We start from the raw sequence: 114241 nt of genomic DNA on the forward strand, positions 1-114241 counted from the left end.
GCATCTCGACCATGGGCTTCCTGCTCAACACCACCAGCCCGGACGGCTTCCTCAAGAAGGCGGTCTCCCTGGAGGAGATCAACGCCCTCAACGACGGCAAGCTGCGCGAGCTGGACCAGGCCATCGACGAGGTGACCGCCAACAAGACGCGCCTGGACCAGGAGGTCAAGGCGCAGAAGCAGAACCTCGCGCTGATGGAGAAGCAGAAGGAGTCGGCGGAGAAGGCGCTGGCCCAGGTCGGCGGCAAGTCGGTGACGGGTGGCTTCGTGGTCGCCAAGTCCCGGGTCGCCGCCCCCGCACCCCGCAACTCCGACGGCGAGTTCGGCCCGGAGTCCTGCAACGTCGACGACCCCACCACGGGCGGCTGCATCACCGCGCGGACCTTCCACATGTACAAGGAAGTGAAGAAGGCCAAGTTCAACCGGTTCGTCGGTTGTCACCGCAACGGCGGCCCGTTCGAGCATCCCAAGGGCCGCGCCTGCGACTGGTCCCTGCAGAAGAGCGGCTTCGCACCCTGGCACAACCAGGACACCCGGGAGTACGGCAACAACCTGATGGCCTTCCTGGTGCGTAACGCCGACCGGCTCGGCATCCTCTACGTCATCTGGAACAAACAGATCTGGTTCCCGGCCACGGGCTGGAAGTCGTACCACGGTCCCAGTGATCACACGGACCACGTACACGTCTCGATGCTTTAGCGCGGCAAGCGCAGAGAAGCCCCCGTCCTCCTCGCGGAGGACGGGGGCTTCTTCGTTGCGGAATCAGACCCCGGTGGCCCGGCGCACCGGGGCGCGACCGGCCGGCTGGCTGGGCGCGGGTCCCGTCGGCGGCGCCGGCGGGATCGGCAGCACGACCGGCTTCACCTGGGTGATGGTGACCTCTTTGCCGTGGTGCAGCAGGTCCAGACGCGCCGAACCACCGCCGTTGCGCAGCGAGTAGGTCACCTCGTCGGCCGTGACCTCCACCCGCAGCCGCAGGCCGCGCCAGAGCAGCGAGAACTCCAGCGCGTTGATCCGGCTGGGCAGCCGGGGCGCGAAGGACAGCTGCCCGTTGAAGTCACGCATGCCGCCCAGGCCCGCCACCAGGGCGATCCAGGAACCGGCCAGGGACGCCACGTGCACGCCGTCCCGGGCGTTCTGGTGCAGGTCGTGCAGGTCCATCAGGGCGGCCTCGCCCAGATAGTCGTGGGCCAGCTCCAGGAAGCCCACCTCGGCGGCCATGACGGCCTGGATGCAGGCCGACAGCGACGAGTCCCGCACGGTACGGGCGTCGTAGTACGCGAAGTTGCGGGCCTTCTCCTCGGGGGTGAAGGCATCACCTCGCAGGTACATCGCCATGACCAGATCGGCCTGCTTGACCACCTGCTTGCGGTACAGGTCGAAGTACGGGTAGTTCAGCAGCAGCGGGTACGCCTCCGGCGGGGTGTTCTCGAAGTCCCACTCCGCCAGCCGGGTGAAGCCCTCCGACTGCTGGTGCACGCCGAGCTCCCGGTCGTACGGGATGTGCACGGAAGCCGCCGCGTCCCGCCACGACGCCGACTCCTCGTCGTCCACGCCCAGCTTGCGGGCGAGCTCCGGGTGCCGCTTGGCCGCGTCCGCCGCGGCGAACAGGTTCTGCTGCGCCATCAGGTTGGTGTAGACGTTGTCGTCGACCACGGCCGTGTACTCGTCCGGGCCGGTGACGCCGTCGATGTGGAAGCGGCCGTGCCGGTCGTGGTGCCCGAGCGAGCGCCACAGCCGGGCGGTCTCGACGAGCAGCTCCAGGCCGTAGTCGCGCTCGAAGTCCAAGTCGCCGGTCGCCGAGACGTAGCGCCGCACGGCGTCGGCGATGTCGGCTCCGATGTGGAACCCGGCGGTGCCGGCCGGCCAGTACGCCGAGCACTCCTGCCCGCGGATCGTGCGCCACGGGAAGGCCGCGCCCTGCAGGCCGAGGGTCTGCGCGCGCTCCCGGGCAAGATCCAGAGTGGAGTGCCGCCAGCGCAGCACGTCCGCCGCGGCGGCCGGCTGCGTGTACGTCAGGGCGGGCAGCACGAAGGTCTCGGCGTCCCAGAACGTGTGACCGTCGTATCCGGGGCCGCTGAGGCCCTTGGAGCCGATCGGTCGTTGCTCGGCCCGGGCGCCGGCCTGCAACGTGTGGAACAGGCCGAAGCGGACGGCCTGCTGCACCTCCGGGTCGCCCTCGACCTTGACGTCGGAGTGGTCCCAGAACGCGTCCAGGTATTCCCGCTGCGCCTCGACCAGGCCCTCCCAGCCATCCAGCCGGGCGCTGGCCAGGGCCGCGCCGACCTGGTCGCGCACCGCGGGCAGCGAGCGGTTGCTCGACCAGCCGTACGCGGCGATCTTGACGACCCGCAGCTTCTGGCCCGGCTCCAGCTTGCAGGCCACCGTGGTGCGCAGCCAGTCCGGGTGGCCCTCGGTGGTCACCGCGTGCTTGCCCGGCGTCTCCACCACGTGCTCCATCGCCGCGGCCATCCGCAGGTCACTGGCCTTGGTGCGGTGCACGAGCAGGCCGCCGGTGCGCTGCTCCAGCATCTCCTCGGCCTGCAGCGGGTGGTCCAGCACCGCCGCCACCCGCGGGTCCTTGCTGGTCGCCGGGAGCTGCTCGTTGGCCACCAGCTCGGACTGCAGGATCAGCCGGGCGGAGGCGTCGAGCGGCTCCACCTCGTACAGGAAGGCGACGATGGCGCGGTGGGTGAACGACACCATGCGTACGGTGCGCACGCGGATCGCCTGACCGGAGGGTGAGACCCACTCCACGATCCGCTCGAGCGTGCCCGCGCGCAGGTCCAGCGAACGCTCATGGGAGCGCAGCTCGCCGTAGCGCACGTCGAACGGCTCGTCGTCGACGAGCAGCCGCATGAGCTTGGCGTTGGTGACGTTGACCATCGTCTGGCCCGACTCGGGGAACCCGTAGCCCGCCTCGGCGTACGGCAGCGGCCGCAGCTCGTAGAACGAGTTGAGGTAGGTGCCGGGCAGGCCGTGCGGCTCGCCCTCGTCCAGGTTTCCCCGGATGCCGATGTGGCCGTTGGCCAGGGCGAAGACCGACTCGGACTGAGCCAGCACATCCAGGTCCAGCCGGGTCTCCCTGATGTGCCAGGGATCGACGGGGTAGGCCCGTTCACGGATCACGGTGGTGCCTCTCGCAACTGAGAAAGGAGAAAGTCTGTAAGGGGAATTACTTGAGGAGCTCGGCGAGATCCTGCACGACGATGTCGGCGCCGTGCTCGCGCAGTGCGTCGGCCTGGCCGGCCCGGTCCACGCCGATCACGATGCCGAAACCGCCGGCCTTGCCGGCGGCCACGCCGGCCAGAGCGTCCTCGAACACCGCGCACTGCTCGGGGGCCACCCCGAGCAGTTTCGCGCCGGCCAGGAACGTGTCCGGGGCCGGCTTGCCCGGCAAGTGTTGCTCGCGGGCGGTGACGCCGTCCACGCGCACCTCGAGCAGCTCCGCGATGCCGGCCGCCCGCAAGACGTCGGCACAGTTGGCACTGGCCGACACGACGGCGCGGCGCAACCCGGCGGCCTTGGCCGCGTGCAGGTAGTCGACCGAGCCGGGGTAGACCTGTACGGCGCCTTCCTGGATCTTCTGCAGGACCAGGATGTTCTTGCGGTTGCCGATGCCGTTGACGGTCTCCGCGTCGGGACCGTCGTCGGGCGTGCCTTCGGGCAGGGTGATGCCCCGCGAGGCGAGGAACGTGCGAACCCCGTCCGCACGTTGCCGGCCGTCGACGTACTGGTGGTAGTCGGCGCCCGGGTCGAACGGTACAAACGGTTGTCCATGGTGCCGGGACCAGGTCTGGAGAAACGCGTCGAAGGTCTGTTTCCACGCCGCGTTATGCACCAGGGCGGTCTGCGTGAGCACGCCGTCAAGGTCGAAGAGGCACGCCGTCACATGAGGAGGTAGTCCAAGCACTGGCCCAATGTAGTCGCCCCGGATGGCCGACACGCCTCAATGCCCTCGATCACATTTCCACGGCGTTTCATTCAGCGTTCAGCCGGCTGTCGCGCCCTCGTTGACCAGGCCAGACAGGGTATTGCGGCCAGGCAGGTGTACGCACAGTTCGATAGTCGTGCCAATTGGGCCGGTCGCCATCGTCACTTCGTCGCACAGTTGGTGCGCCAGCCAGATGCCCCGGCCGCCCACCTCGAACGCCTCGGGCACGTTCGGCGGCCGGCGGAACTGCTCCGGGATGCCCGGCCCCGAGTCGGTCACCGTGCAGCACACCGTCGTCGCCGTGACCGACAGCACGATGCGACCCTGACCACCGGCGTGCAGCACGGCGTTGGTGATCACCTCGTTGATCGCGAGGACGAAGCCGTGCAGCCGGTCGGCGAGCAACCCGGTGTCCAGCCGCGCGGTGACCTCGTGGCGGACCACGGTGATCTCGTCGCGCCCGAACTTGCGGTCCAGCAGGGTCGACCCACCGGCCGGAGAGTGCACGGGGGTGGCGTCCGGCGACTCCCTGTCCGGAGCCGGACGCAGCACATGCTGGTCGACAGTCTCTTCCACCGCCGATCAGCCTACGCTGCGTACCGCCTCCGTGGCAGTCAAGGAACCGGTAATAGATCAGAACAGATTCGACAGGGTCCGCAGGATCTCGGCGTAGAAGTTGCCGTCGATGTCCCGGTACAGGCTGAACTTCATTCCCGGGCTACCGAAGAACGGCCGCAGGGTCCACGCCAGCTGGGTGCCGACGAAGCCGAAGAGCAGGATCCAGACGTACAGCAGGGTCATGCTCGGCGGCGTCGGCTGGCTCTCCTTCGGCGGCCGGACCGGGCGCGGGTGGTGCGAGATCGGAGTCAGCATGTAGCCCGGCGGCACCACGGGAGCCGCCTGTACGGGTGCCGGCGCCGGAGCGGTGAGCGTCGCGGTCCCGCCGCTGCCGTTGGCCGGCGTGGTGGCCGTCGCGCCGGCCGGCGCGAGCGCGGGACCGGCCGGGGCCTCGGCCGGCGTCGCCTGCTGCACCGCGGGCTTCTCCGGCGCCAGCAGGCCGTTCTCGTTGAGCACCCGCATGCCGCCGGTCAGGAAGCGCAGCCCGACCAGGGCCGACAGCGCCAGGATGGCCACGTTGAGCAGCTTGAAGAACCCGTAGTCGGGCGCGGTGATCAGGAAGAACAGCGCGATCGGGGCGAACGCCACGGCCAGCATCGCGGTGACCGTCAGCGCCACCATGACCAGCGCCAGCGACTGCCGCACCGAGAGCCGGGCCCCGAAGACCAGGTTGAACAGGTAGAGGGTGGGCAGGCAGATGGCCAGCGTGACCAGGAAGAGCAGCGGCAGCTTCACCGCCGAGGTGAGGGCCATCAGCACGCTGTGGAACGAGCCGAGGACCGCGCCGTAGCAGGCCAGGGCCACCACCGAGCTGAGCAGCATCTGACCGGTCAGGCGGTTGAGGGACCGGTCCTCCACCACCTGCTGCCAGATGCCCTGTCTGTCGCGCAGGATGCGTTCGATCACCAGAAGTCCGGATCCGTTGGCCACGTCCGTCCCCTCCTCGCCTCAACGACGTCGATACGCCATCGCACCGACGTAGGCGGGACGATAGGCCATCCGGTCAAGAGAAGCGAGAGGGGTTTTCAGCGCCAACCGACATCGATGCGATCGCCGCGCTCGTCGAAGAAGTGCAGGGCGTCCATCCGTACGTTGATCGCCAGCGGATGCCCCGGCGACACGGCCGGGTACGGCGCCAGCCGCACAGCCAGCTCCGCGGGCCGCCGGTGGTGCCGGCCCGGGTCGCTGAGCACCGAGGCCTTCTCGGCCTCCTCCCGCTCCAGCACGGCCTTGTCCGTACGCCCGGTGAGCCGCTGCAGCGCTCCCCCGATCCGCCGCACCACGCCGGTCTCGGAGTCGGTCTCGGTGACCGCCTTGCCCAGCTCGTCGACGACCACCGCGGTCGCCCCGATGTCCAGGAAGGCCAGCGACTCGTGCCCGTGGTGCTCGAGGTAGCGGATGCGTCCCTGCAGCACGTCGCCCGGGGTGTCCGGGGCGACCGGGGTGAGCGCCTCGGCCCGCATGCCGACGACGATGCGCTCACCGTGGTAGTGCGAGATCGCCCGCGCCCGGATGTCGTTCCACGGCAGGTAGAGGGCCTGCTCCCCGAGGTTCAGGGCGATGTAGCGGTCCAGGTGCACGTAGACCGACGCCTCGAGCAGGTTCATCCGGGGCGCGCCCAGGAAGGCGGCGACGTAGAGGGTGGCCGGGCGGCCGTACACCTCGGTCGGGGTGCCCAGGTCCTGCAGTACGCCCTTGCGCATGATCGCCACCCGGTCGGCCATGGTCAGCGCCTCGGCCTGGTCGTGGGTGACGTACATGGTGGTGACGCCCAGCTCGCGGGTCAGGCTGGTGATCTCGGCGCGCAGCTCCGCGCGCAGGCCGCTGTCGAGGTTGGACAGCGGCTCGTCCATCAGGAACAGCCCCGGGCGGCGCACGATGGCCCGGCCCATCGCGACCCGCTGGCGCTGGCCGCCGGAGAGCTGACCGGGCTTGCGGGCCAGCACGTCGCCGATGCCCAGCGCGCTGGCCACGTCGCCGATCCGCTCACCGCGCGGCCCGGGCTCGATGCCGGAGAGCTTGAGCGGGAAGCCGATGTTGTCGCCGACGGTCATGTGCGGATAGAGCGCGAAGTCCTGGAAGACCATGGCGATCCGCCGGTCGCGCGGCGCCAGGTCCATGACCGGTTCGCCGTTGAGCAGGATGGCGCCGGCCGAGGGGTCCTCCAGGCCGGCGATCATGCGCAGGACGGTGGACTTGCCGCACCCGGACGGCCCGAGCAGGACCATGAACTCACCGTCCTCGACGTCGAGGCTGACGCGGTCGACCGCGACCGTACCGTCCGGCCAGACCTTGGTGACGTCCTTGAGCGCGACGGTGGACACCGTCAACCTCCTGCGTTTGAGCTGCGACGATGGCTTAGCGTGACTACAGCCATCGATGCCTGCCATCGGGTGAACGTGCCATTTGCCGACAGTCACCGGATCGTCACCCGTTCATCGGGTTCACAAGATCGACTAATTGCATCGTCTGTGCAGGTCGCAGTACTCAGAGCCCCGTCGCGGCGGGAAGGACCGGATGTTCCGGACCGGAAGATTTACTTACCGGTACCGGCCAGTAACACCCGGCGCACGACCCGTTCGGCCGCTCCGCCGTCGTCGAGAGAGCAGAACCGCTCCCGGAACCGGGCCCGCCGCTCGCCCGCGGTGGCGTCCTCGTAGGCACCGCCGCGGAAGACCTCGACCAGTTCGGCGAAGGTCGTCGCCACCGCACCCGGCGGAAGTTCCATCAGGTCGAAATACGTGCCGCGCAGTTCACGGTAGGCCGGCCAGTCCGGCGCGAAGATCACCACCGGCCGGTCGAGCACGGCGAAATCGAACATCGCCGACGAGTAATCGGTGATCAGCACGTCGGCGGCCAGATAAAGGTCCTCGACCACCGGGTACGCGGACACGTCCAGGATCCGCCCCCGCCGTGCCTCGGTCCGCTGAGCCGCGGTGACGTGGAAGTAGTGGGCCCGTACGAGCAGCACCGTGTCCGGTCCCAGCCGGTCGGCGAACGCGTCGATGTCGAGCACCTGCTGACCGGGCGGCAGCCACTCCCGATGCGTCGGCGTGTAGAGCACGACCCGCTCGCCCGGCGCGATCCCCAGCTGCTCCCGCACAGCGGCCGCCTCCGCCGGTGTCGCCAGCGCCAGCCGGTCGTTGCGCGGGTAGCCGACCTCGAGCGTCTCGTACCGGCAGGGGTACGCCCGCTCCCAGGCGACCGTCGTGTGCGCGTTCGCCGTGATGCTGAAGTCCCAGCGGTCCGCCCGGCGCATCTGCGCCCGGAAGTCCTGGTCCTTGGCCGCGGCCGGGTGATCGGCCTGGTCCATGCCCATCATCTTCAGCGGCGTGCCGTGGTGGGTCATCACGTGCGTGGTGCCGGGCCGCTTGACCACCCAGTTCGGCCAGTTGACGTTGTTGACCAGCCAGCGCGCCCGGGCCAGCAGGCGGTAGTACTCCCGCGAGCCGGCGACCACGTAATCGGTGCCCGGCGGCACGGATTTGAGCCGGGACCGGCCGACCACCCACACGTTGCGCACGTCCGGGGCGAGCTCCGCCGCCTTGGCGGCGATTGCCGCGGGGTTGCAGCTCACCCCGCGATACCAGTACGCGGCGTACAGCGCGAGCTTGTCGTCCACCGGCCGCCGCAGCTGGAGCTTGTAGTAGCCGCGGTACACGCCTTCCCGGATCTTGCGGGCGAGCTTGCGGGCCCGGCGGATCGAGACCCGCTTGAACCGCCGCATCCTCTTGGCCTTGCGGGCCGCGCCCTCCGCGATCCGGAACGGCAGGAAGGCCTCTTTCTCCACGAGCCGGTACGGCAACCCCTCCGGTCCGTCCGGGATCTCGTAGCCCGCCGCGGGCCGGTACTTGCGGGCGTGCTCGACGATCCGCTCGAAGAAGCGCCGGCGCGAGCCCCGCCGCACCCGCTCGGCGTTGCGCAGCACGCTGAGGTAGTGCCAGAGCATGCGCTTGTAGAGACCCGGCCGCAGCACCTCCGGATGCGCCGAGAAGGAGTCGACCATGGTGAACGCGTGCTCCCAGTGGTCGAAGATCTCGAAGTGGCGATCTCCCAGGGTCCGGGTGATCGCCCCGGTCCGGCGCTGCCGGTAGTGCACGCAGGTGCGCGGCAGGCCGCTGATCCGCTGGGCCGCGGCCAGCACCGGGTACGTGAACGAGACGTCCTCGTACCAGCCCTGCTCGAAGCGGAAGTCGAGCTTGACCAGCAGGTCCCGGCGGACGACCTTGTTCCAGGCGACGTGCAGCACGTTGAGCACCCGCGGCCACTCCGCCACGGTGAACGTCTCCGGCGCCTCGGCCAGCACCTTCGCGGCGCCGGCGACCACCACCCGGCCGTCCCAGTGCACCCGGTCGAAACCGAAGATCAGCACGTCGGGATCGGTGTCGGCGAGCCGGTCGGCGATCGCGGTGAGCGCGCCCTGGGCCAGCCAGTCGTCGCTGTCCAGGAACCAGACGTAGTCGCCGGTCGCGTGGTCGAGACCGAGGTTGCGGGCCCGGCCCAGGCCGACGTTCTCGGGCGCGGTGACGACCTTGACCCGGGAGTCACGCGCGGCGTATTCGGCCAGGATGGCGCCGCTGTGGTCCGGCGAGCAGTCGTCGACGGCCACGATCTCGATGTCGGTGAACGGCTGCTCCAGCAGGGAGTCCAGGCACTGGCGCAGGTAGCCCTGCACCTTGTACACGGGCAGGACCACGCTGAGCAGGGTCATCGCTTACCTCCGGAGCGCCAGTCACGAACCGCACCCGCGAGGAACGAGCCGCCCATGACGACGGCGAGCAGCAGCTCCCCGACCGTGGCGACCCCGAACAGTGCACTCAGCACCAGCACGACGACCCGGCCGTCCCAGCCGAGCCACGCCCTCGCCGCAGTGGCGTCGGGCGCACCCTTCTCCATCCGGGCGGTCAGGTCGTAGTGATCCAGTGCCAGGACGAACAACAGCAGGTAAACAATGGGCGTCGGCACGGCACAGATCAGGCCGACCGCGACGACCATGAGGTATTCGGCCGCGCGCAGCCCGGCCGGGATCAGCCAGTCCAGCGGGCCGTCGTGCCGCGCCCGGGCGGCCAGCCCGGCGGCGAGCACCAGCAGCGTGACCACAACAAGCCAGATCGAGGCGTCGCCGGCCCGGACCAGGTCCACCCTGAGGTCGCCGGAGGTCCAGAAGCCCGACTCGCTGCCGCCCGGCACGCCGCCGGTCAGCAGCCCGATCACCAGTCCCAGCGCCGCCAGGGCCGCCACGACAGTGCAGACCAGCGGGGCCTTGACCTTCGCCGCGCTCAGCACCGCACGGACGAGCAGGCCGTCGTCGCGGTGCCGCGACGTGTCAACCGTGTCCAGCACGCCGACGCGCATCGAGATCGAGCGCAAAGAGCGCAGACCCAACGTGTACGCGGCAGCGAGCAGTCCCCAGCCCACCACGGCAGCCAGGGCCACCCGCCCGTTGCTCACCGCGGCGAGCACGGCGATCAGAGCCCAGCGCTCCCCGATCGGGAAGACCACGATCCGCTTGAGCCAGTACGCCGCCGAGCCGGTGTCCGCCTGGACCCGGTTCGAGGCCCGGCTCAGCCGTGCTCCCACGCCACCGCCGGCGTCACTGTTGCCGGCGGTGCCGACGGACTGCCGGGCGGCGGCTTCGTCGTGCAGGGCGCCGTACCAGGTGTCGGTCATGTGGCGGACCGTCTGCAACACGATGGCGGTGATCGCGAGCGGCCACGCGTACGGCAGGCCGGCCCGTTCCGCACCGGCGGCGAGACCGGCGTAGACCGCGTACTCCTTGGCGCGGTCGGCCATGGTGTCGAGCCAGCCGCCGAACGCGCCGAACGTGCGGGTGTAGCGGGCCAGTTGTCCGTCCACACAGTCCAGGACGAAGCCGAGGTAGAGCAGGACCGCCCCGGCGATCAGCGCGGGCCGCGAACCCTCCCAGAAGGCGAGGGCGGCGGCCACGGCGAAGACGACGGACACGGCGGTGACGCCGCTCGGGGTCAGGCCGAGGCGGGCGCACAGCTTGGTGACGCTCGGGGACCAGGTACTCACCGCGTACGTGGTGAAGAAGTCGTCCTTCTCCTTGACGGCCAGCCGCAGCAACGCGGCGTCCTCGTCCACCGCGGCGACAGCGGCCCGGGCGCTGACGAGACCGGCCTCGGTGTGCACCCGCTCGGCGTGCAGCAGCCGCACCCGGGTGGCGATGGGCACCAGCCCTGCCTCCAGCAGAGCGCGCAGCAGCACGTCGATGGCGTCGCGCTGAGCGGTCGCGGTGGCCGCGCCCTCACCGGCATCGTTCGCGGGCGACGGCTGAACCGAGTGGCCGGCCGCCCGCGACGCGGCGGCCGCCAGGATCGGCAGGTCGGCCGGGGCGATGCTGATCGCGCCCAGGAAGCGGGTCGTACCGTCAGTGGCGAACACCAGGCGGCCGCGCTCCTCGCGCAGATCACCACCGTCTTCGGCGACCACCAGCGCGGTGCTGCGGCCGGCCGGCTCGGTGGCCAGGGTGCGCAGCAGACTGGGATGGGCCACCAGGTTGTCGGCGCAGAGCAGCAGCGGCTCGGCGGCGCCGGCGGCGATCCGGGCGACCTCGCGCAGCTGATCCGCGACGTCGAGACCATCCACCGGAACGACGGTCGTGGACCCCGCGGCGGCCAGCGCCGCGGTCAGCTCGTCGGCGAGCCGGCGGGCGGCCCCCGGACCGAGGTCGTTACCGGTGCTCCCGCACAGGACGGCGAGCGTCACCGAGACATCCCTCCCACCTCGGACGCCCGTGCACGCGGTGTGTGGGGGCGAGATTGCCCAGATGTTAACAGCGGCCTCACGACGGGTACGGGTAGCCCTTACGGGAATGTGAGCGCCCTTCTCCACCTCGGGACCGAGGGCGAAGTGGCGGCTGGTCCATACCGTTGACAGTGGTTGCGGCGCTCGGCTGCGACCACCACCGATGAGGAGTGAGTGACGTGACCCGCCGACTTGCCCGGCCCCGCGACGACCGATGGATCGCCGGCGTCTGTTCCGCCCTGGCCCGCCGGTTCGGGGTGTCCTCCGGAGTGATGCGGCTGATCTTCGTCGTGTCCTGCCTGCTGCCCGGCCCGCAGTTCCTGATCTACCTGATCCTCTGGGTCCTGCTCCCCAACGAGTGACCTCAGCCGCAGCGCGGCGCCCCTTCCCACGGTCGGGAAGGGGCGCCGCCTCTTTGCGTCAGGGAGTGGCGAAGGTGACCGTCACCGAGGTGTAGCCCAGGCTGGCGAGCAGGCCGGTGAGCATCTTCTCGGTGTTGTCGCGGGCCCGCTGATCGAGCCCGCTGCTGCGCGCCGCCTCGGTGATCCGCTGCTGGGCGAGCTGATAGACGCGCTGCTGCTGGTTCGGATCGTTGCTGAACGCGCCACCGATGCGGTTGAGCAGGCCGCGTTCCTCCGCGACCACGTAGCTGCGCTCCATGTCGAGGGCGGCCTGGCCCTGCTGCGGCGCGGGCAGCTCGATCCGCACCGACTTGTCCGCGTTGTTGACCTTGAGCGCGCCCTCGGTGAGCGTGCCGAAGTCCACGTACTCCTCGACCGTGCCCGAGCCCACGAACAGCGTGCGCTTGTTGACCAGGAACTCGGGGATGTTCTCCTTGTTCTCCTGGAGGTCGACGATGACCTGGAAGGTGCCGTCGGCCGCGACGTAGCGGCTCAGGTCCCGCATCGACTGCAGCAGCACCGGCTGGCTGCGGTCGGTGGTCTTGTCGGAGAACGGGTTGTCGAAGCTGGGCAGGACGTTGATCGCGCGCAGCCCGAGGCACATGGCCACGATCAGCGCGAAGACCACTCCGGTGAAGATGAGGACGCGGGCGAACCCGCCGAGACCCGGCTTGGGCTCCGCGGTCGGGGCCGGATCATCCACGGATGGTGCGGGGCGGGTCGCTACCTGGTCGTCGACCTCGGGATACTCCCGGGTCGGCTCGTCGACGTCACGCGAACTTGCCATCGGTGCTCACCCCCTCCTTCTGCGGTCAACGGTACGGAAGGGGTACGACACTCGCACCCGGTCAGCCGGCGAAGGCGCTCAGCCCCGTCAATTTCTGCCCGATGACCAGCTGGTGGATCTCCGAGGTTCCCTCGTACGTGAGCACACTTTCGAGGTTGTTGGCGTGCCTGAGCACCGGATACTCGCCGCTGATGCCGTTGGCGCCGAGGATCGTGCGGCACTGCCGGGCGATCTTGATGGCTTCCCGGACGTTGTTGAGTTTGCCCACGCTGACCTGCTCGGGACGCAGCCCGACCGAGTCGTGCCGGCGGCCCAGGTGCAGCGCCAGCAGATAGCCCTTCTGCAGCTCGAGGGTCATGTCTGCCAACTTCGCCTGGGTGAGCTGGAAACCCGCGATCGGGCGGCCGAACTGCTCGCGGGTGCCCGCGTACGCGATTGCGGTCTCCAGGCAGTCGCGGGCCGCACCCAGCGCGCCCCAGACGATGCCGAACCGGGCCTCGGTGAGGCAGGACAGCGGAGCCTTGAGGCCGCGCGCGGTGGGCAACCGGGCCGAGTCGGGCACCCGGACGTCGTCGAGGGTGATCTCGCCGGTGGCCGAGGCCCGCAGCGACAGCTTGAGCTTGACCTCGCGGGCGCTGAAACCCTCGGTCGAGGTCGGCACGGCGAACCCGGCCACGCCCTCGTCGGTGCGGGCCCAGATCACCGCCACGTCGGCGACCGGGGCGTTGGTGATCCACATCTTGCCGCCGGTCAGCACCCAGTCGTCGCCGTCGCGCCGGGCGCGGGTCGCCATGTTCGCCGGGTCGGAGCCGTGGTCCGGCTCGGTCAGCCCGAAGCAGCCGATCAGCTCCCCGGCGGCCATGCCGGGCAGCCAGCGCTGCTTCTGCTCCTCGCTGCCGTACTTCCAGATGGCGTACATCGCGAGCGAGCCCTGCACGGAGACGAGCGAGCGCACGCCCGAATCGGCGGCCTCCAGCTCCATGCACGCCAGCCCGTACGCGACCGCGGACGCGCCGGCGCAGCCGTAGCCGGTGAGGTGCATGCCGAGCAGGCCCAGCTTGCCGAACTCGAGGGACAGGTCGCGGACGGGGACCTCGCCGCGCTCGTACCAGTCGGCGACGTAGGGGCGGACCCGGTCGTCCACGACCCGGCGGGCGAGCGCGCGGACGTCGCGCTCCTCGTCGGTCAGCAGAGCGTCCAGGTCGAGGAGATCGAGCGGGGAGACGACGGCCATACCAATAAACTAGCGGTGTTAGTTGTCGATGACGAGCACTCTCGCGTGGATCTGGTTGCGTTGCTGCAGCGCGGCCCGTAGCGCGCGGTGCAGACCGTCCTCCAGATAGAGACCGCCGTGCCACTCGACGACGTGCGGGAACAGGTCGCCGTAGAACGTCGAGTCCTCGGCCAGCAGCTTGTCCAGGGCCAGCTCACGCTTGGTGGTGATGAGATCGGCCAGCCGGATGGGGCGGGGCGGGATCTCGGCCCATCTCTTGAGTGTCGTGTGATGGTCGGGGTACGGCGCTCCGTCCCGTACCGCTTTGAAGATCACGACGGCACGCTCCCCTCCGGTCCTCACGCACGTCCAGCCCGCCCGGCGGGCAGCTCTGCCTGCCAGCCTAGCGAGCCGCCAGCCTAGCGGCCGGTCCGCGTCCCGGCGTCGTCACCCGTTGTCAGGTTTCCCTCGCGGACGGCCCACCGGTCGCGGTCCACCGGCCATGATGCACCACCTCGTCCACCGGGCGGTGCCCGCGGCGTAGTGACGGTGACCTCTTGTCGGGGGCCGGATAGCCGATCGTCAGGGCGCCCACCGGCACGAATTCGTGAGGAATGCCGAATGCGTCCCGGAATGCACCGACCCGGTCGGCCGGCACCCCGAAGAACAGCGAACCCAGCTCCTCGTTCACCGCGGTCAGGTGGATGAGCAGGGCGGCGAAGCCGGTGTCGATGTCCCAGTACGGCACCGGCCAGCGGCTCTCGTCCCGGTCGGTCCAGCCCTTGTCGGCCTGGGCGTAACGCTCCAGGTAGACCGACTTGTTGGAGAGCGCCACGATGATCAGCGGCGCCGAGCGCATCCGGTCGAGCCACGAGCCGGCCGCGGCCTGTTCCGCGGCGGTGTCGCCACGCGGCGCGGTCACCGACCAGTAGAGCTCGCGGTCCGCCGGCTCGCTCAGCACCAGGAAACCCCAGCCCTGGGAGAAGCCGGCCGAGGGCGCCCGCAACGCGTGCCGGATCAGCTTGTCGACGATCTCCGGCGGCACCGGCCGGTCCTTGTCGTACGTGCGGACCATCCGGCGCCGGCGCAGGACCTCGTCGAACTCCATGCTCAGGCCGCCGAGGGCCGCACACCCCAGCTGGCCCGCCAGGTCTGCCCGGGCGCCAGCACGATCAGGTCGCGGCCGGAGCGGAACGCGTCCGGCGGGCAGGTCATCGGCTCGATGGCCAGGGACCGGCGGAACCGCTCACCGGTCAGCGTGTCACCGGTGAAGACCTGCCACCAGTGGAAGTTCTCGTCGCCCCAGACCGTGACGGACTGCGAGCCGTCGGGCGCGGCGATGGTCACCGCGGATCCACCGTCCGGCCGGCGGTCCAGGTCGCCCCAGGTGGTGTCCAGCACGGCCGAGCCGACCCGGCGGGGCTCGGTGTAGTCGTACTCCGTCCCGGCCACCTTGACCGCGCCGATCGGCAGCAGCCGGGCGTCGGCCAGGACCCGGCTGCGGCCGGGCACGTGCAGCAGGATGTCGTCGACCGCGACGCCGGGCAGCTGGAGGTACGGGTGCACGGAGAAGCCCCAGGGCGCGTTCTGGTCGCTGGTGTTGACGACCTCCTGCTCCGAGCGCAGCCCGTCGGCGGAGACGCTCCACCGGGTGCGCAGGGTCAGCGCCCACGGGTAGCCGATCTGCGGCGGCAGGTCGAACTCCACCGTCACCGAGTCACCCGTCTGGTCGGCGAGCTTCCACCGCGACCAGTTGGTCAGCCCGTGGATCGCGTTGTGCCGCGCGGGCTCGGTCAGCGACAGCTGGTACGCGGTGTCCTCGAACGTGTAGTGCCCGTCGCGGATCCGGTTGGGCCAGGGGGCCAGGATCTGGCCGGCCGACGCCGGCGAGATCTCGTCCGGGCCGAAGCCGTCCAGGACCTCCCGGCCGCCCACGGAGTAATGGCGTAGCACGCCACCGACCTCCACGATCACGGCCCGGTGGCCATCGGCCTCGATGGCCCACTGCAATCCAGATCTCGCCGCCACGACGTCAGTCATGCCGCTGACATTATCGGTTGTCCTCCGAGACGGCGGGGGGACGGTAGCGAAGCAGGGCGGGGAAGGCCAGCGCGAGCACGACCGCCAGCCCGGCGGCGGCGAAACCGCCACCCGCCCAGGAGGCGGTGGGCCCGGCCACGTCGGCGGTGGCACCGGCCCGCAGATCACCCAGCCGGGGACCGCCGGCCACCACCACGGTGAAGACGCCCTGCAGCCGGCCGCGCAGCCGGTCGGGCGCGAACGTCTGCAGGATCGACTGCCGGTAGACGGCACTGACCAGGTCGGCCGCGCCGCCGACGGCGAGCAGCAGCACCATCAGCCAGAGCGAGTGGGCCAGGCCGGCCAGCCCGACCGCGATGCCCCAGCCCACGACGGCGATGACCAGGGCGAGCCCCTGCCGCTTGATCCGCCCGATCCAGCCCGAGGTCAGGCCGCCGAGCACCGAACCGATCGCGATGGCCGCGAAGAGCCAGCCCACGGCCGAGCCCCCGCCGAAGCGGTCCTCGGCGATCTCCGGGAACAGCGCCCGCGGCATGGCCAGCACCATCGCGACGATGTCCACCGCGAAGGAGAGCAGCAGCACCGGCTGGCCGGCCAGGAACCGCAGGCCGTCGGCGATGCCGCGCAGACCGGCGGTGGGCCGGGCGGTGACGCCGTCGTCGTGCACCGGCGGGATCGACGGCAGCCGGTAGGTGGCCCAGAACGAGATGCTGAACAGCACCGCGTCGACCGCGTACGCGATGGTCACGCCGGTGTCGGTGGACCAGGCGCCGAAGATCAGGCCCGCGGCCAGCGGGCCGAGGACGCCGCCGGCGGTCGTGGTCGTGTAGGCCAGGGTGTTCGCCGCCGGCACCAGGTCGCCCGGCACGATCCGCGGGATGATCGCCTGCCGGGCCGGTGAGCTCACCGCGAAGCCGGCCGACTGCACGGCGGTCAGCGCGAGCAGCACCCAGGGACTGTGCAGGCCGAGCAGCGCCTGCCCCAGCAGGCCGGCCGTGGCCACCCAGGCCAGCGTGGAACTGGCCAGCAGCAGCTTGCGGCGGTCCACCACGTCGGCGGCGGCGCCGCCCCACAGCCCGAAGACCAGCAGCGGGACCAGGGCGGCGATCCCGAGCAGGCCCACCCAGGCGGAGGACCGGGTGATCGAGAACATCTCCACCGGTACGGCCACCGAGGTGAACTGGAAGCCGAAGTACGAGACGCCGTTGCCGATCCACATCCGCCGGTACGCCGTCCCGCGCAGCGGCCGGACGTCGATGACCCAGCTGCGGCGCCGCTCCTTGACGGCTTCCCCGGTGACCCGGCTCGCGGCCTCGACCGGCTCCTGGCTCACGGAGCGAGCCGCTCGACGACCCAGCCCGTGCCCGTACGGCGGAAGCGCAGCCTGTCGTGCAGCCGGTTGCTCCGGCCCTGCCAGAACTCGACGGTCTCGGGGATCACCCGCAGCCCACCCCAGTGCGGCGGGGGCGGCACCGGCCCCTCGCTGCCGAACCGCTCGACGGCGGCGGCCAGCCCGGCCTCCACCGCGGCCCGGTCGGGCAGCACCTGACTCTGCGGGCTCGCCCACGCGCCGAGCTGCGAGCCGCGCGGCCGGGTCGCGAAGTACTCCTCGGTCTCGGCCCGGTCCACCCGCTCGACGGCGCCGGCCACCAGCACCTGCCGCTGCATCGGGAACCACGGGAACACCAGGCTCGCCGCCGGGTTGCTCAGCGCCTCCGTGCCCTTGCGGGAGGTGTAGTTGGTGAAGAAGACGAAACCGCGCTCGTCGTAGCCCTTGAGCAGGACCGTACGGGCGCTGGGCCGGGCCGCCGGGTCGGCCGTGGCGACGATCATGGCGTTGGGCTCGGGCAGGCCGGCCGCGCCCGCCTCGGCGAACCAGCGGGCGAACTGGCTGGTCCAGTCCGCGGCCAGGTCGGACTCGAGCAGCGCGCCCCGCTCGGTGTAGTCGCGCCGCATGCCGGCGGGCGACAAGGATTCCGGGGTCACACGCTCTCCTTATCCGAGATTGACCAATCGAACCCAAGTCCCGGACGAGGGCCCGTCCCCTCGGCGAGGATAGGTGTCGCCGACAGCACATTTCCGCGGGTCGACCACCGGTCACCCAGCGGGCAAGATGAAACACCCACGGCTTGTTCCAGCCGGGACCCCAGGAGGCGCATCGTGTCCGATTTCAAGCCGGGCCTGGAAGGCGTGATCGCCTTCGAGACGGAGATCGCCGAGCCCGACAAGGCGGGCGGCGCGCTGCGCTACCGGGGCGTCGACATCGAGGATCTCATCGGTCACGTCTCGTTCGGCAACGTCTGGGCCCTGCTGGTCGACGGGCGCTTCGGTCCCGGGTTGCCGCCGGCCGAGCCGTTCCCGGTCCCGGTGCACTCCGGCGACATCCGCGTCGACGTGCAGTCCGCGGTCGCCATGCTCGCGCCGTACTGGGGGCTCGGCCAAATGCTCGACATCGACGACGAGCAGGTCCGCACCGACCTGGCCCGGGTCTCGGTCACCGCGCTGTCGTTCGTCGCTCAGGCGGCTCGCGGGCTGGGCCTGCCGGCCGTGCCGCAGAAGGACATCGACAAGGCACAGACGATCGTCGAGCGGTTCATGAAGCGCTGGCGCGGCGAGCCCGACCCCCGGCACGTCAAGGCGGTCGACGCGTATTTCATCTCGGCGGCCGAGCACGGCCTGAACGCCTCCACCTTCACGGCCCGGATCGTCGCCTCGACCGGCGCGGACGCCGCGGCCTGCATCTCCTCCGGCATCGGCGCGCTCTCCGGCCCGCTGCACGGCGGCGCCCCGTCCCGGGTGCTGCACATGATCGAGGCCGTCGAGCGCAGCGGCGACGCGGAGGGTTACGTCAAGGGCGTGCTCGACCGCGGCGAGCGGCTGATGGGCTTCGGCCACCGCGTCTACCGCGCCGAGGACCCGCGCGCCCGCGTGCTGCGGCGCACGGCCAAGGAGCTGGGCGCGCCCCGCTTCGAGGTCGCCGAGGCCCTGGAGAAGGCCGCCCTGGCCGAGCTGCACGCCCGCAAGCCCGACCGGGTGCTGGCCACCAACGTCGAGTTCTGGTCCGCGGTGGTGCTGGACTTCGCCGAGGTCCCCTCGCACATGTTCACCTCGATGTTCACCTGCGCCCGGGTGGCGGGCTGGAGTGCCCACATCCTGGAGCAGAAGAGGCTGGGCCGCATCGTGCGCCCGAGCGCCCTCTATGTGGGACCGGAGCCGCGCAAGCCCCAGGACGTCGAGGGCTGGGACGCGGTGCCGCATAATCTGTAACGGCTGACTGACCCTCTGGAAGGACCCCCGTGGCTGACCCGATCCGGATTCCCGACGACCTCAAGCCCGTCGACGGGCGGTTCGGCTCCGGGCCGAGCAAGGTCCGTCCGGAGGGCGTCGCTGCGCTGTCCCGGGTGGCCACCAGCTACATGGGCACGTCCCACCGCCAGCGCACGGTCAAGGACCAGGTGGCCCGCCTGCGGGCCGGCATCGCCGAGTTCTTCTCCGCCCCTGACGGCTACGAGGTGATCATCTCCAACGGTGGCACCAGCGCGTTCTGGGAGACGGCGGCGTTCGGGCTGATCCGTGACAAGGCCCAGTTCGCCGAGTTCGGCGAGTTCGGCGCCAAGTTCGCCAAGGCGGTCCGCGACGCGCCGTTCCTGGCCGAGCCGACCGTGCACAAGGCACCCGCCGGCAGCGCGGCCTACCTGACCGCCGAGGCCGGGGTGGACACCTACGCCAGCGTGCAGAACGAGACGTCCACCGGCGTGGCGGTGCCGGTGCAGCGGGTGGCCGGCGCCGACCCGGGCGCGCTGATCCTGACCGACGCCACCTCGGGCGGCGGCAGCATCGACGTCGACCTGACCCAGACAGACGTGTATTACCTGGCCCCGCAGAAGGCGTTCGGTTCGGACGGCGGCCTGTGGATCGCCCTGATGTCACCGGCCGCGATCACCCGCGCCCACGAGATCAAGGAGTCGGGCCGCTACATTCCGCAGTTCCTGGATCTGGTCACGGCGATCGAGCAGTCCCGGCTGGAGCAGACCTACAACACCCCGGCGCTGGCCACGGTCTTCCTGGCCGCCGAGCAGGTCGACTGGATGAACGCGCAGGGCGGCCTCGGGTGGGCGGCCAAGCGCAGCGCCGAGAGTGCGGCGGCGATCTACGGCTGGGCGGACCGCTCGGAGGTGGCCAGCCCGTTCGTCACCGACCCGGCGCTGCGGTCCCACGCGGTGGCCACGATCGACTTCGCCGACAGTGTGGACGCGGCGCAGCTCGCCAAGGTGCTCCGGGCCAACGGCATCGTGGACACGGAGCCGTACCGCAAGCTGGGCCGCAACCAGCTGCGCATCGCGCTCTACCCGACCGTGGACCCGGCCGACGTCGAGGCACTGACGCGCTGCATCGATTACGTCATCCATAAGTCCTGAACGATCCCGCGGCGTCGCCCGTACTGACGGGCGGCAATGTCGCTGGAACTCGGGAGGCACGATGGCACGGACGGGTATCGATACCTCGATCCTGCACAAGGGTGCACACAGCGCCTCTTATTTCGATCTCTCTCGTAGCATGAACGACGGCGCCGAGATCGTGGACTTCTGCATCCCGTGCAACCCGTACTTCCCCACCCCGGAGATGTTCGACGAGCTGTCCCGCGACCTGAAGAACATCCTGAAGTACTACCCGAGCGACTCGGCCAGCATCACCAACAAGCTGGCCAGCGTGCTGGGCCTGCACCCGCAGACCGTAGCGATGGCGAACGGGTCCACCGAGCTGATCACCTGGATCGACCACCTCCTGATCAAGGAGAGCGTCGCGATCCCGATCCCGACGTTCGGCCGGTGGACCGACCAGCCGCTGGAGACCGGCAAGCGGGTCGACATGTTCCCGCTGCAGGAACGCGACGGCTTCCGGCTCAACCTGGAAGACTACGTACGGTTCATCCGCGACCGCGGCTCCCGGGTCGCGGTCGTCTGCAACGTCAACAACCCGGACGGCTGCTACCTGGCCCGCCGCGACGTCATCCGCTTCATGGACGCGCTCGGCGACCTCGACCTGGTGGTCATCGACGAGTCGTTCATCGACTTCTCCGACGCCGAGCAGTACCCCTCGGTCGGGCCGGACGCGGTGATCCGGCCGAACACCGTCGTGCTGAAGAGCCTCGGCAAGAACTTCGGCCTGCACGGCATCCGCTTCGGCTACCTGATGGCCAACCCGGCGATCGCCGGCAAGATCGCCAAGATTCTGCCCAAGTGGAACCTGAACTCGCTGGCCGAGAAGGTCGTCTACATGATCGAGGACCACCAGGACGAGTACGAGGACAGCCTGCGCCTGCTCAGCCGCGACCGCCGCGCGATGGCCGTCGAGCTGGCCCGCATCCCCGGGCTGACCGTCTTCCCGTCGCAGGGCAACTTCATCCTGGTCAAGCTGCCGACCGAGTGGTCCGGCGTGGCACTGCGCGACTACCTGGTCGCCAACCACGGCGTCTACACCCGCGAGTGCGGCAACAAGCTGGGCATGACCAGCCAGTTCATGCGCCTGGTGGTGCGACCGACCCGCGACGTGGACCGGCTCATCGACGGCATGCTCGACTACGGCCGCCAGTTCCGCGGCCGGCTCATGTACGACGAGGACCCGCTGGAGCCGGCCCGCCGCTGGGCCAGCACCGTGGAGGAGGAGCCGGACAACCTGATCCAGTACCCGGCCCACCGCACCACGGAGTACGCCGGCCGCCGCGCGGCGAACGGCTAGCGCGAGCGGATCATGACGAGTTCGCCGTCGTTCAGCTCTCCGGTTTCGACGAAGCCGGCGGAGCGGTAGAGCTTGCGGGCACTCTCGTTGGACGGCACGACACTGAGGCGGATCCGGTCCACGCCGCGCTCCCGGTGGATCCACGCCACGGCAGCCTCGAGCGCCGCTCGACCCAGCCCGCGTCCCTGGAACTGATGGGCGATCATCAGGCGCACGATGCAGTGCCCCTCGGCGGGCTTGTCCTTGTCGATCGGGTGGAACAGCACGAAACCGATCGCCTCGTCGCCGGAGTACACCGCCAGGGGCTCCGCGTCGGGGTAGATGTAGGTCTCGGCGATGCCCCGTACGTTGGGCGCCACGAAGTCCGACTGCTCCGGGCGTACCTCCAGTTTGATGACGGTCTGGAAGTTCTCCGCGGTGATCGGGCGCAACTCGACGGTCATGCCGTCTTTGTAGGCCTGCCCAGCGCCGGCCGCAACGCCTTATCACCGCCGGAGATCGTTGAAGATCATCTCCGCAGGTCAATGACTTTGACGGCGTGGCATACCCCCATCGAGTGACCGGGGCGCGTACCGTGTTCCGAAACGCGCCCGGGTGGCTGACTCTCGGGAGCACAGGCCAGACAGCGGCGAGCACGGGACGGAGGCAACGCATGCGGCCGGTACGCTTCGTGGCCCTCTCCGAAGATGGTCAGGCCCTGGTGCTCGCCGACGAGGTCGGCAGGCTCCTGGCACTTCCGATCGACGACCGGATCAGCGGTGCGCTGCAGTCCGACGGCACGCCACACCCGGTCGGCACGGCCGTGGCGGTGGCGAACGCCGAGGTGATGGCGTCCCTGTCCCCCCGCGACATCCAGGCCCGGATCCGCTCCGGCGAGTCCGCCGAGGACGTCGCCCGGGTGGCCGGGGTCCCGGTCGATCGCGTCCTGCGCTACGCGGGCCCGGTGCTGCAGGAGCGGGCCATGCTGGCCCAGCACGCGCGCCGCACCCGCCTCAAGACCTCCGACTCCGGTGCCCCGCTGGCCGAGGTCGTGGACAGCCGGCTGGCCCAGCACGGCATCGACACCGAGAAGATCTCCTGGGACGCGTTCCGCCGCGAGGACGGCACCTGGCGCATCGTCGCCACGTGGCCGTCCGGCAAGGCGACCGCCCAGGCGATGTGGGATCTCGACAAGGGCCGCCAGGTGGTGGCCCCGCACGACGACATGGCGCAATACCTGTGTGCCGAGCGCCCAACCCAGATTTTGGGCCAGGAGCCGGTGCCGGAGCGCACCCCGCACGAGCGCGGCGGCCACGGCCTGCCGGGCCCGTCGCGGATCAACGAGCCGGCCCGCGGTGGCCGGGGCCTGCCCGCCGCGTCCGACGCGCCCCGGCAGACGCGTGACCCGATCCGGGCCGGTCGCGACGCCCTGCTGGCGTCGCTGGACCGTCCGCTCGGTGGCGGCCAGGGCTCGGGCCGCGGCCTGGAGCCGGCCGCGCAGGAGTCGCGCCGGCCGGTCGCCGGTGGCGCGGCGGCCCTGCTGGGTGGCGGCGCCGGTTCGGCGTTCGACGACGACGCCGACCTGCCCAAGGAGGTCCCGGCGGTGCCGAGCCTCGCGGTCCTGCGCCCCCGCCGCACGGTGGGCCAGTCCCAGGGCGGCGACTCGACCGACTCCGAGGAGACGGCGAAGCCCCGCAAACGCCTGCCGAGCTGGGACGACGTCCTGTTCGGCGGCGGCCCGGCGGCCCGCGAAAGCTCCTGATCACCAGCTCTTCAGCGTGACGTAGCCCTCGCCCGGAACACTGTGGACGAGGGCTATCTCATGCAGCGGCCACGATGGGCCCGCATAACCGTCGAGGGCCAGCCTGACCACGGGATCATCCTTGTAGGCGACCGTGAGATGCGGCGTGAACTCCCGCTCCACCAACCCGAGCCGTTCCGAGACGTCCTGGTGCAACGCCGCCAGGTCCCCCTCGACGCCGGCCCACAGCACGGTCGACCTGCCTTTACCGAAGCGCCCACCGCCGCGCAGCCGCAGCACGACACCCCGGGGCACGGTGACCCCGTCGAGCGCCCGCTCCACCTCGGGAAGCCGTTCCTCCGCAACCTCACCGAGGAACGCGAGCGTGATGTGCCAGCGCTCGATCGGTGTGAGCCGTACCGGCCGGGCGCCGCCGCCGGTCAGGCGATGGCGCAGGTCCCGGCACACGTTCCCGGGTGGATAGATCGCCACGAAGAGCCGCACCGGGCGACTCTAGACGGTCAGGCCGCGCGCAACCGGAGACCCGCGGCGTGCAGCAGTCCCTCCACGCGGACCCGTTCGATCTCGCGGTCCATCCCGTCGAGCTGGGCGAGATGCTCGGTGAGCCCGAGGGACCGGCTGGCCATGGCGAGCCGCTGGTCGTAGGCCCGCAGCACCGCGGTGAGCCAGGCGACCGAGTCGATGGTCGGCGAACTGCGCCGCTGCCTGTCGAGCCGGCGCAGCTCGGCGACGAGCTCGTCGATGCTCGGCTCAAAATCGGGCGGCCGCAGCTCCACCTCGGCGACGGAAAGCTCCCGCTCCAGACACCGCAGGGCACGGACATCCCGCCGCCCGCCCCGGCTCCAGAAACGGCGGGCGACCAGCTCATCAGCGCAAACGACGACCGCGACGGCACAAGGCAGACACAGCAGCGCGAGCAGCGCCGTCGCGAGCACAGCTATGTGCGTGATTGCCACGGTCTGACGCTAAGGCAGCCGTTGAGGAAACGGAGAGGGCCGTTCGGATGACCCGGTCTGCCATACATATCCACAGGTTTGTCCTCAGCCGATCTGCCGGTCCCGGCCGGCGAGCACCCCGGCGATCATCTGCGGCACCATGAGGACGGTCAGCAGGGCCAGCGGAATCCGCCAGCTGCCGGTGTGGTCGTAGAGCACACCGACCACGATGGGCCCGGGAACCGACAGTAGATAACCGGTGCTCTGCGCGAAAGCGGACAGCCGCGAAACCGTGGCGGCATCCCGCCCCCGCAGCGCGATCATGGTGAGGACCAGCGGGAACGAGCAGTTGGCCACGCCCAGCAGCACGACCCACAGCCAGGGGGCGGCGGCCGGATCGAACCACAGGCCGGCGTAACCGGCGATGCCGAAGAGCCCGATGAGGACCGCGACCCCGCTCTGCCGGGGCAGGCGGCCCGCGAGGGCGGAAAGAACAAAAGACAGCGGTACGCCGAGCAGGGCGGTGACGGCGAAAAGCAAACCAGCGGTACGCGCGGAGAGCCCGGCATCCCGGAAGATCTGCGGCAACCAACCCATGATCACGTACGCGACGGTCGACTGCAGCCCGAAGTAGACGGCCAACGCCCACGCGATCGGCTGCCGTCGCAGTTGCAGGGTCCTCGCGCCACCACCTCTCACCGGCGTGACCGACCCCGCCGCGGCTGGATCCGGCACGGCCTGACCTGGCCTGGCCTGATCCGGCGCGTTCGGGTCGGACCTGAGGTGGTCCGGTGCGGCCCCGCTCGACGCGATCTCGCCCGCCGTTGACAGGGCGGCCGTCGGCAGGCCCGGCTCGTGCCGGCTCGGCGCAGTCCCGCCCGGCGTCGCCGAGCTCGGCGCGGGCCGGCTCGGCGCGGTCCCGCCCGGCGTCGCCGAGCTCGGCGCGGGCCGGCTCGGGGTGCGGTCGCGGGCGAGCAGGATCCAGGCCGGCAGGGCCGCTGCCGCGATCACCGCCCACACTCCCAGCCCGAGGCGCCAGTCGCCGCCGAAGACCCCGGCGGTCAGCGGAACCGTGACCGCCGCCGCGGTGGAGGCGCCCAGGTTGAGGGCGACCGAGTACAGCCCGGTCATCGCACCCACCCGGTCCGGGAAGCGCTGCTTGACCACCACCGGAAGCAGAACGTTGGCCAGCGCGATGCCGGCCAGCGCCAACGCGGTCAGCGCGAGGAACGAGCCAGTCCCCCCAGCAAAGGGCCGCACCGCCAGGCCGAGCGCCAGCGCGGTAGTACCGAGCGCGATCACCCCGCCGGTCCCCCACCGCCGGGCCAGCAGCGGCGCAGTCGAACCGACCAGCGCAAAACAGACAGCCGGCACCGACGTGAGCAGGCCGGCCACAGCCGCACTCATGCCGAGACTGGCCCGCACTTCCTCCAGCACCGGCCCGAGGCTGGTGACGGCCGGCCGCAGGTTGACGGCCACCAGCACCAGTCCGACGACCGCGAGCGGACGGATCTTCACGCCGGCACGCGGCTCGGTACTGGTGCTCGTCATGGACCCATCATAGAATCATGGGATGAATCTCGGTCCAGTGTCGCGGGGCACATCTCTCTCCGACCAGGTGATCGCGCGGCTGCGGATGCAGATCACCTCGGGCGCCTGGCCGGTCGGCTCCCGCATCCCGACCGAACCGGAGCTGGTGGCTCAGCTGGGCGTCGCGCGCAACACCGTTCGCGAGGCTGTCCGCGCGCTCGCCCACAACGGCCTGCTCGCCATCCGGCAGGGGTCGGGCACCTGGGTGATCGCCACCAGCGAACTGGCCGGAGTCATGCAGCGCCGCTTCGCGGCCGCGAACCCGGCGGACGTGACCGAGCTCCGCGGCACGCTGGAGGCCGCGGCGGCCGGCTTCGCGGCACGCCGCCGCACCGACGAGGACCTGCTCCGGCTCGACGACCTGCTGGCCCAGCGCGAACAGGCCTGGGCGTCCGGCGACCGCGACGCCTTCGTCGACGCCGACACGGCATTCCACCAGGCGGTGGTCGCGGCCTCGCACAACGAGGTCCTGATGGAGCTGTACGCCGACCTGGGCCAGGTGATCCGCGACTCGCTCCGGGACCACTTCGGCGCCCGGCTGAGCCCGGAGGAGTACATGGACCACACCTGCCTCCTGGCCGCAATCCGCGCCGAGGACCCCGCGCTGGCCACCGCCGAAGCGGCCGCCCACACCGGAAGCTGCGAAGCCGCCCGCTGACCCTCAGACGGCAACCGCGGTCGCCAGCCCGTCCTGAAGCCGCCGCGGCGGCCTCAGGCGGCGACCGCGCGGGCCGGCTCAACCACCGCCGACCGGGAAGCCGCCGGGGGCCTCAAGCCGCGACCGTGCGGGCCGGCTCGACCGGCGCCTGCGCCGGTTCGTCGATTTCCTCGTTCTCGTCCGGCGTCGTCCGGACCAGCGTCAGCCCCGGCCGGGAGCCACCGTGCAGCGAGAGCCGGTCGCCACTGGTGCGGAGCTGCCAGACCAACGCCACAACCGCCGCGACCAGGCAGAACACGCCAGCCGCCCAGATGCTCGACGGAACGCCGAAGTGCTCACCCCACCACCCCGCCAGCGAAGCGCCGATCGGGGTCGTGCCCAGGAAGACCAGCACGTACAGGGCCATCACCCGGCCTCGGTAAGCCGAGTGCAGACCCATCTGGACCCGGTGGTTCGCCGCCTGGGCCAGGTAGATCGAGAAGAACCCGGTCGGCACCAGCAGGATCATCGCCACGATGAAGTTGGGGGCGAAGCCGACCGCCACCTCGAAGACCGCGAAGGCCAGCGCCGCGCCCAGGACGACGTACACCCCGGGCCTGCTGCGGCGGCCGCTGCCCGCCAGCGCGCCGCCGAGCGCGCCCACCGCCAGGGCCGTGGTCAGCAGGCCGAAGGATGACGGGCCGGCGTGGAAGTTGATTTTGGCCAGGGCGGCCAGGGTGACCGGGAAGTTGAAGCCGATCATGCCGACCGCGGCCATCAGGGCGATCGGGAGCAGCAGGTCGTGCCGCTTCCACACGTAGCGCAGGCCGTCGGCGATGCGGGTGTCGTCCGCGGACGGGCGGGTCATGGAGCGGTGCAGGTCCTGCGGGCGCATGGCCAGGTAGCTGAAGATCGGCGCGACGGCGAGGGCGGTGGCGATCAGGAAGACCGGGCCGGTGTCCAGCAGGGCCAGGGCCACGCCGGCCAGCGCGGGGCCGCCGATGCGGGCGGTGTTGAACGTCGCGGCCGACAGGGCGAGGGCGTTCGGCAGCAGCGGCAGCTCGACGAGTTCCGAGACGAAGGACTGGCGCACCGGCGTTTCGATCGCGTTCGCGACGCCGAGCAGGGAGGCGAACAGGAACACGTGCCAGAGCACCACGACACCGCTGGCCACCAGGATCGCGAAGAGGATCGCGGTGACCGCGAAAGCCGCATTTGCGCTGATCAGGAGCTTGCGCTTGTCGAAGCGGTCGGCCAGCTTGCCGGCCCAGAGAGTCAACAGCAGAACGGGCAGGAACTGCAGAGCGGTCACTATGCCGAGGGCGCCGGGCGAGTTGTTGGACAGGGTGAGCACCAGCCAGTCCTGCGCGGTGAACATCATCCACACGCCGACGAGCTTGACCAGCTGCCCGATCGAGAACAGCCGGTAGTTTCGGACCTGCAGGGACCGGAATGTCGTGCTCAGCACTGCCCGCACTCGGGTTGCGCCTCCTCATCAGCCGTACGCGTCATCGCGGTGTGACGGAGGCTGCGGGTGCGCTCGCTCAGTTGCGGGCGACCTGCCGCAGGATCTGCGCGGCCCGCTCGAGCGTGTCGCGTTCGTCCTCGGTGAGCTCGGCCAGCTGCAGCGCCAGCCATTCGTTGCGCGCCTTCTCGAACTGGGCGTAGACCGCTCGGCCCTCCTCGGTCGCCGCCAGGATCACCTGGCGGCGGTCGGTCGGGTGTGGCGTCCGCGCGACCAGTCCGCGCTCCTCCAGCTTGCCGACGATCTTGGTCATCGTCGGTGGCTGCACCCGCTCGACGTCGGCCAGCTCCCGTGGGGTCAGCGCGCCGGCCAACTGCAGGCTGGTCAGCGCCGAGAGCTGGCTGAACGTGAGGTCGCCGACCGCGCGGGCCTGCCGCAACCGCCGGTTGAGCCGCATGATCGCTTCGCGCAGCGAAATGGCCAGTTGCTCGGCTGTACCCCGCTCCGCCACCGACCGCTCCATCACGTTTCTTAGCTTAGCTAATGAGCTTGGCTAACGACATGCCAACGGCTATGACCGTGGTCACCGGGCACGCTAGCGCACCCGGTGACCACCAGCTCAGAGCAGCACCGATTCGAGCGGACCGCGCAGGAAGTACAGAACGAAGAGCACCGCGACGCCGTACAGCAGGGGGTGGACCTCCCGGGCCTTGCCGACCGCCACCTTGATCACGACGTAGGAGATGATCCCGGCGCCGATGCCGTTGGAGATCGAGTACGTGAACGGCATCAGCGTGATCGCCAGGAACGCCGGGATGGCGATCTCGTAGTCCGTCCAGTCGATCTGCCGGACCGCCATCATCATCAGGAAGCCGACCACCACCAGCGCCGTCGACGCCGCCTCGAACGGCACCACCGTGACCAGCGGGGCCAGGAACATGGCCAGCAGGAACAGCACGCCGGTGACCAGGTTGGCCACGCCCGTACGGGCACCCTCGGCGACACCGGACGCGCTCTCGATGAACGAGGTGTTGCTCGACACACTGGCCGCGCCACCGGCCGCCGCGGCGACCGAGTCGACGAGCAGGATCTCCCTCGTACGCGGGGGCATGCCCTCCTCGTCCAGCAGGCCACCCTCCTGCCCGACCGCGACCATCGTGCCCATGGTGTCGAAGAAGTCGGTGATCAGCAGAGTGAAGATGAACATCAGCACGACCAGCCAGCCGGCCCGGCCCCACGAGTCGAAGACGTTGAACTGGCCCAGCAACGACAGATCAGGCGTGTCCACGATCTTGTCCGGCAGCGCGGGCACGTTCAGCGACCAGCCGCTCGGGTTGGGCTTGCCGTCGACGAACGACGGGCCGACCTTGGCGATCGCCTCCACGATGATCGCCAGCACCGTGGTGACCAGGATGCCGATCAGGATCGCGCCCTTGACCTTGCGGACGAAGAGCACGAGCGTGATCAGCAGGCCGATGCAGAAGACGAACAGCGGCCAGGTCGCCAGCTTGCCGCCGAGGCCGAGCTCGACCGGGACGGTGGTGCCGGCGGCGTCCGGGATGCGCCGCACGAAGCCCGCGTCGACCAGGCCGATGATCATGAGGAACAGACCGATGCCGACGCCGATGGCCGTCTTCAGCTGAGTGGGCACGGCCCGGAAGACCGCGGTACGCAGCCCGGTCAGCACCAGGACGGCGATGATCACACCCTCGATGAAGACCAGGCCCATCGCATCGGCCCAGGTCATCTCGGGCGCGATCTCGTACGCCACCAGGGCGTTCACGCCGAGGCCGGCCGCCAGGGCCAGCGGGAAACGCGCCACGACGCCCATCAGGATCGTCATCACGCCGGCCACCAGTGCCGTACCGGCCGCCAGGGCCGCGACGGGCAGCTTGCCGCCGACCGCGTCCACGCCCGCCGCCAGGATCAGCGGGTTGAGCACCACGATGTAGGCCATCGTGAAGAAGGTGGCGAAACCACCGCGAACCTCCCGGCCGACGGTCGAGCCGCGGGCCGAGATCTCAAAAAACCGATCAAAACCGTTCTTCGGGGTACGCCCGGACGAACCAGCGTCCGTCTCGGCAGCAGCAGTGGACATTCGCGCCTCTCCACAGGACCTACAGGGGTCGATGGGCGCATCAAATCAGAACGCTGACCTCGGCAAAAGTCAGGAACTGTTACAACTGTCACGAGGGCCCACGAAGGATCTCCGCGGCCGTAGTCTGATGGTCGTGGCCGACCTGTCCCCCGCACACGAACACCCGCACGGCCTCGACGCGGTGACGGGCACCAAGCCGCGCCCCGAGCCGCTGGATCCGCCGATGGTCCCGTTCGCCCTGGCCGGCATCGCCGCCTTCACCGTGGCGGGAGTGATCCTGCTGCTGGCCGGCGCGCCGGAGAGCTGGCTGTGGACGTGCCTGGCCGGCGTGCTGTGCGGCATCCCAGGCCTGCTGACCATGCTGCGCCACGACGCCAACCGCAAGCGCCGGCGGGCGCTGTCACACCCTGAGTTCAAGGTGACCGAAACGGCTTAGGTTGGTCCGGCCGTCACGGCCGGACAGGACCGGCCTAGCTGTGGCCGTAGGGCTCTGCCGGCTCGCCGGCCTCGACCGAGCCGGGTGCGCGGCTGACCGCGACCGCCTCGACCTCGCTGTCGTCGTAGACGGTCGGCAGCTCCTCGACCGGCTGCTCCGTCGCGCCGAGCAGCGCCTCGGAGTGGGCGCCACAGCCATGGTCAGCACTGACCGCCTTGGCGTCGTCGGGCGCGTACAGGTTGCCGCACACGCCGAACATGCGCCGCAGGGAACCGGCCAGCGGCAGGTAGAAGCCGCAGGTGCCGCAGCGGGCGTTGCGCGGGGCGGCGGTGGAGATGGGTGCCTCGGGGCCGGCGTCGCCGTCGTACCAGCGCTGAGCGGTCTCGATCCGGCCCTCGCGGGACATCACGCGGGAGCGGCCCAGGCCGAGCTCCCAGGACACCTCCTCGACAGCCGGGTCGTCGCTGAGCACGTACCCGGGGGCGAGCCGGTCGTCGTCCGGCGAGGTCGGCATGAGGTCGCCGACGCCCAGGTCGCCGGCCTGCACCCGCTCGTTCCACGGCACCCAGGCCGGGGCGAGCATCGCCTCGGGGCCGGGCAGCAGCACGGTCTCGCAGACGGTGACGTGCCGCGAGCGCGGCACCCGGGTCACGGTGACGGCCCAGCGCCAGCCCTTGTAACCGGCCAGGTGGCTCTCGAAGAAGTGGGTCACGACCCGGTCGCCCTCGGCCACCGCCTCGAGATGGTCACCGATGTCACTCGGCTCCACTTCGGTGATGGCACCCCGCGCAACCCCGACAGCATCGGCACAGACCTGGTCGAGTCGGGCAGCACGCACTGAGGTCCTGGTCGTCACGTCTCCATTGTCCCCTACTCGTGGACGGCCGGCGCAGCGACTCCCCCAGATCTCCGCGTCCGGGAGGGGACGGAAGTCGCCTCGATGCGACAGGATGGGGCGATGCCGCTGCTTCCCACCATCGGACGCACCGTCGGCACCGGCGTCAAGGCCCTGCGGATGCTGGTGCGGGGATCCCTGCGCGGCAGCGCCTGGGCCACCCGCCGGGTCGGCGACGCCCGGGCCCGCGGCGCGGCCAACGAGGTCGGCATGGTCCGGCTCTTCGACCTGCACGCCGTCTCCTGCGCGGGCGACACGCTCATCGCGATCGGCCTGGCCGGCACGATCTTCTTCAACGTGCCGCTGGGCGAGGCCCGCAGCAAGGTCGCGCTCTATCTGCTGATCACGATGGTGCCGTTCGCCCTGCTGGCCCCGGTGGTGGGCCCGCTGCTGGACCACTTCCGGCACGGCCGCCGGTACGCCCTGGCGGTGACGATGCTGGGCCGGGCGTTCCTGGCCTACGTGATCTCGGACAACCTGCTGGGCTGGGGCCTGTACCCGGCGGCGTTCGGCGTGCTGGCGCTGTCCCGCGCGTACGGGGTGGCCCGCTCCGCCGCCGTGCCCCGGCTCCTGCCCAAGGACATCGGTCTGTCTCAGGTGGGCGCCCGCGCGAGTGTCTACGGCACCTTCGCCGGGGCTGTGGTCGCACCGATCGGGCTGGCCGCGTTCTGGTTCGGTCCGCAGTGGCCGCTGCGGGTCGCGTTCCTGATCTTCCTGGTCGGCGTGGTGATCTCCCTGCGCCTGCCGCCCCGCGCCGACTCCGACCCGCCGGAGGCGGTGCCCCGGCCGTTCCGCACGATGCTGCGGCTGCGCCGCGGCGAGGACCGCCCGCTGTCGGGCAAGCTGGTGGTCGCCACCCTGATCGGCAGCGCAAGCTTCAGATGCCTGTACGGCTTCCTGCTGCTCTACTTCGCCTTCGCGGTCAAAGCAGGCTCCCTGGGCACCACGTTCTTCGGCCGCGACATCGGCAGCCAAGGCGCGGTAGCCCTGGTCGGCGGCTCACTGGCGGTCGGCACGTTCCTGGCGACAGCGGTCGGCACCCGGCTGCGCATCCGCCGGCCAACGGCCCTGCAGTCGAGTGGACTGACCATCACGGCCGGGGTGGCCGTGCTCACAGCGATCTTCTTCACACTCCCGATGGTGGCGCTGCTGTCCCTGGTGGCCTCGATCTTCAGCGGCATCTCGAAACTGACGGTCGACGCCAGCATCCAGGAACGCGTCCCGGAACGGCTGCGGGCGAGCGCGTTCGCCCACTCGGAGACCGTGCTGATGATCGCCTGGGTGGTGGGCGGCGCGGTCGGCATCATCCCGCTGAACGGCAGGCTGGGCGTGTCGGTCATGGCGGCCTTCGCGGTGGCGGCAGCGGTACGCGGGACGATCGTGGCCGGGCGCCTGCACAAGGAGCGGCTGCACGGACGGCCGGATGTGGCGATGGAGGAGCCGGAGGTTGGGGGCGGTTCGGCGGCTGAGGTGATTCCGACGTCGCCGGCTCCGGCTGGGGCTTCAACAGGCCGGACGGCGGGAGGCTCGGGGGCGCGGGGCCGACCGGCTTCTGGCCAGGGTTCCACTGCTCCGGCAGCCCCGGGTTCGGCCGCGTCGACGGCCTCGGGTTCCGCCGCGTCGGCGACCTCGGGTTCGGCCGCGTCGGCGACCTCGGGTTCGGCCGCGTCGGCGACCTCGGGTTCCGCCGCGTCGACGACCCCGGGTTCCGCCGCGTCGACGACCCCGGGTTCCGCCGCGTCGACGACCCCGGGTTCCGCCGCGTCGACGACCCCGGGTTCCGCCGCGTCGGCGACGCCCGCGGAATCGTCGGCTGAGGCGGCATCCGGCCGATCCACGTCCCAGCGAACGGCGGGTGGCCAGTCCGGCGACGGAAAGGCGGAAGCAGGCCCGGCCAAGCGTCGCCTCTTCTCGCGATCCAGGTCTGGGAAGGCGTCAACGGTCGCGCCCTCCTCGCCCTCTTCGCCGTCCGGGGCGGGGGCGGGGACGGACGCAGGCCCGGCTGTGCCGAGCCGACCGGGTTCTGCGGACAAGACCGGATCCGCTCTCGGAGCCGGGTCCCGCCGCGGCAAGCGGGTCGGCGAGGAAGGCGGCCCGGACGAGCCCAAGGACGACCTGGCACCGCCCGGCTTCCACATCTACCGGCCCTCATCGGCCACGAACGGCAACGGCTCCCGCGACGAGCCCAACCCGTGACGCCAGACCAACCGGCCCCGCCAAGCCGGCCCGCCCAGCCCGGCCAGCGAGGCCGACCCGCCCAACCCAGCCAGCCAAGCCAACCCGCCCAGCCCGGCCAGATAGCCCAGCCCGCCGAGCTGAGCCAGCCCGCCGAGCCAAGCCAGCCTGGCCAGCCCGCGTTGCCAAGCCAGCCCGCGTTGCCGGGTCGCTTACTCATCGTCAGCGCAGTGGAAGCGGAGGCCGTAGCGGTCCAAGCCGGCGTCCAGGCATCCGGCACCGACCCCGACACGGTCGTCGTCGCCCCCGTCGGCGTCGGTCCGGCCGCCGCTGCCGCCGGCACAGCCCGCCTGCTCACCCTGGCCGAGGCCGCCGGCAACCCGTACCGTGCCGTCATCAGCGCCGGCATCGCCGGTGGCTTCCCCGGCCGCGCCGCCGTGGGAGCGACTGTCCTCGGTGCCCGGACGATCGCCGCCGATCTGGGTGCGGAATCTCCGGACGGCTTCCTCCCGGTTGATCAGCTCGGCTTCGGCAGCAACCTCCTCGAAGCCGACCCGGCCCTGCTCAAGGCCCTGACCGCCGCCCTGCCGACCGCCATCGTCGGCGACATCCTCACCCTCGCCACCGTGACCGGCACCAACCAGACCGCCGCCACCTTGCAGGCCCGCCACCCGCTGGCTGTGGCCGAGGCCATGGAGGGTTACGGCGTCGCCTGCGCCGCGCAGCTCGCCGGTGTCCCGTTCATCGAGCTACGCACCATCTCCAATCCCATCGGCCCGCGAGATCGGGCTGCCTGGCGCCTCCGGGAAGCAATCTCCGCGCTCACCGAGGCCGCCGCCGCAGCCTGTGGATAACTCTGTGGATAACGGCCGGGGCACGGTGGTGTGGGCGAAACTACGTGTGGCAATGCAGACACCGTTCGTTGCGGGTGTCGGGGGTCCGGCGTCGTTACCGTGAGGGCGTGGCGCTTTCTCTGGCGGTTTCGCCCTGTCCCAACGACACGTTCGTCTTCCATGCGCTCGTGCACGGTCTGATCCCCGGCGCCGAGCCGGTGGAGTTGACCTTCGCCGACGTGGACGTCACGAACACCGCAGCCGAGCGCGGCGCGTTCGACCTGGTCAAGGTCAGTTTCGCGGCGCTGCCGTGGCTGCTCGACGACTACGACCTGCTGCCCTGCGGCGGTGCGCTGGGCCGGGGTTGTGGCCCGCTGGTGCTGACCCGCGGCGACGGCCGGTTCGCCGACGGCGACCTGTCCGGCGCGACGGTCGCTGTGCCCGGTGACCGCACCACGGCGTACCTGTTGTTCCGCCTCTGGTCGGAGAAGCACCCACCCGCGCGCATCGAGGTCGTCCCGTTCCACCAGATCATGCCCGGGGTCGCCGAGGGCCGGTTCGACGCCGGCCTGGTGATCCACGAGGCGCGTTTCACCTACCCGCGGCACGGGCTGACCGCGCTGGTCGACCTCGGCGAGTGGTGGGAGGGCGACACCGGCCTGCCGATTCCGCTGGGGGCGATCCTGGCCCGCAAGGGTGCCGTGGATCCGGCCGAGGCGGCGGAGTGGATTCGCAAGTCGGTCAGCATGGCCTGGGCCAATCCCGATGCGAGCCGTGAGTTCGTGCTGAGCAATGCGCAGGAGATGGAGCCGGAGGTCGTGCGGCAGCACATCGGGCTTTACGTCAACGAGTTCACGCTCGACCTGGGGCAGGAGGGGTTCGCCGCGGCTGACGCGCTGCTCGGACGGGCGGCGGCGGCGGGCATCACCCCGGCGGTCAAGCCGCTGGCCGGATAGGCACAAGCAAAAGCCGGACCGAGCAAAAGCCCGGCCCGGCAAACGCTCGCCAAAACTCTAGATCTCCAGCTCCCGAGCCACCGCATGCACAAGCTGCGCGACCTTCTCAGCCGTCCGCTTGTCCGGGTACTTCCCCCGCCGCAGATCAGGCTGGATCTTCGCCTCGATCACCTTGATCATGTCTTCGACCATGCCGTGCAGCTCGTCGGCGGGCCGGCGGCGCAGCTGGGCCATCGACGGTGGCGCGTCCAGCACCTTGACGCCCATCGCCTGCGCGCCCTTGCGGCTGTCCACCACCCCGAATTCCAGCCGCTGACCCGCTTTCAGGTCCGCGGTCCCGGTGGGCAGGGCGCCCTTGGGCAGGAACACGTCCCCGCCCTCGTCACTGGTGACGAACCCGAAACCCTTCGCCGCGTCGTACCACTTCACTCGACCCGTGGGCACCGCTGACCTCGACTTCACTCATTGGACTCGATTGCTCACGGCAAGGTTATCCAGCGCCTGTGCCGGGCCCAACCGTTATCTTTCGCAGCAGCGCCGGGAAGGTGGTCAAGTCGGACAGCACGTGTGCCGCGCCGGCCTTCTTGAGCTCGTCCGCGCTGCATGGGCCGGTGGCCACTCCGATGCCCGGGATTCCGGCTGTCCGGGCCGCCACCATGTCTCCGACGTGGTCACCCACGTACCACTTGACGCCGTGGGCGATCAGAGCCGCCGCTTTGCCCTCGGCGAACAGGTCGCCGGCCAGTTCGTCGGCTTCCAGGTCCAGGTGCGCCAGGTGCAGGGCGGCGAGCCGGCCGAGCTTGGACGTGACAACCACCACACGAAAACCTTGATCGCGTACGGCGGCCAGCGCGTCGACGGCTCCCGGGGTCGGGACCGTCGGCGTGATCGCGTAGTCCGGGTACAGGGCCCGGTACGTGGTGACCGCTTCCTCGACCTCCGCGGGCGGGAACCACTGACTCATCTCGGTGCGCAGCGGCGGGCCCAGCCGGCTGACGGCCAGGTCGGCGTCGACCCACACGCCGGTCTTGGCCGTCAGGGCCCGGTAGGCCTCGCGGATCCCCGGCCGGGAGTCGATCAGGGTCATGTCCAGGTCGAACCCGACCGCCGGGGTCACGGCGTGGTGGTGGGGGTGTACGTCAGCTGGTCCACCGGCAGCGGGAACTCCTGGTCGTCACCGAACGGCGACGGCGCGGCCGGACGGTCGGCGATCAGCTCGGAGACGGGCAGGTGCCCCTCCTTGATGCTGGACTCCCGGCCCGGCTTCTGGGTGGCGTGACCCTCCGCGACCGACGTGCCCGGCATCTTGTTGTCTGCCCCCACAGTTACTCCCCTTGGTATCTCACCGGGTCCGGCCAAGCCCCGGACCCTTCACCATGCTCCCATGGCGGCTAGCGTTGAGAACGATGGCCACCGCATTCGCCGACCAGCTCCGGTCGCTCACCGATGACGCCCTGGGCGCGCTGATCCAGCTGCGCCCGGATCTCGTCGTGCCCGTGCCGTCCGACGTCTCCGCGCTGGCCGTCCGCGCCCAGTCCCGGGGTTCGGTGGCCCGCTGCCTCGACGCGCTGGACGAGTTCACCCTCGCCGTGCTCGACGCCGCGCGGCTCAGCCGGGCCGAGGAGACCGCGCTGACCTCGGTGGCGGCCATCGTCGAGCTGGCCGCGGCCACGGTCGCCCCGGAGGACGTACGGGTGGCGATCGACCGGCTCCGCGCCCGGTTCCTGCTGCACGGCCCCGAGGACGCGCTGCAGATCGTCGGTGCGGTCGATGAGGTCACTTTGCCGTACCCCGCTGGTCTGGGCCGTCCCGCCGACTATCTGGACCCGCAGGCGGCGGTCCTGTGCGCGGACCGCGCGAAGCTGCGCCGGGCCGTGCTGGCCGCGCCGCCGGGCGCTCGGGCGGTGCTCGACCGGCTCGCGGCCGGGCCGCCGGTCGGCGCGCTGAGCTCGGGCGGCTCGGTCGCCGAGCCGGTGCAGTGGCTGATCGACCAGCACATCCTCGTGCCGGTCTCGGAGGCCGGCCGGGCGCCGCGGGCCGACGGTGAGCTGGTCGAGCTACCCCGCGAGGTGGGTCTGCTGCTGCGTCGTGACTCGGGGCCGCTGGGCCCGCTGCGGCCGCTGCCGCCGACGCCCGAGGGTCCGGTACGCGAGCCCAAGGCGGTCGATTCCGCCGGGGCCGGGCAGGCCATGGAGGCGGTCCGGCACGTCGAGACCCTGCTGGAGTCGCTGTCGGCCGAGCCCGCCGCCGTGCTCAAGACCGGCGGGCTGGGCGTCCGCGACCTGAAGCGGCTGGCCCGTTCCGCGAATCTGGACGAGCCCTCGGCCGCGATGCTGATCGAGGTGGCGTACGCGGCGGGTCTGCTCGGCGAGGCGGACGCGGCCGGCACCGGCCGGGGCGTCAGCGCCAGCCGGGCGTCCGGGCTGGTCGACGAGATCTTCCTGCCCACCGGCGGTTACGACCTGTGGCGGGCGTTGAGCATCGCGCAGCGCTGGGAGGCGCTCGCGAACTCGTGGCTGGCGATGACCCGGCAGCCCGGTCTCATCGGGCAGCGTGACGACCGGGACCGGCCGATCAACCCGCTGGCCCCGGACGCCGAGCGGGCGGGCGCACCGCAGGCCCGCCGGGAGGCGCTGGCCGCGCTGGCCACGCTCGCCCCCGGCACCGCACCCAAGGCCGATGAGGTGCTCGAGCTGCTGGCCTGGCAGGCTCCGCGCCGCGCCCGCGGCCGCGAAGTGGCCCACCGCGACGCCCTGACCGGGGCGGCCGCGCTCGGCGTGACCGGGCTGGGCGCGCTCACCTCGTACGGGCGGCTGTTGCAGGAGGATGCGCCGACCGCCGACACCGATCCGCTGGGTGCCGGTCCGGGTGGCGGTCGGGTGCCGGGCGCTTCCGACACCGTCCGCACGCTCGACGCTCTGCTGCCCGCGCCCGTCGATCACGTGCTGGTCCAGGCCGACCTGTCGGTCGTGGTGCCCGGGCCGCCCGAGCCGGAGCTGGCCGCCGAGCTCGACGTCGTCGCCGAGCCTGAGTCCGCCGGCGGCGCGAGCGTATACCGGGTCACCACGGCGAGTGTGCGCCGCGCCCTGGACGTCGGTTACAGCGCCGGTGACCTGCACGCGCTTTTCCAGCGCCGGTCGCGGACCCCGGTGCCGCAGGCGATGACCTATCTGATCGACGACTCCGCCCGCAAGCACGGTGGCCTGCGCGCGGGATCGGCCGGTTCCTATCTCCGCAGCGACGACGAGGCGCTGATCGCCGAGGTGCTGGCGGACAAGCGGCTGGGCACGCTGGCGCTGCGCCGGCTGGCTCCCACGGTGCTGTGCAGCCCGGTGCAGATCGCCCGGCTGCTGGGCGCGTTGCGGGACGCCGGTTTCGCCCCGGTCGCCGAGGACGCCGCCGGGTCCGCCGTGCTGGCCCGGCCGAAGGTGCGCCGCGCGGTGACCCGTACCCCGGTCTCGTCGCGGCTCGGTGAGCAGACCGGGCCACCCATCCTGGCCGGCCCGCGGCTGGCCGGGGTGGTCGAGCAGATCCGGCGCGGAGACGTCGCGACCCGCGCGGCCCGCCGCGCGCCGGTCACCGTGCGGGCCGCGAACGGCCAGCAGGTGCCCGGGCTGACCTCGGTGCAGGCGCATACGCAGGCGATGGCGGTGCTGCAGCAAGCGGTACGCGACAAAGCCCGCGTCTGGGTCGGTTACGTGGACTCGCACGGCGCGACACTGTCGCGGCTGGTGCGGCCAGTGTCCCTGAGCGCCGGCTATCTGCGCGCCGAGGACGAACGGACGGAGACGTTGCACACCTTCGCACTGCACCGGATCACGGCCGCGGTCGTGGAGGACTGACGGCCGGGACCGCGCGCCCCCGTTGCCCTGCTCGCGCGCGACCCGCCCGCCGTCCGATGGTGCTTCTTGCTTAAACGCCCGGCCTGACCGAAGCGTTGCACATGGGATCAACCTTCTTCGCTGGGCTGAGCCGACCCGCAGCGGAAAACCCAGGAAGGACCAGTACCAGGCGGACCGTGTCACACTGGAGGGTCTTCTCTCGCTCGTCGAAGGGCACCTGGTGACCGGCGGACCATTGATCGTCCAGTCCGACAAGACTCTGCTGCTGGAGGTCGACCACCCGGACGCGCAGGCGTGCCGGATGGCGATCGCCCCGTTCGCGGAGCTGGAGCGCTCCCCCGAGCACGTGCACACCTACCGGCTGACGCCGCTGGGCCTGTGGAACGCGCGCGCCGCCGGGCACGACGCGGAGAGCGTGGTCGACTCCCTGATCAAGTTCTCCCGCTACCCGGTGCCGCACGCGCTGCTGGTCGACGTCGCCGACACGATGGACCGCTACGGCCGGCTCCAGCTGATCAACGACCCGTCGCACGGGCTGGTCCTGCGCGGGCTGGACAAGATCGTGCTGGTCGAGGTGGCCAAGAGCAAAAAGCTGGCCGGCATGCTCGGCGCGCGGCTCGACGACGAGACCATCGCGGTGCACGCCTCGGAACGGGGCCGGCTCAAGCAGGCGCTGCTCAAGCTGGGGTGGCCGGCCGAGGACCTGGCCGGTTACGTGGACGGCGAGGCGCACGAGATCGACCTGGCCCAGGACGGCTGGACGCTGCGGTCGTACCAGCAGGAGGCGGTGGACGGCTTCTGGGCCGGCGGCTCCGGCGTGGTCGTGCTGCCCTGTGGCGCCGGCAAGACGCTGGTCGGGGCGGCCGCGATGGCCACCGCCAAGGCGACCACGCTGATCCTGGTGACCAACACGGTCGCCGGCCGGCAGTGGAAGCGTGAGCTGGTCGCCCGTACGTCGCTGACCGAGGACGAGATCGGCGAGTACAGCGGCGAGCGCAAGGAGATCCGCCCGGTCACCATCGCGACGTACCAGGTGCTCACCTCGCGGCGCGGCGGCGCGTTCACCCACCTCGACCTGTTCGGCGCCCGCGACTGGGGCCTGGTCATCTACGACGAGGTGCACCTGCTGCCGGCGCCGATCTTCCGCTTCACCGCCGACCTGCAGGCCCGCCGCCGGCTGGGCCTGACCGCGACGCTGGTCCGCGAGGACGGCCGCGAGGGCGACGTGTTCTCGCTGATCGGCCCGAAGCGCTACGACGCGCCCTGGAAGGACATCGAGGCGCAGGGCTGGATCGCCCCGGCCGAGTGCACCGAGGTCCGGGTCACGCTCACCGACGCCGAGCGCATGACGTACGCGGTGACCGAGGCCGAGGAGCGCTACCGGGTGGCGGCGACCGCCCGCACCAAGCTCCCGGTGGTCCGCGCGCTGGTCGAGAAGCACCCGAACGAGCAGGTGCTGGTGATCGGCGGCTACATCGACCAGCTGCATCAGCTCGGCGAATACCTCGACGCCCCGATCGTGCAGGGCTCGACGACCAACAAGGAACGCGAGCGGCTGTTCGACGAGTTCCGCTCGGGCTCGCTGAAGACGCTGGTGATCTCCAAGGTCGGCAACTTCAGCATCGACCTGCCCGAGGCGGCCGTGGCGATCCAGGTCTCCGGCACGTTCGGCTCCCGGCAGGAGGAGGCCCAGCGCCTCGGCCGGGTGCTGCGCCCGAAGGCCGACGGCCGCCAGGCGCACTTCTACACGGTGGTGTCCCGCGACACGATCGACACGGAGTACGCCGCGCACCGCCAGCGCTTCCTGGCCGAGCAGGGCTACGCGTACACGATCGTGGACGCCGACGACGTGCTCGGCCCGCCGTTGCCGCAGGTCGACTGACCGGTCACTCGACGGTCGGCGGCACCGGGACGGCCTCCGGCGCATCGGGCTCCAGCGGGGCCTCGGTGCCCGGCACCACGCTCACCGCGGGGCCGTCGACGGACGCGCTCCGGGTCAGCAGGAAGGCCCCGGCCATGCAGCCGAGCAGGACGAAGACGACGACGGCGATCGCGACCCCGATCACCACCCGTAGCCCGCTGTTGTCCCCGGGCTTGCGGGTCGGGGGCGGCGGCGCGAACGGCGGTCCGGCCACCGGCGGCGGCGCATAGGAAGCACGGGCGAAGCCGGGGTCGGGCGGGAACGGGCCGGCGTAGGCGGGCGGCGGCGAGTCCGGCGGCGGCGGGACAGCCGGCAGCGGCCGTCGCGCCGCGCTGGTCGCTCCCGCGTACGAGAGCACCGGCTCGGCCATGCCGGCCTCCTCGTACGCCGCGGCCGCGACGACCTCCGGGCTGCCCAGCCGTTCCAGCAGCTCCAGGAGCTCGCCCTCGGAGGTCACGCCCCGTTCCACGCGCTCGTTGCTGATGTGCGCCGCGATCTCCGCGAGCAGTTCGCGGCGCTGGAGCACCGGCAGGCCGGTGAGCCGCAGCTCCAGCTCGTGCAGATACTCCGCCACGGCGTCGTTGGTCTTGTCGCTCATGCCCCACCGGTCCCTACGAGACGGTCGACGGTCTGTCGAAAGGAAACCCACTCCGAGCGGAAGTGCTCGAGTGCCGACCGCCCGCTGTCGGTGAGCGCGTAGTAGCGCCGCGGCGGTCCGGTCGGCGACTCGCTCCACTTGCTGTCCAGCCAACCCACCCGGCGCAAGCGGGACAGCAGCGGATAGATCGTGCCCTCGGAGGCGGCGAGGTTCCGTTCCTCACCGAAGCGCCGGACGATCTCCGTGCCGTAGCGGTCCTCGTGCTCGACCATGGCGAGCACGCAGAACTCGAGCGTCCCGCGCCGGAGGCTGGTGGAGAGTTGCGCGACGTCGGCCATGCACCACACGGTACCTTGCCACGCAAGGTAGCTCAACGAGTCGGTACGGCCGGCCCAGGTTCCAGCAGTTCAGCCAGCAGATCCCCGTGGGTATCCACACGCTCCAGCACCTCGGCGGCCCCGAACTGCCGGGCCGGCTCGGAGCCCAGCGCCATCTCCGCGACCTCGTCCCAGGTCAGCGGCGTCGAGGCGGTCGGGCTGTCCTGAGCCCGCAGCGAGTACGGCGCCACCGTGGTCTTCGCCGCGTTGTTCTGACTCCAGTCGATGAACACCTTGCCGGGCCGGACCGCCTTGGCCATCTTGGCCGTGATCGAACCCGGCACCTGCGCGGACAGTTCCTCGGCCACCCGCTTGGCATAGCCCGAGACCGTCTCGGCGTCCTGCGTCCCGGAGATCGGCACGCATAGCTGCATGCCCTTCTTGCCGGAGGTCTTGGGATAGGCGGCGAGGCCGTCGTCGGCGAGCCGGTCGCGCATCAGCATCGCGACGCCGCAGCACTCCTTGAGCGCGGCCGGTGCGCCCGGGTCGAGGTCGACCACCAGCAGGTCAGGATCCGCGCCGATCCGCCACTGCGGCGTGTGCAGCTCCAGCGAGGCGAGATTGGCCACCCAGACCAGGGTGGCCAGCTCGTCGACGACCACGAAGTCGATGGTCTCGCGGTCCTTGGTCGAGCCGGGCACGGGCAGCGTCTCCAGCCGTACCCACGACGGGGTCCCGCCGGGCGCGTTCTTCTCGAAGAAGTGCATGCCGTCGACGCCGTTCGGATAGCGGATCCGGGTCAGCGCGCGGTCCTTGAGATGGGGCAGCAGCACTGGGGCGATGCGGGTGTAGTAGTCGATCACCTCACCCTTGGTGAAGCCGACCGCCGGATACATCACCTTGTCGAGGTTGGACACCTCGAGGTCGCGGCCCTCGATCTGCACCGCATATCGCTCCCGAGGTCTTACTTTCGGTTTTCCGCTGCGGGTCGGCTCAGCCATCGTCGTCCTCCTCGGCGCACTCGTCCGGAGACTTATCCGGGCGCAGCCGCAGGAAACGCGGGAAGCGCAGCCGGCCGTCCGGGGTCCGGTTGCCGTACCGCACCTCGGTGACCAGCTCCGGCCGTACCCAGTGCGCGCCCCGGGAGTCCTCGCGGGGCACCGCGCCGGGCAGGAACGGCGACTCCCGGGTCTCCAGCGGCGCCAGCACCGACAACAGCTCCCGCTCGGCGGCCGCCCCGATGCCACCGCCGACCCGGCCACGGAACCGCAGCCGCCCGTCCGGACCCGGCACGCCCACCAGCAGGCCGCCGAGCTTGCGCACCCCGGCCCGCCAGCCACCGATGACGTAGTCCCCGGTCCGGTCGAACTTGACCTTGATCCAGTCCGGTGACCGGGCCCCCGGCAGGTACGCCGAGTCCAGCCGCTTGGCCACGACGCCCTCGAGGCGGTTCTCCCGGGCGGCGGCCTCGGTGGCCGCCCCGTCCGTGAACGCCGGGGGCACCATCCACGAGCCGCTGCCCAGGTCGAGGCTCTCCAGGTGCCCGCGCCGCTCCACGTACGGAACGTCGAGCAGGGACTGGTCGCCGTACCGGAGCAGGTCAAAGATCATGTACGTGACCGGCAGGGTCACCGCCAGCCGGGCCGCCCGGCCGGGATCACGGACGTGCATCCGCTCGGCCAGCGCGGTGAACGACGGCCGCCCGGCCGCGTCCAGCACCACCATCTCGCCGTCCAGCAGTGATCCGGGCGGCAGCGACAGGCCGGTGACCTCGGGATATGCCAGCGTCACCGCCGCGCCCGAGCGCGCCCACAGCTGCGGCGGCCCCCCGGTGAACGACGAGAGCACGCGCACGCCGTCCCACTTGAACTCGTAGCTCCAGCCCGGCCCACGGGGCAGCGTGCCCGCGGTGGCGAGCATCGGCGAGAGCGGCGCACCCGGCACCTGATCACCATAGGCACCAGCGAACACCTTACGCAGGCGTCTCACTAATGCCATCCTTGATCGGGGGACTGCTCATCAGCGAAGTTGCCTGGGTTTTCCGCCGCGGGTGGACTCAGCTGGGTTGGAGAAGAAATGCGAGCGATCTGGAAGGGCGCGGTCTCGTTCGGCCTGGTGTCGATCGCCGTGAAGCTCTTCTCCGCGACGGAGGAGAAGGACATCCGGTTCCACCAGGTGCACCGCACCGACGGCGGCCGGATCAAGTACAAGCGCACCTGCTCGATCGACGGCGAGGAGGTGACCTACGACGACATCGCCAAGGGTTACGACCTCGGCGGCGGCGAGATGGTCATCCTGACCGACGAGGACTTCGCCGAGCTCCCGCTGACCACCTCGCGGGCGATCGACGTGCTGCAGTTCGTGCCGGCCGAGCAGATCGACCCGCTGCTGTTCGCCAAGGCCTACTACCTCGAGCCCGAGGGTCAGGCCGCGAAGCCGTACGTGCTGCTCAGGGACGCGCTGACCGAGTCCGACCGGGTCGCGATCGTCAAGGTCGCGCTGCGCCAGCGCGAGCAGCTGGCCACCCTGCGGGTGCACGACGACGTGCTGGTGCTCAACACCATGCTCTGGCCCGACGAGGTCCGCACGCCGGACTTCGGTTTCCTCGACGAGGACATCGAGACCCGCCCGGCCGAGCTGGCGATGGCCAGCTCGCTGATCGACTCGATGGCCGGCAGCTTCAAGGCTGACGAGTTCACCGACAACTACCGGGCCGCCTTGCAGGAGGTCATCGACGCCAAGGTCGAGGGCCGCGAGATCGTCGCGCCGGAGGAGGCCGAGGAGGCCCCGGCGGCCGCCGTCGACCTGATGGCCGCGCTCAAGGCCAGCGTCGAACGCGCCAAGAAGGCCCGCGGCGAGGCCCCGGAGGAACGGGCCCGGGAGATCGGGGCCACCCCGATCGGCGCGGCCAAGTCGGCCGCCAAGAAAACCTCATCCGGTACGGGGACAAAGTCAGCAACCGCAAAGAAGGCCGCCCCGGCGAAGAAGGCGGCAGCGGCCAAGAAAACTCCAGCCGCGAAGGCGACTGCCGCGCCCGCCAAGACCACAGCGGCGAAGAAGGCTCCGGCGAAGAAGGCCACTGCCACGAAGGCGGCGAAGAAGTCGGCCTGACTACGCTGGTCCGGTGGCATTGACGTGGGATGAGTCCTATCTGGGTCGGGTACGGACAAGAGTCGGCGACACCGACACGATTCTGTTCGTGGGGGCGCGGGGTGTGATCCTCGACGAGCAGAACAGACTTCTGCTGATCCAGCGTTCCGACAATCACCGCTGGGCGATCCCGGCGGGCGCGATGGAGCTGGGCGAAAGCATGCAGGAGTGTGCGATCCGTGAGGTCTGGGAGGAGACCGGGCTGCGCGCGACCTCGCTGACGCCGTTCGCCTTCTACACCTCGTACACGTACACCAACGAGTGGGGCCACACCTACCAGCAGATCCTGATGTCGTTCCGGATCCACACCTGGGAGGGCGAGCTGCAGAAGGTGACCGAGGAATCGGTGGACGCCGGCTTCTTCCCGCTGGACGCGCTGCCCGGCCCCAAGTCGCCGATCATCGACGAGGTGCTGGCCGACCTGGCGTCCTTCGAGGCGACCGGCCGGATGGTCCTGAAGTAGGCGTTCCCCGCCGGGTCAGCCCGGCGGCCGCCCGGCATGGCCGTGGCGCACGGACCGGGGTCTGTGCGCCACGTCAGCTCGGCGGAGTCCGTACCGTTTGCGGTTATTTCGCGTGGGCGATCTCTTCCAGCATCTTGTCGCAGAAGGCCGGGATGTCGTCGGGTTTGCGGCTGGTCACCAGGCCGTCGTCGACGAAGACCTGCTCGTCCACCCAGGTCGCGCCGGCGTTGGCCAGGTCGGTGCGCAGGCTCGGCCAGCTGGTCAGGGTGCGGCCGTCGACGACGCCGGCCTCGATGAGGGTCCAGGGGCCGTGGCAGATCGCCGCCACCGGCTTGCCCGCGCTGAAGAACTCGCGCACGAAGCGCACCGCCTCGGGGTCGGTCCGCAGGAAGTCCGGGTTGGCGACGCCGCCGGGCAGCACCAGGGCGTCGTAGTCGGTCGCCGCCGCGTCCTTGACCTGCTTGTCCACCGGGTACGTGCCGGCCTTGTCCATGTGGTTGACGGCCTGGATCTCGCCGTCCTTGATCGAGACGAGTTCCGCCGTGCCGCCGGCCTCCTCGACCGCCTTGCGGGGCTGGGTGTACTCGACCTCTTCCACGCCGTCGGTCGCGAGGAACGCGACCCGCTTGCCACTGATCGATGTCGCCATCGTCCGCGCCTCTCTCCGTCTCCGCTCTGTCCTTCGTTTCCGCTCTGTCAGAAAATGCGGTTCCCGGCCTCGGCGCGGGCAAACGCCGGGGTGCGCCGGCGGCGGTTGACGAGCTCGCCGCCGTACCAGGCACCGAAGACGGCACCGGCCAGGGCGAGCAGCTCGACCGCGACCAGGCCGCCGCCGGCCACCCGGTCGGGGGTGCGCATACGGACCATGAGGATGACGGTGAAGATCAGCAGGACACCCATGTTGACCAGGCCCTGGAGCACGCCGCGCCGCTTCGCCAGGGTGCCGCGGACGAACATCAGGTCGATGGCGGAGGCGGCCGCGGCCAGCACACCGCCGATCAGGCCGGCGACCAGGTTCCAGTAAGCGAGCGCGCCGAGGATGTCGGGACCGCCGAACACGTTGCCGAGATCGAACAGGACGGCCATCGCGAACAGGCCGAGGGGGAACATCACCAGGACCGGCTGGACGGCCTGATTGGCGATCCGGAGTCTGCTGTCCATGCGGGCTGTACCCTCCCCTACCTGCTCGTTCATCAACGTCAACAGTTCGGCTACCCGGGGACCACGGCGGCGAAACGCACCGTGTCGATGGTTACGTTCATCGATGAACTGCCATGTCCTATCGTTTGCCCAAGATCCGGCCGCGACCCGCTCGCCGGCGGCGGAAGGAATGGCCGATGGAATGGGCAGCACGGATCCTGGTCGGCCTGGTGGCCGCGATCCACATTTACATCCTCGTCCTCGAGATGTTCCTGTGGCGGACAGATCGGGTGCGGGCCACGTTCGGTACCACCGCGGAGTTCGCCGAACAGACCGCGACCCTGGCGGCGAACCAGGGCCTCTACAACGGCTTCCTGGCCACCGGCCTGATCTATGGTCTCATCTCGGACGACCTGACGTTCCAGGTATTTTTCCTGTCCTGCGTGGTCGTAGCCGGAATTTATGGTGCTCTGACGGTGACCACCCGGATCCTGTTCGTGCAGGTCATCCCGGCCGCGGCGGCCCTGCTGCTGGTGGTGCTGGCGGCCTGATCCAGGAGTCGGCTTGTACGCAATCTGCAACATGGCAGGTTGAGTGGTAGCGAGCAGCGCCATGGCCATGCTGTACTGAGTGCAGGCATTGAAGGGCGGATCTGGAGGGAAACAAGGAACGGCACCCGGCGGCAACCGGGTGCCGTTGTCGCCTCCGGGGCGTCATGCGATGCGACGCGCGAGGCGGGGTCGAATCTCTACGCCAATGGTGGCCCGCACTTCCCCTCCTCGCAAGGAGTCGTGGAGAGGAGTTCGCCATGCGCATCTACTACCGTGGACCCGACGCAGTGGTGACCGACGGACATTTCGCCTGGCTCGGGGATCCCGTGAGAATGGTGCTGATCCGGGACCTGCGCAACGTCCGGCGGGCGCACACCGACGCCCGCCGCGGAAACCCCCGGGCAATGCAGGTCGGCCTGGCCGCCCTGCTGGTGACGGCGGCGGGATGGAGCACCCTCGGCACCACCGCGGTCCTCGTGTCGGCCCCGCTCTGCGCGGCCATCGCCGGCATCAGCACAGCGGCGTACTGGCGGTCGCGGCCCCAGCGGTGGGAGCTGCTGGCCACGTACCGGGGCAGCAACGTGACCCTCTACTCGACCTCGGACGTACGGGTCTTCAACCAGGTGGCCAGGGCCCTGCGCCGCGCGGTCGAGGACTCCCGGCCGGCCACCGACGGATATGACCTGGTCGCCGCATGACGGACAAACCATGTCACGCAGTGCTCCTAACGGGTGACAACTAACAGTTTGATCAATACCAGAGACGCGGTGATTCGTTCTCAGTACGATTTGGTCGCAACCTCGCTGTCTGCAAGATAGCCACCAGCGAGGTTGCGATCGCCTCGTCCGACGTACTCCTCGCGCTGATGAAGGACTCATGACTGAAGGTGATTCGCCGACAGTCGCGCGCCGCCGCATACGCCTAGCGTTGCGCGAAGCCCGCGACGCAGCCGGCCTCACCCAACTTCAGGTCGCCGAGGAGATGGAGTGGTCACTGTCCAAGGTGATCCGCATCGAAAACGGCGACGTGACGATCGCGCCCAATGACCTTCGGCCGCTTTTGTCCTTTTACGGGATCAAGGATCGGAAGCAGGTCAGTGATCTGCTGACGTCGGCGCGGATCGCGCGGGCGCGGCAGCGGCAGGCCTGGTATCAAGCGCCCGAGTATCGCGAGCATCTGTCCGATGCCACACGTCGCCTGATCGAGTACGAGATCGAGGCTGTCGCGATCCGGTCCTACTCCATCTACTACATACCAGGGTTTCTGCAGACCGAGAGCTACGCCGCCGCACTGACCGGCAAATTCGGCGAAGAGCTCGGCTCCCCGAAAAAGGAGTTGCTGCTCGCAGCTCGGCAGAACAGGCGAAAGACGTTGCTTTCTCGCCTGGCCGCTGTTGAGGTTTTTTTGTTGCTGGAGGAATCGGTCTTCATGCGACCCATCGGCGGCGAGAAGATTTTTGCCGAACAATTGCGCGAAATGCGGAGAGTGGCCGCCGAAGGGCAAATCCATCTCCGCATGCTGCCGTTCGCTCTGGATTATCCCATTGCCAACAATGGCAGCTACGACCTCTTGGCCCTCAGCACCCAGGAAACCGATAGCGAAGTTTTGTACCGCGAAAACGGTATGAACGACGAGATCGTCGAGGACAAGACCATGACTCAACGCCATCGCCAACGTTTCGACCAACTTTGGCGCCTTTCCAAAGACGAATCGGACACAATTCGATTTATTGACAACAGGATCGAGAACTTGGAGACACAATCGCCTTCTCCCGATACCCCAGAACTACCCTGACTGCACACGGTGCACCAACGTCGGTGCGCTAAGAAACCGGAGAAACCTGTGTCTATCTCAGAATCACTGCAATGGCGTAAGAGCTCCTACTGCAGTAACGGCACCTGCGTCGAGGTGGCCAAGGAAGCCGGCCAGTATCTCGTTCGTGACTCCAAAAACCCTGAAGCTGACCCACTCAGCTTCACGGCAGAGGAATGGTCGGCCTTCGTTCGCGGCATCAACGAAGGGCAGTTCAGCTTCTGACGATGCCGCCATCCGTTCCGGGTGCAGTCGACGTGCCGGCACACGTCGAGTGCTCTTTGAATGGCTGGATACACACCTTGTCGACTTCACAGGTATCAACGCAACAAATTCGATGTCAGTTTGCGGGCGCCCAGCCGGAGACGTACCGCAATCATGAACCTCTCGACTGCATCCGTTTCCGCTATGATAGACAAGCTTTCCCGCAGCACTTCCAGGTAATACGGGAACCAGCTGACTATTGAGGAATCATGGCCGAGGCAGCATCACCCACTGTCGCTCGCCGACGCGTTCGCCTGGCCTTGCGCGAGGCTCGCGAGAAGGCCCAAGTGAGTCAGCAGCAGGTTGCCGACCACATGGACTGGTCGCTCAGTAAAGTCATTCGAATCGAAAACGGCGACGTGGCCATCTCGCCGAACGATCTCAGAAAGCTCCTCGCCCATCTCGGCGTAACGGATACCTCGTTGATCAGGGCGCTGCGCATCGACGCGAGAACGGCCCGGATGCGTCGAGCCCAGACCTGGTACCAGGAACCGCAGATGCGGGCCATCCTCAGTGACTCCTATCGCAAGTTGCTCGAGTTCGAATCTGAAGCAACGGCGCTCCGATATTTTTCAATTTATTTCGTCCCGGGGCCGCTTCAGTCTCCTGACTATCGCAACGCCATTTATGAGTTGTGGGCGGACGAGATCTCCGGACGAGCCGTCGATACGCTCCTGGAAGCTCACCGACTGCGACGGCGCGCGCTCCTCGAACGCAGTCCTTCCCCTTCCGTGTTCGCGCTGCTGGACGAGTCAGTCTTCACGCGGCCGATCGGTGGAGCGCGAATCTTCAACGATCAACTCAAAGAGCTCAGCCGCTTGGCGACCACAGGCTTGCTGAACATGAGGATGATTCCCTTCAACGTCGACACTCCCGTCAGCAGCAATGCCTCCTTCGAGTTGCTCTCGCTCGACGTGCACCATGTCGACAGCATGCTTCTGTATCGCGAGACCGGACTGACCGACGAAATCGTCGAGGCCAGGTCGATCACGCAGCGACACTTCGCGCGTTACGACAAGGTCTGGCAGGAAGCCATGAACGAGACAGACACGATCGATTTCGTTCAGGCCAGAATTCGCGCGCTTGAAGCGGCCGACACAGGCCACTGACGGCTGAACTACTCGACGCCCCTGTGCCGACCCGATGGGGATCGGTGCACTTGGCAATCCCGAGAGGTAGACAAATGGACAACGGCATCAACCTGCCCACTTGGCGGAAAAGCAGCAGGTGCGCAAACTGTTCTTGCGTAGAAGTAGCGAAAGTGGGTGCCGACACCTACCTGATCCGCGACTCAAAGCAGCCTGACGGCCCGGCACTCTCCTTCACGGCGGAGGAGTGGACCGCCTTCGTGGAGGGCGTACGAGCGGGTGAGTTTCAGTTCTGAGTGACGCCAGCTGGCCGCTCTGCGCACGGAAGACATGCCAAAAGTGCGCAGAGCGGACATAAAACCTCACAAATGACATGAAAAGTTACTTTGTTGACACTAGCTGCCGGTTCACTCACTGCTGGCTACTTCATGACTTGTGAGGCGTCGCTTACCGTGTAACTCGGGAACCATCGCGGAGGAGTGACCATGATGAACTCGACGGAACCACCTGCTTGGCGTAGCAGCAGTAAGTGCGCGAACGGAACCTGCGTGGAGATCGCCGCGGTCGACGGCGGGTACCTGGTCCGGGACAGCAAGCGTCGCGAGCAGCAGCCGATGTTCTTCACTGAGGAAGAGCTGTCCGTCTTCGCGGCGGCATTCGTGGCCGGGGAGTTTCAGCCCGAGTGAGCATTTCCGGTCGCTGATCTTCTGGCGTTCCCGGCTGTGCCCCGGGCCGAGCGGGGCATACTTCGCTGGTGGGCGACACCGGATCGCGACCGGACAGCTTCTCTTCCCGGGTCTCTGACGCGGGGCGGTTCCTCGTGCTGCACGAGGCCGCCGAGGACGTTCTCGATGAGCTGACCGAGCGTTACGTCGTCGACCGGCGCGAGAGCAAGGAGCCGGTCGGACCCGCGCCGGGCGCCGAGGTCGTGCGCACCGTCCGGCTGATGCCTCGTAGCCCGGCCGCCGGGCCGCTGTCGATCGCCTTCACCGACTTTCCGGGCGTTGTGCTGCGGTTGGGCCGCTGGTTCTTCGAGGCGTTGCCCGACTGCGGCTGCGACGACTGCGCCGAGGACCCGGCCGCATTGGTCGAGGATCTTCGGGCCCGGGTGTCCGCGCACGTCGAGGGCGGGCTGTGGGAACGCGTCCGGCGTGGGGTCACCGGGTCGTGGCTCGAGACGCGGCTCATCGGGCCCGGGCTGCGGACCACCCGCCAGGCACCGATCGATCCGGCCGAGGCGCGAGCCGCCCGGCGCGAGGGCTTCGCCGCCGCCGTGCAGTGGGCACCCTGGATCCGCCGCGCGCCTTAGGCGGCGCGGCCGCCGAGGAGGTTGATCGCCGTGCTGATGGAGGGGCGGCGGACCACGTTCGCCATGGATAGCTCGCCGCGGCAGAAGGCCTCGAAGGCGCGCCAGCCCATGGGTGTTGCGAAGGCCGCGTGCATCAGCCGGGGGTGCTTGGCGAAGACCCGCAGCAAGCGCCGGCCCGCCGCCATCTCAGGCGCCAGTTCGCCCTCCACCTGCTGATCGTATTCGGCCAACTCCGAAGGCGTCTCCGCGCGAGCCGCCACCTCGCCGGCCCACGTTCCCGACCGCAGGGCGTAGCTGATCCCTTCCCGGGTCCACGGTTCCAAGAGCCCCGCGGCGTCACCGACGACCAGCACCCGCCCCCGGCGCAGCGGCGCGTCCGTACGGCGGCAGCGCGTCAGATGCCCCGAGTCGCGGACGACCCGCCGATCCGCCAGCCCGACTTGGGCCAGCAAGTCAGCCAGGTACTTCTTGGTCTCGGCACCCCGCCCCTTCTCCATGATCACGCCGACGGTGAGCTCGTCGTCCTTCGGGAACACCCAGCCGTACGAGCCGGGCACCGGGCCCCAGTCCAGCAGCACCCGCCCCTTGTACGCCGCGCGGTCGGCCTCGGTCGCGGCCACCTCGACCTCCAGACCCAGGTCCTGCTGGTCGAACGTGACCCCCACATGCCGGGAGCTGATCGCCGCTGAGCCGTCCGCGCCGATGACGAACCGCGCAGTGATCACCTCGCCGTCGGTCAGGGTCACGGTGGCTTTGTCGGCGTCCTGGTCGAGGGTCCGGACCTGGGCGTTCTGCCTTACCTCGGCGCCGGCCGTGCGGGCTGCTTCGTACCAGGCGAAGTCGAAGTCGTCGCGCCGTACCATCGTCAGGACGGGGTGTTGCGGTGACCTGCGGGTGAACGCCCGCCGGCCGTTCTCGGTGAAGGTTATGGCCGCGACCGTGTCGCGGGCCGGGACCTTGATCCTCGGGGCGGCTATCGCCAGGGACGTACCGATCAGGCCGCCGCCGCAGGTCTTGTAGCGCGGGTGCTCCGCACGCTCGAGCACGATCGTCCGGGCTCCGGCCGTGGCTGCGGCGTGTGCCGCCGCCAGGCCGCCCGGGCCGGCGCCGATCACGGCGACATCCCACTGCGCTGTCACCTGGCGGATTCTAGCGATCATCGCTGTGTACAAACGTACACATCATATGTACGGTTGTACGCATGGGTGAACGGACGATGCGCGAGCGGATGCTCGCCGGTGAGCTTTACATCGCGGATGACCCGGAGCTCGGGCGTGAGCTCGACCGGGCCGCCGCCTTGAGCCATCGGCTCAACAGCATGGACCCCACCGACGGTGCCGCCCGGCGTGCTCTGCTCACGGAGCTGCTCGGCGCTTTCGGTACGGACAGCGAGATCCGTCCGCCTTTTCACTGCGACTACGGCTACCAGACGTTCGTCGGCGCCCGGACCTTCGCGAACTTCGGGCTGGTCAGCCTTGACGTCGCGACCGTGACCATCGGCGACGACGTGCAGATCGGCCCGAACGTGCAGCTGCTCACCGCTACCCACCCCGTCGCGGCCGGCCCCCGTCGTGACAAATGGGAGGCGGCGTTACCCATCACCATCGGTGACAACGTCTGGCTGGGCGGGGGTGTCATCGTGCTGCCGGGCGTCACTATCGGCGACAACACGGTGGTCGGGGCGGGGTCGGTTGTCACCCGCGAGCTACCCGCCAACGTGGTCGCGGTCGGCAACCCGGCCCGGGTCATCCGGCAGGTGGAGCCGTGACCACCGAGGCCGGCGCGGCCCGTTCGGCACGCCGGTACGACCCCGATCGCAAGCTGCGGATCATCGACGTCACGGTCGACGTCATCGCCGAGTACGGCGTCGCCGGCACCACCCACCGGCGGATCGCGGCGGCTGCGGACGTACCCCTGGGGTCTTTGACCTATCACTTCGACGGCCTGGTGGATCTGCTGGCGCAGGCGTTCCGCCGGCATGCGGAACGCATGTCGCGGTCCTACGAGGCCGCGTTCGACGGCGTCTCGACCACCGCCCAGCTGATCGACGCGATCACCGACTTGATCCACGGTGACGCGGACGCCGACCCGCGTGACTGGGCGGTGGCCTACGAGCTGTATCTCGCGGCATTGCGGGATCCTGCGTTGCGCACCGTCACGGAGTCGTGGATGCGGACCAGCCGCGCCGTGCTCGAACGGTTCATGGATCCGACCACCGCACGGGGCATCGACGCCCTCATCGAAGGCCTGGTCATGCACAAGACCCTGGCCACCACCCCCGGCGCGACCCGCGCCGAGACCCGCGAGATCGTCGCCCGTCAGCTTGGAGCCACCGCATGACCACCACCCTCGTCGCACCCACCGTCGACGTCCTCGCGTCCCGGCGCGCGGTCTACATCGCGTTCACCGGCTGCGGTTTCGCCATGGCCTCCTGGGCCACGCGCATCCCGCAGGTCCGCGACGGGCTCGGGCTGACCCCGTCGCGGCTCGGCCTGGTGCTGCTGGCCATCGCGGCCGGCTCGATCGTGTCGCTGGTGCTCGCCGGCCACATCGTCGCCCGCTTCGGATCGCGGGCCACGGTGGCCACGATGGCGGGATTGCTGCTGGTCGCGCTGAGTGCGGTCGGCATCGGCTACCCGTACGGCATCACGCCGGTGGTGATCGGTCTGTTCCTCTTCGGCTTCGCCAACGGCGCCTGGGACGTGGCCATGAACGTCCAGGGCGCGGTGGTGGAAGGGCGCCTGGGCAAGGCGATCATGCCCCGCTTCCACGCCGGCTACAGCGTCGGCACGGTGGCCGGTGCCCTGACCGGTGCCGGGGCGGTGGCGTTGCGCGTACCGGTCACTGCGCATCTGATCTTCTCAGCGGTCCTCATCGGAGTGATCGTGATCCTGGCGGTCCGCAGCTTCGGCCCGGACGACGTGCACCCGCCCACCTCGGACGAGGGTGGAGGCCTGCGCCGCACGCTGGCCACCTGGCGAGAGCCGCGGACGCTGCTCATCGGCCTGTTCGTGCTGGCGTTCGCCTTCGCCGAGGGAGCCGGCATCGACTGGATCAGCGTCGCGGTGATCGACGGCTACGGCGCCGAGGCGACGATCGGCACTCTCGCCTTCGCCACGTTCCTGACGGCGATGACGGTCGGCCGGTGGTTCGGGCCCGCACTGCTGGACCGCTACGGACGGGTGGCCGTGGTCCGGATGCTCGCGGTGCTGAGCCTCGCCGGGCTGATGCTCTTCGTCTTCGGCCCGAACGTGGTCACCGCCTTCGCGGGGGCGCTGCTGTGGGGGGTCGGGGCCTCGCTGGGCTTCCCGGTCGGGATGAGCGCGGCGGCGGACGATCCGGCGAAGGCCGCGGCGCGGGTGAGTGTGGTCGCCACGATCGGCTACTGCGCGTTCCTGGGCGGACCGCCGCTGATCGGCTTCTTGGGGGATCACATCACCGTGCTGAAGGGGCTGGGCGCGGTGGCGGTGCTGCTCGCCGTCGCCACAGCGGCCGCCGGAGCACTGCGGCCGCTGCGGCCCACCGAAGACTGACGAGAAGAACGGCACCCGGTTGCCGCCGGGTGCCGTGTGGTGTTTCCCCTCGGACTCCGCCCTTTCTTGTTCCAGTGAAGCATGGCCAGTGCGCTGATCGCTACTACTCAGACTGCTACATCGCAGATTGGGTAATCCGGAGATCTACTCACGCAGCCCGATGCCCTCGATCGGTGGTGTACGCAGCACCCGGCCGATCGGCAGCATCGTCGCGACCAGCGCCAGGGCGACCGTGCCGCCGAGGATCGTCGCCGCACCGAGGGCCGGCACGTACGGGATCCGATCGCCCGAGACCGCGTGGACCACCGACGACAACGTGATGGCTGCGATCGCCGTACCGATCGCCAGGGCCACGCCCAGCAGGCCGGCCTGTTCGGCGTGCACCATCCGCTTGATCTGGCCGCGGGTCACCCCGACCAGGCGGAGCAGGGACAGCTCGCGGGCCCGGGCCAGCGCCGCCATGATCAGGGTGTTCGCCGCCGCGAGGACCGCGTACCCGACCAGAACCATGATGAGCAGCTTGTTGAGCCAGGCGCTGATCGCCAGGTCCTGGGCGAGCTCACCGGTCAGCTGCTCGGTGCCGACCACGGTGCTCAGCGGATAGGCGTTCGCGAGATCGGCCAGGCCCGCGGTGACGTCCGCCCCCGGCGCGGTGCGGATGAGGACGTGGTCGTTGAGGCCGGTCGCGGTGTGGCCGGTGAGCGTCTCGGTGTCCAGGGTGACGTCGCCGAAACCCCAGCCGCGGTCGTACAGCGCGACGATCCGCAAGGTCACCGGCACGCCGTCGCCGAGCCACAGCCGGGCGTCGTCGCCGAGCTTCCAGCCGGCCGAGTCCGCCAGCGTCGTCGACACGGCCACTGTGGAGACCCGCAGCTCGTCGAGGCTTCCCGACCGTACCCCCAGGTCCAGGGTCTGGTCCGCACCCACCGGGTCGATGCCCTGGGCCGCGACCGCCTGGGCCTCGAGCTGGTTGGGGACGATCACCGACGTGCGGCGTACCCCCGTCGCCGCGACCACCCCGGGGATCTTGCGGGCCTCGGCCGCGGCCGTCGCGGGCAGGCCGGCCCCGCCGGTCAGCGCATGCTGGGCGAGTGTGCCGTCGTGGCTCTGGACCACCGTCTGGCGTTGCAGGTTGTCCTGCAGGAACCACACCGTGCCGCCGAAGCCGACCGAGAGCACCAGCGCGCTCAGCACCGCGACCATGCCCCGGGCGTTCGCCCGCAGGTTCGCCGCCGCCAGGTAGCCGCTGGTGCCCCAGACGGTCCGCAGGACCGGCGTGAGCAGCCGGGCCGCGGCCTGGTTGATCCACGGCGCGAGCAGGGCGATGGCCAGCACGAAGGTGTAGAGCATGCCGGTCGCGGCACCCAGCGCGGTCGTGCCGTCGGTGGCGCCGGTGAGGCCGATCAGCGACACCCCGCCGGCCAGGAAGACCAGGCCGGACACGATCCGGACCCGGCCGCCGAGGGCGCGCTCGACGGCCGCCTCACCCAGCGCCTCGGTGGGGCGGATCCGGGTGGTGCGCAGGGCGGCGATCCACGCGGAGCTCAGCGCGACGACTGCCACCGCCACGGTCACGGCCAGCGCGGACAGCACACCGCCGCTCAGCTCGAAGGTGCCGGGAACGAAGCCGCGGGTCACGAGCTGGTTCCGGGTCCAGGCGGTCGCGGCCAGGCCGGCCGGGACGCCGACGACCGCGGCGAGCAGGCTGAGCAGGCCGACCTCGGCGAGGATCATCTGCCGTACCTGGCCGGGGGTGGCCGCGATCGCCCGCAGCAGCGCCAGATCGCGGCGACGGTGCCGGACCGACAGCCCGACCGTGCCGGCCACCACGAAGATGATGATCATTGCGGCGTAACCACCGAACGCGGCACCGGCCTGCACGGTCAGCGCCCGCGCGGCCACTGCCTCGGGCTGCTCGACGAGCCCCCGCTCGCCGTCCACATAGGTCTTGACGTTCGGCGCGGCCTTGCGGACCGCGGCCACCACGGCCGACTTGTCCGCGCCGGGCTCGGCGAGCACACCGATCGCCGTGAAGCTGCCCGGATGGGGATCGAGCCGCGCGGCCTGCGCGTCGGTGAAGAACACCGTCGCCTGCGGGCCCACCGCGTCGACCACACCGCTCACCCGGAACTTGCGCTCGGCCCCGCCCACCACGATCGCGGTGGCGTCCCCGGGCTGCAATTTCCCGCCTGCGGCGAGCCGGGCATCGACGGCGATCTCACCGTCGGCCTGCGGCTGGGTGCCGGCCACCATCCGGTACGGGGCCAGCGCGGCACTCCCCCAACCATGGCCGGTGGTCCGCACCCCCGGCGCCGCCACCGGCGTGACCGCGATCGAGTGGTCGCCCACGGCGCTTGCCACGCCCGGCAACGCAGCGATCGTCGCGACCAGCGTGTCCGGAACCCGGCCACCCTCAGGCAGCGACACAGTGGTGGACTCGGTCTCGCCGAAGATCTCCGGCCCGGCGATGGTGCGATCACGGTCGGCCACGACGGCCACCGTCCCCGCGTACCGCTGGGGTGAGCCCTGATAGCGCAGGCCCGACTCGACCAGCAGCCCGCAGGCCATCAGGATCATGACGCCGGCGGCGAGCGCGACGAACGTCGCCACGAAAGTGCCCTTACGGAAGCGCAGCATCTGCGCGGCCAGTCCCAGCACGGCTCAGCCCTCCCGGCTTGCGACGGGCTGCCGGCGGCCGAGCCGGGCCAGCTGCTCGGCGATGCGCTCGGCACCTGGCTGCGGCATGTCCTGCACGATCCGGCCGTCCGCGAGCACCATGACCCGGTCGGCGTACGAGGCGGCGACGGGATCGTGGGTCACCATGATCACGGTCTGCCCGGTGTCATCGACGACCGACCGCAGCAGCGTCAGCACCTCGGCCGCGGTCTGCGTGTCGAGCGCGCCGGTCGGCTCATCGCAGAAGATCACCTCAGGCCGGGTGACCAGCGCCCGGGCGATCGCCACCCGCTGCTGCTGACCACCGGAAAGCTCCGACGGCCGGTGCCCCAGCCGGTCACCGAGCCCGACCCGGCCGACGACCTCGGCGAGCCAGGCCCGGTCCGGGCGATTGCCGGAAAGCCGGGACGGCAACAGGATGTTCTGCTCGACGGTCAAGGCACCGACCAGGTTGAACGCCTGGAACACAAAACCGATCCGGTTGCGGCGCAGCTTGGTGAGCGCCTTCTCGGACATCGACGAAAGATCGGTGTCTCCGATCCGCACCCGCCCCGAGGACGGCCGGTCGAGCCCGGCGGCGCAGTGCAGCAGCGTGCTCTTGCCGGAACCGGACGGTCCCATGACGGCGGTGGCGGTCCCCTTGAGGAACCAGGCGTCGACGTCGGCGAGGGCAACGACGGGCTGCTCACCGCCGTACGTCTTGCTGACACCTTCGACGGTGACGGCGATATCTGACATGGCTGGGGCCCTCCGAAGCGGTGTTGTGCGGTCTCCTCCGACGCTAGGGAGATCACGGCTCAGCTTCGATGAAGCAGGCTGCCCGCCGGGGGTACAGCAGGCGCTACCGCCCCCTTAGGGTGGCGCGGTGACTTCGTTCCCGCCTCCGCCCCCGGCCTTCGCTCCCGCTCCCACGCCCCCGCCCCGCAAGCGCCGCCCCTGGCTCATCGTCCTGGTGACGGTGGGCATCCTGACGGTGCTGGTGTGCGCGCTGGGGCTCGGCCGGCTCTTCTTCCGGCTCAAGCACGTGACCGACATCGACAAAGAGGTCGAGAAGACGACGGCGGCCTTCATCGAGGACCGCCGCGACGGGCTCAGCAAGGCGGGGTACGACGGGCTGTGCGCGGAGGCGAAGGAGGAGTTCCGGCTCGAGGACCTCGCCGGGCCGCCGGAGAAGCCGGTCACGGATTTCCAGATCCTGTTGACGGATGTGGAGCACGCGCGCGGGCAGGCGACGGTCAGTGTCGACGTGCAGCGGGGGGACGGGACCCGGGAGAAGGAGGTCTACATCCTTGATGAGGACGGGGAGCGGTGGAAGATGTGCGGGTTCCCCAGCTGAGCCGGCCGGCCGGTCAGCGCTGCCCGCTTCGCAAATAGTCGCCAATGTGGGCGCCTGCGTCGCGGAAATCAGTCGGTTCAATCCCGAGGCCACTCGCCTCAGCCGGCGGTTGTCACATTGGTCGTGGGCGGCTTCTGCTATCTCCGGCTCGGCCGCCGGTCCGGCAATGGCAATGGCAAGGTGAAAGCTCCGCTCATACCGTCACAACTCGCGCGCAACAATCCGAAAAGTCATTGAGGGAAGCGCGCCAGACACTCGAACACGAGGCCGCAGCGTTGGAGATGTACCGGCAGCGGCATCGCGAAACCCGCATCATTGCCGATCGGTGGTACACCTACAAACGTAGCGCCGCCGAGACCCGACGCAGCGTGTCCACGAGCCTGAATCAGATCCGCGACAAGAAGCAACAGCTCGCCCGGACCCGAGACCGTTCACCCAGCTCGAGGCAAGGAAACGCAAGAACCTCGACAAGTGGGTGCCGCCCTCATCACGTCCATCGGGGCCCACGGCGAAGGGTTGGCCACCGCGCCACCGAAACGCTCGATGAGTCGCAGTAGACTCGGCCACGGCCCCGACGCCGCAGTCCCCACCAGCACCCAGCACGTCGCTGACCTGAGCACCGAGAGCCGCCGGCCGGACTGGATCGTCCGGGCTCACGAAGCCGGAGCTCACAAGTTCCCTGTCGATCGGACTGCCCGTATGGGCGACCGGCGGTGCAGCGCCGTGGCCCTTGTCGAACGCTCTACCGCTCCCTGAGCCCTGAGCCTGCCAATTCACCTCGCCCACCCATCCCGGCAGGCCAACCTGCTTAGTTGCACGCCGCAGGGGAACACCCGCCGCCGAGCTGTTCGAGGTGTCCCGACCGACGGTGTACCGGGTCCTCGAACGCGCCGTGGCCCGCACGGGCGTTGACGCGTGAACATCACCCATGCGGCAGGAGCAGACCAGTCATGACCATCCCCACACCCGCCGAGCACCGCTGGCTTGCCGCATTCACCGATCTGCTGGACCGCTCGCACTTGTTCCAGGCCGACGGCCTGGCCCCGGCGGTCACCGCTGTGCTGGCACCGCTGGGCATCCACGCCGCGATCTACCTTGTCGACGACGAGCAGCGGGCGTTACGGCCCGTCCCGGCCGATGACCGGCCCGCGGCCGAGCCGATCGACCTGGAGGGATCCCTTCCCGGCCAGGCGTTCACCCTGGTACGGAGCATGCCCACCGTACAGAGCAGCGGGTGGTGGGTGCCGATCGTCAACGGCACCGACCGCCTCGGTGTTATCGAGTTCACCGTCACCGGCGGCATCGCCCAGGACAATGACCTCATCCGGCAGCGGTGCGAGACGATGGCGGGGCTGATCGGGCACCTGGTCACGGTGACCGCGCCGAAGGGTGACTTCCTGTTCCAGGTCCGCCGGGCCCGGCCGATGTCCAACAGTGCTGAGTTGTTGGCGCAGATGCTGCCCCCGCTGACGGCCAGCTGCGAACGCCTGGTCATCAGCGCGATCCTCGAACCGCGCTACGACGTCGGTGGCGACGGCTACGACTACGCCATCGACGGCCCCCTCGCCCGGATGATGATCTTCGACGGGGTCGGCCACGGCATGAAGGCCGGCCTGGCGTACACAGTGGCTGTCATCGCGATCCGTGCCGCCCGCCGCGCCGGACACGATCTGCACGCCCAAGCCAGAGCAGCCGACGCTGCATTGCTGGAGCAGTTCAGCGACGCCCGGTTCGTCACCGCGATCCTCGCCGAACTCAACCTGGACACCGGCGTGCTGCGGTACATCAACGCAGGCCACCCCGCCCCCCTGCTGCTGCGCGCCAACAAAGTCGTCCGGGAGTTGCCCGGCGGCAGACGGATGCCGCTCGGTCTCGACGACGTCTCCACGCGGCTCGGCGAGGAAATCATGGAACCCGGCGACCGGCTGCTCCTCTACACCGACGGCATCACGGAAGCCCGCGACGCCCACGGCGAACAGTTCGGCGTCGACCGGCTGATCGACCACGCCGAACGCCACGCCACCGCCGGGCTGCCCGCTCCGGAAACCCTGCGCCGGCTGGCGCAAGCCGTCGCCGGGCACCACGACGGTCCCGCTACCGACGACGCCACCCTGCTACTCGCCGAGTGGTCCCCCACCTTCGTCGGACGCCTCCTGCCTGACATCGCGAAACCGTCCGACGTCTCCGGTGAACCCGGCGTCGGCCCGCCGGCCAGCCCCCACGTGGCCCCCCTCAGCAGGGACAGCAACCTGTGAGCACACCACCTCGGCCGCCGCACGGTACGTCGCAGCGCCCTCTCGGTCCGCTGGGGGCCCGTATCTTCGCTCTGGCTGGGTGTCCGCGCCTTCCCGCCCCGGCGGCGGCGAGCCGCGCTCGTGAGCTTGCAGCCAGCCCATGCCCAGGAGCAGACGGCACCCTCCCGAGAGGCTGTGGACCGGGCCAGGGGCGTGAATGCTTCCCCGGGGGGCATACGACCGCCAAGCTAGGACACGGTTCGCGACAGTGACCTGGTCAGGTCCCGGACGGTATGCAAACTCCGTCCGGGACCGCCGCAACATCGAGATGGAGAAGGGCATGGCGGGCAGCCACAGCGATGCAAACAAGGGCCGCGGCGAGACGTCACCGGACGCTGGCGGCTTGGATGACCTCGCGGGACGGCTCAGTGACCTCGCGCGGACACTGCAGAACGAGGACGGCGTCGATGAGACGTTGCAGGCGATCGTGGGCGCGGCCGTCGGCACGGTCCCGGGTGCGCAGTACGCCGCCCTGTCGGTGGTGGAACGCCGCCGGGAGATCCACACCCGGGCCGGGACCGCCGACGTCGTCTACGCGGTCGATCAGGTGCAGTACGACACCGGCGAAGGACCGTGCCTGAGCGCCGTATACGAGCAGCAGACCGTGTCCCTGCCGGACATGAGCACCGAAGCTCGGTGGCCGAAGTTCACCGGCCGCACCGCCGAACTGGGAGTGCTGAGCATGTTGTCGTTCCAGCTTTACGTGCAGCAGGACAACCTCGGTGCCCTCAACCTGTACTCCGAGCACAAGAACGCCTTCGACGCCGACTCCGAACACATCGGGCTGCTGTTCGCCTCCCATGCCGCCGTGGCCATGTCCGGCGCCCAACAGCAGGAGCACATGAACAACGCCGTCGCCGCGCGTGACCTCATCGGACAGGCCAAAGGCATCCTGATGGAACGCCACAAACTCACCGCCGACCAGGCGTTCACCGTCCTGAGCCGGGCCAGCCAGCACACCAACACCAAACTCATCGACGTCGCCCGCGCACTCACCGACACCGGAGAGCTCATCCAACCCCGCCGCCCTTGACGATACGACCGAATGCCATCGGCCCCGCGTATGCCAAGCACGAGCACGCAAGACCCGAGAAAAGCCAGGCCGCGCGGACCGACCAGCCCCGCCGACGCGGCCCATCTGCGGGCCATGTGACCTCGTAGTTCACGCGATACCGCCTGCCGCGTCAACGGTGCGCCCTCACCCGGATGGGCATTGCTCGTCTTCTGCTGATGCCAACGTCGTGCCAGTGTGGAGAAGTGAATGCTGAGCAGGAGAAACTTGATCAGCAGGCCGAGATCGATGCCGAGGTTGCTGTGTCGGCCGCCATGATGGGTGCGAACCCGGGCCGTTGGCAGAGCGATGAGGTGGGCGAGGAAGTCCTCGCCCGCGAGCAGGTCACTGCCAGCGAGGCGGCCCAGCCGCGTATTGCTGAAGCCGGGGTGTTGCGTCAGCAGTCCGACGCGCGTGAGCGACGTCTTGCTGTTCTGGAACGGGTAGCCGAGCAGCGCGAAGCCGGCATCCAGCTCCGTAGCGACCTTCTCGATGCTCGGGAGCGGGAGATCGGTTCCCGGGAGCGAGCGGTCGACCAGCGGGAGATCGAAGTGGAACTGGCGTCCTGGCCGGATTCCGGCTCGTCCTCGGGCTGACTGGCCGCGATACCGGATGACGTCGTCGCGCCGGTGCGATTCACGTTGCGACCCGGGCGGTACGGCCAACGCACCGCCGCTCGCGCTCGACGACTGCGTAACGATGCCAAGAGTCGAAGCTGGGGGGCGTCCGGCGGCCCGGCGAGGAACCGCTGACCCGGCTGCTGCCCGTTGTCTCGAAAGGCCATATCCCGCGCCCCGTAGCACCGCAGCAGTGGGCAGTTTCGATGGATCTGCCCTCGGAACCGACGGCTGGCTGCTCAACCGGCGGCCCCTGGAAGACCGCGACCGGCAAGTTCCACACGGCGCACTCGCCCAGATCGAGGGGCATCGTCCAGCGCGTCGCCGCCTGAACGGTTTATCGACCGTACCAGGAGTAAGCTCAGTGGCCTGGGGTCGACATTCTTCGAAGGTCGGCCGAGCCAGCGTCAAGCAGCGGCGCGGTCCAGGGCCTCTCGCTCGAGAGTCCTACAGCGGATCCGCGCACACCCGCACCCATCAGGGGTGGCGGTGATGTGTCCATCGCAAGGACACACAGCTCATGACGCACACCCCGTACATGGAACCCGCCGACGCCTTTGCCCGGCTCGGCCGGATCAAGCTCAGTGAAACCGACCTCAACGGCGTGTTCCATCAGATCGCCGACCTCGCCAAACGCACGATCCCTGGTGCTACCGAGGTTTCCGTCACCCTGGTGCCGGCCAAGGGTGCATATACCCCCGCCTTTACTGGCGACCTCGCCCTGAGCCTTGACGAGTTCCAGTACGAACTCGGCCACGGACCCTGCCTCGCCGCGGCAGTCTCCACCAGCACTCAGCACATCGCCGACATGACCGCCGACAGCCGGTGGCCGGACTGGACCGTCCGGGCTTGCGAGGCGGGAGCTCACAGCTCCCTGTCGATCGGACTGCCCGTGCAGGAGGCCGTCACCGGGGCGCTCAACATCTACGCCGACAAACCCGACGCCTTCGACGAGGACGCCCTCGCCGTCGCGCAGACCTTCGCGAGCTATGCCGAGGTGGCCATGGCCAACGCCTACCTCTACAACGCCAAGACCACCCTCGCCCAACACATGGAGATCGCGATGCGTAGCCGCGCCGTGATCGAGCAGGCCAAGGGCATCATCATGGGCGACCGGCGGTGCAGCGCCGACGAGGCCTTCACCATCCTGACCAGGCTGTCTCAGGAGACCAACCGCAAACTCCGCGAAGTCGCCGTGCTCCTGATCGAGCGCTCCACCACTCCCAAGCGTTGAACGTTCTCTGAGGTGATGTGGAAAGCCGGAGTGGACTGGTGGTCACAGGCTCACTGACGGTCGTACGCGTGGAGTTGTTTCGTCATGCGGAGCAGCACGTGACCGGGTTGTCCGTTCACGAAAGCTGCCGTGTCGGCGAGCGCGGCGATCAAGGGCAGTCCACGGCCGCCGACAGTCAGCGGGCCGGGCAGCTCGGCGGTGAGCACGTCGCCGTCGGGAGTGCTGCCGCGGTTGCCGACCTCGATCAGGCAGTCGTGGTCGTCGATGACGATGGTGACCTTGACAGCACTGTCCTGCTCAGCGTGCACCACCGCGTTGGCGCAGGCCTCGGAGATCAGCACGGCGAGGTGACCGCGAATCTCGTGGTCGGCGTCGGTGAGGCTGAGAAGTGTGGTGAGCACGTGACGAGCGCGGGTCACCGACGGTGGTTGCCGTGGCAGTGACAAATCCATGGTCACGCGCATTCCGGCAGCTCCCCCTTCGGCCCGGCGCCGACCCCGATCTTGCCGACCGTGATGTGCCGTACCCGGGGATCGGTGGGCCGAAACGGGCCCGGCACGGCCTCGTCGTGGGCTCGGCCACGGCGGGTTTCCTGCTGGGCGCATAGGGTGGGGCTGCGAATTGTCCGCGCTTGGGAGGCCGTTGTGGATCTGTTGTTGTCAGCCCGGCCGGGCCGGGGGTGCACCGTGGTCGAGGTGCGCGGTGACCTCGACATGGCAACCGCCCCGGAGCTTCGCGACGGTCTGCAGCGGCTGGTCGATGCCGGTGACCGCCAGGTGGTGGTGGATATGGGCGGGGTAGCGTTCATGGACTCCAGCGCGCTGGGCGCGCTCGTGGTGATGTTCAAGGCGCTGGGGGATGTCGGTGGCCGGCTGTGCCTGGCCGCGGCGCAGCCTGCAGTGCTGAGCGTCCTGAAGATCACCTCGGTCGATCAGGTGATCGACCTCTATGACACCGTGCAGGCAGCCGAAGCGGATGTGCCGTCCGTGGACGGAACATCCGCCGGGTAGTCAGTCGGGCAGTGCCGAACTGGCCCGCTCGGGGTCTGCGCCCGCGCTGGTGCGCCGGTTTCCCCCGTGCCCGCCGTACCAGTCCAGCATCAGCAGCGTCGCGTCATCGGCCAGCGTCGGACCGGCCACCTCGAGTACCGCGTCGGCCAACGCCCGGACAGCCTCGCGCGGGTGCAGATCGCCGATCGACCCCAACATGGCGGGCAGGTCCAGGGCGGCGGCGTTGCGCTCGCGCATCCCGTCGGTGACCATGACCAGGCGGTCGCCCGGTTGCAGCGTGATCTCACCGTGGTGGAAGTCGGCGTCGGCGAACATGCCCAGCGGGAAGTTGCCGGGCAGCCGCACCGGCTGGGCGTCCCCGGCGCGTACCAGCAGCGGGGGAATGTGTCCGGCGTTGAGCAGGGCGCACAGCCCGGTACGCAGGTCGAGGCGGCCGAGTACCCCGGTGACGAAGCTGCCGCGCACCCCGGCGTGTCCGGCCACTGCGGCGTTCGCGGCACCGGCCTGCTCCACCAGGCCGGCCCCGTGGCGGCGGGTGTTGCGCAGGCTCCCGACACCGAGGGTGGCCGTCAGTGCGCTGTGCACGCCGTGGCCCATCGCGTCGGTGACACTGAAATGCAGCGCGTCGCGGCCCAGGCTGTAGTCGAAGGTGTCGCCACCGACGCTGGCGGCCGGTTCCAGCCAGCCGGACAGGGTGAACGCGCTGGCCTCGCACGTGAACGAGGCCGGCAGCAGGCGGCGCTGGATCTCCGCCGACAAGGTGAACGGGGTCGTGCGTTGTCCCCACTCGAACATGTCGGTGTGCCGGCGGTTCGCGATCACCACGAACGCCAACGCATGCGCCGTACGCGCGATGTCCCTCAGGACCCCCACGTTCGGCTCCTGGGGCAACACCAGTTCCAGCAGGCCGATCGCCTCACCGCGTTCGGTCACCGGAGCCAACACCGTCCAGCCGTCAGGACCGGCGAGGACCTGCGCCGCCTGGGTGCGCAACGCCTGCTCGGTGGGACCGCCGTCGAACGGCAGCACGGTGGCGACCTCGTCACCATCGCGGCGAGTCCCGCCTACACGGCCGAACGGCACGTGCGCCAGCCGTACCAGCGCCCGGCCGCTGAGATCGGCGATCAGGAACGACACGGTCCGCGCGCCCAGCGCCGCACCGAGCTCACGGGTGACCGCCTCGACCGCTTCCACCGGCGAGGCGTCCTCCGCCGCGTCCAACATCCCGGCCAGGACCCGCTCTTGACTGATCTCCACTCTCGGAGTCTAGGAGCGACCGCCGCTCACCGTCATCGCGTGGTCGACCAGGGCGCGCAGCGTGCGCGCGGCAGGCCAGGGGACGCGGTGGTCGCCCGGCTGGCCGACCCGGCCGGACCCCTGCCGGATCCGGGGTAAGGGCGGTGCCCGCGTACGACGACATCACCGTCGTGGTGTTCACCTCGTCGACCGCGCCGGCCGAGGCGGAGCTCTGCTACGCCGCCGGCGCGGACAGCTACGTCTACAAACCGCTCAACTTCGCCTGTTCCAGACCGTCCTGCGGAGCACCATCGACTACTGGCGGTCGCGGGCCGCATCGGCTCCGGACAAGGGATCGGGTGAGGTCGCGGGGAAGGTGAGCCAGATCGTGGTCCCGCCGCCGGGTGACGAGTCCGCCCAGGCCTGACCGCCGTGCCGCTCGACGAGGCGCCGCACGATGGCCAGCCCGGCGCCCGACCCGCCGCCGTGCTCACCCGGTGCGTGCAACCGCTTGAACAGCTGGAACGCCTGGTCGCGCAGGTGCTCCGGGATGCCGATGCCGTTGTCGGCGACGTAGACAGTGGACACCTGCTCGGCGCCGCCGGGAGGCGTCAACCGTGCACCGCCGACGGTGACCTGGCGGGCCACGCCGGGGCGGGCGTACTTCGCCGCGTTGACCAGCAGGTTGATCAGCACCTCGTCGAGGCGCACCGGGTCGGCGTGCACCGTCACCTCGCCGGCCACCGGCCGGTGGACGTCGACGGATTCCTCGGCCAGGCGGGGCCCGGCCACCTCCAGCGCCCGGTCCACGGCTTCGCGCAGGTCGATGTCCTCGCGCCGCACTTCGGTGCGGCCCAGCCGGGAGATGTGCAGCAGCGAGTTCAGCAGTTCATCCATCCGGGTCGCCAGCCGTTGGATGGCGGTCAGCCGGCGCGCGGTGACCGTGTCGAGGCCGGAACCCGCGTCCTCGACGATGAACGCCGCCGTGTGGGCGATGCCGCGCAACGGTTCCTTGAGGTCGTGCCCGGCGGCGTGAGCGAACGAGTCGAGGTCGACGTTGCTGCGGGCCAGCTCGGCGTTGAGGGCCCCCACGGCCTGGGCGTGCGTGAGCGCCACCTCCACAATCGACCGGCCGAGTTCGGCCGCCATCACCAGGTCCGACGTCGACCACGGCGTGCTGCGGCCCCGGACCGTGGCCAGATACACCGCCGTCGACCCGCGCGGGGTCAGCCGTCGGCCGTTCGGGCCCGCGACCACGGGTTGATCGGGATCGATCGCCCAGCGCTGTTGCGTGGCGCTACCCGTACGCAGCCAAGCGATGCAATCCTCGCCGGCCAACGGCAGCACCAGCGCCCCGTCGACCCCACCCGGGCACGGGGTCAGGCCGAGCACCTCACCGACCCGGTCGGACTGCCACAACTCGCCGGACCGCAGGGAGGGCAGCGCCGCCCAGAACTGCGCCACCGCCGCCGGGTGCACCCTGGAGCCGTGCGCCGTCACCCGGCCGCCGAACCTGATCGCCACCGCATCACAGGGCAGGATCCCGTCGAGCCCGGCCGGGCCGCCCACCCAGCCGGATGGCAGATCCTCCGCGATGGTCTCCATCAGCCTCGCGATGACGATGCGGGACTGTTCCCGGGCGGCCGTCTCGTCGCGCTCCCGCAAAGCGGCGAGGTGCAGCGACAGCGCCACCCCGAAGAACTCGCACGCAGCCCGCAGCTCCGGGCTGAGCCGGTTCGGGGCCCGCCCGTGGCAGGCGATGAGCCCCCACAACCGCCCGTCGGCCAGCAGCGACACCGACATCGACGAGGTCACCGCGATGTTGCGCAGATACTCGATATGGAACGGCGACACCGTCCGCAACACCGACAACGACAGATCCAGGGGAACGCCGGCACCCGGCAGGACCGGCGGGACCAGCCCGGCACCCGGGTCATCGACGTCGACGATGACCCTGATCCAGTTCTGCTCGTACAGCCGGCGGGCCTGCGGAGGGATGTCGGTGGCCGGGAACCACAGACCCAGCCACGGTGCCCAGTCGTCCGCGACGTCCTCGGCGATGACCTCCCCCGGCCCGTCAACGGTGTCGAACCGGTACGCCACCACCCGGTCGTACCCGGTGACCGCACGCACCTCCCGCACGGCCGCACGACAGGCCTCAGCCACCGACCCCGCCCGCTGCAACCGGGTCAGCGCCTGCCGGATGGGGGCGTACGTACGGGAAAACGACAACGTGCTCGCGGTGCCGACCGGTTCGAACTCCAGCACCACCAGCCCGTCGGCCACGTACACCGTCACGTGGAACTCCCGGCCGTCGCCCACGGTGACGGGCACTGTTTCCGCGGCCCCGGGGCTGTCCTCGGCCAGCCCCAGCAGCGCCTCGCACTGCTCGTCGCCGAGCAGCAGGGTCAGGGGAGCGCCGATCAGCTCATCGACGGACAGCCCGAGCACCTCGGCCGTGTTGGCACTCACCATCTCGACGACCCCGGCCCGCGCGGCCACCAGCGCGCCGTACGACTGCACACCACCCAGCCGGTGGATCGGCTCACGCACACAATCGGCGAGATCGAACGGCGTACCGGCCTCGCGTTCGGCCGCCAGCTCCCGCTCGGAAAGCCAATCCGGTCCCCGGTCCGTCGTCATCGCGCACGCCCTGTCCTCGTCGAACCCGCGTGCGGTCGTGTCCCACGCTACTCAGCCCGCGAAATGACCACCCCAGCACGGGCCGATCGACTTGGCCGGTGGTAGGCGGTGTCACGGAGACTGGGCCAGCGCTGCCTGGCGGCGATACCGGGCGCGAACAGGGGCGTCCGGGTTGCGAGGGCGTCGAGGCAGGCGTGTTGCCGGCTGGCGTGCTGCGCTTGGCCGACAGCTTCGGCAGGGCGGCGGCACAGGCCGCGGGGGACGGATCGGTGTGGGCCTTCCTGGTGAGGGTACCCAAGTAGGAAGCTCGCCGGCGCCCGGCCGATTCTGTTCGGACCTCGCCGGCAACGGCACAACGGCCGCCATCTACCGAAGGATCCGAAATGTTGCGATCTTGACCCCCGGCGTACGGACCGTAGCGGCTGCGATGGTCCGACGATGACCGTGGACGAAGTGGCCGATCAGCGCGGGCACAAATTCCCCCACACCGCATTCATCATCAGCGCCGACGTCGAGCTGCCGTCCGTGCTGGGCCCAGAGTTGCACCGCTCGGCGGAAATATACGACGAGGTGCTGCTGGTTGTCGGCGAGCGCACCCGCGCCGCGTTGACCGACGGTGCCGACCTGCCGGTAAAGATCTTGAGCTGGGGTGACCCCGCTGCGTTCTACCAGCGGCTCGGTTCGGCGTACGAAGCGTTCCGCCGCTATCTCGCCGCGCAGCATCAGGCCAGCCGCCGAGTGCACGTGATCGCCGAACCGGACCTCAACAGCGCCATCAGTCCCGAATTCCGCGCCGACCGGGCTACGGCGTATCTGGGGTACGAGGCGGCCTGTAACGACACGTACGCGATCGGCGGGTCCGCGGTGACCTGCATCTGGGACCGCCGCGACCACGCAGACACCACCATCGATGGGGTACGGGCGACGCACACACATCTGCTCACCGCCGACGGGCTGAAGCCGTCGTCGCACTACCTGCCCCCGGAGCGTTACCTGGCCGAACGGCACGATACGCCGATGCAGCCGGCGCCCCCGCTCGTCGATCACGACGTGATGCTGCGCGAGGTCGCCGATCTGAGCGCCTTACGTTCGATGATGGGTGCCTGGGCCGTCGGGCACAATTTCGCCGAGGAAGCGACAGAAGACCTCGTCGTGGCGGTGATCGAGGTGGCCACCAACGGGCTGCGCCACGGCGCAGCCCCGGTCCGGGCCCGCGCCTGGCAACGCGACGACACCCTGCTCGTGCAATGCGACGACGTCGGGAGTCAGCAGATCCCGGCTACCGCCGGCTACTACCGTCCCCGTCCGCTGGCCGCGACTGCCGGTGGACGGGGGCTGTGGCTGGCCCGTCAACTCGCCGACGTGGTCACCATGTCCTCGACTTCGGGCCGTACCACGGTTCGTCTGCACTTTCCGCGAGCACTGATGCGGGCGCGGGCGTAGACCGGCGGGCGCAGACACCCTCATCGGTGCAGCCGATCGGGGGTGCCGCCACCGTGACCATCATCGGTCCGGCACCGCGGTCTGTGAGGGCTCAAGCCCACAGCCGCTCTCGCTCGAACCTGCCCCACCCAAGGGTTCCCAGCTGAGGCCCGCCGACGCAACCCGCGGACCGCCGCGTTCACCGGCGAACTGGCCCTCCTGCTCGACCAGAAGCAATACGAACGTGCCGTTCGGGGGGCGGTTCAGAACTACATCGATAAACGTAAGGCCCCGACCGGCGTTCCGCTGGTCAGGGCCTTACCGTGGAGCCGCCTGACGGAATCGAACCGTCGACCTACGCATTACGAGTGCGTCGCTCTAGCCGACTGAGCTAAGGCGGCAACGATCGTTGAGTCTACTGCATCGGTCGTCGTACTCCTGAACGGGTCCGGCTGCGACGCGCCGGAAGCGGACGGCAGGTGTCATACCCCCGGACTAGTCTGCCTCTCGTGACCGATCAACAGCCGCCCCCGCGGCATCGACGGCGGTCCGCCGAGGCCGAGCCCTCGGTGGCGCGGCGGCCGGTGAGCATGGATCCGCAGCAGCTCGGGTTCACGCCCCAGCGGCCAGTCGGCTGGCTGGCCCCGCTACTCCTGCTCAGCACCGGTCTGCGCTCGCTGATGGCCACCCTGTTCGGCGCCTATCTCGACAAGCGCGAGCTGCAGAACGCCCTCTCCGGCGACTCCTTCCAACAGCCGGGCACCGACGGTGAGCTGTGGCTCGACTACGTCGCCGACCTGGGCGACGGCTTCCACGCGACCTACTCGGTGGCGTACCTGTTGGCGCAGCCACAGTTGGAGGTCGACGGCCGGGTCCTGCCTCGCGGCCAGGTGCTGCTCATGGGTGGCGATCAGGTCTATCCGCTCGCCAACGGCGACGGTTACGAAAATCGGATGAAAGGGCCGTACCGCGCGGCCCTGCCGGAGGCGCCGGCCGGCGGGCCGCGACCCACTCTCTTCGCCCTGCCGGGCAACCACGACTGGTACGACGGCCTCACCGCATTCCTCCGCCTCTTCGCACGCCGCAAGGACGGGCACATCGGCGGCTGGCGCACCCAGCAGCGCCGTTCCTACTTCGCCGTGGAGTTGCCGGCCAACTGGTGGCTGTTCGCGATCGACGAGCAGTTCGGCGCGTACATCGACGACCCGCAGCTGCTCTACTTCGAGAAGGCCGCCGGCAACCTCGGCCCCGACGACCGGATCATCCTGATGACGCCGTCGCCGACCTGGGTCAAGGCCGCCAAGAAGCCCGAGGCGTACGACGCGGTCGACTACTTCATCCGCACCATCCTCGCGCCGACCGGGGCCCAGGTTCGCCTGCTCGTCTCCGGCGACCTGCACCATTACGCCCGCTACACCGGCGAGGACCGCGAACTGATCACGTGCGGTGGCGGCGGCGCCTACCTGCTGGGCACGCACCAGCTGCCGGAAACGCTGACCGTGCCGCCGAAGGAGACGCTGACCCGCAGCGCCAGCCGCAGCCGGGAGTATTCGCTGGCGTCCCGCTTCCCCAGCGCCACGCAGTCCCGCCGGATGGGCTGGGGAGTCTTCGGCAAGCTCCCGGCCCGCAACACCGGCTTCGCGACGATGCTCGGCATCGTCCACACCCTGACCATGCTGGCCATGGCGGGCGCGGCCAGCCAGGGCGGCACGATCCAGCGGCTGTTCAGCATCCCGCTGGTATTCATGCTGGTGCTGATCCTGACCGGCACGGTGCTGTTCGCGCAGCCGCCGGGCGCCAGCTCCGACAAACACGCCCGGCATTGGATCCTGGGCCTGGCCCACGGCTTCGCCCAGATAGCTCTCGCGGCGGGCGGCACCTGGGTGTGGCTGCAGCTGCCGTTCCGAGATTGGGCCTGGCCGGGGCCGCTGGCGGTGGCTGCGGTGCTCTACGGGCCGTTGATCGCTTACCTGGCGACGCAGCTGCTGGCGCTTTATCTCCTGATCGCGAGCTATTTCGACGTCAACGTCAACGAGCTGTTCGCGGGCCAGGGCATCGAGGACGCCAAAAGCTTCCTCCGCCTGCATATCGCGGCGGACGGCACGCTGACCGTGCACCCGATCGGCGTCGAGAAGATCTGCCGGCAGTGGACGGCCAACCCTCACGCGGCGCCGGACAGTTCGTGGCTTCGCCCGGAGGAGCCGCTGCTGACTCATCTGATCGAGCCACCGATTGTGGTGGACGGCCCGGCCCATCCGGCGCCGTCGTCGGTTCCGGTGGCACCCGGCACGGCAGAGCTGTAGGGAGGGGACTACACCTTGAGCGGGACGGCCACGGCGAGCTGGTCATGGTCGATCAGCCAGCGCACCGATTCCAGGACGGCGTCCTCCGGCTCGTAGCGCGGTGTGTATCCGAGGAGCGTGCGGGCTTTGTCGATGCTGAAGTAGTGGCTGCGGGAGAGGTGTTCCCAGCTGGCTTCGGCGGCCTCGTCGGAGCTCGAGCTGCTGCGGAACTGCTCCCAGGTCACCGTGCGCAGCTCCGCCGTCCGGCCGAACCAGGACGCGGCGATCTCGGCGTAACCGCGAACGTTGAGCGCTGAGGGTGCGACGACGGTGAAGTCCTGTCCGGCGGCGGCAGCTCGGTGGTCGACGGCGGCCTCGAAGGCCTGGGCCACGTCGTCGGCGTGCACGTGGTGCATGAACTCGGCACCGATCCCCGGCACGTCAATCGGCTCCCCCGCGGAAAGCCTGGCCCAGACCCCAGGGTCGAGGTTGCCGAGCGGGCCGATCGGGTGCCAGCCCGGACCGACGATGTGGCCGGGATGCAGCGACGTGGTGACCAATCCGCCGGACCTGGTCTCGGCCTGCAGCATGTCGGCGATGGCGGCCTTGGCGATGCCGTACTCGCCGAGCGGCGGGGTCGCGTTGTCCTCGGTGATCGGGAACTTCCCGCTCGGGCCGGCGCGCCAGATCGAGCCGCAGTGCAGCAGATGGCCGGTCTCGCCGCGCAGCCGCTCGACGAGGGCAGTCGCGGAGTCGAGGGTGAAGCAGATGAGGTCGATGACGACGTCGGGGCGAAGGCCGGCGACACGATCCCCGAAGGTGCCCGCCCGGTCCTCGGCCTCCCGGTCCCCGCTGACCTGCCGCACCTGCTGCCAGGCCGGATCATCGGTGTAGCTGGAGCTCTGCCCGCGGCTGATGCTGATCACCTCGTGACCGGCGCGGGCCAGTCGCGGGACCAGGAACGTGCCGATGTGCCCGCTGCCGCCGATGACCACGACCCTCATGACGTCAGGCTATGCCGGGCCGCCGCACTATGCCGGGCCACCGGGCCACCGGGCCACCGGGCCGCCAGGCCACCGGGCCGCCAGGCCACCGGGCCACCGCGCCGCCAGGCCACCGCGCCGCCAGGCCGCCGCGCCACCAGGCCACCGCGCCACCAGGCCGCCGCGCCACCAGGCCGCCGCGCCACCAGGCCGCCGCGCCACCAGGCCGCCGCGCCACCAGGCCGCCGCGCCGCAGGGCCGCCGCGCCGCCGAGGACCGCCGGATCGGTCGCTCAGGAGTACTGCTCGTCGTGCGCCTGCCGCGGACCGCACACCGACGCCCGGCTGCACGAGCAGCGGGAGCCGTCCGCGTCCATCCTGACCACGACCGCGTCCTTCGGGACGCTGTGGGCCACCACCCTGCCGTCGCCCTCCGGGGTCGTCACCCGGCTGCCCACGGCCGGCGCCGACGCCTGGAACTTCTGGTACAGGGGGTGTTCGTATTTGAGGCAGCACATCAGGCGGCCGCACGCGCCGGAGATGCGCAGGGGGTTCAGCGGGAGGTCCTGGTCCTTCGCCATCCGGATCGTCACCGGCTCGAAGTCCGTCAGGAACGTCGCGCAGCACAGGTCTCGGCCGCAGGAGCCGATGCCGCCCTGGACCCGGGCCGAGTCGCGGGCCGACAGCTGGCGCAGCTCCACCCGGCAGTGCAGGGTCGCTCCGAGGTCGCGGACCAGGGAACGGAAGTCCACCCGGTGCGGGGCCGTGAAGTAGATCGTGGTGCGGGCGCCCCCCGTACCGGCCTGCTCCAGGACGTGGTCCACGGCCACGACCTTCATCGGGAGCTCGTGGGCCTTGATCAGTTTTTTGGCCGCGACCTTCGCCTCGGCCTTGCGTTTGCGCAGCAGCTCGTCGCGGCGCAGGTCGCGGTCGTCGGCGAGGCCGGCGACCTTGGGGAAACCGTCCGTGTCCTCGCTGACCCACTGCGCCGCCCAGACGCATTCCGCCACCTCGGGTCCGTCGTCGGTCGGGACCAGCACGCGGTCGCCGACCTGGGGCGAGAACTCACCCGGGTCGAGGTAGTAGAGACGGCCGTAGCGGTTGAAGCTGACGGCGCAGAGCATGCCCATGACCACACCCTACGGCGACGGACCGGCGGTGCGAAATAGCGCAGAACTACATAGATCAGCGCAACCCCTGGCATTGACTCTCGTTGGGCCATCCCGTAGACGCCGCTCGTTGCGGTGATCCTTGGGGGAGGACTTTTTCATGATGCCCGCCGTGCCAGCACGGGTTGATCTTGCGACACCCGCCGAGCCCGACCAGGGCGTTCCCAGCACCACCCGGGCCCGGCTCAAAGCCGCCGCGCTCGGGGTGGTCGGGGCCCTGCTCGTGCCGCTGCCCGCGGCCGCCGCGCCCGCACCCTGCGAACAAGCCCTGCGGTACGCCGCCCAGTCCGGCACCCAGCTCATGCGCATCGCCCACCTCGACCTCGGCCCGGCCGGCCGCGACGACCAGCCGATCAAGGACGTCGGCGTGGGCGACGCGAAGTCCGCCCTGGTCGCGCAGGCACCGGTCAACGCCGCGGCGCTGGGCCGGGTCCTCGACGGCGGTCCGGCGGATCAGAAGGCGCTCGCCGAGGTACTGCAGCAGACGGCTCCGCCCAGTCACAAGAAGCCCGAGCAGCGCAGGCACGAGGCCACCGAGGTGGGCCCGTTCCGGCTCGGCGCGAGTGAGCTGAGTGTGCACGCCCAGTGGGACCCCAGGATGGCCTGCGGCAACGTTGCTGGTGAGGCGACCCGGGCCGAGGCGGTGCTGCGGCGGGCGGGGGTGCTCGACGGCGGGGATGCTGCGCTGGTTCGCCTACCCGGAAAGGTCTCGGGCCTGAGCACGACGGCGATGGAGCGGCGCGGGCCGGCCGCGCGGGCTGTTGCCGCGGCCTCCATGGCCGGCGGCAAGGTGCAGCTGCTGGGCGGGGCGGTCACGGTCAAGGTGGTCAAGCCGCCGTCGCTGCTGGCCACGATGTCGGGCGCGGACGGCGGCGAGGTGCGGTACGAGCCGGCGGTGATCGAGGTGTCCGGGGACGGGTTCGGGACCGCTCGGCTGGACACCGCGGGCGACAGCCTGGAACTGCGGCTGGATGCGAACGGCGAAGCGGCTGCCGGGCAGGGCAAGGCCCGAAACGACGAAACCGGGAGCGGCAAGGACTACAACGGTGCGGCTCACGACGGTAACGGCAGTCCGTCCTACCGCCTCGTGGCCCAGCGCGACCCGGACAACGGCAAGGCCGGCAACCGTGGCGACAAAACGGACAAGGGCAACGACCACGGCGGCACCGACCAGGCGGGTCCCGACGACAAGCGCGTCCACAAGGGCGGCGGCGAAGCACCAGGCGCGAGCAACGACAACGTTCGCAAGCCCGGCGCGCTCGCCAGCGATCGGGACAAAAACGGCAAGGGACTCTTCTCCGGCCTGCCGGGAGCCGGCGCACTCAGCCCCGTCCCGCCCCTCCCCCTGCCGACCATCCCCGGCGTCCCGCCGATCGCCGATCCCGGCACCGGCCAGGACCCCGAGGCCGCGCCGGCCACCGGTCCCGGCACGACCGTCGCGATCTCGCTCGGCGACGTGCGCCAGGCCGTCTCCGGTCACGCCATTGCCGCGAAGGCCACCGCGATGACCATCGCGATCACCAAGGGCCCGGACCGTCAGGCGTACGACGACAGCATCCCCAACCGCACCGGCGTCGTCCTGGACCTCGACATGGGACTGCTCGAAGTGGCCGCCGTGGCCCCCGAACCCGCGGGCGGGCCGTCCGGAGTCGTCAGCGGCGACGGCGGTGGCCTGCCGATCACCGGTCCGCGGGTGGACGTGCTGGCGTTGGCCGGCGTCGCGCTGCTGATCGCGGGTGCGGCAGCTCTGATCTTCGGTATGCGCGGCCGCCCCCGCCCCTGACCTGGGAGCCGGCCGGACATGGTCCATCGAGGTGACAACTGCCGTCCGCAGGTGCCGTTCTGCCCGGACGAGCGGCTCGTTCCCCGGGCGCCCGGGCGACAAAGACCCACCGCAGGCGTTGAGTGTGACGTGGACCTGCGGGGGGTGCAGGGGACGCGGCGCCGCGCTCGGAACCGGCTATCCGAGCGTGGCGCCCGTCGTCACCGCACAGCCACCAGTGGCTCGGCCAGGTGGGTCGAGGTGTGCAACAGTTCGGCGCCCGGCTCGTACCCGTCGGCGACCGCCTGCAGCACCTTCACCGCGACATCCGCCGCCGCTTCCTGCTCGCGGGGCGTGGCAAGGTCCATTTCGGTCGCCGCCAGGGTCACCGCTTCGGCGGAGCTGAGCACCTCGGCCAGGACTTCCGCCAGTGCGTCGCGAGCCGACCGCATCCAGGTGACCAGCGAATCCGCCAGGTCCGCCGACGCCTGCAACCGTTCGTCGAGGCTGTCCGGGCCGCCGCTGAGGTGTGCTGCCGCGCGCTGCCGGGCGCCGTCGTACGCATCGGCCGCCGTCCCGGTCCACTCCCCCGGCGCCGGCAGTGACGCCGCGAGCACCGCGTAGGCCCGGGCGTCCGCGCGCAGCTCGGGCGCAGCCTCCCCGAGCTCGTCGGGGCGCAGCGCTGCCACCGCCCTTGCCGCGTCGCCCGGGAGCAGGCGGACCCGGCGCAGCTGGATCCACACCCGGTGCTCCGGTGGCGCGCCGACCGTGGCCAGGACGTCGTCGACCCGGCGCAGCAGCGGCCCGGCCGTGGCCAGCAAGCGATCCAGCCGGTCCATCACATGCTCCGGCGGATTCGGCGGCCGACCTCGTCGTCCGTCTCGGTGTAGACCTTGGCGGTCAGCCGTACGTCGGCCGCCAGCGTGGTCAGGTGGACCGCCGCGGCCGCCGCCTCCCGGGAGCGGGCGGCGAGCACCTCGAGCCACCGGTCGTGCAGCTGGCGGCCCAGCCGGCCCGGCACTCCCTCGTCGTCGGCGCCGAACGCACCCGGCGACGAGGCATGCGCCGACAGCGAGCGGTCCACTGTGGTCAGCGCGTCGGCCGCCGACTCCAGGCGTTCGGCCAGCTTCTCCATGTCAGCGGTCTCCCAGCGATCGGAACGCCCCGAACACCTCGTCGTGCAGTTTCTCCCGGGCCCAGCGGGCCGCTTCGGTCGCGGTGGTCACCACTGCCTGCACCTCCCGGGCCAGGTCGGCGGCCGTGCGGTGCTGCAGGCTGCCACGGATGTGTACGTCGGTGATGTCGCCCGCCGCGGTGACCAGCACCTCGATCGAGTCGTCCGGCGAATGCACCGACACCACGTGGCCGGCGACCGCCTTCTCGAACTCGGCCCGCAGCACGTCGAGGCGGCGGTAACGTTCGATCGCCTCGTCGATCCATGCCTCGTCGATCTCGCGGGGCATCCACAGGCTCCTTACCGGGCGTACCGCCTTGGTTGCTTTACGGCACCGCGACCGTACCCGGTCGCCCGACCGTCGCGCATCCCCCGCCGCGTCCCTTGTGGATTACCCGCGCCAGAGATTGAGCATCATCGCTTCCACGGCGATCTTCGGCTTCACGTTCTGCTCGATGGCTTCGCGGCAGGCCAGCACGGCCTCCAGCCGGCGCAGCGTGCTCTCCGGCGTCCACTTGCCGGCTGCCGCGGCCGCCTGCTCGGCGGTGTCCCGGTGCACCACGGCGACCGGCGCCTTCAGGCCCGTGACCAGCACGTCGCGGTAGAACGCGGCGAGGTCCACCAGCGCCCGGTCCAGCGCGTCGCGCTGCGAGCGGGTCGACCGGGACTTCTGCTTCTTCTCCAGCTCCTTGAGCTGACCGGCGGCGCCCCGCATCGCTCCGGCCGCGCCCCGGCCCGTACCGCCGGCACCGAGCGCCTGCTCCAGCGCCGCGCGTTCCGTACTGTCGTTCTCGGCGAATGCGGTCGCCGCCTCCGCCTCGGCGGCCTCGATCAGCGCCGAGGCCGCGTCGAAGCAGGCACCGACGCTGGACAGCCGGCGCGGCACGGCGAGCACGGCCTCCCGGCGGCCGCGGGCCTCCGGATCGTTGGCGAGCCGCTTGGCCCGGCCTACGTGGCCCTGCGCGGCGGCCGCGGCCCAGGCCGCGACGTCGGGCGCGATCCCGTCCCGGCGGACCAGGACCTCGGCCACGGCCTCGGCGGGCGGCTGCCGCAACGGTACGACCCGGCACCGCGAGCGGATGGTCACCGAGATGTCGTCCGGGTGCGTCGACGGGGTGCAGAGCAGGAAAACGGTACGCGGGGGAGGCTCCTCGATGGCCTTGAGCAGCGCGTTCCCGGCCGCCTCGGTGAGCCGGTCGGCGTCCTCGATCACCACGGCCTGCCACTTGCCGCCGGACGGGGCACTGCCGGCCCGCAGCACCAGCGCGCGCATCTCGTTGACGCCGATCGACAGGCCCTCGGGCACCACAAAACGCACGTCGGCATGGGTGGCGCCGAGCACGGTGTGGCAGCCGTGGCACTCGCCGCAGCCGGCGCCGTCGCGCTCGCACTGCAGGGCGGCGGCGAGGGCCCGGGCGGCGACCGAGCGTCCCGATCCGGGCGGACCGGTGAAGATCCACGCGTGGGTCATGGCGCCGTTCCCGCCGTCGGCACCACCGGCCACGATCCGGGCGGCAGCCGCGGCGGCCCGGCGCAGCGTCTCGACGGCCTCGTCCTGCCCGACCAGGTCGGCGAACACACTCATGGCGTCGATTCTCGCTCGCTCACGGCTTGCCGCCCACCTGCGGCGGCGTGTCGTCATCGGCGGCCCGGGCCCGGTTGCCGGTGAGGTCCTCGAGCACCTCGATCGGCGTCTCTTCCTCGTCTTCGTCCTCGGTGGCGGCGGCGGCGGTGTCCTTGGTGGCGGAGACGGCCCCGGCGGCCGGGACCACCATCGTCTCGTCCGACTCGCTGCCGGATGAGGCCGGCCGCGCGACCACCGTCTCGTCCGAGCCGCCGGCCGGGAAAACCGACGTGGCGTTCGGATCGTCGGAATCAGGCTGGCGCACCACCACGGTCGCATTCGGGTCGTCCGACACCGGCCGAGGGACCATCACCGTCGCGTTCGGGTCATCCGACGCGGGCCGGGACACCATCACGGTCGCGTTCGGGTCATCCGGCGTGGACCGCGGCAGAGCCATGGTCGCGTCGGACGGCAGAGCCGTGGTCGCGTCGGAGGGCAGGGCCATCGTCGCGTCCGGGGTGCGGGACGAGACCACCATCGTGTCGTCCGGGCCGGCGCCCGGGCGGATCACCATGGTGTCGTCCGGGCCGGCGGCCGAGGCCGGCCGGACCACGATCGTCTCGTCCGAGCCGCTCGTCGCCACCGCGCCCGACCCCGTGCGCATCACCAGCGTCTCGTCGGGGCCCGCGTGCGGCGGGACCACCATCGTGTCCGCGAGGTCCGGCGCGTTCAGGTCCGGGCCCGGCGGCACCGCCGTGGACGCCGGGTCCGGGTGGCTGTCGTCGCCCTCGGTGAGCATCGCGTTGAGCCGGGTCGCGACCGCGTTCGCGATCTCGTCCGCCGGCCGGGCCGCGTCCAGCACCAGGTAGCGCTTCGGGTCCGCCGAGGCCAGGTCGAGGAAGGCGTAGCGGACGCGTTCGTGGAAGGACCGGGACTCGCTCTCCAGCCGGTCGGTGCCCAGCCCACGCTTGTCGACCCGGCCCAGCCCCACGGTCGGGTCGACATCGAGCAGCACCACCAGATCCGGCTTGAGGCCGCCGGTCGCCCAGGACGACAGCCAGGAGATCTCCTGGACCGGCAGGGTGCGGCCGGCCCCCTGGTACGCCAGCGACGAGTCCACGTACCGGTCGCTGACCACGACCGCGCCCCGGGCCAGCGCCGGGCGCACGACGGTGGCCACGTGATGGGCCCGGTCGGCGGCATAGAGCAGCGCCTCGGCGCGCGGCGACGGCGCGTCGGCGCCCTCGCCGTTGGACAGCACCAGGCTGCGGATCCGCGCGCCCATGTCCGTCGCGCCCGGTTCGCGGGTCACCACCACGTCGTGGCCGGCCTCGATCAGGGCCTCCGACAGGCGGGTGACCTGCGTCGACTTGCCCGCGCCCTCGCCGCCCTCGAAGACCACGAAGATGCCCTGCCGGGTGAAGTCCTCGCCCGGTGACAGCGGGCGGCCGCGGATCGAGCTCCACAGGTCGGCCAGCACCGGCACGCCGCGCTTGTCGTCCATCTGGCGGAACGCGCTGATCCCGGTCCAGACCCCGATGACGCCGGCGACCAGCAGCAGGATGCGGGTGGAGGAGATGTCGACCGAGACACTGCCGGCCGAGATGGTCCGGGAGCTGCCCAGGCCGACCAGGAGACCGGCCAGCGAGATCGCCAGCAGCAGGACGAGCCGGGCGCCGATCTGCACGACGGCGAAGACCCGGCCGCGTACCTCGTCGTTGACCTGGCCGCCGAGCAGGGTGACGCCGGCCAGGAACGCCATACCGGCGCCCGCGCCCACGAACAGGGCGCCGAAGAGCGCCATGGAGAGGTGGAACGCCACGGACAGGAAGCCGACCGCGCCGCTGGCGAGCACGATGCTCATGCCGAACCAGCGGCGCCGGGACAGCTCCTTGACGACCATCGGGCCGAGGCCGATACCAGCCGCCAGGCCGATGAACAGGGTGGCGAAGAGCAGGTAGAACGCGGCGTCACCGGCGCCCAGCGAGGCGGTGAAGAACCGGGCGGTGCCGATCACGATGCCCGCGCCGGCGAACGCGCCGAAGATGCCGAGCACCAGGCCGCGGACGAACGGGGTGCCGCCGATGTACTTCCAGCCCTCGACGAACTGGCGGAACATCGACGTCTCGGCGTTCTTCTCCTTGCGTTCGCGGTGGCCCTCGCTGATCTCCTTGATGCCGAAGAAGACGACGGCGGCCGTGGCGGCCCGGGAGAAGGCGTTGATCCACAGCGCGATCTGCACCGGCTCGGCCCAGTCCGGCAGGCCGCCGATCGGGCCGCGGACGACACCGTCGAGCGCGGCGAGCGCGAGGGCGGCCAGGATCGGGGTGATGCCGTACGTGGTGATCAGCGTGAGCTGGTTGGAGACCTCGAGGCGGCCCTTGGGGATCAGGTTGGGAACCGCGGCCTCCTTGGCCGGGATCCACATCAGGGTGACGGTCTCGCCGATGAAGGTGGCGATGACCGCCCAGGTGACGATGAGGCCACCGGAGTCGCTGAGCAGGGCGACGACCGGAATCGAGCCGTACACGAAGAAGCGCAGGATGTCGCAGATGACCATGGTGTAGCGCCGGTCGAACCGGTCGGCCATGACGCCGGCGATCGGGCCGAGCAGCAGCGCCGGAAGTAGCCGGATCGCGATCGTGCTGCTGAAGGCGCTGCCCTGCGCCACGCTGCCGGTGACCTGCTGCGAGGCGAACAGCGCGGTGGCCAGGGTGCCGATCCAGTCGCCGAACGAGGCCACGCTGAGCACGAGCCAGAGCCGCCGGAACGGGCGGATCCGCAGGACGGAACGCAGCGCCGCCGCCCCGGAGAGGTCCACCGGGGGGCTGGCCTCCTTGCGTGCCGAGCTCGTTTCGGTGTCGATGGCCCTACCTCCCCGTGGTCATTGCTCGAAGCACTCTAACGGGCGCCCCTGACAGACCGCGGGAGCGCTCATTCGGGTGGCGCAAAAATGAAGGTGTTTCGCATAAGGCCGGGACCCGTTAAGTTGCCGTTGTGATCGCCGAACGCAGTGCGCTGCAGAAACGCCTGGACCGTGCCACCGACGGCCTGGAGACGCCGTTGGCGGCGGTGGATCTGGCCGCCTTCGACGCCAACGCCGCCGCGCTGTCGGCCCGGTCCAGCGGCAAGCCGATCCGGGTCGCCAGCAAGTCGGTCCGCGTACGGTCCCTGCTCGAACGGGTGCTGGCCCGCCCCGGCTGGTCCGGCGTGATGGCGTACACCCTGCCGGAGGCGATCTGGCTGGTCCGCAGTGGTGTCACGGACGACGTGCTGGTGGCGTACCCCAGCGTCGACCGGACCGCGATCGCCCAGCTGGCCGCCGACCCGCAGCTGGCCGCCGCGATCACGATCATGGTCGACCACCCGGCCCACCTCGACCTGGTCGATGCCGTCGTGGCGCCGGGCCGGCGGCCCGACGTGCGGATCTGTCTGGAACTCGACGCCTCCTGGCGGCCCGCCGGGCCGCTGCACATCGGCGTCCGCCGCTCCCCCGTGCACTCCGCGGCCCAGGCCGGATCGCTGGCCGCCCGGCTGGTCAAGCGGCCGGGCTTCCGGCTGGTCGCGATGATGTCCTACGAGGCGCACATCGCCGGGCTCGGCGACGCCCCGCCCGGGCAGGCCCTGCGGGCCCGGGCGATCCGGATGATGCAGCGCCGGTCGCTGCCGGAGCTGCTGCGCCGCCGGCTGGCCGCGGTCCGGGCGGTACGCGAGCACGCCGACCTGGAGTTCGTGAACGGCGGTGGCACCGGCAGCATGGCGCTGACCGCCGCCGACCCGTCGGTGACCGAGGTCGCCGCCGGCTCGGGACTGTTCGGACCCACCCTGTTCGACGGGTACCGCGCCTGGCAGCCGACCCCGGCGGCGTTCTTCGCGCTGTCGGTGGTCCGCCGGCCGGGACCGCGGATCGCGACCGTGCTCGGCGGCGGCTGGATCGCCTCCGGACCGACCGGACCGTCCCGCCAGCCCACCCCGTGGCTGCCCGAGGGGCTGCACATGCGCGGCGACGAGGGCGCCGGCGAGGTGCAGACGCCGTTGCTGGGCGCCGCGGCCGAGAACCTGCGGCCGGGCGACAGAGTGTGGTTCCGCCACGCCAAGGCCGGCGAGCTGTGTGAACACGTCAACGAGGTGCACCTCGTCGACGGCGACACGGCCGCGCCGACCCCGACGTACCGGGGAGAGGGGTATGCGTTCCTCGGTTGACTCAGGCGGGCACGTGCCGGTGCAGATACTCCCTGATCAGCGCCTTGGCCTCGGTCAGCACGGCCTCGTCGCCGGTCACGTCGCGCCGGAACGCCAGCTTGATCAGCGCGTCCGACGCCTCCACGGCGATGAGCAGGGCGAAGCGCAGCCGCGCCCGGTCCATCAGCTGGAACTGCTCCACCAGCAGCTCGGCCAGCCGGTCGGCGATGACCGCGTTGTTGTCGCGTTCGGCGTCGAGCAGGTGCAGGTCCACCACGTCGCCGAAGTGCAGCGTCCGGAAGCCCGGCACGCTGCGGTGCATGTGGATGTAGGCGTCTATCGCCGCGTCCACGCCGTCCCACCAGTGGGCGAACGTCTCGTTGGCGAAGCGTGCCGACAGCGACTGCAGGTACGCGTCCATGTTGCGCATGGCGAGGGCCTGGACGATGGCCCGCTTGTCGGGGAAGAACTGGTAGACCGAGCCGATGGCGACCTCGGCCCGCTCGGCGAGCAGGGTCGTGGTCAGGCCCTCGTACCCGACCTCGTCCACCAGCTCCGCGCAGGCGTCGAGCATGCGCTGGACCCGGGCAACGCTTCTGCCCTGCACCGGAACCCGCCGCAGCGGTCCGGTGGTGACGGTTGGTGTCGACACGCGTCGCCACTCCCTCTCAGCAGTGATAATGGGAACGTTACTCGGATCAACGAGCGAGATGCATCGACGGGACGCCGGGGACACGCGGCATTCCCGGTTTTGTGCGACTGTCCGCTCGTCGGGAGGACAAAGCCGGAATGACTATGTCTCTGCACTGGCGTAACTGGGGCGGTAACCAGCACTCCGTGGCCGCCGAGGTCCTGACCCCTGGCACTGTCGACGAGGTGGCCGCCCTCGTCAAGGAGGCGTCCGCCACCGGACACAAAGTCAAGGCGGTCGGCAGCGGGCACTCGTTCACCGCGATCGCGGTCGCCGACGACCGGCGGCTGCTGCTGCACCGGCTGAGCGAGCCGGTCGCGGTCGACGGCGACCTGGTCACGGTGCAGGCGGGCATGCCGCTGCACCGGCTCAACCGGCTCCTGGCGGAGCACGGCCTGGCGATGCCCAATCTGGGCGATATCGACCAGCAGACGGTCGCCGGCGCGATCTCCACCGGTACGCACGGCAGCGGTCAGGCCCACTCCACGCTCGCCTCCTGCGTCGAGGCGGTCACCCTGGTCACCGGTACGGGCGAAGTACGGCGCATCGATGGGAGCTCGCCCCTGTTCCCCGCGGCCCGCCTGGGCATCGGGGCGCTGGGTGTCCTCGTGGAGGTGACGCTGCGCTGCGTACCGGCGTTCATCCTGCTGGCCGACGAACGGCCGATGCCGCTGACCGAGGTGCTCGCGAGCCTGGACGAGGGCATCGCGACCAACGATCACCTCGAGTTCTACTGGTACCCGTACACGGACCGGGCCCAGCTCAAGCGCAACAACAAGGTGCCCGTCTCGGACCGGCCGCTGTCGGCGTTCCGCGGCTGGCTGGACGACGAGCTGCTGGCCAACACGGTCTTCCAGGCCGCCTGCCGGCTGGGCCGGGCTGTCCCGGCGACCGTGCCGGGCATCAGCGCCGTCGCTGCTCGTGCGCTGACCGCCCGCACGTACACGGACCGCTCGGACCGGGTCTTCTGCACACCGCGCCGGGTTCGGTTCACCGAGATGGAGTACGAGATCCCCCGGGAGTGCCTGGGGGAGGCGCTGGGGGCGCTGCCCCGGATCATCGAGGCTCTGCCGTTCAAGGTGCAGTTCCCGGTCGAGGTGCGATTCACCGGCCCGGACGACATCTGGCTGTCGCACGGCTACGGGCGCGACTCGGCGTACATCGCGGTGCACCAGTTCAGCGGCAGCCCGTACGAGCCGTACTTCCGGGCGTTCGAGGCGGTGTGCGAGCCCCTGGGCGGCCGGCCGCACTGGGGCAAGATGCACTACCGCGACGCGGAATCGCTGCGCCGGGCCTACCCGAAGTTCGACGACTTCGTGGCGGTCCGCGACGAGCTCGACCCGGCCCGCACCTTCACCAACGCCTACCTGGACCGCGTCCTCGGCTAGTTATCCACAGGCTTGTCCACAGGCAGGCGACGTCCGCCACCCTGGCCCGGTGAACTCAGTAGTCTCCATGGCGCAGGCCGTCGCCCGCCTTTCCCGCAGTGCCGTCCGCCACCGCGTCGAGACGGGAAAGTGGCAGCAGCCGCACCGGTCGGTCCTGGTCACGCACAACGGACCGATCACACCTGGTCAGCGCCGCTGGATCGCCGTGCTGGCCGCCGGTGACGGCGCGACGCTCGCTGGTCTGAGCGCCGCTGAGGCCGGCGGTCTCCGGGGCCATCAGGACGACAAGATTCACGTGCTGGTGCCCGCCGGCCGTCGACCCGGGCTCGGGCCGGACGTTGTCGTGCACCGCAGCACTCGGCTGGATGCCGCCGACGTGCTCATCAATGGCCGGCCACCACGGACCAAAATGGCACGGTCGATCATCGACGCGGCGCAGTGGGCACGGTCGGACGACCATGCGCGGATCGTGATCGCGGCCTGCTTCCAACAACGGCTGGTTGCGCTGAGGAGCGTCGAGGCGGTGCTGGGCCGGCTCTGCCGCGCCCGCCGCCGCCAACTGATCCTGCAGACGGCGCGGGACGCCGCCGGTGGAGCTCACTCACTCGCCGAGATCAACTTGGCCCGGCTGTGCGAAGTCCATGGCTTGCCCACGCCCGCTCGCCAGTTGGTCCGCCGGGACGCGGCCGGTCGCCGACGCTACCTGGACGCCTACTGGGAAGAGTGGCGCATCCACGTCGAGGTTGACGGAAGTCAACACTCCGATCCGCGGCACGCCTGGGCCGACATGCAACGTCAGAACGACCTGTGGATCGCGGGCGACCGTGTCCTACGCTTCCCCGCCTGGGCCCTACGCCAAGCCCCAGCTTCCGTCGCTTCCCAACTCCGCGCCGCCCTCAAAGCCGCCGGCTGGCGCACCTGAAGACCTTGGTAGCGGGTGGCTGCTATAGCGACCACTCGCTACCAAGATCTCTCAGTTTGCTGAGGCCGTCGCCTTGGAGGGAGCGGTCTTCTTGGCGGCCGGGGAGGAGTTGGTGGCTCGCTTGGCGGGAGCGGCCTTCTTGGCGGCGGCCACCTTCTTGGCGGGTGTCTTCTTGGCGGCGGCCTTCTTAGCCGGAGTGGCGTCGGAGCCCGCAGCCGCCTTCTTGGCCGGCGCCTTCTTGGCCGCGGCCTTCTTCTTGGGGGCGGGTCCCTTGGCGCGCTTCTCGGCGAGCATCTCGGAGGCCTGCTGGACGGTCAGCTCTTCCGGCGTCTGGCCGCGGCGCAGCGACGCGTTGAACTCGCCGTCGGTCACGTACGGGCCGAAGCGGCCTTCCTTGATCACCATCGGCTTGTCGGTCGCCGGGTCGTTGCCCATCTCGCGCAGTGGCGGCGCGGCGGCCCGGCGCTGGCGGGTCTTCGGGGCGGCGAGCAGGGCCAGCGCCTCGTCCAGCGTGACGGTGAAGAGCTTGTCCTCGCTCTCCAGCGAGCGGAAGTCGTCACCGCGCTTCACGTACGGCCCGTAGCGCCCGTTCGCCGCGACGATCTCGGCACCCTCAGGGTCCTTGCCGACCGTGCGGGGCAGCTCCAGCAGCCGCAGCGCCTGCTCGAGGGTCAGGGTGTCCGGCGTCTGGGACTTGAACAGCGAGGACTTCTTCTCGCCGCTCTGCACGTACGGGCCGAAGCGACCCGACTTGAGCGTGACCGCCTCGCCCGTGGCCGGGTCGTCGCCCAGGCTGCGCTCACCGCCGCCACCGAGGTAGAGCTCGGTGACCTTCTCGACGGTCAGCTCGTCCGGCGCGACGCCCTCGGGGATGGACACCCGGTCCTCGGGCGCCTCCTCGGTGGCGTCCGGCAGGGCCCGCTGCAGGTACGGCCCGTAGCGGCCGACGCGGACCACCACGTTGCGGCCGGCGTCGTCCTTGAACAGCGGGATCGAGTTGACCGCGCGGGCGTCGATGTCGCTGAGGTTCTCGGTGACCATCTTCTTCAGGCCGCCGGCCTTGGCGATCGAGTCGTCCGCGCCCACGTCGCTGCCGAAGTAGAAGGAGGTGAGGAAGTCCAGGGCCGCGTGGTCGCCACCGGCGATGTCGTCGAGCTGGGTCTCCATCGCGGCGGTGAAGTTGTAATCGACCAGCCGCGGGTAGTGGCCCTCGAGCAGGCCGACGACCGCGAAGGCGATGAACGACGGGATCAGCGCCTGGCCGCGCTTCTCCACGTACCCCCGGTCCTGGATCGTCCGCATGATCGACTCGTAGGTCGACGGGCGGCCGATGCCCAGCTCTTCCAGGGCCTTGACCAGCGACGCCTCGGTGTAGCGGGCGGGCGGCGAGGTGTGGTGACCGATCGCGTTGAGCTCCTCGGCCGTCAGCGGCTGGTCCTTGACCAGATTCGGCAGGCGGCGCTCGGCGTCCTCGGCCTCGGCGTTCTCGTCGTCGGACGACTCGACGTAGGCGCGCAGGAAGCCCGGGTCGGTGATGGTCTTGCCACTGGCCCCGAAGTCGACCTCTTCACCGGCGGTGGAGATCGCGCGGATGCGCACCGAGACGGAGTTACCGACGGCGTCGGTCATCTGCGACGCGACCGTACGGCGCCAGATCAGCTCGTAGAGCTTGAACTCGTCGGTGGACAGCTCGTTGGCGACCTCGCCGGGGGTGCGGAAGTTGTCCCCCGCGGGGCGGATCGCCTCGTGCGCCTCCTGCGCGTTCTTGACCTTGCCGGTGTAACGGCGGGGCTGCGGCGGCACGTTGTTGGCGCCGTACAGCTCGGCGATCTGGCGGCGGGCGGCGCTGATCGCGGTCTCGGAGAGGTTCACCGAGTCCGTACGCATGTAGGTGATGTAGCCGTTCTCGTACAGCCGCTGGGCCGTGCGCATGGTCTGCGACGAGGAGAACCGCATCTTGCGGGCGGCTTCCTGCTGCAGCGTCGAGGTGATGAACGGCGCGTACGGCTTACGCCGGTACGGCTTCTCCTCCACGCGGGTGACCGTGAACGGGCGGTCCTCGAGGCGCGCCGCGAGCCCGCGGGCCCCGTCGCCGTCCAGGTGGACCACGCCGGCACCGGGCTTGACCTTGCCGGTGGTCGGCTCGAAGTCACGGCCGGTGGCGATCCGGTCGCCGTCCAGGGCGATCAGGGTCGCCGAGAACGACTTGGTGCCCTCGGTCTTGCCCTGCACCGACAGCAGAGCGTTGATGTCCCAGTACTCCGCGGTGCGGAACGCCATCCGCTGGCGCTCCCGCTCGACCACGATCCGGGTGGCCACGGACTGGACGCGCCCGGCGGACAGGCGGGGCATCACCTTCTTCCACAGGACGGGGCTGACCTCGTACCCGTAGAGCCGGTCCAGGATGCGCCGGGCCTCCTGCGCGTCGACCAGATCCTTGTCGATCTCGCGGGGGTTGGCCACCGCGGCCTGGATGGCCGCCTTGGTGATCTCGTGGAAGACCATCCGCTTGATCGGGACCTTGGGCTTGATCGTCTCGACCAGGTGCCAGGCGATGGCCTCGCCCTCGCGGTCCTCATCGGTGGCGAGCAGGATCTCGTCGACCTCTTTGGCCAGCTTGGTGAGCTTGGCGATCTGGGCCTTGCGGTCCTGCGAGACCACGTAGAGCGCGTGGAAGCCGTTGTCGACGTCGACGCCGAGCCGCGCCCACGACTCGCCCTTGTACTTGGCGGGCACGTCGGCGGCGTTCTTCGGCAGGTCCCGGACATGGCCGAAGGAGGCCTCGACGAAATAGTCGGGCCCCAGATAGCCGGCGATCGTCTTGGCCTTCGACGGGGACTCGACGATGACCAGACGGGTCGTCCTGGCTTTCTCCGGCACGGCACTCCCACACTTCTCGATCGATCGGCGGACCGTCGCGGACGACGGACACGCGGACGTTCAACGTAACGCGCCGGACGAGCAGGCATTCCCCGGGCAACGGAGAAGTCGGATGGTAACGGTCCGGCCACCGCATGCTTCCGACGGCGACACCGTACACCGGGAACATGGCGTCGTGTCGGACACAATCGGGGAAGGTCAACCGGCGGCGGCGCCCGGCCACAGCCTTTCGGGTGCCGCGGCGGGCCGTTCGCCGACCAGCTCGGCAAGCCGGGCGAGACGCCTGCGACCTGCAATGACGTACGCCGGACCGGCCTGGACGGTGCCGGCCAGACCGACCCGGGTCAGCGCGGCGTCCGCGGCTTTGTCAAGAAAGCCGTCGGGATCCAGACCGAGCGCGTAGCCCTCGGGCCGCGGCGACCCGGCCGCGGCGACCCACAGCCGCAGCTGCGACCCGGTCAGGAAGAGCCGGTCGTCCGGCGGTGGCCAGGCCCGGGCGAGCGGGTCCAGCCGGCTGCTGTAAGCGGTCCGGACCTCGAAAGAGACGGTACGGGGCTCCGCGTTCTCCTTCTTATCTACGGTTACCGCTTCGGCGTCCCCGGGCTCGTCGCCGGTCGCGCCCTCGTCGTCGGCTGCGGCCGGTTCGTCGGCCGGCTCGGCGGGCTCCTCGACGGCCGCCAGCGTCAACTCCACCGGCTCTGCCGTGAGTTCCGCCACGTGATCGTCGACGCCGTCGGTCGTCACCGGCGCCCAGGTGACCACCAGGCCCCGGGAAACCAGCTCCTCGACCAGCACATGCACCCGCCAGGCCGCGTCCACCCGGACCGCGACTCTGGCCGTACCGCCCATCCGGCCCAGCCGCCCGGGACCGGTGAGCAGCCCGGCCAGGTCGGCCAGCGAGGGATCGGCCGCCTCCACCCCGAAGATCGACAGTTGCCGGCCGGCCGGCACAGTCAGCGCCGCCCGGCGCCGGACCTTCGGCGCAGCCGGGATCCGGGCGTCCGGAACCGGCGCGGGCAGCACCTCACGCGGGATCAGCGGCCACCCGGGCTCGGTCATGGTCAGCGGCGCTCCGTCATCAGCAGGTGCCCGTCAGCGGCATTCCGGCGCCTCGTCGAACGCCTTCTTCAGCTCTTCCGAGTCGAGCCGGCTGGTGTCCAGCTCACTCTGCTTGTATTCGACGTTGAGGGTGTCCACCACGGAGCCAACCTTGGTGTAGAAGTCCTTGGACGGGCTGGTGGCCAGCGCCGCGATGCCGCTCTTGGCCCGCCCGTACGCGTCGCGCATCGCACTCAGCGAGGCGGCGAAGCTGTCGGCGACCTCTTTGCCCTGCTCGACGTCCGGGACGCCGGCCTTCTGCACGCCGGCCCGGGCCTTCTCACTGGCCGACTCGGCCCCGCCGAAGAGCCGGGTCAGGTTTTCCTTGGCCTGCGCCGGGGTGGTCTCGGCGGTCATCTGCTGCTGGGTGCGGGTCGCCAGGGTGCCGATCTCGGAGCGCCAGGGCGCGAGCACCGTGCAGACCGAGGCGGCCCAGGCGCGGGGCGCGGGACCGCCCGCGCAACCACCCAGTGTCACGACGAACGAGAGAACAAGCAGTAAGGGTGTGGTGCGGGCCGTGCGCATGGATTGCAGCGTACGGCCAACCTCCGACAGAGGGCACCCGGCGAGTGCCGGGTGCCCTCTCAGCCATGCTGGGATCAGGCGCTGATCCGCTCCGACTTGGTCTCCGTGGTCGGGCTGGGCTCGCCCATGGAGATCGGCTTGCGCTTGCTCCACACCACCGCACCGGCCACCACCAGGGCCGCGACCACCGCGAGGGTGATCCGGACCGGGTCGTTGGCGTCCGCGCCGATGCTCAGCGAGATCACGGCCGGGGCGATCAGCAACGCCACCAGGTTCATGACCTTGAGCAGCGGGTTGATGGCCGGACCGGCGGTGTCCTTGAACGGGTCACCCACCGTGTCGCCGATGATCGTGGCCTCGTGCGCGTCGGAGCCCTTGCCTCCGTACGCACCGTCCTCGACCAGCTTCTTCGCGTTGTCCCAAGCTCCACCGGAGTTGGACAGGAAGACGGCCATCAGCGTGCCCGCGCCGATCGCACCGGCCAGGTAGGAGGCCAGCGCACCGGCACCCAGGCCGAAGCCCACCGCGATCGGGGCCAGGATGGCCAGCAGACCGGGGGTGAGCAGCTCACGCTGCGCGTCCCGGGTGCAGATGTCGACGACCTTGCCGTACTCGGGGCGCTGGGTGCGCTCCATGATGCCGGGGAACTCGCGGAACTGGCGGCGGACCTCCATCACGACCGCGCCCGCGGAACGGGAGACGGCGTTGATGGCCAGGCCGGAGAAGAGGAACACGACCGCGGCGCCGATGAGCAGGCCGACCAGGTTGCGCGGGTCGGAGATGTTCAGCAGGCCGAGGATGCGTGCGCCGATCTGGTCGGCCGGGATGCCCGCGTCGGCCAGCGACGACTGCAGCGTGTTCGTGTACGACCCGAACAGTGCCGTCGCGGCCAGCACAGCCGTGGCGATCGCGATGCCCTTGGTGATCGCCTTCGTGGTGTTGCCGACCGCGTCGAGCTCGGTCAGGATCCGCGCGCCGTTCTCGTCGATGTCACCGGACATCTCGGCGATGCCCTGCGCGTTGTCCGAGATCGGGCCGAAGGTGTCCATCGCGACGATGACGCCGACCGTGGTGAGCAGGCCGGTGCCGGCCAGCGCCACCGCGAACAGCGACAGCGTGATCGAGGTGCCGCCCAGCAGGTAGGCCCCGAAGACGCCGGCGCCGATCACCAGCGCCGAGTAGACGGCCGACTCCAGGCCGACGCTGATGCCGGCGAGCACGACGGTGGCCGCGCCGGTCTGCGACGACTTGCCGATGTCCTGCACCGGGCGCTTGCTGGTCTCGGTGAAGTAGCCGGTCAGCGCCTGGATGGCGGCGGCCAGCACGATGCCGATGACCACGGCGCCGATGGCGACGAGCTGCGGGTTGCGGCCACTGGCGACCACGTCGGGATCGATGCTCGCCGCGTCCCGGAACCCGGCGAAGGTGTCCGGCAGGTAGACGAAGCTGACGATCGCCACGATGACCGCGGACAGCACGGCCGAGATGTAGAACGCGCGGTTGATGGCCGTCAGGCCGCTCTTGTCCGAGGCCCGCAGGCGGGTGATGAAGACACCGACGATCGCGATGACCACACCGACCGTGGAGATGATCAGCGGGAAGATGAGCCCGTCCTGACCGAACGCGGCCTGGCCCAGGATCAGCGCGGCGACCAGCGTGACCGCGTACGACTCGAAGAGGTCGGCGGCCATGCCGGCGCAGTCACCGACGTTGTCGCCGACGTTGTCCGCGATGGTCGCGGGGTTCCGCGCGTCGTCCTCGGGGATGCCCTGCTCGACCTTGCCGACCAGGTCCGCGCCGACGTCGGCGGCCTTGGTGAAGATGCCGCCGCCGACCCGCATGAACATGGCGAGCAGCGCGGCGCCGAAGCCGAAGCCCTCCAGCACGGTCGCGGCGTCGCTGCGGTAGATCAGCACGACGAGCGCGCCACCGAACAGGCCCAGGCCGACGGTGAGGAAGCCGACCACGCCACCGGTCTTGAAGGCGATGCCCATCGCCCTCTCCCGGCCACCGGCCTCACCGGCGGCCGCGGCGACCCGCAGATTCGCCCGGGTCGCGAGGGCCATGCCCGCGCCACCGATGAACGCGCTGAAGACCGCGCCGACGATGAAGAACAGCGAACGGCCGATCTTGACCGTGGTCTCGCTGTCGGTGTTGTGCACCGGCAGCAGGAAGAGCAGCACGACCGCGATGACCACGAAGATGGCGAGGGTCTTGAACTGCCGGAACAGGTACGCCGAAGCGCCTTCCTGGACCGCCCCCGCGATCTCTTGCATGTTGGTGGTGCCGCGGCCCGCGGAAAGCACCGTCTTGACGAAGACAGCAGCGAAGGCCAGCGCCACCAGCGCGAAGACGATCGCGACGATGACGAACGTGACGTTCGAACTGCTGAGCGACCCCCCGCTGCTTTCCGCAGCGAGGGTTATGGAGGTCCCGGACATCAATGTCCTCCTGTACACCGACCGCACCCGGGCAGCGGACGAAACCGCCGGGCGCACTCCCTGCTCTAGGAGACGACAACCTGGTCCCGCGGACGCGGAACCAGGGAGCAGTAGCTGATTACCGGCGTACTGTAGCGGCCGAACGTGGTGATGGTCACACCTGGATCCGGCCGTGTCAGGGTGATGTTTACCGCTGTGTTAGCGGTTGGCACCCGAATCGGTTACCGCTTAGGCTTCGCGGCTCCAGCAGGGGTTTCCCATGCGATGCGCCGAACGGCGTGATTTGTGCGCTCAACGGCGCCTTTGTCTCAGCGCCGGTGTACGGGCCAGACCATCCGGACCTCGGTGCCGGCGCCTTCTTCCACCGGGCGCACCTGCAGGTCGTCCACGAAGCCGGCGAGCAGGGCGAAGCCCACGCCGGTGGTCAGCGCCTCGTCGGTGAGCGACTCGTCGGCCAGCTCGTCCGGCGGCAGCTTGGCCAGGCCGACGCTGGCCTCGATCGGCGCCCGGTCGATGACCCGGACCGTGTACGAGTCGGTGTCGGACATCTCGACCATCACCAGGTCAGGCAGGTTGTACTGCCGGTGCAGGGCGACCGCCCGGGTGCAGGCCTCACCGATCGCCAGCCGGACCTCGTCGAGCAGCTCCTCGGCGACGCCCGCCCGCCGGGCCACCGCCACGCCGACCAGCCGGGCCGTACGCACGTGCACCGGGGCCGGGGAGAACGACAGCCGAACCGTGGCCATCACGCCGTCGGGGGGTTGTCGTCGCGATCGCCGGACGAGGTCGAGGTGGCCGCCTCGACGGAGGGGTAGATCGGGAACACCTGGTCGAGCGCGGTGATCCGGAAGATCTTGAGCAGCGGCTCCTTGGCGCAGACCAGGCCGAACGTCCCGTTGGCGGCACGCAGCCGCTTCAGGGCGCCGACCAGCACACCGAGGCCGGTCGAGTCGAGGAAGTCGACGCGGGCGAGATCCACCACGACGTTGCGCGACCCACCGTCGACCAGCTCCACGAGCCGCTCACGCAGGCGTGGCGCGGTGTAGACATCGACCTCACCACCGACGTCGAGCACCGTGTGCTCGCCGACGGTACGGGTCGTCAGCGACAGCTCCATCGGTCCTCCTCCCTCGGGGTCAAGCCTTCAGGCAGCCGATCTCCACAGCGAATCTAACCACCGACGCTCCGGGCACGACGCGTCGCACCCTCCCGTCGTACCCGTTTGAGGTTCGGGCCATACCGATGTCACAGTGCAGACGTGACCACGACCGTCCCGGGAATCCCGGCCGCACGCGGCGCACTGACCGGGCTGGGACCGGCCGAACTGCTGCACCGGCTGCGCGCCCGCAGCGCCGGCCAGTCGCCGGTCACCCACGTGGAGGAGCTGCCCGCCCGGCCCGGGCGCCCGGTGCCGTGGCCGCAGTGGGCGGCGCCCGAAGTGATCTCCGCGCTCGCCGACCGGGGCATCACCGCGCCCTGGGAGCATCAGGCCGAGGCGGCGGAGCTGGCCCGCGCGGGCCGCCACGTCGTGCTGGCGACCGGCACGGCCTCGGGCAAGTCGATGGCGTACCAGCTGCCCGCGCTGACCGCGCTGGTGGAGGATCCCCGCGCGACGGTGCTCTACCTGTCCCCGACCAAGGCACTGGCGGCGGATCAGCTGCGCGCCCTGGTCCGGCTGGGCGTCGACGGGGTACGGCCGGCCACATACGACGGTGACACCCCGCGCGAGGAACGGGAGTGGATCCGCCAGCACTCCCGCTTCGTGCTGACCAACCCGGACATGCTGCACCACGCGCTGCTGCCGGGCCACGCGCGCTGGGGTGCCTTCCTGCGCCGCCTGCGGTACGTGGTGATCGACGAGTGCCACACGTACCGGGGGGTCTTCGGCTCGCACGTGGCGCACGTCCTGCGCCGGCTCCGCCGGGTCGCGGCCCGCTACGGCAGCGAACCGACGTTCATCCTGGCCTCGGCGACCTCGGGTGACCCGGCCCACGCGGCGAGCCGCCTCACCGGCCTGCCGGTCGAGGCGGTGACCGAGGACGCCTCGCCGCGCGGGGCGACGACCTTCGCGCTGTGGGAGCCGCCGCTGCTGCCGCGCGAGCTCGACGACTTGGAGGCCGAGCTGCCACCGGTACGCCGATCCGCGCTGAGCGAGACGGCTGACCTGCTGACCGACGCCGTGGTGGCGGGCACCCGGACGCTGGCGTTCGTCAGATCCCGGCGTGGTGCCGAGGTGGTGGCGACGATGACCCGGCGCGCGCTGGACGAGGTGGTGCCGGGCCTGGGTGACCGGGTGGCGGCGTACCGGGCGGGGTATCTCAAGGAGGACCGCCGGGCGATCGAACGGGCCCTGCTGACGGGCGAGCTGCTGGCGCTGGCCTCGACCAACGCGCTCGAGCTGGGCGTCGACCTGGTGGGGCTGGACGCGGTGCTGATCTGCGGCTATCCGGGCACGCGGGCGTCGCTGTGGCAGCAGGCGGGTCGCGCGGGCCGGGCCGGGGGCGAGGCGCTGGCGGTACTGGTGGCCCGGGACGATCCGCTGGACACGTACCTGGTCCACCACCCGGAGGCGCTGTTCGGCCGCCCGGTCGAGGCTACGGTGCTGGACCCGACCAACCCGTACGTGCTGGGCCCGCAACTGTGCTGCGCCGCCGTGGAGGCCCCGCTGACGAAGGCCGACCTGGAGCTGTTCGGGGGTGCGCCGGCGCTGGCGGCGGTGGAAGCGCTGACCGGTTCGGGGGCGCTGCGCCGCCGGCCGTCGGGCTGGTACTGGACCCACCGCGGCCGCCCGGACGTGGACCTGCGCGGCACGGGCGGGGCCCCGATCTCGGTGGTCGAGTCGGCGACCGGCCGCCTGCTCGGCACGGTGGACCAGGGCTCGTCCCACGTCATGCTGCACACCGGGGCGGTGTACCTGCACCAGGGCGTGTCGTACCTGGTGGACGACCTGGACCTGGAGGACGCGGTGGCCCTGGTGCACGCGGCCGAGCCGGACTGCCCGGCCGACCACCCCGCCGCCGCCCTTGACCAGACTGAAGGCTTCTGGACTCACGCCCGGGACGTGACGGACCTGTCGGTGGTCTCGGTCCGCGAGTATGTCGACGCGGGCCCGGTCGGCCTGTTCCTGGGCGAGGTGGACGTGACGAACCAGGTGGTCTCGTACCAGCGCCGCCGGATCGGCTCGGGCGAGGTGATCGACACCCGGCCGCTGGACCTGCCCCCGAGAGAGCTGCGAACGGTGGCGGTCTGGTTCACGCTCTCACCGAACCTCCTCGTGGCGTCGGGGGTGGAGCCGGCGGACTTCCCCGGGGCGCTGCACGCGGCGGAACACGCGGCGATCGGCCTGCTGCCGCTGATGGCGACGTGCGACCGCTGGGACATCGGCGGCCTGTCGACGGCGAACCACCAGGACACGGAAGCGCCGACGGTGTTCGTCTACGACGGCCACCCGGGCGGGGCGGGTTTCGCGGAACGCGCCTACGCAACGGCGGCGGAGTGGCTCCAGGCGACGAGAGAGGCGATCGCCAGCTGCGGCTGCGACACCGGCTGCCCGTCGTGCGTGCAGTCCCCGAAGTGCGGCAACGGCAACAACCCCCTGGACAAGAAGGGCGCGGTGGCCGTCCTGGACGCGGTCCTCGCTCAGCTCTCCCGAGCCGACTCAGACCGGTCCCGCGCGGGCGGCAGCTGACGCGTAACGGGTGAGTCCCGGCAGCGGCGTCACGGTGACCTGGACGGCGATGACGATCTCCAGGCCGTCGACGCGGCAGGAAACGAGCCGCGCACCGTTGGCGATGACGAACCGCTCGGCTCTTCGGCAGGCCACCTCCGCACCTTCGATCGCGCGGGCTGCGCCGGCCAGTGCGCCCAGGTCAGCCGCTGTCCGAGCCTGATGCCGGCCGACCCGGGCCGCCCCGACGGCCGCCCCGGCGATCCCAGCTGCGACGAGCACCAACCCGACGGCCAGCACGAAAATCGAGGCGGCACCCCGATCGCCGCTCGTCCTCATGGGACCGTCCCGGTCAACTCGGGTTCGCGAGCGGCGACTGCTTCCGCGCGTACCGAAAGGGCCGGGAGGTGGCCGCCCAGGACCGGAACCGGAGCACGCACCGTGACCGTCACCGTGTCCTCGCCCTCCACCAGATCGATCCGCGCCTCCGCCGGAGCGATGCGGGCGGCCTCCGCGATGCCCGACCCGCCCCGGGCGGCGACCAGCGCGCCCTCCCTGGCGGCGTCCACGCACCGGGCCTGAGCGGTCACCGCCCCGACCGCCGTCAGCCCGGCGAACAGCAGCAGCATGAGCGCCGGCAGCCCGGCCGCCATCTCGGCGGTGAACGCACCCCTGTCCGTCCCGAGCGCCCGCAGACGACCGGGCCACCGGCGCCCACTCACTTCAGGGCGTCGTTGATCACGCCGGTCAGCGACGCCTGCACGGTCGGGCTGCTGAGAACCTTGAGCAGAATGCCGGCGAACGCCACGGCGGCGAGCGTGCCGACCGCGTATTCGGCGGTGTTCATGCCGTCGTCGCCTCGCAGGCCGGCCAGGCGGAGGAACAGTCTGTGCACGTGGATCTCCTTCTTGTGGTGGGTTCTCCCAGGACGTCGCCGCGGACGGCGACCAGCACCGGCGAGTAGGCCGGCGAGTTTCGGTGGGCTCTCACAGGACGTCTTCCAGGACGGCGACGACCACCGGTACGAGGCCGGCGAGCACGAAGGCGGGTAGGAAGCACAGGCCGAGCGGCAGAACGATGAGGACTCCGGCGCGGTGGGCGGCCGCCTCGACCGCCACCGACCGGTCACCGCGCAGGTCATCGGCGAGCCGGGTCAACGCGCCGGCCAGCGCGCCGCCGCTGGCGCTGGACCGGACGGCCGCCGCGACCAGCCGGTCAGCGCCGGGCACACCGGCCAGGTGCGCCCACGCTTCCGGTGGTTCGGCGCCCAGGCGCAGGGACCGGCCCACCCGGTCGAGCCGTTCCCCGAGCGGGCCGCCGAGCGCGTCCGCGACGGCGGAGACCGCCCGGTCGACGGGAGCGCCGGCGCGCAGGACTGCGGCGAGGAGGTCGGCTCCCAGGGGCAGGTCCTCGACGGCTCGCCGGCGGGCTGCGCGCACGTCGGCCGGCTCCCTGCGCCGCAGGAACTGATCCACCCCGACACCGGTGGCGACCCCGAACGGCACGGCCCACCAGTGCCCGACCAGCCCGACCACCGCCAGTCCGGCAGCGACGTCGATCAGGAAGCGCGGGCTGCGGCCGGGCGGACCACCGGGCGACCTGCCCAGTCGGAGTAGTCGACGCCGGACCGCCCACCGCTGGACGAACGACAAGCCGAGAAGGCTCGTGAGCCCGACCAGGCCGAGGATGACGATCAAGGGATCACCTCTCGGACAGGCGTCAGCGCGAAGAGCGCGGCAGTGGCACTCAGCAGCTCAGCCCGTGGACAGGGTGGCGGGAACGATTCGGGGGCTCGTGCGGCGTGCAGAATCGCGGCGGCGCAGCAGGGCTTGAAGGGCACTTGGGCCGGTCGGCCTGGTCGGAGAAACGCGGCAGCGCCGCACATCGGCTCGGTCGTCACGCCGGCACCCGCCATTCCGTCGTCATCGCGTCGGTCCGCTCGAAAGCCGGTCGGCCCAGAGGAGGCCGGCGCACTGCAGGAGGACGGCGCCTATCGCGCACGCCGCTCCCATCGGCGTCCCCAGCAGCACTTCCAGCGGGTCGACCCCGATCCCGTAGCCCAGCGCGATCCCCCCGACCGGCAGCCCCGCCAGCAGCAACGCGGTCGCCTGAGCGCCGGCCGCCTGAGCAGCCGCCGTGGCCCGCGAACGGTCACCGGTCCGGGCGTCGGCCTCGATCCGCTCGATGAGGTCAGCAGCGGGCGCACCGGTCTGCTCGGCCAGCCGCCACACCGCAGCGGTCAGCTCGGCCAGCCGAAGGTCGAAGTCGCGGGGGCTTGTGAGGGGCATCGTCCCTACCGCCAAGCCGGCACGCAGATCGGCGGCCAACGCGTTCAGCCCGTCGAGGCTGCGGGACCGCGCCGCGACGCCCCGGCGACGGGCAGCGCGGCGGACAGCGGCCCGAGCCCCGAGCGCCCCGTAGACCGCGAGCACCAGACCAGCCACCGGCCCGGCCAGGAGAATGCCCACCACCGCACCCGCCGCGACCGCGATGCCGACCGCCCGCCGCGGTGACCCGTCGACCAGCGCCTGCACCCGGGACCACAGTCGGCGAAAACTCACGGCGCTGACGCCCTGCCGGCGCCCGTGGAGCCGCCGCAGCACCGCGCCCGCCGGCCAGGCCGCAACGGCGGCTGCCCCCGCTAGCAACCCGGCGGCGAGCATCCACGCCACCCCGCTCACGGCTTTGCTCCTTGGAGGATCGGTGGTACCGCGACGCCTCGATCGGTCAGGTGGCGGGCCAGCGTCTCGGCGCCCGGCCCCGCGCCGCGACCCAGCTGCCAGGCCGGCACGACAGTCACCAGCCGCTGCTCCCCCGCCGCCCGCAGCACCCCGACGGACTCCAGGACCCGGCCCTGGTGGGTACGCCGTACCTGCAACACCACCTGAAGCGCGGCCAGCACCTGTGCGTGCAGTGCCGCCCGGGGCAGACCGCCGAGCATGCCCAGCGCCTCCAGCCGGGCCGGTACGTCACCCGGCGCATTGGCGTGCAGCGTGCCCGCCCCACCGTCGTGCCCCGTGTTCAGCGCACCCAGCAGGTCGACGATCTCCGCGCCCCGGCACTCGCCGACCACCAGCCGGTCCGGCCGCATCCGCAGTGCCTGCCGCACGAGGTCGGTGAGCCCCACCGCCCCGGCACCCTCGACATTGGCCGTACGCGCCTGCAAAGCCACCACATGCGGATGCACCGGCCGCAACTCGGCGGCGTCCTCCACCAGCACGATCCGCTCGGTGTGCGGCACGAGCCCGAGCAACGTCCCCAGCAGTGTCGTCTTGCCCGACCCCGTCCCACCGGTGACCAGGTACGCGAGCCGAGCCGCCACCACCGCAGCGAGCAGCGGAGCCAGCGCCGGCGGAACAGTGCCGTGCTCGACCAGGTCGCCGAGGCTGAACGGCCGCTGCCGGAACGTCCGCAGCGACAGGTACGGCCCGCTCGTCGCCACCGGCGGGAGCACAGCATGCAGGCGGGTGCCGTCCGCGAGCCGCGCGTCGGCGTACGGCTGACCGTCGTCCAGCCGCCGCCCGCAGGCAGCCGCCAGCCGTTGGGCCAGCCGTCGCACGTCGTCGGCATCCCCCAGCGCAACGGCCGCACGCTGCAGCCCCGCACCCCGGTCCACCCACACCTGCACGCCGTTGACCAGCACGTCGGTGACCGTGGGGTCGGCCAGCAGCGGTGCCAGCGGCCCGGCACCGACGAGCTGGTCGTGCACCCGGTCGGCCAGCCGCAGCACCGCGGTGTCTCCCAGTACGGCAGCACCCGGCTCGGCGCGCACTGCCGACACGACGGCCGCCGGCGTGGCCTCGACGCCGTCTGCGGCGAACTGTCGCCGTACCCGTTCTGCGACTTCGGGGTAGAACTTGCCGGCAGCGTGCCGGCCGACGGTGACGCTCACGCAGCCACCTCCGCGCGCTCTTCCTGGACCAGCTGCCGGATCAGCCGTTTGCACAACTCCGCCAGCGGTCCACGACCGTCGGCCGCCGGGGCGTCCCCCTTCTCCAGCGCCTGGCAGATCGCTGCCTCCGGGCGCAGCGATCCGGCCAGCGGCAGCCCGATCGATCGCGCCACCTCGCGCGCTTTCAGCTTTCCGGGGGCCGGGCCGCGGACCACGACCGCGAGGTTGTCGCAGTGCATCTTGACCATCGCCGCGATCCGGGATGCCGCCGCTGTCGCCCGCAGTTCGGCCGGCACGATCATGATCGTCCGGTCGGCTGCCGCCAGGGCCAGCGTCGCCGCGTCGTCGAGGCGGCGGGGGAGGTCCGCGATGATCACGTCGCGGCCACGGCGGGCCGCGTCCAGGGTCGCCGCCATCGCTTCGGCGGGCACCGGCAGCACCTCGTCTCGGGCGAACGACAGCAGCACCAGGTCACCGCGGTGCGGCAGGGCCTTGAGCAGCGCCGGCGGGTTCACCCGGCCGCCCGTGGCGGCCAGGGCCGGCCAGCGCAGGCCGTCCATCCCCTCCCAGCCCAGGACCAGGTCGAGGCCGCCGCCCACCGGGTCGGCGTCGACCAGCAGCGTGCGGTGACCGCTGCTGGTCGCCGTCACCGCCAGGGCGCCCGCGAGGATGCTCGCTCCCGCGCCGCCCCGGCCGCCGATCACGGCCAGCACCCGGCCCGGCGGGGCCGGCTCGATGCGTTCGGCGAAGCGGTCGACGAGCCACGGCTCGGCCGTGGGCAGCGCGGCCACGTGCTCGGCGCCGAGGTCCCCGGCGACCTCCCAGGCCGCCTCGATCGCCGGAATGTGGCCGACTATGACCATGCGGGGGCGGCGTGGGAACCGCGCTCGCAGGCAGGCCTCGGCCTGGTCGGCCCCGATCACCACCAGCGGGGCGGCCGCGAAGCGGGGCCGGGCCGCCACCGGGTCGGGCGCCACGTCGACCTCGGTGCCGCCGGCCGCGGCCAGGCGCAGCAGGTCGTCGAGAAGGTCCGGGTCGGCCGTCACGACGAGCGGCAGGCGCGGTCCGGAGCGGACGGGAGTGCGGGCAGGCATCGTGGCTCCACGGGTACGGCGGGCGGTTGGGCGCTCACCGTCGCGCTCAGGCCCGGCGCCCTTCAACCAGCCCGGCCCCGGCCTGTGGACAACGCGGCGGGTGTGGACGACGTCCCCGGCCGGGAAGTGATCTGTTATCGCGCCGCGATCGGGGGTAACTTCGGGGGTCGCCCAGCCGATACGTGAGGGGAATGAACGCCCGCGGGGTTGGGTATGTTGGGCCGACCCGGACCGATGGAGTTGGCATGGAGCACCCCACCGAGAGCTCGCTGGGCGATGACGGGACGGCCTGCGTCGCCGTGCTGGGCGAGATCGACTTCACCAATGCCGACGAGGTCGCCCAGGCTCTGCGGGACGCTGTCGCCGACTGGTCCCCGCCGGAGCTGCGGGTCGACCTGCGCGCGGCCACCTTCATCGACTCGACCGGCCTCGGCGCGCTCATCGAGGGCTACCGGACCGCCACCGAGCACGACGCCCGGTTCGTCGTGACGAATCCCAGCCCGAGCTTCCGCCAGGTGCTGACCGTCACCGGCCTGTGCGATCTCTTCGGCATGACCGAGGCGGACGGACGCGCCGAGCAGGACGAGTCCGTCTCCGCAGCCGGGGCCTGAGCAGCGCAGAAGCAGCTGGGGGCCTGATCAGCACAGAAGGGAACGACCCCCGACGGGGGAGTCGGGGGCCGTCCTGGGATTCGGCTCCGGGGGGGTCGAGCCGAATCGGACCCGGTGACCGCGGGGGGCGCAATCACCGAGAATCTGTGTGCGGGAGGAGTGTGTGCGACTTCGCTGATTCCCACCTGTTGCACACAGACAACATGAATCACAGTCGCACCACAAGCATGCCTCAGGAGCGCGCCACCGTCGAGTACCCACGGTGACCGACTACCGTCCACGGGTGTTTTCGTTGCGGTCCGTGGCCCGAGGCGGCCGGGCCGGTGCGCCATGCGGCTACACTTTCGGCCCGTGGGCCCGAGTGCCGCCTTCTTCGACCTAGACAAGACCGTCATCGCCAAGTCCAGCGCGCTGGCCTTCGGACGGCCGTTCTACCGCGATGGGCTGATCAGCCGCCGCGACGTGGTCAAATCCGCCTACGCCCAGCTGATGTTCCGGCTGGGCGGCACGGACGAGCAGACCATGGCCCGCACCCGCGACTATCTCGCCGCGCTGTGCAAGGGCTGGAAGGTCGAGCAGGTCCAGCAGATCGTGGCGGAGACCCTGGAAGAGCTGATCAACCCGTACGTGTACGCGGAAGCGGCCATCCTGATCGGCGAGCACCAGGCCGCCGGCCGGGACGTCGTGCTGGTGTCGGCCTCCGGTGACGAGATGGTCCGGCCGATCGGGGCGCTGCTCGGGGTGACCGACGTGATCGCCACCCGGATGGGCATCGTCGACGGCCGGTTCAGCGGCGAGGTCGAGTTCTACGCGGCCGGCGCGCGCAAGGTCGACGGCGTCCGCGAGCTGGCCGAGGAGCGCGGGTACGACCTGGCGGAGTGTTACGCGTACTCGGACTCGAGCAGTGATCTGCCGCTGCTGGAGGCGGTCGGCCATCCCAGCACCGTGAACCCGGACCGCACGCTGCGCCGGGTCGCGCTGGAGCGATCCTGGCCCGTGCTGGAGTTCCGGCACCCCGTACCGCTGGGTCGCAGGCTGCGGGAACGCCCGGCCGTGCCGGTCGCCGCGGCCGCGCTCGGCGTCGGGGTCGGGGTGGCGATCGGAATCGCCATCTACGGCCGGCACCGCCGCACCCGCGCCGCGCTCGCCTGAGCCCCCGGATGGGTCTGACTAATCTCTCCGGGTGGCTTTACGCTGCCGAAACTCTGGCGATCAAGGGCGGCCGGGCGTAGAAAGAGAGAGCGGAGCCCGTCAACGAGCACCGTGTACGGCCACCGGGAACCCACGCGCGATCAGCCACGGCAGGCACGTTGCGGCGGCACCTCATCAGGACTGCCGACAACGACCCAGGTGCACGCTTGATAGCCCGGTAGGACGTGCGAAGCGACGGCGCCTCACCCGTGAGGCGCCGTCCTCATGTCCGGCTCAGGCCGGGGTGACCGCGGCCAGGTGCCGCTCACGCAGCTCGCGGTAGACCGCGCGGAAGACGTGCGGCCGGGAGTGGAAGTCCATGCCCTGGGCCCACAGTTCGGTGTTCACCATCGTCCCGTCGCGGCGCTCGATCAGCACGGTCATGCCGGCCTCGATCTCCCAGCGGCCGAGCTTGTGGGTGTGCCGGTGCAGCCGGACGTGGGCGATCTCCTCCCACCGCATCGTGCGGGAGCGCAGCAGTCCCCGGACGCGCAGGCCGGCCGGGCCGACGTAGACGCCCATCTCGCGGATCCGCCAGCCGCCGACCACCCAGACCGTCGTGATCGCCGTGGCCAGGATGCGGACCCCCGCGCCGGCCAGTCCGAACTGCTCGACCGTGCTCCAGCCGAGCAGGGCCAGAGCGATGGCTTCCCAGCCGATCACCAGCCAGCGGCCCGAGCCCGGGGTGTACGGACGCTTCCACTCGTCTCCCACCCGGCCGAGTATGCCAACCAGCCCCGGCAGAAATGGGGTGTTCCGGACATCGACGCAGATGGCAGCCAACCGGGCGAGGTGCTACGTACCCGAAGGGCTCAGCACGGTGTCACCGATCTCCGCGATCTCGTCGGCTCCCGCGGACACCGCCGCCGCGTAGTGCCGCAGCCAGGACCGCACGCCGTCGGGGGTGCCGGTGGCATACGCCCCCGCCGCGCCCACGTACTCGGGCTCGCGGGCCAGGTGCCCGGCCTCCACGCCGACCAGGCCGCGGGGGTCGAAACCGCGGCCGATGAGGGTGAGCCGGGCCGCCGCGCGGGCGACGATGCCGGCCGGGCCGGCGAACGGCTTGAGCGTCAGCAGCTCGGCGTGCACGATGGCGGCGAGCAGCAGCGGCGGGGTGCGGTCGTTGCCGGCCACGAGCCCGGCCAGCGCGTCGATGCGCTCGGCGCCCGTCTCGAGCCGGCCCAGCGCGGACTCCGGGACGACACCGCGGGCCGCCAGCACGTGCAGCCGGGCAAGCACCTGGCGTGGCGCGCGGGGCCACAGGTCGACGAGTCCACCCAGCGCTTCGGCGACCCGCAGGGCACCCTGGACCACCGGGTCGGTGACCGTGCCGGCGCGTACCTCTTCGAGGTCGTACCGGTGCTCCTCCAGGGCCGCGCTCGCCACCGCGGCCCGCAGGCTCACCTCGGCGGCCACCTGGCCGCCGTTGCGGCGCAGCGCGCGGTGCCGCAGCGCGGTGTCGACCCGCTCGCGCGCGGCGGTGAACGCGGGCTCGACGTCGGCGAGCGCGAGCAGCGGGGCCAGTGGATCAGCAGTCACAGGCCAACCGTAGCCGGAAAAAGCCCGGAAACCTGGGGTGCGCGAAGTGGCTCGTAAGTGGCAAGATTCGCGCAGTACCGATCATCTCGTGCCCGATCGGCGCGCGCGGATTGCCATTCGGCGCGGCCACAGGGCACTACAGCTTGCAACTCTCGCCGGGCCACCCCGGCAGAACTAGTGTTCAGACGAAGCGACCGGTCATGGCAGAGGAGCCGCCCTCATGAGCGAGACACTGGAGAACCTGTACTCGGAGACGCGGACGTTCCCGCCGCCGGCCGAGCTTGCCGCCGCCGCCAACGTCAAGGCCGCGGCATATCAGGAGGCCGACGACAACCGCGAGGCGTTCTGGGAGCAGCAGGCCCGGCGCCTGCACTGGGCCAAGCCCTGGGACCAGGTGCTGGACTGGTCGAACGCGCCGTTCGCCAAGTGGTTCGTCGGCGGTGAGCTCAACATCGCCTACAACTGCGTGGACCGCCACGTCGAGGCCGGCAACGGCGACAAGGTGGCCATCCACTGGGAGGGCGAGCCCGGCGACACCCGCACCATCACGTACGCGGACCTGCTCCGCAGCGTCAGCCAGGCGGCGAACACGCTGACCGAGCTGGGCGTGACGGCCGGCGACCGGGTGGCGATCTACCTGCCGATGATCCCGGAGGCCGCGGTCGCGATGCTGGCCTGCGCCCGCATCGGCGCGCTGCACAGCGTGGTCTTCGGCGGCTTCTCCGTCGACGCGCTCGCCACCCGGATCCAGGACGCCGACTGCAAGCTGGTCATCACGGCCGACGGCGGCTACCGGCGGGGCAAGCCCTCGGCGCTCAAGCCGACCGTGGACGAGGCCGTCGCGCAGTGCCCGAGCATCGAGCACGTGCTGGTCGTGCGCCGCACCGGCGAGGACGTCACCTGGGGCGACAAGGACCTGTGGTGGCACGAGACCGTCGAGCAGGCCAGTGACCAGCACGAGGCGCAGGCGTTCGACGCCGAGCACCCGCTGTTCATCCTCTACACCTCGGGCACGACCGGGAAGCCCAAGGGCATCCTGCACACCACCGGCGGTTACCTGACCCAGGTCTCGTACACCCACAACGCGGTCTTCGACATCAAGCCGGAGACCGACGTCTACTGGTGCACGGCCGACATCGGCTGGGTGACCGGCCACTCGTACATCGTCTACGGTCCACTGTCGAACGGCGCCACCCAGGTCATGTACGAGGGCACCCCGGACACCCCGCACCGCGGCCGGTTCTGGGAGATCGTCGACAAGTACAAGGTCAGCCTGCTCTACACCGCACCCACCCTCATCCGCACGATGATGAAGTGGGGCGACGACATCCCGGCCAAGTACGACCTGTCGTCGCTGCGCATCCTGGGCAGCGTCGGCGAGCCGATCAACCCCGAGGCCTGGATGTGGTACCGCGAGCATGTCGGCCACGACAACGCTCCCATTGTGGACACCTGGTGGCAGACCGAGACCGGCGCGATGATGATCTCGCCGCTGCCCGGCGTGACCGCCTCGAAGCCGGGCTCGGCGATGACCCCGCTGCCGGGCATCTCCGCCGACGTGGTCAACGACGAGGCCGAGTCGGTGCCGAACGGCGGTGGCGGCTTCCTGGTGCTGCGCGAGCCGTGGCCGTCGATGCTGCGCGGCATCTGGGGTGACGAGCAGCGTTTCAAGGACACGTACTGGTCGCGCTTCGGCAAGGGCGCGGGTGTCGGCGACGAGTGGATCTACTTCGCCGGCGACGGCGCCAAGAAGGACGCCGACGGCTCGCTCTGGCTGCTCGGCCGGGTCGACGACGTCATGCTGATCTCCGGGCACAACATCTCGACCACCGAGGTGGAGTCGGCCCTGGTGTCGCACCCGTCGGTGGCCGAGGCCGCGGTGGTCGGCGCGACCGACCCGACCACCGGCCAGGCGATCGTGGCCTTCACCATCCCACGTGGAAATGTGGACACTTCGGGTGATGCCGGCGAGAAGCTCATTCAGGATCTGCGCAGCCACGTCGCCAAGAAGCTCGGCCCGATCGCCAAGCCGCGCCAGATCATGCTGGTGGCCGAGTTGCCCAAGACGCGGTCCGGCAAAATCATGCGGCGCCTGCTCAAGGACGTCGCTGAGAACCGTTCGCTGGGTGACGTCACGACGTTGCAGGACTCCGCGGTGATGGATCTGATCTCCTCCGGTATGCAGGCCGGGAAGTCCGAAGACTGAGACAGTTGTCGATAAACGGCGGCAGCCCTGCGATCGTGCAGGTCTGCCGCCGTTTCATGTGCACAGTCCACTTTCGGGTATATGCCGGTACTTGCATGATGGAAAAACCATAATGCGTAACCATCGCTCATCAATATCCCGGGACTCTTCCAAGACATAGGTGTGTTTGCATACGTTCACGTGAGCCTCGAATCCGAGGCCGGTTTACCGCCGTCCGCTGCAACCCCAGCGCTCGGTCACGTCAACGGAGGTACACGTAGTGCGCAAGGTGGTCGTGGGACTACTCGGCGCCGCGATGGTCACCAGCGTCGGGGTCATGCTCCCCGCCGGTGCCAACGCCGCCCCGCCAGTGGATCCAGCGCCGGTCGCTAAGGCCGATGCCAACTCAGCACCTGTCGACGATCTGCCCAACCCCCTCGAGGACAAGCGCCGCGCGCTGCGCGAGCAGGCAGTCGCCGACGTGGTCAGCGGCGAGGCCAAGGCCGTGACCAAGAACGGCAGCTCGGTCGTCAAGGTCGGTCGGACGCAGGGCTCCGGCACCAGCAACCGGGCCGTCGCCAAGACGGGTCAGGACCAGTACGTCGAGATCAGCCGCGAGCGGACCGACCGGATCTTCGTGATCCTGACCGAGTTCGGCAACGAGCGCAGCCCCAGCTACCCGGACAAGGACATGGCTCCCACCGTGCCCGGCCCGGCGCGCTTCGACGGACCGCTGCACAACGAGATTCCCGAGCCGAACCGCGCCGTGGACAACTCGACGGTGTGGCAGGCGGACTACTCGGCCGACTTCTACCGCAACCTCTACTTCGGCGAGGGCACGGGCGTCGAGTCGGTCAAGACCTACTTCGAGAGCCAGTCCTCCGGCCGGTACAGCGTCGACGGCGAGGTCACCGACTGGGTGAAGGTCCCGTTCAACGAGGCCCGCTACGGCCGCTCGAACGACCTGCCCACCGACGCCAACGGCGACGACCCGGCTGTCTGCGCGAGCAACGTCTGCAACAACACCTGGGCCCTGGTCCGCGACGCCGCCAACAAGTGGGTGGCCGACCAGCAGGCCGCCGGCCGCAGCGACGCCCAGATCGCCGCCGACATGAAGTCGTTCGACGAATACGACCGCTACGACTTCGACAACGACGGCAACTTCAACGAGTCGGACGGCTACATCGACCACTTCCAGATCGTCCACTCCGGCGGCGACCAGGCCGACGGTGACCCGTACCAGGGTGAGGACGCCATCTGGAGCCACCGCTGGTACGCCTTCGGCACCGACCAGGGCCGCACCGGCCCGGCCGGCAACCTGCTCGGCGGCACCCAGATCGGCAACACCGGCATCTGGATCGGCGACTACACGATCCAGCCGGAGAACGGCGGCCTGTCGGTCTTCGTGCACGAGTACGGCCACGACCTGGGCCTGCCGGACGACTACGACACCTCCGGTGGCGGCGACAACAACAACGAGCACTGGACCCTGATGGCCCAGAGCCGGCTCAGCGCCAAGGAGGACCAGGGCATCGGTACCCGCCCGGGCGACCTCGGTGCCTGGAACAAGCTGCAGCTCGGCTGGCTCGACTACGAGACGATCGTGGCCGGGCAGTCCAAGACCCTGAACATGGGTCCGGAGGAGTACAACACGGCCAAGGCTCAGGCCGCGGTGGTCGTACTCCCGGACAAGGAGGTCTCCACCGATCTCGGTGCGCCGTTCGCGGGTGAGGGTCAGTTCTTCTCCGGCAACGCCGACGACCTGAACAACTCGATGAGCAAGACCATCGACCTCACCGGCAAGACCACGGCGGGGGTCACGCTCAAGGGCCGCTACGACATCGAGGTGGACTACGACTACCTCTACTTCGAGGCCTCGACGGACGGCGGCACCACCTGGACCCGGCTCAACGGCACGGTCAACGGTGCGGCCTTCCCGACGGACGCCAGCGGAACGCCGGCGCTGACCGGCAGCACCGCCGGCGCGTGGGTCGACATCGCGGTGCCGCTGAACGCGTACGCGGGCAAAAAGGTCGACTTCCGCCTGCACTACCTGACGGACGGCGGTGTCTCCGAGGGCGGCTTCTTCGGTGACGACGTCACCATCACCGCGGACGGCGCGACCGTGCTGGCCGACGGCGCCGAGGGTGCCACCACCTGGACCCTGGACGGCTTCTCGATCGTCGGCGCCGCCTCGGTCGAGGAGTTCGACAACTTCTACATCGCCGGCCACCGCAGCTACGTGTCGTACGACAAGTACCTGAAGACCGGCCCGTACTTCTTCGGCTACCTCCCGGCCCTGCCGGACAAGGTCGACCACTACTCGTACCAGGAGGGTCTGCTCATCTCCTACTGGGACACCTCGCAGGTCGACAACAACACCAACGTCCACCCGGGCAGCGGCCGCAACCTGTACATCGACAGCCGCCCGGCGCCGTTCTACAACCTCGAGGGACTGCCCTGGCGGGCCCGCATCCAGGTGTACGACGCGCCGTTCAGCCTCAAGAAGGCGGACTCGTTCACGCTGCACATCAACGGCAAGCCCAGCTACATCCGGGGCCAGGCCGCGCAGCCGCTGTTCGACGACACCAAGAAGTACTTCTACGACGAGCTGCCGAACCACGGCGTCAAGCTGCCCGCCGTCGGCGTCAAGATCAAGGTCGTCGACGTCAACGGTACGTCCATGAAGGTCAAGTTCAGCTGATCCCGATCAGCACGAGCGGCGCCCGGGGAGTCCACTCCCCGGGCGCCGTCCCGTTTCCGGGGAACCGCGAAGATTGCCGGTCCGTCCAAGGGGCCGTGACCAGAACCGGGATCCTCGTGCTCGCCGCCGCCATGACCGTGCTGTCCGGGTGCGCCGCCGGCAACGAGCCCACCGCCGCTCCCCCGCGGGCCGAGCGGACCGTGACCCCGCTGCCGACCCTGACCCGGCCCACCGCCCCGCCGAGCGAGCCGACCGACGACATCAAGGCCACCGAGCTCATCGTCGGCACGGTCAACCGCGGCGGCTCAGGACCCTGCTACGGCCTCGTCACCGACGACGGCGTCCAATATGCCCTCTATGAAGCCAAGGGTCGGGCATTGACCATCGGCATTCGGATAAAGGCCGACGTCAGCCCGTCGACGCTGGATATCGCTTGCGGGGCCGGCACTCTGGTCGAGGTCAAGACCTTGACGCCGGTCGGCTGAGCGCGCCCGCATAAAGATTCCCTTTCTTTTGGCCCCAGCACTTCCATACATCTGACTGTTTGCATACGTTCACGTGAGCCCCGAATCACGGGGCCGTTTTCCGCCGATCAGCTGCACCCAGCGATCGGTCACGTCAACGGAGGTAGTACGTGCGCAAAGTAGTCGTGGGACTACTCGGTGCCGCAATGGTCAGCAGTGCCGGGATCATGCTCCCGGCCGCGGCGATGGCGGCCCCTCCGGTGGACCCGGCCCCGGCGACGGCCAGCAAGAAGGCCCCCGTGGACGAGCTGCCCAACCCGTTCGAGGACAAGCGCCGCGAGCTGCGCGAGGAGGCCATCAACGGCATCCTCAAGGGCACGGTCAAGACGCAGCAGCGCGGCGGCAGCACCGTGGCCAAGGTCGGCAAGACGCGCGGTGGCGGCGAGACCAACCGCCGCGTCGCCAACGCCGGCCAGGACCAGTACGTCGAGCTCACCAACGAGCGGACCGACAAGATCTTCGTGATCCTGGCGGAGTTCGGCAACGACCGGCACCCGAACTACCCGGACGTCGACAGCGACCCGCTCACCCCGGGCCCGACCACGTTCGAGGGTCCGCTGCACAACAAGATCCCCTCGCCCGATCGCACCAAGGACAACACCACGGTGTGGCAGCCCGACTACAACCGGGCCCACTACCAGGAGCTGTACTTCGGTGAGGGCAAGGGCGTCGAGTCGCTGAAGACCTACTACGAGACCCAGTCGTCCGGCCGCTACAGCGTCGACGGCGAGGTCTCCGACTGGGTCAAGGTCAACTACAACGAGGCCCGCTACGGTCGCGACTGCGACGTCAACGGCGTCTGCACCGACACCAACATGTGGGCGCTCGTCACCGACGCCGCCAACAAGTGGGTCGCCGACCAGAAGGCCGCCGGCCGCTCGGATGCGCAGATCGCCGCCGACATGAAGTCCTACGACCAGTGGGACCGGTACGACTTCGACGGTGACGGCGACTTCAACGAGTCGGACGGCTACATCGACCACTTCCAGATCGTCCACGCCGGCGGCGACCAGTCCGACGGTGACCCGCAGCAGGGTGAGGACGCCATCTGGGCGCACCGCTGGTACGCGTACAACACCTCGGCCGGGATCACCGGCCCCGCCACCAACAAGGCGGGTGGCACGCAGATCGGCAACACCGGCGTCTGGATCGGTGACTACACTGTCCAGCCCGAGAACGGCGGCCTGAGCGTCTTCGCTCACGAGTACGGCCACGACCTCGGCCTGCCGGACGACTACGACACCTCCGGTGGCACGAACAACAACAGCGAGTTCTGGACCCTGATGGCCCAGAGCCGTCTCTCCGGCGCCGGCGAGCCCCTCGGCACGCGCCCGGGCGACCTCGGTGCCTGGCAGAAGCTGCAGCTCGGCTGGCTGGACTACGAGACCCTGGTCGCGGGTCAGAAGAAGACCCTCGAGCTCGGCCCGCAGGAGTACAACAGCGCCAAGGCGCAGGCCGCCGTCGTGGTCCTGCCCGACAAGGAGGTCACCACCGACCTCGGTGCGCCGTTTGCCGGCGAGAAGCAGTACTTCTCCGGCAACGACGACAACCTGAACACCACGCTGACCAAGTCGGTCGACCTCACCGGGGCCACCTCGGCGTCGTTCGACCTCAAGGGCCGCTACAACATCGAAGAGGGTTACGACTACCTCTACTTCGAGGCCTCCACCGACGGCAAGGCGTGGACCGCGCTCAACGGCACGGTCGACGGTGCCCCGCTGGGCGTCGACGGCGCTGTGCCGCCGCGTCCGGCCCTGGGTGGCGACAGCGGTGGCGAGTGGAAGAACATCAGCATCCCGCTGACCGCGTACGCCGGTAAGACGGTGCAGGTCCGCCTGCACTACATCACCGACGGTGGTCTGTCCGCGGGCGGCTTCTTCGGCGACGACCTCACCATCACGGTGAACGGTGCCGCGGTCTCCACCGACGGTGCCGAGGGCACCCCGGCCTGGACCGCTGCCGGCTTCAGCGTCGAGGGTGACTCGATCACCGCCGAGTACGACAACTTCTACATCGCCGGCAACCGCACGTACACGTCGTACGACAAGTACCTGAAGACGGGCCCGTACAACTTCGGCTGGCCGACCACCAAGCCGGACTGGGCCGAGCACTTCTCGTACCAGCAGGGTCTGCTGATCTCGTACAACGACACGTCGTTCGCCGACAACAACGTCAACCAGCACCCCGGTCAGGGCCGCAACCTGATCGTGGACAGCCACCCGGCACCGTTCTACAACCTCGAGGGCCAGCCCTGGCGGGCGCGCATCCAGCTCTACGACGCGCCGTTCGGCCTGACCAAGGCCGACTCGTTCACGCTGCACGTCAACGGCAAGCCCAGCTACATCCGGGGCCAGGCCGCGCAGCCGACCTTCGACGACACCAAGAAGTACTTCTACGACGAGATCCCGTGGGCCGGCGTCAAGCTGCCGGCCGTGGGCGTCAAGATCAAGGTCGTCGAGCAGAGCGGCACCTCGCTCAAGGTCAAGTTCTCCTGATCCACCGCAGCACAGCGACGCCCGGGGCCTCGGCCCCGGGCGTCGCCCTTTTCTCACCCCCACGGGAACCCGCAGGGCCGGGCCCGGGTCTCACTCACGGAGGTGGGTCATGATCTCGTTTTCCCGTACGGCCGCAGCAACGTTCCTGGTCCTCACGAGCCTGACGGCCTGTTCAGCCGGGTCTCCGGTGGCACCGGGCACCTCCGTGCCGGTCACGCCCAGCGTCTCGGCGACCTCCGTCACGCCATCCAGCGAGCCCGCCGTCTCGCCCAGCGGCCCGTACAACTCGGTGCCCACCGGCCCGGCGCCCTCCAAGCCGGCCGGCATCCCCAAGACGCCGACGGACATCGTCCGCTCACCCGGCTGGATCGAGGGCACCATCACCCGCGGCGGCACCGGCCCCTGTTACGGCCTGGTCACCTTCGACGGCGTCGCCTACGCGATGTACTCGGACAAGGGGACGAAGCTGGCCGAGGGTGACCACATCAAGGCCGCGCTGACCCCGGCCAAAC

General features: G+C 70.4%; 104 protein-coding genes, 1 tRNA gene and 2 pseudogenes (2 of these 107 only partly in view). 46 read left to right on the plus strand and 61 right to left on the minus strand.

Annotated elements, in window-relative coordinates:
• A protein-coding gene (locus tag ACZ6S4_RS18885; RefSeq protein WP_465476189.1) for a coiled-coil domain-containing protein crosses the window boundary here: on the plus strand, nt 1-698 show its 3' portion. 319 nt of this gene lie to the left of the window's left edge; only the last 698 of its 1017 coding nucleotides appear in the window; the start codon falls outside the window, past its left edge; its stop codon occupies nt 696-698.
• A 63-nt stretch (nt 699-761) separates the two neighbouring features.
• On the opposite strand, the gene ACZ6S4_RS18890 is transcribed toward ACZ6S4_RS18885, so the two are convergent.
• From ACZ6S4_RS18890 to ACZ6S4_RS18920, 7 genes are all read right to left on the minus strand, one after another.
• Nucleotides 762-3128, minus strand: coding sequence for a glycoside hydrolase family 65 protein (locus ACZ6S4_RS18890; protein WP_465476190.1), 2367 nt, complete (start codon nt 3126-3128; stop codon nt 762-764).
• Between the two features lie 46 nt (nt 3129-3174).
• Nucleotides 3175-3912 carry a beta-phosphoglucomutase family hydrolase gene (locus ACZ6S4_RS18895; protein WP_465476191.1) on the minus strand — a complete coding sequence of 246 codons (738 nt, stop codon included), beginning with the start codon at nt 3910-3912 and terminating at the stop codon, nt 3175-3177.
• A 78-nt stretch (nt 3913-3990) separates the two neighbouring features.
• Nucleotides 3991-4509, minus strand: a complete 519-nt coding sequence (locus tag ACZ6S4_RS18900) for an ATP-binding protein (RefSeq protein WP_465476192.1) — start codon at nt 4507-4509, stop codon at nt 3991-3993.
• 57 nt (nt 4510-4566) lie between these two features.
• Nucleotides 4567-5481 (minus strand): hypothetical protein, encoded by a 915-nt coding sequence (locus ACZ6S4_RS18905; protein ID WP_465476193.1) that lies wholly within the window; start codon nt 5479-5481, stop codon nt 4567-4569.
• A gap of 95 nt (nt 5482-5576) precedes the next feature.
• A complete protein-coding gene (locus ACZ6S4_RS18910) occupies nt 5577-6875 on the minus strand; it encodes an ABC transporter ATP-binding protein (RefSeq protein WP_360551086.1) in 1299 nt (432 codons plus the stop codon).
• A 212-nt stretch (nt 6876-7087) separates the two neighbouring features.
• On the minus strand, nt 7088-9262 hold the full coding sequence (locus ACZ6S4_RS18915; protein ID WP_465476194.1) for a bifunctional glycosyltransferase/CDP-glycerol:glycerophosphate glycerophosphotransferase: 2175 nt from the start codon (nt 9260-9262) through the stop codon (nt 7088-7090).
• Nucleotides 9259-11265: a DUF5941 domain-containing protein gene (locus tag ACZ6S4_RS18920; protein ID WP_465476361.1), complete on the minus strand. Its 2007-nt coding sequence runs from the start codon at nt 11263-11265 to the stop codon at nt 9259-9261. Before ACZ6S4_RS18920 ends, ACZ6S4_RS18915 begins: the two co-directional genes overlap by 4 nt.
• Nucleotides 11266-11498: 233 nt before the next feature.
• Here ACZ6S4_RS18920 and ACZ6S4_RS18925 point away from each other — a divergent pair, with 233 nt between their 5' ends.
• Nucleotides 11499-11681: a PspC domain-containing protein gene (locus tag ACZ6S4_RS18925; RefSeq protein WP_203772772.1), complete on the plus strand. Its 183-nt coding sequence runs from the start codon at nt 11499-11501 to the stop codon at nt 11679-11681.
• Between the two features lie 58 nt (nt 11682-11739).
• Here the strand turns inward: ACZ6S4_RS18925 and ACZ6S4_RS18930 are convergent, their stop codons facing one another.
• From ACZ6S4_RS18930 to pdxH, 7 genes are all read right to left on the minus strand, one after another.
• Nucleotides 11740-12507: a DUF4230 domain-containing protein gene (locus tag ACZ6S4_RS18930; protein WP_465476195.1), complete on the minus strand. Its 768-nt coding sequence runs from the start codon at nt 12505-12507 to the stop codon at nt 11740-11742.
• Between the two features lie 61 nt (nt 12508-12568).
• Entirely contained in the window at nt 12569-13741 is a 1173-nt protein-coding gene (locus ACZ6S4_RS18935) for an acyl-CoA dehydrogenase family protein (protein WP_465476196.1), read from the minus strand.
• 18 nt (nt 13742-13759) lie between these two features.
• The gene (locus ACZ6S4_RS18940) at nt 13760-14056 is read right to left on the minus strand and encodes a type II toxin-antitoxin system VapB family antitoxin (RefSeq protein WP_125807223.1); all 297 of its coding nucleotides are present in this window, start codon (nt 14054-14056) and stop codon (nt 13760-13762) included.
• A 121-nt stretch (nt 14057-14177) separates the two neighbouring features.
• Nucleotides 14178-14828, minus strand: coding sequence for a nitroreductase family protein (locus ACZ6S4_RS18945; RefSeq protein ID WP_465476197.1), 651 nt, complete (start codon nt 14826-14828; stop codon nt 14178-14180).
• A 2-nt stretch (nt 14829-14830) separates the two neighbouring features.
• Nucleotides 14831-15760 carry an aldose 1-epimerase family protein gene (locus ACZ6S4_RS18950; protein ID WP_465476198.1) on the minus strand — a complete coding sequence of 310 codons (930 nt, stop codon included), beginning with the start codon at nt 15758-15760 and terminating at the stop codon, nt 14831-14833.
• A 10-nt stretch (nt 15761-15770) separates the two neighbouring features.
• On the minus strand, nt 15771-17093 hold the full coding sequence (locus ACZ6S4_RS18955; protein WP_465476199.1) for an MFS transporter: 1323 nt from the start codon (nt 17091-17093) through the stop codon (nt 15771-15773).
• On the minus strand, nt 17090-17716 hold the full coding sequence (pdxH, locus tag ACZ6S4_RS18960) for a pyridoxamine 5'-phosphate oxidase (protein WP_465476362.1): 627 nt from the start codon (nt 17714-17716) through the stop codon (nt 17090-17092). The genes ACZ6S4_RS18955 and pdxH overlap by 4 nt, the downstream gene beginning before the upstream one ends.
• Before the next feature lie 204 nt (nt 17717-17920).
• Between pdxH and ACZ6S4_RS18965 the strand changes: the two genes are divergently transcribed.
• The 3 genes from ACZ6S4_RS18965 (at nt 17921) to ACZ6S4_RS18975 (ending at nt 21499) form a co-directional block, all read left to right on the plus strand.
• Nucleotides 17921-19027: a citrate synthase 2 gene (locus tag ACZ6S4_RS18965; protein ID WP_433724084.1), complete on the plus strand. Its 1107-nt coding sequence runs from the start codon at nt 17921-17923 to the stop codon at nt 19025-19027.
• Between the two features lie 29 nt (nt 19028-19056).
• Nucleotides 19057-20178, plus strand: coding sequence for a phosphoserine transaminase (gene serC / locus ACZ6S4_RS18970; RefSeq protein ID WP_465476200.1), 1122 nt, complete (start codon nt 19057-19059; stop codon nt 20176-20178).
• A 139-nt stretch (nt 20179-20317) separates the two neighbouring features.
• On the plus strand, nt 20318-21499 hold the full coding sequence (locus ACZ6S4_RS18975; RefSeq protein WP_465476201.1) for a pyridoxal phosphate-dependent aminotransferase: 1182 nt from the start codon (nt 20318-20320) through the stop codon (nt 21497-21499).
• On the opposite strand, the gene ACZ6S4_RS18980 is transcribed toward ACZ6S4_RS18975, so the two are convergent.
• Complete coding sequence (locus ACZ6S4_RS18980) at nt 21496-21942, minus strand: GNAT family N-acetyltransferase (RefSeq protein ID WP_465476202.1); 447 nt, start codon at nt 21940-21942, stop codon at nt 21496-21498. The genes ACZ6S4_RS18975 and ACZ6S4_RS18980 overlap by 4 nt on opposite strands.
• A 209-nt stretch (nt 21943-22151) precedes the next feature.
• Between ACZ6S4_RS18980 and sepH the strand changes: the two genes are divergently transcribed.
• On the plus strand, nt 22152-23240 hold the full coding sequence (gene sepH, locus ACZ6S4_RS18985) for a septation protein SepH (protein ID WP_465476203.1): 1089 nt from the start codon (nt 22152-22154) through the stop codon (nt 23238-23240).
• Here sepH and thpR read toward each other — a convergent pair whose 3' ends face one another.
• From thpR to ACZ6S4_RS19000, 3 genes are all read right to left on the minus strand, one after another.
• Nucleotides 23241-23723: an RNA 2',3'-cyclic phosphodiesterase gene (thpR, locus tag ACZ6S4_RS18990; RefSeq protein WP_465476204.1), complete on the minus strand. Its 483-nt coding sequence runs from the start codon at nt 23721-23723 to the stop codon at nt 23241-23243.
• A 17-nt stretch (nt 23724-23740) separates the two neighbouring features.
• Nucleotides 23741-24196 (minus strand): hypothetical protein, encoded by a 456-nt coding sequence (locus ACZ6S4_RS18995; RefSeq protein WP_465476205.1) that lies wholly within the window; start codon nt 24194-24196, stop codon nt 23741-23743.
• An 84-nt stretch (nt 24197-24280) separates the two neighbouring features.
• Entirely contained in the window at nt 24281-25726 is a 1446-nt protein-coding gene (locus tag ACZ6S4_RS19000) for an MFS transporter (protein ID WP_465476206.1), read from the minus strand.
• Between the two features lie 22 nt (nt 25727-25748).
• Between ACZ6S4_RS19000 and ACZ6S4_RS19005 the strand changes: the two genes are divergently transcribed.
• The gene (locus ACZ6S4_RS19005) at nt 25749-26423 is read left to right on the plus strand and encodes a FadR/GntR family transcriptional regulator (RefSeq protein WP_465476207.1); all 675 of its coding nucleotides are present in this window, start codon (nt 25749-25751) and stop codon (nt 26421-26423) included.
• A 112-nt stretch (nt 26424-26535) separates the two neighbouring features.
• On the opposite strand, the gene ACZ6S4_RS19010 is transcribed toward ACZ6S4_RS19005, so the two are convergent.
• From ACZ6S4_RS19010 to ACZ6S4_RS19020, 3 genes are all read right to left on the minus strand, one after another.
• Complete coding sequence (locus ACZ6S4_RS19010; RefSeq protein ID WP_465476208.1) at nt 26536-27879, minus strand: MFS transporter; 1344 nt, start codon at nt 27877-27879, stop codon at nt 26536-26538.
• A 67-nt stretch (nt 27880-27946) separates the two neighbouring features.
• Complete coding sequence (locus tag ACZ6S4_RS19015) at nt 27947-28390, minus strand: MarR family winged helix-turn-helix transcriptional regulator (RefSeq protein WP_465476363.1); 444 nt, start codon at nt 28388-28390, stop codon at nt 27947-27949.
• Nucleotides 28391-28486: 96 nt separating this feature from the next.
• On the minus strand, nt 28487-29965 hold the full coding sequence (locus ACZ6S4_RS19020) for an NCS2 family permease (protein WP_465476209.1): 1479 nt from the start codon (nt 29963-29965) through the stop codon (nt 28487-28489).
• Between the two features lie 223 nt (nt 29966-30188).
• Between ACZ6S4_RS19020 and ACZ6S4_RS19025 the strand changes: the two genes are divergently transcribed.
• Nucleotides 30189-30401, plus strand: coding sequence for a DUF2530 domain-containing protein (locus tag ACZ6S4_RS19025; RefSeq protein WP_360551945.1), 213 nt, complete (start codon nt 30189-30191; stop codon nt 30399-30401).
• Nucleotides 30402-30435: 34 nt separating this feature from the next.
• On the opposite strand, the gene ACZ6S4_RS19030 is transcribed toward ACZ6S4_RS19025, so the two are convergent.
• The gene (locus ACZ6S4_RS19030) at nt 30436-31257 is read right to left on the minus strand and encodes a DUF3027 domain-containing protein (RefSeq protein WP_465476210.1); all 822 of its coding nucleotides are present in this window, start codon (nt 31255-31257) and stop codon (nt 30436-30438) included.
• Between the two features lie 102 nt (nt 31258-31359).
• On the opposite strand from ACZ6S4_RS19030, the pseudogene ACZ6S4_RS19035 reads away from it, so the two are divergent.
• From ACZ6S4_RS19035 to ACZ6S4_RS19045, 3 genes and pseudogenes are all read left to right on the plus strand, one after another.
• Nucleotides 31360-32808: pseudogene (locus ACZ6S4_RS19035) on the plus strand (MFS transporter); the annotation flags it as partial.
• Nucleotides 32809-33671: 863 nt separating this feature from the next.
• On the plus strand, nt 33672-34325 hold the full coding sequence (locus ACZ6S4_RS19040; protein ID WP_465476211.1) for a futalosine hydrolase: 654 nt from the start codon (nt 33672-33674) through the stop codon (nt 34323-34325).
• 107 nt (nt 34326-34432) lie between these two features.
• Nucleotides 34433-35260 (plus strand): 1,4-dihydroxy-6-naphthoate synthase, encoded by an 828-nt coding sequence (locus ACZ6S4_RS19045; RefSeq protein WP_465476212.1) that lies wholly within the window; start codon nt 34433-34435, stop codon nt 35258-35260.
• A 57-nt stretch (nt 35261-35317) separates the two neighbouring features.
• Here the strand turns inward: ACZ6S4_RS19045 and ACZ6S4_RS19050 are convergent, their stop codons facing one another.
• The 3 genes from ACZ6S4_RS19050 to ACZ6S4_RS19060 are packed head-to-tail and all read right to left on the minus strand — an operon-like array spanning nt 35318 to nt 36583.
• Entirely contained in the window at nt 35318-35704 is a 387-nt protein-coding gene (locus ACZ6S4_RS19050; RefSeq protein ID WP_360551041.1) for a cold-shock protein, read from the minus strand.
• A gap of 46 nt (nt 35705-35750) precedes the next feature.
• Nucleotides 35751-36377: an HAD family hydrolase gene (locus ACZ6S4_RS19055; protein ID WP_465476213.1), complete on the minus strand. Its 627-nt coding sequence runs from the start codon at nt 36375-36377 to the stop codon at nt 35751-35753.
• Entirely contained in the window at nt 36374-36583 is a 210-nt protein-coding gene (locus ACZ6S4_RS19060) for a hypothetical protein (RefSeq protein WP_212991315.1), read from the minus strand. Before ACZ6S4_RS19060 ends, ACZ6S4_RS19055 begins: the two co-directional genes overlap by 4 nt.
• Nucleotides 36584-36666: 83 nt before the next feature.
• Here ACZ6S4_RS19060 and ACZ6S4_RS19065 point away from each other — a divergent pair, with 83 nt between their 5' ends.
• The gene (locus ACZ6S4_RS19065) at nt 36667-39102 is read left to right on the plus strand and encodes a helicase-associated domain-containing protein (protein WP_465476214.1); all 2436 of its coding nucleotides are present in this window, start codon (nt 36667-36669) and stop codon (nt 39100-39102) included.
• A 220-nt stretch (nt 39103-39322) separates the two neighbouring features.
• Entirely contained in the window at nt 39323-40984 is a 1662-nt protein-coding gene (locus ACZ6S4_RS19070; RefSeq protein WP_360833679.1) for a DNA repair helicase XPB, read from the plus strand.
• Nucleotides 40985-40988: 4 nt separating this feature from the next.
• Here ACZ6S4_RS19070 and ACZ6S4_RS19075 read toward each other — a convergent pair whose 3' ends face one another.
• Genes ACZ6S4_RS19075 through ACZ6S4_RS19090 form a run of 4 tightly spaced genes read right to left on the minus strand, consistent with a single transcriptional unit; the run spans nt 40989 to nt 43882 of the window.
• The gene (locus ACZ6S4_RS19075) at nt 40989-41621 is read right to left on the minus strand and encodes an HAAS signaling domain-containing protein (protein ID WP_465476215.1); all 633 of its coding nucleotides are present in this window, start codon (nt 41619-41621) and stop codon (nt 40989-40991) included.
• Entirely contained in the window at nt 41618-41959 is a 342-nt protein-coding gene (locus ACZ6S4_RS19080) for a PadR family transcriptional regulator (RefSeq protein ID WP_465476216.1), read from the minus strand. Before ACZ6S4_RS19080 ends, ACZ6S4_RS19075 begins: the two co-directional genes overlap by 4 nt.
• Before the next feature lie 32 nt (nt 41960-41991).
• On the minus strand, nt 41992-42939 hold the full coding sequence (gene ligD, locus ACZ6S4_RS19085; protein WP_465476217.1) for a non-homologous end-joining DNA ligase: 948 nt from the start codon (nt 42937-42939) through the stop codon (nt 41992-41994).
• A complete protein-coding gene (locus ACZ6S4_RS19090) occupies nt 42932-43882 on the minus strand; it encodes an ATP-dependent DNA ligase (RefSeq protein WP_465476364.1) in 951 nt (316 codons plus the stop codon). Before ACZ6S4_RS19090 ends, ligD begins: the two co-directional genes overlap by 8 nt.
• A 132-nt stretch (nt 43883-44014) precedes the next feature.
• On the opposite strand from ACZ6S4_RS19090, the gene ku reads away from it, so the two are divergent.
• On the plus strand, nt 44015-45049 hold the full coding sequence (ku, locus tag ACZ6S4_RS19095; RefSeq protein WP_465476218.1) for a non-homologous end joining protein Ku: 1035 nt from the start codon (nt 44015-44017) through the stop codon (nt 45047-45049).
• A 13-nt stretch (nt 45050-45062) separates the two neighbouring features.
• A complete protein-coding gene (locus ACZ6S4_RS19100; RefSeq protein ID WP_465476219.1) occupies nt 45063-45551 on the plus strand; it encodes an NUDIX domain-containing protein in 489 nt (162 codons plus the stop codon).
• Between the two features lie 103 nt (nt 45552-45654).
• Here the strand turns inward: ACZ6S4_RS19100 and ACZ6S4_RS19105 are convergent, their stop codons facing one another.
• A complete protein-coding gene (locus tag ACZ6S4_RS19105; RefSeq protein WP_465476220.1) occupies nt 45655-46200 on the minus strand; it encodes a type 1 glutamine amidotransferase domain-containing protein in 546 nt (181 codons plus the stop codon).
• Between the two features lie 47 nt (nt 46201-46247).
• Nucleotides 46248-46712 (minus strand): DUF2231 domain-containing protein, encoded by a 465-nt coding sequence (locus ACZ6S4_RS19110; protein ID WP_465476221.1) that lies wholly within the window; start codon nt 46710-46712, stop codon nt 46248-46250.
• A gap of 176 nt (nt 46713-46888) precedes the next feature.
• Between ACZ6S4_RS19110 and ACZ6S4_RS19115 the strand changes: the two genes are divergently transcribed.
• The 8 genes from ACZ6S4_RS19115 (at nt 46889) to ACZ6S4_RS19150 (ending at nt 51715) form a co-directional block, all read left to right on the plus strand.
• A complete protein-coding gene (locus ACZ6S4_RS19115) occupies nt 46889-47242 on the plus strand; it encodes a DUF1304 domain-containing protein (protein WP_465476222.1) in 354 nt (117 codons plus the stop codon).
• A 257-nt stretch (nt 47243-47499) separates the two neighbouring features.
• Nucleotides 47500-47940, plus strand: a complete 441-nt coding sequence (locus ACZ6S4_RS19120) for a DUF6232 family protein (RefSeq protein ID WP_465476223.1) — start codon at nt 47500-47502, stop codon at nt 47938-47940.
• A gap of 178 nt (nt 47941-48118) precedes the next feature.
• On the plus strand, nt 48119-49036 hold the full coding sequence (locus ACZ6S4_RS19125) for a helix-turn-helix domain-containing protein (protein ID WP_465476224.1): 918 nt from the start codon (nt 48119-48121) through the stop codon (nt 49034-49036).
• 48 nt (nt 49037-49084) lie between these two features.
• A complete protein-coding gene (locus ACZ6S4_RS19130; RefSeq protein WP_465476225.1) occupies nt 49085-49279 on the plus strand; it encodes a DUF397 domain-containing protein in 195 nt (64 codons plus the stop codon).
• A gap of 248 nt (nt 49280-49527) precedes the next feature.
• Nucleotides 49528-50427, plus strand: a complete 900-nt coding sequence (locus ACZ6S4_RS19135; protein WP_465476226.1) for a helix-turn-helix domain-containing protein — start codon at nt 49528-49530, stop codon at nt 50425-50427.
• Between the two features lie 74 nt (nt 50428-50501).
• Nucleotides 50502-50702: a DUF397 domain-containing protein gene (locus tag ACZ6S4_RS19140; protein WP_465476227.1), complete on the plus strand. Its 201-nt coding sequence runs from the start codon at nt 50502-50504 to the stop codon at nt 50700-50702.
• A gap of 192 nt (nt 50703-50894) precedes the next feature.
• The gene (locus ACZ6S4_RS19145; protein ID WP_465476365.1) at nt 50895-51092 is read left to right on the plus strand and encodes a DUF397 domain-containing protein; all 198 of its coding nucleotides are present in this window, start codon (nt 50895-50897) and stop codon (nt 51090-51092) included.
• Nucleotides 51093-51160: 68 nt separating this feature from the next.
• On the plus strand, nt 51161-51715 hold the full coding sequence (locus ACZ6S4_RS19150) for a DUF6226 family protein (protein WP_465476228.1): 555 nt from the start codon (nt 51161-51163) through the stop codon (nt 51713-51715).
• Here the strand turns inward: ACZ6S4_RS19150 and ACZ6S4_RS19155 are convergent.
• Nucleotides 51712-52875: a geranylgeranyl reductase family protein gene (locus ACZ6S4_RS19155; protein WP_465476229.1), complete on the minus strand. Its 1164-nt coding sequence runs from the start codon at nt 52873-52875 to the stop codon at nt 51712-51714. The genes ACZ6S4_RS19150 and ACZ6S4_RS19155 overlap by 4 nt on opposite strands.
• Nucleotides 52876-52916: 41 nt before the next feature.
• On the opposite strand from ACZ6S4_RS19155, the gene ACZ6S4_RS19160 reads away from it, so the two are divergent.
• From ACZ6S4_RS19160 to ACZ6S4_RS19170, 3 genes are read left to right on the plus strand one after another with little or no spacing between them, the layout of a single operon-like run.
• The gene (locus tag ACZ6S4_RS19160) at nt 52917-53483 is read left to right on the plus strand and encodes a sugar O-acetyltransferase (protein WP_465476230.1); all 567 of its coding nucleotides are present in this window, start codon (nt 52917-52919) and stop codon (nt 53481-53483) included.
• Nucleotides 53480-54055 carry a TetR/AcrR family transcriptional regulator gene (locus tag ACZ6S4_RS19165; protein WP_465476231.1) on the plus strand — a complete coding sequence of 192 codons (576 nt, stop codon included), beginning with the start codon at nt 53480-53482 and terminating at the stop codon, nt 54053-54055. The genes ACZ6S4_RS19160 and ACZ6S4_RS19165 overlap by 4 nt, the downstream gene beginning before the upstream one ends.
• Nucleotides 54052-55248, plus strand: a complete 1197-nt coding sequence (locus ACZ6S4_RS19170; RefSeq protein WP_465476232.1) for an MFS transporter — start codon at nt 54052-54054, stop codon at nt 55246-55248. Before ACZ6S4_RS19165 ends, ACZ6S4_RS19170 begins: the two co-directional genes overlap by 4 nt.
• A gap of 144 nt (nt 55249-55392) precedes the next feature.
• Here ACZ6S4_RS19170 and ACZ6S4_RS19175 read toward each other — a convergent pair whose 3' ends face one another.
• Both ACZ6S4_RS19175 and ACZ6S4_RS19180 read right to left on the minus strand, forming a co-directional pair.
• Nucleotides 55393-57906: an FtsX-like permease family protein gene (locus ACZ6S4_RS19175; protein ID WP_465476233.1), complete on the minus strand. Its 2514-nt coding sequence runs from the start codon at nt 57904-57906 to the stop codon at nt 55393-55395.
• Between the two features lie 3 nt (nt 57907-57909).
• Nucleotides 57910-58662 carry an ABC transporter ATP-binding protein gene (locus ACZ6S4_RS19180; RefSeq protein WP_465476234.1) on the minus strand — a complete coding sequence of 251 codons (753 nt, stop codon included), beginning with the start codon at nt 58660-58662 and terminating at the stop codon, nt 57910-57912.
• 127 nt (nt 58663-58789) lie between these two features.
• Here ACZ6S4_RS19180 and ACZ6S4_RS19185 point away from each other — a divergent pair, with 127 nt between their 5' ends.
• The 5 genes from ACZ6S4_RS19185 to ACZ6S4_RS19205 all read left to right on the plus strand — a co-directional run bounded on the left by ACZ6S4_RS19185 (nt 58790) and on the right by ACZ6S4_RS19205 (nt 64456).
• Complete coding sequence (locus tag ACZ6S4_RS19185) at nt 58790-59260, plus strand: hypothetical protein (RefSeq protein WP_465476235.1); 471 nt, start codon at nt 58790-58792, stop codon at nt 59258-59260.
• A 950-nt stretch (nt 59261-60210) separates the two neighbouring features.
• On the plus strand, nt 60211-61515 hold the full coding sequence (locus tag ACZ6S4_RS19190; RefSeq protein WP_465476236.1) for a PP2C family protein-serine/threonine phosphatase: 1305 nt from the start codon (nt 60211-60213) through the stop codon (nt 61513-61515).
• 382 nt (nt 61516-61897) lie between these two features.
• Nucleotides 61898-62587 carry a GAF and ANTAR domain-containing protein gene (locus ACZ6S4_RS19195; protein ID WP_465476237.1) on the plus strand — a complete coding sequence of 230 codons (690 nt, stop codon included), beginning with the start codon at nt 61898-61900 and terminating at the stop codon, nt 62585-62587.
• Between the two features lie 224 nt (nt 62588-62811).
• The gene (locus ACZ6S4_RS19200; protein WP_465476238.1) at nt 62812-63201 is read left to right on the plus strand and encodes a hypothetical protein; all 390 of its coding nucleotides are present in this window, start codon (nt 62812-62814) and stop codon (nt 63199-63201) included.
• A gap of 541 nt (nt 63202-63742) precedes the next feature.
• On the plus strand, nt 63743-64456 hold the full coding sequence (locus tag ACZ6S4_RS19205; RefSeq protein WP_465476239.1) for an ANTAR domain-containing protein: 714 nt from the start codon (nt 63743-63745) through the stop codon (nt 64454-64456).
• Nucleotides 64457-64506: 50 nt separating this feature from the next.
• On the opposite strand, the gene ACZ6S4_RS19210 is transcribed toward ACZ6S4_RS19205, so the two are convergent.
• Nucleotides 64507-65061 carry an ATP-binding protein gene (locus ACZ6S4_RS19210; protein WP_465476240.1) on the minus strand — a complete coding sequence of 185 codons (555 nt, stop codon included), beginning with the start codon at nt 65059-65061 and terminating at the stop codon, nt 64507-64509.
• 39 nt (nt 65062-65100) lie between these two features.
• Between ACZ6S4_RS19210 and ACZ6S4_RS19215 the strand changes: the two genes are divergently transcribed.
• A complete protein-coding gene (locus tag ACZ6S4_RS19215) occupies nt 65101-65466 on the plus strand; it encodes an STAS domain-containing protein (RefSeq protein WP_465476241.1) in 366 nt (121 codons plus the stop codon).
• Here ACZ6S4_RS19215 and ACZ6S4_RS19220 read toward each other — a convergent pair whose 3' ends face one another.
• Both ACZ6S4_RS19220 and ACZ6S4_RS19225 read right to left on the minus strand, forming a co-directional pair.
• Nucleotides 65467-66723 (minus strand): PP2C family protein-serine/threonine phosphatase, encoded by a 1257-nt coding sequence (locus tag ACZ6S4_RS19220; protein WP_465476242.1) that lies wholly within the window; start codon nt 66721-66723, stop codon nt 65467-65469.
• 294 nt (nt 66724-67017) lie between these two features.
• Entirely contained in the window at nt 67018-69345 is a 2328-nt protein-coding gene (locus ACZ6S4_RS19225; RefSeq protein ID WP_465476243.1) for an ATP-binding protein, read from the minus strand.
• A 438-nt stretch (nt 69346-69783) separates the two neighbouring features.
• On the opposite strand from ACZ6S4_RS19225, the gene ACZ6S4_RS19230 reads away from it, so the two are divergent.
• Nucleotides 69784-70788 (plus strand): ATP-binding protein, encoded by a 1005-nt coding sequence (locus tag ACZ6S4_RS19230; RefSeq protein WP_465476244.1) that lies wholly within the window; start codon nt 69784-69786, stop codon nt 70786-70788.
• A 303-nt stretch (nt 70789-71091) separates the two neighbouring features.
• Here the strand turns inward: ACZ6S4_RS19230 and ACZ6S4_RS19235 are convergent.
• Nucleotides 71092-71168 (minus strand) — tRNA-Thr (locus ACZ6S4_RS19235).
• Nucleotides 71169-71276: 108 nt separating this feature from the next.
• Here ACZ6S4_RS19235 and ACZ6S4_RS19240 point away from each other — a divergent pair.
• Entirely contained in the window at nt 71277-73070 is a 1794-nt protein-coding gene (locus ACZ6S4_RS19240) for a metallophosphoesterase (protein ID WP_465476245.1), read from the plus strand.
• An 8-nt stretch (nt 73071-73078) separates the two neighbouring features.
• Here the strand turns inward: ACZ6S4_RS19240 and ACZ6S4_RS19245 are convergent, their stop codons facing one another.
• A complete protein-coding gene (locus ACZ6S4_RS19245; RefSeq protein WP_465476246.1) occupies nt 73079-74053 on the minus strand; it encodes an NAD-dependent epimerase/dehydratase family protein in 975 nt (324 codons plus the stop codon).
• A gap of 271 nt (nt 74054-74324) precedes the next feature.
• Nucleotides 74325-75161 (minus strand): PSP1 domain-containing protein, encoded by an 837-nt coding sequence (locus ACZ6S4_RS19250; protein ID WP_360550984.1) that lies wholly within the window; start codon nt 75159-75161, stop codon nt 74325-74327.
• A gap of 151 nt (nt 75162-75312) precedes the next feature.
• Between ACZ6S4_RS19250 and ACZ6S4_RS19255 the strand changes: the two genes are divergently transcribed.
• On the plus strand, nt 75313-76983 hold the full coding sequence (locus ACZ6S4_RS19255; RefSeq protein WP_465476247.1) for a hypothetical protein: 1671 nt from the start codon (nt 75313-75315) through the stop codon (nt 76981-76983).
• A 200-nt stretch (nt 76984-77183) separates the two neighbouring features.
• On the opposite strand, the gene ACZ6S4_RS19260 is transcribed toward ACZ6S4_RS19255, so the two are convergent.
• The 5 genes and pseudogenes from ACZ6S4_RS19260 to tmk form a co-directional block, all read right to left on the minus strand.
• Nucleotides 77184-77801, minus strand: coding sequence for a hypothetical protein (locus tag ACZ6S4_RS19260; RefSeq protein WP_465476248.1), 618 nt, complete (start codon nt 77799-77801; stop codon nt 77184-77186).
• A complete protein-coding gene (locus ACZ6S4_RS19265; protein ID WP_465476249.1) occupies nt 77801-78097 on the minus strand; it encodes a hypothetical protein in 297 nt (98 codons plus the stop codon). Before ACZ6S4_RS19265 ends, ACZ6S4_RS19260 begins: the two co-directional genes overlap by 1 nt.
• A 1-nt stretch (nt 78098) precedes the next feature.
• Entirely contained in the window at nt 78099-78425 is a 327-nt protein-coding gene (locus ACZ6S4_RS19270; RefSeq protein ID WP_451909079.1) for a YbaB/EbfC family DNA-binding protein, read from the minus strand.
• A gap of 102 nt (nt 78426-78527) precedes the next feature.
• Nucleotides 78528-79721, minus strand: a complete 1194-nt coding sequence (locus tag ACZ6S4_RS19275) for a DNA polymerase III subunit delta' (protein WP_465476250.1) — start codon at nt 79719-79721, stop codon at nt 78528-78530.
• A 646-nt stretch (nt 79722-80367) separates the two neighbouring features.
• Nucleotides 80368-82452, minus strand: a pseudogene (gene tmk, locus ACZ6S4_RS19280) (dTMP kinase); the annotation flags it as partial.
• A 245-nt stretch (nt 82453-82697) separates the two neighbouring features.
• Between tmk and ACZ6S4_RS19285 the strand changes: the two are divergent.
• Nucleotides 82698-83903, plus strand: coding sequence for an amino acid deaminase/aldolase (locus ACZ6S4_RS19285; RefSeq protein ID WP_465476251.1), 1206 nt, complete (start codon nt 82698-82700; stop codon nt 83901-83903).
• 1 nt (nt 83904) lies between these two features.
• Here ACZ6S4_RS19285 and ACZ6S4_RS19290 read toward each other — a convergent pair whose 3' ends face one another.
• Nucleotides 83905-84534, minus strand: coding sequence for a TetR/AcrR family transcriptional regulator (locus ACZ6S4_RS19290; protein ID WP_360819551.1), 630 nt, complete (start codon nt 84532-84534; stop codon nt 83905-83907).
• Between the two features lie 137 nt (nt 84535-84671).
• Between ACZ6S4_RS19290 and ACZ6S4_RS19295 the strand changes: the two genes are divergently transcribed.
• Both ACZ6S4_RS19295 and ACZ6S4_RS19300 read left to right on the plus strand, forming a co-directional pair.
• Nucleotides 84672-85961, plus strand: a complete 1290-nt coding sequence (locus ACZ6S4_RS19295; RefSeq protein WP_465476252.1) for a D-arabinono-1,4-lactone oxidase — start codon at nt 84672-84674, stop codon at nt 85959-85961.
• A 49-nt stretch (nt 85962-86010) separates the two neighbouring features.
• Nucleotides 86011-86883 carry a DUF559 domain-containing protein gene (locus ACZ6S4_RS19300; RefSeq protein WP_465476253.1) on the plus strand — a complete coding sequence of 291 codons (873 nt, stop codon included), beginning with the start codon at nt 86011-86013 and terminating at the stop codon, nt 86881-86883.
• Between the two features lie 51 nt (nt 86884-86934).
• On the opposite strand, the gene topA is transcribed toward ACZ6S4_RS19300, so the two are convergent.
• The 6 genes from topA to ACZ6S4_RS19330 all read right to left on the minus strand — a co-directional run bounded on the left by topA (nt 86935) and on the right by ACZ6S4_RS19330 (nt 94944).
• Nucleotides 86935-89763, minus strand: a complete 2829-nt coding sequence (gene topA, locus ACZ6S4_RS19305; RefSeq protein ID WP_465476254.1) for a type I DNA topoisomerase — start codon at nt 89761-89763, stop codon at nt 86935-86937.
• A 198-nt stretch (nt 89764-89961) separates the two neighbouring features.
• The gene (locus ACZ6S4_RS19310; RefSeq protein ID WP_465476255.1) at nt 89962-90822 is read right to left on the minus strand and encodes a hypothetical protein; all 861 of its coding nucleotides are present in this window, start codon (nt 90820-90822) and stop codon (nt 89962-89964) included.
• A 33-nt stretch (nt 90823-90855) separates the two neighbouring features.
• A complete protein-coding gene (locus ACZ6S4_RS19315) occupies nt 90856-91386 on the minus strand; it encodes a hypothetical protein (RefSeq protein WP_465476256.1) in 531 nt (176 codons plus the stop codon).
• 74 nt (nt 91387-91460) lie between these two features.
• Entirely contained in the window at nt 91461-93827 is a 2367-nt protein-coding gene (locus tag ACZ6S4_RS19320; RefSeq protein ID WP_465476257.1) for a sodium-translocating pyrophosphatase, read from the minus strand.
• Between the two features lie 308 nt (nt 93828-94135).
• Nucleotides 94136-94576, minus strand: a complete 441-nt coding sequence (locus ACZ6S4_RS19325) for an ATP-binding protein (RefSeq protein ID WP_212993691.1) — start codon at nt 94574-94576, stop codon at nt 94136-94138.
• A complete protein-coding gene (locus ACZ6S4_RS19330; protein ID WP_212993692.1) occupies nt 94573-94944 on the minus strand; it encodes an STAS domain-containing protein in 372 nt (123 codons plus the stop codon). The genes ACZ6S4_RS19325 and ACZ6S4_RS19330 overlap by 4 nt, the downstream gene beginning before the upstream one ends.
• Nucleotides 94945-95085: 141 nt before the next feature.
• On the opposite strand from ACZ6S4_RS19330, the gene ACZ6S4_RS19335 reads away from it, so the two are divergent.
• Entirely contained in the window at nt 95086-97515 is a 2430-nt protein-coding gene (locus ACZ6S4_RS19335; protein WP_465476258.1) for a DEAD/DEAH box helicase, read from the plus strand.
• Here ACZ6S4_RS19335 and ACZ6S4_RS19340 read toward each other — a convergent pair.
• The 7 genes from ACZ6S4_RS19340 to ssd form a co-directional block, all read right to left on the minus strand.
• The gene (locus tag ACZ6S4_RS19340; protein ID WP_465476259.1) at nt 97486-97833 is read right to left on the minus strand and encodes an Rv3654c family TadE-like protein; all 348 of its coding nucleotides are present in this window, start codon (nt 97831-97833) and stop codon (nt 97486-97488) included. The two genes, ACZ6S4_RS19335 and ACZ6S4_RS19340, sit on opposite strands and share 30 nt — an antisense overlap.
• Nucleotides 97830-98147: a TadE family type IV pilus minor pilin gene (locus ACZ6S4_RS19345; protein ID WP_465476366.1), complete on the minus strand. Its 318-nt coding sequence runs from the start codon at nt 98145-98147 to the stop codon at nt 97830-97832. The genes ACZ6S4_RS19340 and ACZ6S4_RS19345 overlap by 4 nt, the downstream gene beginning before the upstream one ends.
• Nucleotides 98148-98212: 65 nt before the next feature.
• On the minus strand, nt 98213-98395 hold the full coding sequence (locus tag ACZ6S4_RS19350; protein ID WP_465476367.1) for a DUF4244 domain-containing protein: 183 nt from the start codon (nt 98393-98395) through the stop codon (nt 98213-98215).
• An 85-nt stretch (nt 98396-98480) separates the two neighbouring features.
• The gene (locus tag ACZ6S4_RS19355; RefSeq protein ID WP_465476368.1) at nt 98481-99056 is read right to left on the minus strand and encodes a type II secretion system F family protein; all 576 of its coding nucleotides are present in this window, start codon (nt 99054-99056) and stop codon (nt 98481-98483) included.
• A gap of 360 nt (nt 99057-99416) precedes the next feature.
• The gene (locus tag ACZ6S4_RS19360) at nt 99417-100175 is read right to left on the minus strand and encodes a type II secretion system F family protein (protein WP_465476260.1); all 759 of its coding nucleotides are present in this window, start codon (nt 100173-100175) and stop codon (nt 99417-99419) included.
• The gene (locus tag ACZ6S4_RS19365) at nt 100172-101386 is read right to left on the minus strand and encodes a TadA family conjugal transfer-associated ATPase (RefSeq protein WP_465476261.1); all 1215 of its coding nucleotides are present in this window, start codon (nt 101384-101386) and stop codon (nt 100172-100174) included. The genes ACZ6S4_RS19360 and ACZ6S4_RS19365 overlap by 4 nt, the downstream gene beginning before the upstream one ends.
• The gene (gene ssd / locus ACZ6S4_RS19370) at nt 101383-102480 is read right to left on the minus strand and encodes a septum site-determining protein Ssd (protein WP_465476262.1); all 1098 of its coding nucleotides are present in this window, start codon (nt 102478-102480) and stop codon (nt 101383-101385) included. Before ssd ends, ACZ6S4_RS19365 begins: the two co-directional genes overlap by 4 nt.
• A gap of 245 nt (nt 102481-102725) precedes the next feature.
• Between ssd and ACZ6S4_RS19375 the strand changes: the two genes are divergently transcribed.
• Entirely contained in the window at nt 102726-103091 is a 366-nt protein-coding gene (locus ACZ6S4_RS19375) for an STAS domain-containing protein (RefSeq protein WP_465476263.1), read from the plus strand.
• A 351-nt stretch (nt 103092-103442) separates the two neighbouring features.
• A complete protein-coding gene (locus ACZ6S4_RS19380) occupies nt 103443-104243 on the plus strand; it encodes an HAD family hydrolase (RefSeq protein WP_360550941.1) in 801 nt (266 codons plus the stop codon).
• A gap of 273 nt (nt 104244-104516) precedes the next feature.
• On the opposite strand, the gene ACZ6S4_RS19385 is transcribed toward ACZ6S4_RS19380, so the two are convergent.
• Complete coding sequence (locus ACZ6S4_RS19385; RefSeq protein ID WP_465476264.1) at nt 104517-104996, minus strand: PH domain-containing protein; 480 nt, start codon at nt 104994-104996, stop codon at nt 104517-104519.
• Between the two features lie 81 nt (nt 104997-105077).
• On the minus strand, nt 105078-105821 hold the full coding sequence (locus tag ACZ6S4_RS19390; protein WP_465476265.1) for a Fic family protein: 744 nt from the start codon (nt 105819-105821) through the stop codon (nt 105078-105080).
• 220 nt (nt 105822-106041) lie between these two features.
• Between ACZ6S4_RS19390 and acs the strand changes: the two genes are divergently transcribed.
• The 5 genes from acs to ACZ6S4_RS19415 all read left to right on the plus strand — a co-directional run.
• Complete coding sequence (gene acs / locus ACZ6S4_RS19395; RefSeq protein ID WP_465476266.1) at nt 106042-108027, plus strand: acetate--CoA ligase; 1986 nt, start codon at nt 106042-106044, stop codon at nt 108025-108027.
• A 274-nt stretch (nt 108028-108301) separates the two neighbouring features.
• Complete coding sequence (locus ACZ6S4_RS19400) at nt 108302-110710, plus strand: immune inhibitor A domain-containing protein (RefSeq protein ID WP_465476369.1); 2409 nt, start codon at nt 108302-108304, stop codon at nt 110708-110710.
• Between the two features lie 95 nt (nt 110711-110805).
• Complete coding sequence (locus tag ACZ6S4_RS19405; protein ID WP_465476267.1) at nt 110806-111195, plus strand: hypothetical protein; 390 nt, start codon at nt 110806-110808, stop codon at nt 111193-111195.
• A 164-nt stretch (nt 111196-111359) separates the two neighbouring features.
• On the plus strand, nt 111360-113729 hold the full coding sequence (locus tag ACZ6S4_RS19410) for an immune inhibitor A domain-containing protein (protein ID WP_465476370.1): 2370 nt from the start codon (nt 111360-111362) through the stop codon (nt 113727-113729).
• Between the two features lie 109 nt (nt 113730-113838).
• On the plus strand, nt 113839-114241 hold the 5' portion of the coding sequence (locus ACZ6S4_RS19415; RefSeq protein WP_465476268.1) for a hypothetical protein. The gene runs 62 nt beyond the window's last position; only the first 403 of its 465 coding nucleotides appear in the window; it begins with the start codon at nt 113839-113841; its stop codon lies off the right edge, out of view.

Source organism: Actinoplanes sp. NPDC051405 (genome assembly GCF_055586185.1).

What these genes read in the sequence shown, in the direction of transcription:
- ssd (WP_465476262.1), bottom strand. Translation starts at nt 102,480, where the DNA reads ATGCCTGCCCGCACTCCCGTCCGCTCCGGACCGCGCCTGCCGCTCGTC.
- ACZ6S4_RS19020 (WP_465476209.1), bottom strand. Translation starts at nt 29,965, where the DNA reads ATGTCCACTGCTGCTGCCGAGACGGACGCTGGTTCGTCCGGGCGTACC.
- ACZ6S4_RS19315 (WP_465476256.1), bottom strand. Translation starts at nt 91,386, where the DNA reads ATGCGCACGGCCCGCACCACACCCTTACTGCTTGTTCTCTCGTTCGTC.
- ACZ6S4_RS19065 (WP_465476214.1), top strand. Translation starts at nt 36,667, where the DNA reads ATGGCCACCGCATTCGCCGACCAGCTCCGGTCGCTCACCGATGACGCC.
- ACZ6S4_RS19295 (WP_465476252.1), top strand. Translation starts at nt 84,672, where the DNA reads ATGACTATGTCTCTGCACTGGCGTAACTGGGGCGGTAACCAGCACTCC.
- ACZ6S4_RS19320 (WP_465476257.1), bottom strand. Translation starts at nt 93,827, where the DNA reads ATGTCCGGGACCTCCATAACCCTCGCTGCGGAAAGCAGCGGGGGGTCG.
- ACZ6S4_RS19330 (WP_212993692.1), bottom strand. Translation starts at nt 94,944, where the DNA reads ATGGAGCTGTCGCTGACGACCCGTACCGTCGGCGAGCACACGGTGCTC.
- ACZ6S4_RS19110 (WP_465476221.1), bottom strand. Translation starts at nt 46,712, where the DNA reads ATGGACAGCAGACTCCGGATCGCCAATCAGGCCGTCCAGCCGGTCCTG.
- ku (WP_465476218.1), top strand. Translation starts at nt 44,015, where the DNA reads ATGCGAGCGATCTGGAAGGGCGCGGTCTCGTTCGGCCTGGTGTCGATC.
- ACZ6S4_RS18950 (WP_465476198.1), bottom strand. Translation starts at nt 15,760, where the DNA reads ATGACTGACGTCGTGGCGGCGAGATCTGGATTGCAGTGGGCCATCGAG.
- ACZ6S4_RS19075 (WP_465476215.1), bottom strand. Translation starts at nt 41,621, where the DNA reads ATGAGCGACAAGACCAACGACGCCGTGGCGGAGTATCTGCACGAGCTG.
- ACZ6S4_RS19245 (WP_465476246.1), bottom strand. Translation starts at nt 74,053, where the DNA reads ATGAGGGTCGTGGTCATCGGCGGCAGCGGGCACATCGGCACGTTCCTG.
- ACZ6S4_RS19270 (WP_451909079.1), bottom strand. Translation starts at nt 78,425, where the DNA reads ATGCCCCGCGAGATCGACGAGGCATGGATCGACGAGGCGATCGAACGT.
- ACZ6S4_RS19025 (WP_360551945.1), top strand. Translation starts at nt 30,189, where the DNA reads ATGGTCCCGTTCGCCCTGGCCGGCATCGCCGCCTTCACCGTGGCGGGA.
- ACZ6S4_RS19170 (WP_465476232.1), top strand. Translation starts at nt 54,052, where the DNA reads ATGACCACCACCCTCGTCGCACCCACCGTCGACGTCCTCGCGTCCCGG.
- ACZ6S4_RS19260 (WP_465476248.1), bottom strand. Translation starts at nt 77,801, where the DNA reads ATGGACCGGCTGGATCGCTTGCTGGCCACGGCCGGGCCGCTGCTGCGC.
- ACZ6S4_RS19310 (WP_465476255.1), bottom strand. Translation starts at nt 90,822, where the DNA reads ATGACCGAGCCCGGGTGGCCGCTGATCCCGCGTGAGGTGCTGCCCGCG.
- ACZ6S4_RS19340 (WP_465476259.1), bottom strand. Translation starts at nt 97,833, where the DNA reads ATGAGGACGAGCGGCGATCGGGGTGCCGCCTCGATTTTCGTGCTGGCC.
- ACZ6S4_RS19230 (WP_465476244.1), top strand. Translation starts at nt 69,784, where the DNA reads ATGACCGTGGACGAAGTGGCCGATCAGCGCGGGCACAAATTCCCCCAC.
- ACZ6S4_RS18915 (WP_465476194.1), bottom strand. Translation starts at nt 9,262, where the DNA reads ATGACCCTGCTCAGCGTGGTCCTGCCCGTGTACAAGGTGCAGGGCTAC.
- ACZ6S4_RS19005 (WP_465476207.1), top strand. Translation starts at nt 25,749, where the DNA reads ATGAATCTCGGTCCAGTGTCGCGGGGCACATCTCTCTCCGACCAGGTG.
- ACZ6S4_RS18975 (WP_465476201.1), top strand. Translation starts at nt 20,318, where the DNA reads ATGAACGACGGCGCCGAGATCGTGGACTTCTGCATCCCGTGCAACCCG.
- acs (WP_465476266.1), top strand. Translation starts at nt 106,042, where the DNA reads ATGAGCGAGACACTGGAGAACCTGTACTCGGAGACGCGGACGTTCCCG.
- pdxH (WP_465476362.1), bottom strand. Translation starts at nt 17,716, where the DNA reads ATGCGGCGCGACTACACCGAGCGGGGCGCGCTGCTCGAGTCCGACCTG.
- ACZ6S4_RS19205 (WP_465476239.1), top strand. Translation starts at nt 63,743, where the DNA reads ATGACGCACACCCCGTACATGGAACCCGCCGACGCCTTTGCCCGGCTC.
- ACZ6S4_RS19250 (WP_360550984.1), bottom strand. Translation starts at nt 75,161, where the DNA reads ATGGGCATGCTCTGCGCCGTCAGCTTCAACCGCTACGGCCGTCTCTAC.
- ACZ6S4_RS19155 (WP_465476229.1), bottom strand. Translation starts at nt 52,875, where the DNA reads ATGATCGCTAGAATCCGCCAGGTGACAGCGCAGTGGGATGTCGCCGTG.
- ACZ6S4_RS19115 (WP_465476222.1), top strand. Translation starts at nt 46,889, where the DNA reads ATGGAATGGGCAGCACGGATCCTGGTCGGCCTGGTGGCCGCGATCCAC.
- ACZ6S4_RS19125 (WP_465476224.1), top strand. Translation starts at nt 48,119, where the DNA reads ATGACTGAAGGTGATTCGCCGACAGTCGCGCGCCGCCGCATACGCCTA.
- ACZ6S4_RS18980 (WP_465476202.1), bottom strand. Translation starts at nt 21,942, where the DNA reads ATGACCGTCGAGTTGCGCCCGATCACCGCGGAGAACTTCCAGACCGTC.
- ligD (WP_465476217.1), bottom strand. Translation starts at nt 42,939, where the DNA reads ATGGCTGAGCCGACCCGCAGCGGAAAACCGAAAGTAAGACCTCGGGAG.
- ACZ6S4_RS19120 (WP_465476223.1), top strand. Translation starts at nt 47,500, where the DNA reads ATGCGCATCTACTACCGTGGACCCGACGCAGTGGTGACCGACGGACAT.
- ACZ6S4_RS19145 (WP_465476365.1), top strand. Translation starts at nt 50,895, where the DNA reads ATGAACTCGACGGAACCACCTGCTTGGCGTAGCAGCAGTAAGTGCGCG.
- ACZ6S4_RS19225 (WP_465476243.1), bottom strand. Translation starts at nt 69,345, where the DNA reads ATGACGACGGACCGGGGACCGGATTGGCTTTCCGAGCGGGAGCTGGCG.
- ACZ6S4_RS19015 (WP_465476363.1), bottom strand. Translation starts at nt 28,390, where the DNA reads ATGGAGCGGTCGGTGGCGGAGCGGGGTACAGCCGAGCAACTGGCCATT.
- ACZ6S4_RS19275 (WP_465476250.1), bottom strand. Translation starts at nt 79,721, where the DNA reads ATGAGTGTGTTCGCCGACCTGGTCGGGCAGGACGAGGCCGTCGAGACG.
- ACZ6S4_RS18945 (WP_465476197.1), bottom strand. Translation starts at nt 14,828, where the DNA reads ATGGAGTTCGACGAGGTCCTGCGCCGGCGCCGGATGGTCCGCACGTAC.
- ACZ6S4_RS19375 (WP_465476263.1), top strand. Translation starts at nt 102,726, where the DNA reads ATGGAGCACCCCACCGAGAGCTCGCTGGGCGATGACGGGACGGCCTGC.
- ACZ6S4_RS19265 (WP_465476249.1), bottom strand. Translation starts at nt 78,097, where the DNA reads ATGGAGAAGCTGGCCGAACGCCTGGAGTCGGCGGCCGACGCGCTGACC.
- ACZ6S4_RS18935 (WP_465476196.1), bottom strand. Translation starts at nt 13,741, where the DNA reads ATGGCCGTCGTCTCCCCGCTCGATCTCCTCGACCTGGACGCTCTGCTG.
- ACZ6S4_RS19190 (WP_465476236.1), top strand. Translation starts at nt 60,211, where the DNA reads ATGACCATCCCCACACCCGCCGAGCACCGCTGGCTTGCCGCATTCACC.
- ACZ6S4_RS19160 (WP_465476230.1), top strand. Translation starts at nt 52,917, where the DNA reads ATGGGTGAACGGACGATGCGCGAGCGGATGCTCGCCGGTGAGCTTTAC.
- ACZ6S4_RS19140 (WP_465476227.1), top strand. Translation starts at nt 50,502, where the DNA reads ATGGACAACGGCATCAACCTGCCCACTTGGCGGAAAAGCAGCAGGTGC.
- ACZ6S4_RS19180 (WP_465476234.1), bottom strand. Translation starts at nt 58,662, where the DNA reads ATGTCAGATATCGCCGTCACCGTCGAAGGTGTCAGCAAGACGTACGGC.
- ACZ6S4_RS18930 (WP_465476195.1), bottom strand. Translation starts at nt 12,507, where the DNA reads ATGGCAAGTTCGCGTGACGTCGACGAGCCGACCCGGGAGTATCCCGAG.
- ACZ6S4_RS19135 (WP_465476226.1), top strand. Translation starts at nt 49,528, where the DNA reads ATGGCCGAGGCAGCATCACCCACTGTCGCTCGCCGACGCGTTCGCCTG.
- ACZ6S4_RS19080 (WP_465476216.1), bottom strand. Translation starts at nt 41,959, where the DNA reads ATGGCCGACGTCGCGCAACTCTCCACCAGCCTCCGGCGCGGGACGCTC.
- ACZ6S4_RS19000 (WP_465476206.1), bottom strand. Translation starts at nt 25,726, where the DNA reads ATGACGAGCACCAGTACCGAGCCGCGTGCCGGCGTGAAGATCCGTCCG.
- ACZ6S4_RS19210 (WP_465476240.1), bottom strand. Translation starts at nt 65,061, where the DNA reads ATGCGCCCAGCAGGAAACCCGCCGTGGCCGAGCCCACGACGAGGCCGT.
- sepH (WP_465476203.1), top strand. Translation starts at nt 22,152, where the DNA reads ATGCGGCCGGTACGCTTCGTGGCCCTCTCCGAAGATGGTCAGGCCCTG.
- ACZ6S4_RS19345 (WP_465476366.1), bottom strand. Translation starts at nt 98,147, where the DNA reads ATGGCGGCCGGGCTGCCGGCGCTCATGCTGCTGCTGTTCGCCGGGCTG.
- ACZ6S4_RS19105 (WP_465476220.1), bottom strand. Translation starts at nt 46,200, where the DNA reads ATGGCGACATCGATCAGTGGCAAGCGGGTCGCGTTCCTCGCGACCGAC.